Genomic DNA, 113239 nt, shown 5'->3' with positions numbered 1-113239 from the left:
CCGTCCGGCGGATCGCGCTGGCCGCCGTCGGGCTGGCCGCCTGGGACCTCTTCCTCGACCCGCAGATGGTGGCCGAGGGCTACTGGGTCTGGCGGGACGCCACCCCCGCGCTGCCCGGGCTGCCCGGCATCCCGGTGAGCAACTACCTGGGCTGGCTGCTCTTCGCCGTGCTGATGATGAGCGCGCTGCGCCCGCTGGCCGGGCCCGCCGTGGCCACCACCGACGGGCGGGACGCCCCGATGTTCGCGCTCTGGCTGTGGACGTACTTCTCCAGCGTGCTGGCCCACGCGGTCTTCCTCGACCTGCCCGCCTCGGCGCTCTGGGGCGCGGCCGGCATGTCGGTGGCCGCCGTGCCGCTGGCGGTCACGCTGCTCCGGGCCCGCCGCGACGACCGGCACCGGTCCGGGCAGCCGCAGCGCCCCGGCGTCGACGCGTCGGTATGACCGCCGTCCTCGCGCTGCTGCTCGGCGTGGCCGCGCTGACCGCGCACACCCTGGTCAACGCCGGCCGCTGGCTGCGCCGCCCGGCCGAGCGTCCGGCGCCGGTCACCGAAGCCGTGGCGGTGCTGCTGCCGCTGCGCGACGAGGCCGCGCGGGTCACCCCGTGCCTGCGCGCGCTGCTCGCCCAGCGGGGCGTGCCAGGGCTGCGCGTCGTCGTGCTCGACGACGGGTCGACCGACGGCACCGCGGACGTGGTCCGCGCGGTGGCCGGCGACGACCCCCGGGTCACCCTGCTCGACGGGACCGCCCCGCCGCCGGGGTGGCTGGGCAAGCCGCACGCCTGCTGGCAGCTGGCCACCCGGGCCGACCCGGCGGCGAGCGCCCTGGTCTTCGTCGACGCCGACGTGGTGCTCGCCCCGGACGCGGTCGCGGCGGCCGTCACCGAGCTGCGCGCCGCGCGGGTGACGCTGCTGTCGCCGTACCCCCGGATCCTGGTGGCGACGGCGGCCGACCGGCTGGTCCAGCCGCTGTTGCAGTGGCTGTGGCTGACCTTCCTGCCGCTGCGGGCGATGGAACGCTCGCCGCGGCCGTCGCTGGCCGCCGCTGGCGGGCAGTTCCTGGTCGTGGACCGGGCCGGCTACGACGCGGCCGGCGGCCACGCCGCGGTCGCGGACCGGATCCTGGAGGACATCGAGCTGGCCCGCGCGGTCAAGCGGGCCGGCGGCCGGATCGCCCTCGCCGACGGCTCGCGGCTGGCCGCCTGCCGGATGTACGAGGACTGGCCGCAGCTGCGCGACGGCTACTCGAAGTCGCTCTGGGCGACCTTCGGCAACCCGGGGGCGGCAGCCGCCGTGGTGGCCCTGCTGCTCCTGCTCTACACCGCTCCCCCGCTGCTGGCGGTCGTCGCCCTGGCAGTCGGCGCGCCGGCGGTGGCCGCCGTGGCTCTCGCCGCCTACCTGCTCGGGGTGGCCGGGCGGGCGGTCAGCGCCCGGGCGACCGGCGGCCGGTGGTGGCCCGACGCGCTGGCACACCCCGTGTCGGTCGTGGTCCTCGGTTGGCTGACCCTGCGGTCGTACCATCTGCGGAAGCGGCGTCGCCTGTCCTGGCGCGGCCGCCCCGTCACCTAGGGAGGCGCGCCATGGCGCGGATCGTGGTCGTCGGCGCCGGGGTGGGCGGGCTGGCCACCGCCGCCCGGCTGGCCGCCAACGGACACCAGGTCACCGTGCTCGAACGTGCGGACACCGTCGGCGGCAAGCTCGGCCGGTACGTCCACGACACCCCGGCGGGCCCGTTCCACTTCGACACCGGGCCGAGCCTGCTCACCCTGCCCGACGTCTTCCACGACCTGTTCGAGGCGACCGGCGCGAAGCTCGACGAGTACCTGGACCTGGCGCCGGTGGACCCGATCGTGCGGCACGTCTTCCCCGGCGGCGGCCCGCCCCTCGACTCGTGCGCCGACCCGGCCGAGTTCGCCGCCCGCATCGGCGCGGCCTTCGGCGACCGGGCCGCCGCGGACTGGCAGCGGCTGTGGCGCCGGGCCGCCCGGGTGTGGCAGGCCTCGCACCGCGACATCCTGCGCCGCCCGATCGACTCCCCGCTGGACCTGGCCGCGCTGGCCTGGCGGCTGGGCGACCTCGCCGCCATCGGCCCGGGCCGGACGCTGCGCGGGCTGGGCCGGCGGCACCTGTCCGACCCCCGGCTGCGGATGCTGCTGGACCGCTACGCCACCTACACCGGCGCCGACCCGCGCCGGGCGCCGGCCGCGCTGGTCGCCGTGCCCTACGCCGAGCTGGCCTTCGGCGGCTGGTACCTGCGCGGCGGGCTCGGCACGCTCGCCGACGCGCTGCTGACCCGCTGCCTGGACCTCGGCGTGGTCGTGCGGACCGGCGCCACGGTCACCCGGATCGACGCGGCGGGCGGCCGGGTGCACGGCGTACGCCTGCGCGGCGTCGCCGCGCCGGTCCCCGCCGACGTGGTGGTGGCCAACGTCGACGCGCTCACCCTCTACCGGGACCTGCTGCCCAGCCCGCGCCGGCTGGCCGGGCTGACCGACCGCAGCCTGGCCGGGTTCGTGCTGCTGCTCGGCGTCGCCGGGGACTCGGGGCTGGCCCACCACAACGTGTTCTTCCCCCGCGACTACGACGCCGAGTTCGACGCGGTCTTCGGTGCACCGGGGCGCGGAGTGCGGGCCCGGCCGGCGGCCGACCCCACCGTCTTCGTCACCGTGGCCGACGACCCGATGGTCCGGCCGTCCGGCCACGAGGCGTGGTTCGTGCTGGTCAACGCGCCCCGGCACGGCACCGCCGGTGGGGCCGTCGACTGGCGCCGGCCCGGCCTCGCCGAGGCGTACGCCGACCGGGTCCTCGACGTGCTGGCCGAGCGCGGCGTCGACGTGCGGGACCGGCTGGTGTTCCGGGAGGTCCGCACCCCGGCCGACCTGGACGACGCGACCGGCGCACCCGGCGGGTCGATCTACGGCACTGCGGGCGGCCTGCTGCGCCCGGCCAACCGGGGCCCGGCGCACGGGCTGTGGCTGGTCGGCGGTTCCAGCCATCCGGGCGGCGGCCTGCCGATGGTGACCCTCTCCGCCCAGATCGTCGCCGACGAGATCGGCCCCGCCTGGTAGCACCGGCCGCTGGGTACGTGCCACCGCAGTACGGGTCCCTCTTTGAACGTTGATCGGGTAATCCGTCGTTCTGAGGATCCATCAGGCCGGCTGTCTCCCAGGGTGGGCGTGGACAGGCGCGCCGTTTCGCTCACGATCCTTCCCGTGGCGTCATGACGGTGTCGCCACGGTGGCCTCGGTGTCGGCGAGGCGGGTCAGGAAGCCGGCGATCGTGACGAGTTGGGCGTCGTCGTAGCCAGACAGGAGTGCGCTCAGGCGCTGGGCGCGCGCGGCGTCCTGGTCACGGAATCGTTCGTCGTTGAGCGAGACGATCACCTTGCGGCGGTCCTTGGTGCAGCGCTCCCGGGTTACGTACCCGGCCGCCTCCAGCCGGTCGACCACCCCGGTCGTGGTGCCCGAAGACGTGAGCTTGGTGAGTTCTGCGAGATGGCCGGGGGTGAGCGGGCCGCGCAGGCGCAGGAGGTTGATGAAGTTGGCCTCACAGGTGCTCAGCGTCAGGCCCACGTCGTCGGCGGCAATCTGGTCGATTCGCGCTGATGCCGCCGCGTACCGCTGCGCAGCGGCCCCGATCTGGTCGATGGTCTCGGATTGTGCGGCAGGCACGGTTGCCATGGCGCGGCCCCCTCCCATAATCTGTCGTCTAGGCGAGATGCTTGGATGTACGACAGAAACGTCCTGACGAGCATCTCGTCCTGACGATGCTACTCGGCGCGACAGGAGAACCACGATGACGGCCTCGGCTCCTTCTCTGAGCGATCCTGTCGACGCCCGACATCCGCGGCGGTGGACGGCGATGGTCGTGCTCGTGCTGGGGTTCATGCTCGACCTGCTCAACGTCACGATCGTCAACGTCGCCCTGCCCGCGATCCAGGACGACCTCGGCGGCACGCCCTCACAGATCGGCTGGATCGCGACCGCCTATCTGCTCGCGTTCGCGATCGTCCTGATCACCGCCGCACGGCTGGGCGACCTGTGGGGACGCAAGCGCCTGTTCCTCATCGGCCTGGGCGCCTTCGCGCTGTCCGGCGCATGGTCCGCGCTCGCACACGGCCCGGGCGAACTCATCGCCGCCCGCGCCGCCCAGGGCCTGGCCGCGGGCCTTCTGGCGCCACAGGTGATGAGCAGCCTCTACACACTGTTCCGGGGCCGCGAACGGGCCACCGTGCTCGGCCTCTTCGGGGTCATCGCCGGAATCGCTCAGGCCGGCGGTCTCCTGCTCGGCGGAGTGCTCATCGCCGCCGACGTCGCCAGCCTGGGATGGCGGACCGTGTTCTGGATCAGCGTTCCCATCGCCCTGATTCTGATCGGCCTGGGAACGTGGCTGATCCCGGAGAACCGCGCACCCGACGCCAGACGGCCGCGATGGCTACCCGTCATCGGGCTGACCCTGGGACTCGTCGCCATCGTGTTCGCTCTCCTGGAAGGACGCACCTACGACTGGGCACCCTGGACCTGGTTCCTCCTGGCCGCCGGGGTCGCAGCGGTCGCAGCCGTGGCCCTCGGTGAGCACCACAACCCCGCACGCCGCGACGGAGCCCTCCTGCCCGTGGCCATCCTGCGCGAGCGCACCGGCGCCGTCGCCCTCCTCGTGCAGATGATCGCCTTCGCCGCATTCAGCGGCTTCCTGCTCGTGTTCATCCTCTGGCTTCAGGACGCCCAGGACTACACCGCTCTGGCCGCAGGCACCGTGACCATCGCCTTCTGCGCCGGGGGCCTGGCCACCGCGGGGCTGGTCGGCCACCTCACCGTCCGCTTCGGTCGCTACACCGTCGTGGCCGGCACGCTCCTGGGCGCCCTCGGCACCGCTGCCGTCCTCGGTGCCGCCACGACCGCCACCAACGACGTCAACCCCTGGCTGCTGGCACCGGGACTGTTCGTCCTCGGCATGGGCATCAACCTCGTCATGCCACCCCTGACCACCCTGTTCCTATCCACCGTGCCCCCTCGCTACGCCGGATCGGCCTCCGGCATATGGACCACGAGCCAACAGTTCGGCGCCGCGATCGGCGTCGCCTCCCTCAGCTCCATGTTCCTCGGCATCGCCGCAACCAGCGGCTACGCCCCAGCCCTGACCATCAGCGCCGTAAGCATCAGCACGGCATTCGTCATCAGCGCCGCCCTCTGCCTCGCCCTCCCGGCCCGCTCGAAGGTCGCCAGCGCGTGAGCCGGCATAGCCCGTCACCCGATCCGCACCGGTCCTGCCAAGATCGCTCCCTGACTGACGACGACTCCGCCCGCCGCTCGCCGACCCAGCGGGGCGTCGGCTGACACCGGTGAAAGGTGACCAGTGTCGTTCCCGGGCCCCTGTCCGGCAGGGCCGCGAAGCTCACGGAGACCCGCTCATACTTCGTTCGGCCGGGCACGCGGTCAGCCGGCGTCGACCAGGGCGCGGCGGACGGCGGAGAGCAGTTGGCCGAGGCCGAACCCGGCCAGCAGCACCCAGACGGCCGTCGCCATGGTGATCGTGCCGGCCGCCAGGTCCGGCTCGATCAGCCCGGTCAGCCCCGCCAGCAGCAGCCCCACCAGGGCCACCGACACCCGGGTGGGGCGCTCCCCCACGGTCACCGCGCCGAGCTCCCGCATCCCGGCGGAGACCGCCCTGGAGCGGACGTACTCGTGCAGCCAGGAGAGCGCGCCAGCGGTCACGACGAGCGCCCCCGGCGCACCGACCAGCCAGAACGCGACCAGCCAGGCCACCTCGCCGAGCCGGTCGGCCAGCGAGTCGTAGACGTAGCCGAGCCGGGTGGTCCGGTTCGTGGCCACCGCCACCGCGCCGTCGACGCTGTCCGCCACGGCGGCCAGCAGCACGAACAGTGCCGCGAGGAAGGGGCCGTTCTGCGGGCGTACGGCGAACAGCGGCACGCAGGCGCAGAGCAGCACACCGACCACGGTGACCGGGGTCGGGCCGACCCGCAGCCGGCCCAGTACGAACCCGACGTGGTAGGCGAAGCGCAGCCAGGCGCGGACGACCGGGGCCGCCGCCCGGGGGTCGAAGCCCCCGTGCAGCCGTGCCCAGGCCGTGGCGTACTCGTCCCAGTTCAGCTGTTTGCCCACCACCGAACAACCGTCGCACCGCCGCTCAGGTGTCGCGGCAGCGGGGTCACACCCGCGCGCCGACCTGGAGGTTCTGCCAGACCTCGCGGGTGGCGGTGGAGCGGTTGAGGGTGATGAAGTGGATTCCCGGCACACCCTCGTCGAGCAGCCGTCGGCACATCTCGCTGGCCTGCTCGACGCCGAGCCGGCGCACCGCCTCCGGATCGTCGGCGACCCTCTCGAACCGCTCGGCCAGCGCCGGCGGGAAGGGCGCCCCCGAGAGCTGCACCGAGCGCTCGATGGTGCCGATCTGGGTCACCGGCATCACGCCTGCCAGGATCGGGGTGCCGCAGCCGGCGGCGGCAACCCGGTCGCGCAGCCGCAGGTAGTCGTCGGCGTCGAAGAACATCTGGGTGATCGCGAAGTCGGCGCCGGCCCGGCACTTGCGGACGAAGTGCTCCGTGTCGCTGGTCACGTCGGATGAACGCGGGTGCTTGTAGGGAAACGCCGCCACCCCGACGCTGAAGTCGCCGGCGTCGCGCACCAGGCGGACCAAGTCCTCGGCGTACAGCACGCCCTCCGGGTGGCGCACCCAGTCGCCGCCCGGGTCGCCCGGCGGGTCGCCCCGCACGGCGAGCACGTTGCGCACCCCCACCCCGGCGAGCCGGCCGATGACGTGGCGCAGCTCGGCCACGGAGTGGTTGACCGCGGTCAGGTGGGCCATCGGCAGCAGGGTGGTCTCGGTGGCGATGCGCTCGGTGACCGCGACGGTGGTGTCGCGGGTCGACCCGCCCGCGCCGTAGGTGATCGAGACGAACGACGGGCGCAGCGACTCCAACTCGCGGATCGCCTGCCACAGCAGCCGCTCGCCCTGCTCGGTCTTGGGCGGGAAGAACTCGAAGGAGAAGGTCGGCTGGCGGTCACGGATCAGCTCCCCGATCGCCGGCTGCGGATTGGGGAGGACCGATGGGAGACCGAGCGCCACGCCACGACTCTAGCGGGCCGGGCCCCGCGTACCGAGCCCTTCCCACACTGGTGGACACCGCAGCTCCCCGGCGGCGGCGACCGGGCCCGGCCGGAGGGACGTCCGGTGGCGCGGGACCGGGTCGCCGGAGGGCGGCGCCGGTCGCGAGGCCGGGCGCCGGGAAGCCGGGGCCGGATCGCCGGGAAGCCGGAAAGCGTCGTACCCACCGGGTAGTCATGTGACTGCGCGGGGTGGGGGCGGCCGGAGGCCGACCCGCCGGGGGACCGCGCGGGGGTCAGCATCCACCGGTGGCGCACCGGTCCCGTCGCGGGGCAGCGCCGCCGCCGCGCCGACACCCGCCCGGAGGACCGATGACCCCGCCCCCGCCGCCCGGCCCGCAGCCGTCCGACCCGCAGTTGCTCGGGCCGCTGCTGCTCGGGCCGCTGCTCGCCCAGCTGCGGCTGGCCCGGGGCTGGAGCCAGCTACGGGTCGCCGCCGAGCTCTGCGCCGCCTCCGGGGTGCCGACCCTCAGCCGCCACGAGATCTCCCGGTGGGAGCGGCAGGCACGCGTTCCCGGCGAGTTCTGGCTCGGCTGGCTCGCCGTCGTCCTGGCGGTCCCGGTCGACCTGCTGACCACCGCCGCGGCCCGCACCCGCAGCCTCGGTCCCCCGCCGGCCGTCGGCGGCTCCCGGCCCCGGGCGGCGCTGCTCGCCCTGGCCCAACGCTGGCTGGCCGACCCGCGCGCCGCGCTGCTGACCGGCGCGTCCGCCCGGCCCGCCGGCCCGGACCGCGATGGAGGGCCTCCGGCCGGGTCCGGGCCGTCCGGCTGCGGGCCGGCGTCGACATCGGCCCCGGGCGGACCGGCGGAACCGGTACGGCTGGCGGAGCCCGTGCGGCTGGCGGAGCCGGTACGGCTGGCGGAGCCGGTACGGCTGGCGGAGCTGCGCCGGCTCGACGACCTCGCCGGCGGGGCCGACCTGGCCGGATTCGGGGCGTACCGGCTGAGGCGAGCGGTGCGGGCGCTGTCCGGGTGCGCCCGCACCGCCCGGCCCCGGCTGCTGCTCGAGCTGGCCGAGTCCGCCCAGCTCGCCGGCTGGCTCGCCGCGGACGCCGGAGACGTGGCCGCGGCACTGCACGCCTACCGGCTCGCGCTGCGCGCCGCCGCCACGGCCGGCGACCCGTCGCTCGCCGGGCACGTGCTCGGCTCGGCCAGTCACCTGCTCACCGGCGTCGGCGACCCGGAGGGCGGGCTGGTGCTGGCCCGCACCGCGTACGCCGGGGCACGGCCGGCGGCCAGCCCCGGCCTGCGGGTCCTGCTGCTGCACCGGGTGGCCCTGGCCGCGGCGCTGGGCGGCCGGGCGGGGGCGGCCCGACAGGCGCTCGACGCGGCCCGCCGGGTGACCGACGCGCCGGATCCGGGGCGCGAGCCGTCGTGGCTCTACTGGCTCGACGGGCCGGAGCTGGCCGCGATGACCGGGCGCACGCTGGTCGCACTGGGCCGACCGCTCCCGGCCGAGGCACCGCTGCACACCGTCCGACGGCGCGGGCCCCGCACCTCCGCGATCTACGGCGGCTGGTTGGCCCGGGGCTACCTGCAACTCGGCGAGGTGGAGCGGGCCTGCGCGGTGGCCGGCGAGGCACTGCTCGACGCGGTCCGCGCCGGGTCGCCCCGCGCGCTGGGTCAGCTGGCCGAGGTGCGCCGCCGGCTGGCCGGGCACGGCGACGAGCCGGCCGTACGGCGGTACCGGGCGCTCGCCGCGGCGGCGGCGCCGTACCTGCCCCGGTCGGGGCCGCCACCTGGGCCGGCCGGCCGGCGGGCCCGCATGTGGCGTGCGGCGCGTCGGGCCCCCGGTGACGCGACGGGGTCCAGCTCGACCGGCTAGCGTCGGGGCGTGACCCACGCTGCTCCTGTTTCCCCCGTCGACCGCGCCGGGCTGCGTCAACGGATCGACAAGGCCCTGACCGAGTTCCTCGCCGGCCAGCGCGCCTGGATGGCCGGGGTCGACGACGCCCTGGCACCGCTCGGCGAGGCGATCGAGGCGTTCGTCCTGCGTGGCGGCAAGCGGCTACGGCCGGCGTTCGCCTACTGGGGGTTCCGGGGAGCCGGCGGGGTGGACACCGACCAGGTGGTCACCGCCCTGGCCGCGCTGGAGTTCGTGCAGGCCAGCGCGCTGATCCACGACGACCTCATGGACCGCTCCGACACCCGGCGCGGTGAGCCGGCCGTGCACCGGCGGTTCGCGGCCCGGCACCGGGCGGCCGGCTGGGGCGGCGACGCGGACGGCTTCGGCGACTCGGCGGCGATCCTGCTGGGCGACCTGTCCCTGGTCTGGTCCGACGAGCTGCTGCACTCCGCCGGGCTGGACCCGCGCACGGTGGCCCGGGCCCGGCCGGTCTTCGACGCCATGCGCACCGAGGTCACCGTCGGCCAGTACCTCGACGTGCTGACCCAGGTCACCGGGGACACCTCGGTGGAGCGGGCCGGCAAGGTCGCCCGCTACAAGTCGGCCAAGTACACCGTCGAACGGCCGCTGCTGCTCGGTGCCGCGCTGGCCGACGCGCCGGCGGAGGTCAGCGCGGCGTACTCCGCGTACGGGCTGCCGCTGGGCGAGGCGTTCCAGCTGCGCGACGACGTGCTGGGGGTCTTCGGCGATCCCGTCCAGACCGGCAAGCCGGCCGGCGACGACCTCCGCGAGGGCAAGCGGACCTACCTGGTGGCGGCGGCCCTGGAGACCACCGACGGGGCGGGCCGGGAACTGCTGCTCGGCGGGCTCGGCGATCCCGGGCTGGACGAGGCCGGGGTCGCCCGGCTGCGGGCGGTGATCGACGGCAGCGGGGCGCTGGCGCGCACGGAGCAGCGCATCGGCGCACTGACCGACACCGCGCTGGCCGCGCTGGCCGCCGTCGACCTGGACACCGAGGCCCGCCAGGCGCTGGTCGACCTGGCCATCGCCGCCACCCGCCGCGCCGACTGACCCGCCCGCACCCGGCCCACGCCCCGCACACGCCTCCGGTCCGGCCCCGCACACGCCACAACCCTGCGCCCCGCCCGGGGGACGCGATCCTGTGCGCGGGCGGGGCTCGGCGCGGACGGGCCGGGGACGGGGGCGGGTGAGGCGCGGACGGGACGGGGCGCGGAGGGGGACGGGGCACGGAGGGGGGACGGGGCACGGAGGGGGGACGGGGCCGGGTGGAGCGCGGACGGGCCGGGGGCGGGGCGCGGACGGGGTCGGGCTGGGAAGTCGGGTCAGAAGCCCAGGGCCTGGGCCCGGCGCTTCACCTCGCGGGCCTGGTCTCCGGCGAGCGCCTTCGCGGGGGTGGCGCCGGGCAGGGTGTCGTCCGGCTCGTAGAGCCAGCGCAGCGCGGCCTCGTCGTCGTAGCCGGCGTCGGCCAGCAGGTTCAGCACGCCGGGCAGGTGCTTGAGCACAGTCTTGTTGGCCACCAGGTCAACCGGTATCCGGCGCACGCCCTCGCGGCGTACGGCGATCAGCTCCCGGTCCCGGATCATCTGGTGGACCTTGCTGATCGACACGTCGAGGCGCTCGGCCACGTCCGGCAGGGTCAGCCAGTCGGCGGCAGCCGCGGGGCCGGCGGATTCGGGACCGGGCACGGCCCGGTCGGCGGGTACTGAATCGGTCACCGGACCACCCTGTCACGTCCCCTCGCATGGGAGCCAACGGCACCCCGACGAGCCTGCTGACCAGGGCGTACGGAGGAAGTGAGCGCCGCGGGACAGTCACAGTCTTACCCCATCTGTAGCATCCTGTTCAACCTTCACCCCCTGGACACATAGACTCCCTGCCGATGGACACACAGGTCGCCGACACGTTGCTGGGCTCGCTGATCGACGGGCGCTACCGCATTCGCGGTCGCGTGGCCCGTGGCGGAATGGCGACCGTGTACACCGCCACGGACGAGCGCCTCGAGCGCACCGTGGCGGTCAAGATCATTCACCCGTCCCAAGCTCCGGATGCGCGGACCAGGGCAGCGGGCTTCGTGGAGCGGTTCACCGACGAGGCCAAGACCATCGCCCGGTTGACCCACCCCAACGTCGTCGCCGTCTACGACCAGGGCACCCACTCCGGCCTGCCCTACCTCGTGATGGAGTACGTCCGGGGTCGCACCCTGCGCGACGTGCTCGCCGAGCGGCGCCGGCTCAACCCCGACGAGGCGCTGGCCATCGCCGAGCAGATGCTCGCCGCGATCGCCGCCGCGCACCGGGCGGGGCTGGTGCACCGCGACGTGAAGCCGGAGAACGTGCTGGTCGCCGAGGCCCCCACCGGCGGCGCGGCCAACCTGGTCGACAGCGTGGTCAAGGTCGCGGACTTCGGGCTGGCCCGGGCCGTCGAGGCGAGCGCCGACGACGAGAACGGCAACCAGTTGATGGCCACCGTCGCGTACGTGGCCCCGGAACTGGTCACCGACGGTCACGCCGACCCCCGCACCGACGTCTACTCCGCCGGCATCGTGCTGTTCGAGATGCTCACCGGTCGGGTGCCCTACGACGGGGACCGCCCGGTCGAGGTCGCCTGGCAGCACGTCGACAAGGACGTTCCGGCGCCGTCGACGCTGGTGCCCGGCCTGCCCAGGTCGCTCGACGAACTGGTCGCCCGGGCCACCCGGCGCGATCCGGGCGCCCGGCCCACCGACGCCGGCGCGCTGCTGGCCGAGGTGCAGGCGGTCCGCGACGACCTGGGCGAGGCGAACACGCGTACCGCCGTGTTGCGCCGGGTGTCCGACGAGCCGATGGCCGGGCCGACCATGATGGTCGCGGCGGTCCGGCCGGCCGAGCGGCCCGCCTGGGCCCGGCTGCCCGAGGGCGGCAGCCCCCGGGCTGGCCGCCGCCGGGCCGAGCCGGACGAGGGCGAGAGCCTGTGGGCGCGGCTGTCCGCGCTGCGTGCCCGGGTCATGGGCGACCCGCGCGGCCGCATCGCGGTCATCGCCGCCGCGGTGGTGCTGGTCCTGGTGGCCGCCGTCGGCGGCTGGTGGTTCGCGGCCGGTCGCTACACGGAGGCGCCGCAACTGGTGGCGATGAGCAAGGCCGAGGCGGAGGCGCAGGCCGCCCGCGCCGGGATCGTCCTCGACTACGCCGCTCCGCGCTTCGACGAGAAGGTCCCGAAGGACGCCGTCCTGGCGCAGGACCCGGTCTCGGCCACCCGGATCGTCAAGGGCGGCACCGTCACGCTGACCCTCTCGCTGGGTCCGGAGCGGTTCCCGGTGCCCGACGTGGTGGGCAAGGAGTTCGAGCTCGCCGAGGCGGACCTGCTCGGCGCGAAGCTGATAGTGGCGAAGGGCGCCGCCCGCTACGACGACAACCTGCCGGCGGGCGTGGTGATCGACACCAACCCGAAGGTCGGCACCGAGGTCAAGCCGGGCGACAAGGTCACGGTCGTGCTGAGCAAGGGCAAGGCGCCGATCTCGGTGCCCAACCTGGTCGGCAAGAGCCTGGGTGAGGCCCGCACGATCCTCGCCCAACTGGGCCTGGTGCTGGTGGAGCCGCCCACCTACAAGGAATCCGACAAGCCCCGCGACGAGATCCTCGGGCAGAGCCCGGCGAACGGCTCCGGGGTGGAGCGGGGAGCGAAGGTCACGCTGGAACTCAGCAAGGGCCCGCCGCTGGTCGCCGTGCCCCGGGTCATCGACCTGCCCTGTCAGCAGGCCAAGCAACTGCTGGAGGGCCAGGGCTTCCCGGTGGCGATCCAGTTCAACCCGAACGGCATCACCCGGTTCCAGAACCCGCCGGAGAACACGCAGGTGGCGCCGGGCACCCCGGTCACCCTCGGATGCATGTAGCGATGCCGGCACACCACCGGCTGGTCGGCTCGCACACGCCCACCTCGGGGGGCCTGGCGAAGGCCGCCCTGCCGTACGTCGACGCGACCGGCTCGCAGGTCGTGCAGGTCTATGTGTCCAACTCGCGGGGCTGGGCGCTGCCGGCCGGCGATCCGGCCCAGGACGTGGCGTTCCGCGACGGCTGCGGCGAGCGGGGCGTGCCGGTCTTCATCCACGCGTCGCTGCTGGTCAACCTCGGCTCCCCCACCGCGAACACGGTCGAGCGGTCGGCCGAGACGCTCGCCCACGCGCTGCGCCGGGGCCGGGCGATCGGCGCCGAGGGCGTGGTCTTCCACGCCGGCAGCGCGGTCGACGAGGGGTACGCCGAGACGGCGATGCGCCAGGTACGCGAGACGCTGCTGCCGCTGCTCGACGAGGCGGCGGCAGCGGACGGCCCGCGGCTGCTGGTCGAGCCGAGCGCGGGCGGCGGTCGCTCGCTCGCCTCCCGCGTGGAACAGCTCGGGCCCTACCTCGACGCGGTCGAGCGCCACCCCTGGCTCGGCGTCTGCTTCGACACGTGCCACGCCTGGGCGGCGGGGCACGACCTGGCCGTCGAGGGCGGCATGACCGCGACGCTGGACACGCTCGTGGCGACGGTCGGGGCCGACCGCCTACGGCTGGTGCACGCGAACGACTCGAAGGACCTCTGCGGCTCGACCCGGGACCGGCACGAGAACATCGGCAAGGGCACCATCGGCGAGCCGGCGTTCGCCGAGCTGATGGCGCATCCGGCCACCGCCGGCGTACCGGTCGTGGTGGAGACCCCCACGGAGAAGCATGTCGGCCACGCCGCCGACATCGCCACCCTGCGGCGGCTGCACCCCTGACGTCCGGGTACGCCGCCGCCCCGGTCAGCCCCGCAGGATGCGGGTGAGGACCTCGATGGCCCGGTCGATGCCGGCGTCGTCGACGTCCAGGTGGGTGACCATGCGGGCCGCGCGGGGGCCGAGCACCGAGACCAGGATGCCCTCGGCACGGGCGGCAGCCGCCAGGGCGTGCGCGTCCAGCGCCGCCTTGGTCAGGTCCAGCGGCACCAGGTTGGTCCGGACGGTCGTGGCGAGCACCCCGAACGGGGCGATCGCCTCGGCCAGCAGGGCGGCCTTCGCGTGGTCGTCGGCGAGCCGTTCGACGTGGTGCGCGAGGGCGTACCGGCCGGCGGCGGCCAGGATGCCGGCCTGCCGCATCCCACCGCCCATCCGCTTGCGGAGGAACCGGGCGCGCTCGATCTTGTCGGCGCTGCCGACGACCAGCGAGCCGACCGGTGCACCGAGCCCCTTGGAGAGGCAGACCGACAGGGTGTCGAAGAGGGCGCCGTAGTCGGCCAGCGGCACCCCGTCGGCGACGTGCGCGTGCCAGATCCGCGCGCCGTCGCAGTGCAGCGCGACCTGCGCGTCGTCGGCGATGCGGCGCAGCTCGCGCAGCGTCGCCAGCGGGATCACCCCGCCGCCGCCCCGGTTGTGGGTCTGCTCGACGGCGATCGCCCGGGTGGGCACCGCCCAGTAGCCGTCGGGACGGATCATGGCGGCGACCACGTCGGGGTCGATGTCCGCGCCGACCGCCGGCCAGGTCCGCGAGGAGATGCCGCCGTACGCCGCGGCGGCCCCGATCTCGTACGTCACGACGTGCGCGTCGGCGTCGCAGAGCAGCTCGTTGCCCGGCGGCACCACCAGTTGCAGGGCGATCTGGTTGGCCATCGAGCCGCTCGGGGCAAACAGCGCCGCCTCGTGCCCGAACAGCGCGGCGACCTCGGCCTCCAGCGCGTTGACGGCGGGATCCTCGCCGTATACGTCGTCGCCGACCTCGGCGGTGGCCATCGCCTCCCGCATCGGAGAGGTCGGCCGGGTCACGGTGTCCGAACGCAGATCGACGAACCCGTCAGCCACGGTCATCCCTTCGGCTACCGACTGCGGGGCTCGCAAGCTCACTCCTCGCGTCAGCCACAGTCATCCCTCCGGCCACCGACTGCGGGGCTCGCAAGCTCACTCCTCGCGTCAGCCACGGAGCATCTCCGCCACGAGGAACGCCAGCTCCAGCGACTGCTGGGTGTTCAGGCGCGGGTCGCAGGCGGTCTCGTACCGGTCGGGCAGGTCGAGGTCCTCGATGCCCTGGGCTCCGCCGAGGCACTCGGTGACGTCCTCACCGGTCAGCTCGACGTGCAACCCACCGGGGTGGGTCTCCAGGCCCCGGTGCACCTCGAAGTAGCCGAGCACCTCGTCGACGATGCGGTCGAAGTGCCGGGTCTTGTAGCCGTTGGACGACTCGTGCGTGTTGCCGTGCATCGGGTCGCACTGCCAGACCACCTTGGCGCCGGCGGCGGTCACCTTCGCCACGATCGGCGGCAGGGCGTCGCGGACCCGGTGGTTGCCCATCCGGCTGATCAGGGTGAGCCGGCCCGGGATGTTCTCCGGGTTGAGCTTCTCGCAGAGTTCGATCGCCTCGTCGGGGGTCGTCGTCGGGCCCAGCTTGACGCCGATGGGGTTCGCGATGCGGGAGATGAAGTCGATGTGCGCCCCGTCGATCTGCCGGGTGCGCTCGCCGATCCACAGGAAGTGCCCGGACAGCCCGTACGCCCGGCGGTCGGAGACCCGGGTCAGCGCCCGGTCGTACTCCAGGGCCAGGGCCTCGTGCGAGCAGTAGAGGGTGACCGTACGCAGCGCCTCGTCGTCGGTCATCCCGCAGGCCCGGATGAAGGCCAGCGCCCGGTCGATCTCCCGGGCGATCGCCTCGTAGCGCTCGCCGGCCGGGGAGTTCTTGACGAAGCCCTTGTTCCAGTCGTGCACGGCGTGCAGGTCGGCCAGCCCGCCGGCGAGGTACGCGCGGAGCATGTTCATCGCGGCGGCCGAGTTCGCGTACGCCCGGATCATGCGCTGCGGGTCCGCGGCCCGCGCCTCCGGCGTCGCCTCCAGCGAGTTGATCATGTCGCCGCGGTAGGCGGGCAGGCCGCGCGCGTCGGTCGGCAGCGACCGGGGCTTGGTGTACTGCCCGGCGACCCGGGCGACCTTGACCACCGGCAGCGAGGCACCGTAGGTGAGCACGATCGCCATCTGGAGTAGGGTGCGGGCGTTGGCCAGCAGGTGGCTCTCGGTGTTGTCGGCGAAGGTCTCCGCGCAGTCCCCGCCCTGGAGCAGGAACGCCTTGCCCTCGCAGACCAGCGCCAGCCGCTGGCGCAACTGGTCGACCTCGTAGGGCGCCACCACCGAGGGCACCGTGTCGAGCACCTTGCAGACCTCGGCGACCTCCGCCGGATCCGGCCACGGCGGAATCTGTGTGCGCGGCAGCTCCCGCCAGCGGTCGAGGCCGAGGGCCGCGTCCTCGGCGGAGTCGACGGTCGGACGGCTGGTCTGCAGCCCAGGGCTGCCCACCGCGGGATGGCTCAGCTGATGCCACTCATGGCGCATGACAGAAAGCGTACGGCGACCGGCCCCGCGGCCTGCCGGCGAGGGGGATGGTTCCGGCAGGTGAGAGCAGACTCACCCGGGCGCAGGTCAGGGGGTTGCGGCGGGGGCCGGGGTGTTGCCGCCCGGCGCCTCGGCGGCGATGCACCAGTCGGCGCCGTCCCGGGTGACCGTGAACAGCAGCGGCCGGGTGATCGTGCGGGAGCCGGCGGCGACCGAGATCGACGTGCTCACCTCCTGGCCCCGGGGACCGGAGCGGATGTCGGTGATCTCGGCCTGCGGCACGGTGAAGTGGTCGGCGAAGTCGCCGTTGGGGCCGGTCGCGGCGGCGTCGAAGCTCTCCTGGAGGGCGGCGCAGAGCTGGCTGCGTCCGGCGGCGACGTCCTTGGCGGTCATCGCGTCGAGGTACGCCTGCACCCGCTCCCGCGACTTCGCGGCGGCCTCCTCGGCCGGGGCCCGCCCGGGCTTGGTCGCCTGGTCCTCCTCCTCGCCGATGCCGCAGCCGAGCAGGGCGAAGGGCAGGGTCCCGAGCAGTACGGCGCCCGCCGCCAGCCTCCCGCGCGTCGCGCGCATCGCCACCTCCGTCGCCGTGGACATCGAGCCCGTTGAGCGGCGAGTCTGTCACATCGACCGACGTGCCCCGACGCCGCCGCGCCCGAACCGGACGATCCGGGCGTCGGCGGGACACAGCCGGCGGGGAGGGACCGGTGCGCGGTCCCTCCCCGCCGTGTGGGTGGTGCGTCGGCACTCGGCTCAGCCGAGACCGCCCTTGATGGCGCCGATCAGCTCGCCGTTACCGGTGTCACCGGAGAGCTCCCAGAAGAAGGCGCCACCGAGGCCCTGGTTCTTCGCGTACGTCATCTTGCCGTTGATCGTGGAGGGGGTGTCGTAGCTCCACCAGTTGCTGCCGCACTTGGCGTACGCCGTGCCGGCGATGGTGCCGGTGCTCGGGCAGCTGTTCTTGAGGACCTTGTAGTCCTCGATGCCCTGCTCGTAGGTGCCCGGGGCCGGACCGGTGGCGGTGCCACCCGGGGCGGCCTGGGTCACCCCGGTCCAGCCCCGGCCGTAGAAGCCGATGCCGAGCAGCAGCTTGTCCGACGGGATGCCCTTGCTCTTGAGCTTCTGGATCGCCGCGTCGGACCAGAAGCCCTGCTGCGGGATGCCCGTGTACGAGGTGAGCGGCGAGTGCGGGGCGGTGGGGCCCTGGGCGGCCCACGCGCCGAAGTAGTCGTACGTCATCGGCATGATCCAGTTGAGGTACGTCGCGGCGCCGGCGTAGTCGGTCGCGTCGATCTTGCCGCCGTTGCTGCCGTCCGCCGTGATCGCGGCGGTCACCAGCGCGGAGGAGCCGAACTTCGTACGCAGCGCGCTGACCACGTTCTTGAAGGCGTTCGGGCCGCTGCTGTCACAGGTGAGCCCGCAGGCGTTCGGGTACTCCCAGTCGACGTCGATGCCGTCGAAGACGTCCGCCCAGCGCGGGTCCTCGACCAGGTTGTAGCAGCTCTCGGCGAAGGCGGTCGGGTTCTGCGCGGCCTGGGTGAAGCCGCCGGACCAGGTCCAACCGCCGAAGGACCAGATCACCTTCAGGTTCGGGTACATCTTCTTGAGCTTGCGCAGCTGGTTGAAGCTGCCGCGCAGCGGCTGGTCCCACGTGTCGGCGACGCCGTCGACGCTGTCCGCCGCGGTGTACGCCTTCTCGTAGTCGGCGAAGCTGTCACCGATGGTGCAGCGACCGTTGGTGGTGTTGCCGAAGGCGTACATGATGTGGGTCAGCTTGGCGGCCGAGCCGCTGGTGTGGATGTTCTTCACGTGGTAGTTGCGGGCGTAGACGCCCCACTGCGCGAAGTAGCCGACGACCTTCTTGCCACCCGGCGGGGTGGTGGGCGGCGGCGTGGTCGGCGGCGGGGTGGTGGGCGGTGCCGTGGTCGGCGGGGTCGTGGTGGGTGGGGTCGTGGTGGGTGGGGTCGTGGTGGGCGGTGCGGTGGTGGGCGGTGCGCCGCCGCCGCACGCGGCCCCGTTGATCGTGCAGTTCAGCGGCGCCTTGTACGCGCCGGTGCCGTTGTAGCCCCAGCTGAACGTGCCGCCCGCCGGGATCGAACCGGCCCAGCTCTTCTTCACCGCGACGTAATGGTCGCCGGTGCGCGTGACGTCGGCGTCCCAGGAGCTGCTGATGCTGGTGCCCGACGGCAGGTCGAACTCGATGCGCCAGGTGCTCACCGCGGCGCTCGACCCGTTGGTGATGGTCACCCGCGTCTCGTGACCGGTCCCCCAGTCCTGCACCTTGGCGAATCCGGCAGTCACGCTGCCGGCGCCGAACGCACTGGCCATCGGGACCGTGGCGACGGTCACCGCCATCACGGCGCCGACCCAGAGGGCCCGGCGGAGCGATCTCTTCATGCGGCGTCTCCCCAAACAGTTAGGAAACTTTCCAAATTGGTTGGGGAGACGCTACTCACGTCGTCATCCCTTCGTCAAGATGTGCATGTATCGATTTCGTCTGGGAGCGCGACCAGCTCCGGCCGTCCGCCGGGCGAATGCCGGACGGCGACGGCGACGACCCCGGTGGTGGCCGCCGCCGGCCCGGGGGCTGCGGGTAGCTTCGGTCCATGACCGTCTTCGACACCCCGATCGACGCCCTGACCGGTGGCCCGGCCGACCTCGCGCGGTACCGCGGACGCGCGCTGCTGGTCGTCAACGTCGCCTCGCGCTGCGGCCTCACCCCGCAGTACGCCGGCCTCCAGGCGCTGCACGACGAGTACGCCGGCCGCGGCCTGGTGGTGCTCGGCGTGCCCTGCAACCAGTTCGGCGGCCAGGAGCCGGGCAGCGCCGCCGAGATCAGCGACTTCTGCGACGTCAACTACGGGGTGACCTTCCCGCTGACCGGGAAAGTGGAGGTGAACGGCCCCGGCCGCCACCCGCTCTACGCGGCCCTGGTCGGCACCGCCGACGCCGAGGGCCACAGCGGCGACGTGCGGTGGAACTTCGAGAAGTTCCTCGTCGCGCCGGACGGCACGGTGGCGGCCCGGTTCGCGCCGGCAGTCGAGCCCGGCGCGGCCGACCTGCGCGCCGCGATCGAGAAGGTGCTGCCCCCGGCGGCCTGACACCCGGGCGGCGCGGACGTCCGACGTGGACTCGCCGCGCCACTGCGTGTCAGCCGGACTACGATCGGCGACACCGGGGTGGTCCTGGCGGAAGGGGGCGGGATGTTCTTCGCGGTGCAGGAAGAGCGCGCACCGGGCCAGGTCCCGCCCGGCCACCACGTCAGCATCCAGGCTCCGCTCGACGCCGGTCGGGTGGTGCTGGACGCCGCCGTGCCCGACGACGTGCTGCGCGACCAGGGCCGGCTGCGGCACCTCCCGCCGGCCCCCGGGCACCTCGACGCCGCCGGGCGGCACCGCTTCGCGCTGGCGCACCTGCTCGCACGGGTCGAGGGGGCGGTGTCCTACATCCGGATGCCGCCGGAGGATTTGCCGCCGTTCGTCTGGGAACTCTTCGCGACGGCGGGACCGGTGGTGTTCGCCTGGCGCGACCCGACGACCGGCGACCGCGTCGAGCGGGTGGTGACGGCAATCCGGCGCGACGGCGACCCGGACGACCGGACCGGGTGCACCCCGACGCGGCCCCGCCGGCCGTGACCGCACGGTTCTCCGCGCGACGACGGCGAGTCAGGCACCAGGCGGAATTGTCGACCGTAAAGATAGGGAATTCCGACACCGCGAGCGGAGTTGGGACGGACATGACAACTGTGGGACTGATCGGCAGTGGACACATCGGCGGCACGGTGGCGCGGCTGGCGGTGGCCGCCGGCTACGACGTGGTGCTGAGCAACTCGCGCGGCCCGGAGACCCTCAAGGACCTCGTCGAGGAGTTGGGCCCGCGCGCCCGGGCGGCCACGGCCCGGGAGGCCGCGCAGGCCGGCGACCTGGTCGTCGTCACCATCCCGCTGAAGGCGTACCGGGACGTGCCGGTCGAGCCGCTCGCCGGCAAGCTCGTGCTCGACACCAACAACTACTACCCGGAACGGGACGGCCGGTTCCCCGAGCTCGACTCAGGCGCCACCACCAGCAGCGAGTTGCTCCAGCGGCACCTGCCGCAGTCGCGGGTGGTCAAGGTGTTCAACAACATCTTCTTCAAGCACCTGCACGTACTGGCCCGGCCGAGCGGCGCCGACGACCGCAGCGCCCTGCCCGTCGCCGGCGACGACGCGGGCGCGAAGGCCGAGGCCACGGCCTTCCTCGACCGGATCGGCTACGACGCCGTGGACGCCGGGACCCTCGCCGAGAGCTGGCGCTACCAGCCCGACACCCCCGCGTACGGGACCATCTACTCCGCCGATCCGGCGGACTGGGAGCGTGAGGCGCCCGCCGACGCCGCCAAGGTACGCGCCGCCCTGACCGAAGCCACCCGCTGAACCGACCGCCTCGGCCAATCCGGTGCCGGCCCGCGTCGCGATGAGCCCTCGGCCCGGCGGGTCGCACCACGGACGGTGCGACCCGCCGGGCCCGGCTAGTCTTCGGCCGTGCAGCTCACCACCGTGGACGACATCATCGCGGCCGAGCGGCGCGTCGCGGGGCGGGTCGTCCGCACCCCGCTGCTGCCCTGCCCCCGCCTCGGCGACCCGCTGCGGCTCGACCTCGCGGTCAAGGCGGAGAACCTCCAGCACACCGGCAGCTTCAAGGTGCGGGGCGCGCTCAACGCGCTGCTCGCCCGCGTCGAACGGGAGGGGGCACCCGCCGGGCTGACCGCCTTCTCCGCGGGCAACCACGCGGCGGCCGTGGCCTTCGCCGGGCACGCCTTCGGCCTGCCGACAGTCGTCTGCATGCCGCCGCAGGCGGTGCCGGCCAAGGTCGAGACGGTCCGCCGCTACGGCGGTGAGGTCGTCCTCACCGACGATCTGTCGGGGACCTGCCAGGCGCTCGCGGCGGAGCGCGGCTACCACCTCCTGCACCCGTTCGACGACGTGGACGTCATCGCCGGTCAGGCCACCGTCGGCAGGGAGATCCTCGCCGACGGTCCACCGCCGGAGCTGGTCCTCGTGCCGGTGGGTGGTGGCGGGCTGATCAGCGGGGTGGCGTCGGCCGTCCGGGCGGCCGTTCCGAGCGCCCGTGTCGTCGGGGTCGAGCCGGTCACCGCCAACGCCCTCGGCCACGCGCTGCGCACCGGGGGCGACGCCCTCGCGGTGCGGCCCGTCTCGATCGCCGACGGGCTGGCGGCCCCGTTCGCCGGGCGGCACACACTGGCGCACGTCCGCGCCCTGGTGGACGAGGTGGTCGAGGTGTCCGAGGAGGACATCCGGGCCGCCTGGTGGGAGCTGCTGGACGCGACGAAACTGCTGGTCGAGCCCTCCGCCGCCGTCACCCTCGCCGCGTTGCGGGCGGGCCTGGTGGACGCCGTCCCGGGCACGCGTACCGTGCTGGTCCTCAGCGGCGGCAACGTCTCCCCGGCCACGCTCGCGTCCCTGGCGTGAGCACCAGCGGGCCAGACATGACCGGCTCCCCCGGCGCCGGTCCTGGCGGCGGGTGCGCGCGCCCAGCCGCGTCCTTCCCGCTCGGCTCAGGCCGGGACGAGCCCACGGTTTGTAGCTAACCTTCCTTGACGAGGCATCAACCTGTAGCTAAGTTTCGACCAAACCGACGGGAGGGGCGACATGGAGCGTAGAAAGTTCCTGGCCGGAGCGGGTGCGGTGACCGCGGGCGCGGTCGCGGCGACGGCCCCCGGCGCGGCCGGTCACGCCGCGCCCGGCATCCGCCACGTGGAGACCGGGCTCGACGTGCTCGTCCGGTCCGACTTCGCGGACCTCGCCGGCCAGCGGGTGGGCGTGATCTCGAACCCCACCGGCGTGGACTCGGCCTACCGGCACCTGGTCGACCTGATGCACGCTTCCGGCACCGTACGGCTGGCCGCCGCGTTCGGGCCCGAGCACGGCTTCCGCGGCTCGGCGCAGGCCGGGGGCAGCGAGGGCACCGGCATCGACGCCCGCACCGGGATCACGGTCTACGACGCGTACGGCGCCACGCTGGCCAAGTGGGAATCCATGTTCACCGAGGCCGGCGTCGACACCGTCGTCTTCGACATCCAGGACGTCGGCGCCCGCTTCTACACCTACATCTGGACCATGTACACCTCGATGCTGGCCGCCGCCCGCGTCGGCAAGCGGTACGTGGTGCTGGACCGGCCGAACCCGGTCGGCGGCCGGGCCTACGGGCCGATGATGACCGCCGGCTACACCTCGGGGGTGGGCCTGAAGGAGATCGTCCAGCAGCACGGGATGACCGTCGGCGAGCTGGCCCAATTCTTCAACGCCGAGTTCCTGCCCGCCGAGGCCGGCCGCCAGGTCGACCTGCACGTCGTGAAGTGCCGGCACTGGAAGCGCGACAAGCTGGCCGCCGACACCGACCTGCCCTGGGTGCTGCCCAGCCCGAACATGCCCACCACGGACACCGCGCTGGTCTACCCCGGCACCGGCCTGTTCGAGGGCGTCGCCTCGCTCACCGAGGGCCGGGGCACCTGCAAGCCGTTCGAGCTGATCGGCGGGCTGGCCGAGGACTTCGACTACCACTGGTCCGACCGGCTCAACGCCCGCGAGCTGCCCGGCGTCGAGTTCCGCGAGGCGTACTTCACGCCGACGTCCGCCGGGCAGAAGCCCGCGCTGCTCAACAAGCTCTGCGCCGGGGTCGAGGTCAAGGTCGTCGACCGGGCGAAGTACGACCCGATCCGTACGGCGGTCGCGATGCTGGTGGAGGCGCACAAGTACGACGCGTTCGCGTGGCGGCGCGACTCGTGGGACACCGTGCGCCCGTACTGGATCGACAAGCTCACCGGGTCGCCACGGCTGCGCACGATGATCGACGCGGGCGCCGACGTGGACGACGTGGTCGGCGCCTGGGCCGACGAGCTGGCGGACTTCGACCGCCGCCGCAGGCCCCACCTGCTCTACTGACCGCCCGATCAGGCGCGGGCGCGAGTCGACGATCCAGTTCGTTCGGCTCGCGCCCGCGCCTGACTCGTCACTTCCGGCTACGGGGCCCTGCCGCCTGACCGGCTGGCCGGTGCGCGTCGAGGAAGACGCGTACGCCGGTGGTGGCGTAGTGCTCGAGTTCGGCGCCGGCGGGCATCTGGTCCGTGCCGCAGAACAGGACCCGGTTCCAGGGGATCGACAACACGAGCCAGCAGAACTGGTACGCGGCGAGCCTCGGTTCGTCGACCCGCAGCAGCCCGCGTTCGTGCAGGTGGGCGAAGCAGTCGGCGAGTGAGGCGGTCACCCGCTGCGGGCCCTGCTCATAGAAGGTACGACCCAGCTCGGGAAACCGGTCTGCCTCGGCGATCACCAGGCGGCGCAGCCGCATCACGTCAGGCTGGATGACGAACGTGACGAACCGCCGGGCCAGCGCGGTGAGGTCGGCGTCCAGGTCCTCGGTGTCGTGCAGCGCGTCGACCGCCGAGCGGAACATCTCGTCGACCTGCCCGACCGAACTCTCGATCAGCTCGGTGAACAGCCGCTCCTTGCTGGCGAAGTGCTTGTAGACCGTCTGTTTCGACACGGCGGCGGTGGCGGCGACCTCGTCCATGCTGGCCCCCATGTAGCCGTTGCGCAGGAACACCTCGGCGGCAGCCGCCAGGATGGCGGCGCGCTTGCGGGCCGATCTGTTGCCCGCCGGCTCCGGCGTACCCGTTGCTGGTGTGGTCATGGTTGGCGCTCCTCAGGTCCGGCCCTCTCAGCCCCAAGAGAGTACTGGACAGTCCAGTTCTCCTTCAGTACCGTACCGTCTAGTTCCGTTGCGCCCCCGTACGGCAACCGCGACGAATCCCCCACGCCTTGTGAGAGAGCAGCCGATGACCGCGCACAGCGCCCTGCCGCCCGTCGCCACGCCCACCGTGAGCGACCTCAGCCCCACCCGCACCCTGATCGCCGCCGGCCTACTCCCCGGGCCACTGTTCACCCTGGTCGCGGCGACCCAGATCCTCACCCGCGACGGATTCGACCTACGGCACCATCCGCTCAGCGCGCTCAGCCTCGGCGACGCCGGCTGGGTCCAGATCGCCAACTTCGTGATCGCCGGCGCGCTGTCGGCCGCCTTCGCGGTCGGCGTCCGGCGTGGCCTGCGTGGCGGCCCGGCCGGCACCTGGGGACCCGTCCTCCTCGGCGGCTACGGCATCGGGCTGATCGCCGCCGGATTGTTCGTCACGGACGGCGCCTACGGCTTCCCCGCGGGCGCCCCAGCCGGGCTGCCGGCCACCTTCAGCTGGCACGCCATGGTCCACGGCGCGGCCGCCACCCTGGCGTTCCTGTCACTGACCGCCGCCTGCGGCGTCTTCGCGCGCCGGTTCGTCACCCAGCGACGGCCGGTGTGGGCCGCCGCGAGCCTCGCCACCGGCGTCGCGGTGCCGGTCCTCGCCGCCTGGCCGGGTACGGGCGCCGCCAGCATCCGCCTGGCCGTCGCCACGCTGCTGGCCTGGGCCTGGCTCACCGCACTCGCCGCGCAGCTACGGGCGGACCACCGCACCGCAGGCTGACCCGCCGGGTCCACCGACCGACCACATCGGCCGCAGGGCCGACGAAGCGCACCCCTCGTGACCGACGATCGGAGACTCCCATGTCCTTCCAGGCGTACCTCGACAACGTCGAGGCCAAGACGGGCAAGACCCCGCAGCAGTTCATCGACATGGCGCGGACGAAGGAACTGACCCGGCACGGCGACATCCTCGACTGGCTCAAGACCGACTACCAGCTGGGCACCGGTCACGCCCGCGCCATCGCGCACGTCATCCTGCACGGACCCGAGTTCGAGGTACGGCACACCACCGGCCCGCACCGCGACGCGTCGGGAGTGCTCGAACTCGACGGCAAGCGCCGACCCGAATGACGGGCGACCCGCCCCATGGCCCGGTCCCGGTGACCATCAGCGCTGCGGGCGCGGTGGCGCTCACGGTCAGCTCGTGCGGGTCAGCTCCAGTACGGGGATGGTGCGAATCCCCGCGGTCTTGCGCGCGTAGTCGGCGAAGCCGGGGTACCGGCTGGCCTGCTCGTCGAAGATCCGGTCACGCTCCTCGCCGGTCAGTTCACGCACCGCCACGGTATAGGTCTCCGTGCCTCGCTCGATGGTTCCCTCACCGGCTGATGTCAGGTTGTAGTACCAGCCCGGGTTCTCCGGGGCGCCGCCCTTGGACGCGAAGACGTAGATGACGTTCCCGTCGGTCTCATTCGGCAGATACATCATCGGGCTGACCATCTCGCGGCCGCTCTTGCGGCCCCGATGGTGCACCAGCACCATCGGGGCGCCGGCGAACGGGCCGCCGACGCGGCCCGAGTTCGCCCGGAACTCTTCGATGACCTTCGTGTTCCAGTCGCTCATCGTCACTCCTTGTCTGCGGCAAGCTCGCTCGGTCCATTGTTGTCGGACCGCCGCGCGCGGCCTGGGGTACATGCGGCGTGGGAAGTCGCCCCGCACCACCGCCATGGAGCGATCCGACGCTCAGTCGGCTCTGCTCAGCCCCAGCGACGGCAGGTACAGGGGTGTGTTGCCGGTTGCCGCGACCCAGCCCCGGTAGGACAGGTCGGCCGGGTCGGAGATCCGGAATCCGTCGCGGAGTCCCGTGACTGTCATGGCCGCGACGCGGCGGTGGTCGTCCAGGGTGACCGGCCAGTCGAACTCCACGTCGAGTCGGCGGACCGCTGCCCAAGCTCGTAGGCGAGTCGGTGCAGCAGGGCGTCGACGTCTCGGGCCGGTAGCCGCGCCGGCCGGGCCAGGCACGCGGCAGCGCCAGTTCGCGGATGCTGCCCGAGGTCAGCGACCCGGTCCGTGGGACGGCAGCCTCGTGTTCACCTATTCAGTCGGCCTGGGCGGCCAGTTCGCGGGCGCGGTCGCGGGCCGCCTCCAGCGCGGCGAGCAGCGCCGCCCGTACGCCGTGCTTCTCCAGCTCGCGTACGGCGGAGATGGTGGTGCCGGCCGGCGAGGTGACCGCCTCGCGCAGCTTCACCGGGTGCTCGCCGGAGTCGCGCAGCATCACGGCCGAGCCGATGGCGGTCTGCACGATCAGCTCGTGCGCGACCTGCCGGGGCAGGCCGAGCAGGATGCCGGCGTCGATCATCGCCTCGACGAGCAGGTAGAAGTACGCCGGCCCGGAGCCGGAGAGTGCGGTCACCGCGTCCTGCTGGGACTCGGGCACCCGGACGGTCGAACCCAGCGGCTTGAACATCTCCTCGGCCAACGCGAGGTGCGTGCCGGTCGCGTGCGCGCCGGCGGAGATCGCCGTCATCGCCTGGTCGACCAGGGCCGGGGTGTTGGTCATCACCCGCACCACGGGCGTGCCGTCGGGCAGCCGGCGGTTGAAGAAGCTGGTGGGCAGGCCGGCGCAGAGGGAGATCACGAGCTTGTCGGCGGGCACCTTCGGCCCGATCTCGTCGAGCAGCGTCGCCGCGTCCTGCGGCTTGACGGAGACGGCGAGCACCTCCGCCTCGGCCACCGCCGTGAGGTTGTCGACCACCCGGATCCCGTAGCGGGCGGTCAGCTCCTCAGCGCGGGCGGGCCGACGCGCGGTGGCGAGCAGCCGGTCCACCGGCCAGCCCGACCGCAGCAGCCCGGAGAGCATCAGCTCGCCGATCTTGCCGGCCCCGATGACCGCGACCGTGTGCACCGAACCCGCCATCGCGGTCGTACCCCCTCGCCGTGAGCCGGCGGGGGGGGGGGGGGGGGGCCGCGCCCCCCCCCCCCCCGCGGCCCCCCCCCCCCCCCCCCCCCCCCCCCCCCCCCCCCCCCCCCGGCGGGGGGGGGGGGGGCGCCAACAGCGCCCCCCCACGCCGTGGAAAACGATCAGCTGCCGAAGAAGACCTCGGCCTCGGCGTACCGCTCCAGCGGCACGGTCTTCAGCTCGCGGGTGGCCTCGGCCAGCGGAACGCGGACGATGTCCGTGCTCTGCATGGCGACCATCTTGCCCCAGTCGCCCTCGTGGACCGCGTCGATCGCCTGAAGGCCGAGCCGGGTGGCGAGCACCCGGTCGAAGGCGCTCGGGGTGCCGCCGCGCTGGATGTGCCCGAGCACGACGGTGCGGGCCTCCTTGCCGGTCTTGGCCTCCAGCTGCTCGGCGAGCCACTGACCGATGCCGCCGAGGCGGACGTGGCCGAACGCGTCGAGTTCCTGGTTGTGCAGGACCATCTGGCCGTCCAGCGGCTGGGCGCCCTCGGCGACCACGACGATCGGGGCGTACTGGTGCTGGAAGCGCTTCTCGACGTAGCCGGCGACCTGCTCGACGTCGAACTGCCGCTCGGGCAGCAGGATCACGTTGGCGCCACCGGCCAGGCCGGCGTGCAGGGCGATCCAGCCGGCGTGCCGGCCCATCACCTCGACGACCAGGGTGCGGTGGTGGCTCTCGGCGGTGGTGTGCAGCCGGTCGATCGCCTCCATGGCGATGTTGACGGCGGTGTCGAAGCCGAAGGTGTAGTCGGTGGCCCCGAGGTCGTTGTCGATCGTCTTCGGTACGCCGATCACGTGGACCCCGAGCTCGTGCAGCTTGGTGGCCACGCCGAGGGTGTCCTCGCCGCCGATCGCGATGAGCGCGTCGACGCCCTGGGCGGCGAGGTTCTCCTTGATCCGCTCGACGCCGTTCTCGATCTTGAAGGGGTTGGTCCGGGACGAACCGAGGATGGTGCCGCCGCGCGGCAGGATGCCGCGGACCTCCGCGATGCCCAGCGGGCGGGACAGGCCCTCCAGCGGGCCCTTCCAGCCGTCCCGGAAACCCACGAACTCGTGACCGTAGCTGGCGACGCCCTTGCGGACCACCGCCCGGATGACCGCGTTGAGACCTGGGCAGTCGCCGCCGCCGGTGAGCACGCCGATACGCATGATCGCTCATCCTCCTGGAGCATCAGGTGAAGCCCGATTTGCCCCAGGATATGTGTCGGATCAGACCATCGGCGCCGTTGCCGGCCCGGGGCGGGCCGTCAGTGCGCACTGTAGTCGTCGCAGGCGTACCTCGACACCGCGCCCCGGGGCGATCCCACCGACAGCGGGACCTACCGGTCAGTAGCTGACCTCGTGGTTCTCCCCCGCCTTCGGCGGCTGGCCGGTCACCGCCGCCTTGGCGAAGCCGAACAGGTTGACCACCGTGCTCGACGGAGAGTCCCAGTACTCCGCGGAACTCGCGTGCACCTTGAGCAGGGTGACGCCGGGGGTCTCCAGCCCGTCCGGGAACCAGGTCTTGAGCACCGGGTTCCAGAGCTGTTCGGCCTTCGCCCGGTCGTACTCCTCCCGCGCGGTGCCCGCGACCGACACCCAGGCGTTGCGCCGGGAGTCGGAGAAGGAGACGTTGACCTCGGGGTTCACGCGGATCTGCCGGACCTTGGCGGAGTCGGCGTACGCGAAGAACCACAGGTCGCCGTCGAACTCCGCCTCCTGCAGTCCCATCGGACGGCTCACCATCCGGCCGTCCACGGCGGTCGTGGTCAGCATGCAGATGCGGGCCTCGCGGACCAGTTCGGTCACCCGGCGCCGGGCCTCGGCGGCGTTGGTCGGTTCCTTGCTCATGGGCCCTCCCTCACATCGGCTCGACGTCGCACCGGTGCCCGGGACAGAACCGACCAAACCTACGAACCGGTCATCGCCCGCCACCGGGCCAGGTTGTGCCGGGCGTCGACCAGCGCGTCGTGCCGCGCCGCGTCGGCGTCCGGCAGCGGCGGCCGGCCCCGGTCGTCCCAGAGCTGGCGCAGGTCCTTGGTGAACCGGGGAATCTCCCGGGGCAACGCCGGCATGGCGCCCCACAGCTGCGCCAGGGCCACGTGGTCGTACGCGGCGTACCAGGCCCAGAGCTCCAACTGCTCGCCCGGGCGGTCCCGGACCGGCTCGACGAGGAAGTCGTACAGCTCGTCGCGGATGCGCTCCCGGGAACGCCAGGCGCGGTTCGCCGGGGAGGGCAGCTTGTCGAGCACGTTGCGGCGCACCCAGGGCACGGCCCGCGAGTCGTCGAACTCGGTGGAGACGGCGTAGAACTCACGGCCGTACTCGTCGACGACGCCGATCGACACCAGGTCGACGAGCCGGCCGTCCTCGATGAACTCGCAGTCGTAGAAGTAGCGGTAGACCATCGCCCGCCATCCTCGCCCACGCCCGTCGCGCCCGGGTCACCGGGGCGGCCGGGTCCGGGCGGCGCCGACGCCGACGACCGCCACCAGGACGGTCGCCGCAGCTCGGGAGTGTCACGGAAGTGTTTTGAGGGGTGTACAGCAAGCGACCGGAGCGTCATGATCTGATGTGTACCGCTACCGGACGCCGAACCGGTGTCATTCACCTCGTCGAGGGCCTTCAGGTTCACCCGGTGAGCGAGTTGTGGTCCTTGACCGGGGGAGGGGTTGGGCCGTGGAGATGCGCCTACCGGAGCCGGGTGACGCGCTCACGGGTGTGGAGATGTTCGCCGGGCTGGAGCCGGAGGTCCGGCAGCGGGTGATCGCCGCGGCGGTCCCCCGCACGTACCGCAAGGGTCAGTTGCTCTTCGTCGAGAACGACCCCGGCGAGTCCCTCATCGTGCTGCGTCGGGGCGCGGTCGCGGTCTTCCGCACCGCGCCGACCGGCGAGCGGGCGGTGCTGTCGGTGATCCGTCCGCCGGACGTGCTGGGCGAGGTGTCCCTGCTCGACGCCTCCACCCGCTCCGCCTCGGCCGAGGCGATCGAGGACTGCGCGGCGCTCGCGCTGTCCCGGGGCGCCTTCATGGAGCTGGTGCACTCCAACCCGCGCATCCTCGACGCGGTGATGCGCTCGCTGGGCGGGCTGATCCGCCGGCTGACCGAGCAGAACGCCGACCACGTCTTCCTGGACCTGCCCGGCCGGGTCGCCAAGACCCTGGTGCGGCTGGCCGGCGAGAGCCAGGCCCCGATGATCACGATCGAGCTCAACCAGAGCCAGCTCGCCGAGATGGCCGGCGGCTCGCGGCAGAGCGTCAACCAGGCCATCGGCTCGTTCGCCAACCGGGGCTGGCTGCGCACGGAGGGCCGGCGCATCGTGGTCACGGACGTGGCGGCGCTGCGGCGCCGCGCGGGCATGAGCGAGCGCTGAGGCGTACGCGAAAAGGGGCCGCGGCGGTCGCCGCGGCCCCTTCGTTCGTGGGGTGTCGTCAGGGGGTGTTGCTGCCCGGCCCGACCCAGTTGGTGCTGCCCGGCCCGACCCACTCCGTGCCGTCCTTGCCGCCACCGGACTGCTCGCTGACGATGCCCTGTGCCTGGAGCGCGGCCAGCGTGGCGGCGTCCACGTCGACGGAGTCGCCCGCGAGGTGGTTCACCCCGTTGCCGTCGGTCCAGTCACTCTGCAACATCACGTACACCATCGGGAATCCCCCTGTGGTCAAAGGTCGACAATCAGCCGCCTGACTGTAGCGGCAGGACCGGCCGGTGGACTGTCCACAAACCAACAGCCCGGTACCCGACAGCAGGGCGGACGACGATACTGACACCACAACGGCGCCGATCCCGGCGCCGGCGGGGACCGCCAGTGGAGGGTGTCATCGCCACGCAGTGTGACCGCTGTGGACGCACGGCAGCCGCGGACGACCGCTTCTGCGGCGGCTGCGGCAACGAGCTGGGCGCGGTCTGTCCGCACTGTCTCCGCCCGCTCGCCCGGGACGTGGCGTTCTGCACCTCCTGCGGCGCTGCCCGGCCGGGCAGCGAGCGGCAGCCGGCCCCGCAGGAGGACCGCCGCCGGGTCAGCGTGCTCTTCGTCGACCTGATCGACTTCACCCCGTACGTCGAGCGGGCCGACCCGGAGCTGGTGCGCGGCATGCAGACCGGCTTCTTCTCGGCCGCCCGCCGCGTCGTGGGGCAGTACGGCGGCGTGGTGGAGAAGTACATCGGCGACGCGGTGATGGCCCTGTTCGGTGCGCCGGTGGCGACCGAGACCGACGCCCTGCGCTGCGTGCGGGCCGGCCTGGAGCTGCAACGGGTGCTGACCCGGTTCGCCCCCGCCGGGGCGGACGCGCTGCGCTTCCGGGTCGGGGTGGCCACGGGCGAGGCGCTGGTCGACGTGGCCGCCGCCCGCGACGGCGGCCAGGCGATCGTGGCCGGCGACGTGGTCAACACGGCCTCCCGGATGCAGTCGGTCGCGCCGCCGGGCGGGGTGCTGGTCTGCGGCATGACGCACGCGCTCACCCGCGACGCGATCCGCTACTCCGAGCAGCCGCCGGTGACCCTGCGCGGGCGGTCGACGACGACCGAGGTGTGGCTGGCCCTGTCCCCCGTACGCCGGCAGCCGACCGACCGGCAGCCGGACGTCACGCCGCTGATCGACCGCGAGCACGAGCTGGGGATGCTGGTCAACGCCCTGCACCGGTCGTTGCGTGACCGGCGCCCGCAGGTGGTGACCGTCTTCGGCCGGGCGGGGCTGGGCAAGAGCCGGCTGGTACGGGAGCTGTACCGGCACGTGGACCAACTCGTCGACGAGCCGTTGACCTGGCGGATCGGGCGGTGCCCGCCGTTCGGCGAGAACGTGACGTTCGCGGCGCTGGCCGACATCGTCAAGTCCGAGGCCGGCATCCTCGACACCGACCCGGCGTCCAGCGCCGCCCAGCGGCTCGCCTCCGCCGTCGGCGAGCTGGTCGGCCCGGGCGAGCGCCAGCGCGTCGTCGACGCCCTGCGGCCGCTGGTGGGCCTGCCGGGGACCGCGCTGCCGGCCGAGGAGACCGAGTCGGCGTGGCGGCGTTTCCTGCTCGCGCTGGCCGCGCGCCGGCCGACCGTGCTGGTCTTCGAGGACCTGCACTGGGCCGACGACGCGATGCTGCGCTTCGTGGAGCTGCTCGGCACCGCCGCCCGGGACGTGCCGCTGTTGCTGCTCTGCACCGCCCGCCCGGAACTCGTCGACCGGGATCCGACCTGGGCGGGGACGATCACCGGCTCGGTGACCATCACCCTGCCCCCGCTGCGGGACACGGGCATCGCCGCGCTCTATGCCCACATGTTCGGCCGGGCCGCCTTCTCCGCCGACATGCTCACCCCGCTGATCGAGGTGGCCGGCGGCAACCCGCTCTACGCCCACGAGTACGTCCGGATGCTCATCGAGCAGGGCGCGTTGCGCCAGTCCGGGCGGGGCTGGTCGCTGGAGAAGCACCTCGACCTGCCGATGCCGGAGAGCGTGCACGCCGTCATCGCCAACCGCATCGACCTGCTCGACGCCAAGGAACGCACGGTGCTGCTGGCCGCCGCCGTGGTCGGCGTGCAGTTCTGGCCGGGCGCGGTGGCCGCCGCGCTGGGGCAGCCCGTCGAGTCGGTGGAGCGCGCGCTGCGCCGGCTGGAGCAACGCGACTTCGTGCACGAGCAGGCCGCCTCCACCATGGCCGGGCAGCCCGAGTACCGGTTCCGGCACGTGCTGGTGCGCGACGTCTGCTACCAGCGGCTGCCCCGTACCGAGCGGGTGGCGCGGCACGAGCGGACGGCACAGTGGCTCGACATGCTCTCGCAGAGCCGCGACACCGACCTGGCGGAGGTGCTGGCCCACCACCGGTGGGCGGCCCACGAGATCGCGCGGTCGCTGGGCATGGAGATCGGCGGGTTCGCCGGCGCCGCGCGGGCCGCGCTGCACCGGGCGGCCCGCCGGGCGTACGCGCTGCACAGCCTCGACGTGGCGGCGAACCACGCCGGTCGGGCGCTCGGGCTGGCCGACGACTCCGACCCGGTGGGCCGGCTCCAGTTGGAGCTGCTCAGCACCGAGATCTCGTTCTACCGCGACGGCAACGGTTTCCTCTCCGGCGGCGGCCCGGAGCAGATGCAGGCGCTCGCCGACCGGCTGCTCGCCCACGGCGACGACGCGTGCGCGGCCCGCGCCTGGACGCTGCTCGGTCAGGCCGCGTGGCTACGCGCCGACCGGGCCGCCGCCCTGGCCTGCCTGGACCGGGCCGTGCAGCTCTTCGCCCCGCTGCCGGACAGCTCCCAGAAGGCGGACGCCTACGCCGAGCTGGGCCGGCTGCACATGCTCAACTACGAGCGGGACCCGGCGGTCGTCGCCGCGGAACGGGCGGCGGAGATCGGCGAGCGGCTGGGGCTGGCCGAGACCCGCACCAACGCCCGGATCACCTCGGCGATCGCCCGCTACCAGGCCGGCGACCGGTCCGGCCTCGACGACCTGCACGCGATCGTCGAGGTCAGCCGCGCCGGTCAGTTGATCGCCCTGCCCCGGGCCATGCAGAACCTCGCCTACGCCGTCTGCGAGGAGGGCGACTGGCTGCGCTCCGACGCCCTGCTCTCGTCGTTGCCGACGCGCAAGGCCAGCGGGCAGACACTGACCACGAGCTACTCGGCGGAGGCGATGCGCGCCTGGTTCGAGGGCGACTTCGACCGGCTGCTGGCCGCCGCCGAGGCCTTCGTGGACACCCCGACGGGCAGCTGGGACATGCAGGTACGCGGCCTGCGCTCCTGCCTGCTGGTGCTGCGCGGCGAGCGGGTGCCGCCGGCCCGCGCCGAGGGCGACGCCGCGTTCCAGGACGACGTGGCCGCCGCGCTCGACGCCGCGCGGCGCAGCGGATTCCACCGGCTGCACTGGACGATGCTGGGGATGGGCGCGCTCTGCCGGGCGTTGCAGGGGCGCCGGGAGGAGGCGGCGACGCTGATCGACGAGCTGGCCGACTCCTGGTCGGCCGTGCCGGCGCTGGCCAGCGGCGAGTGGATCGCGGCGGCCGGTTACGCGGCGAGCCTCGCCGGGCGGGCCTCGGCGGCGCGGGTGCGCGCGATGCTGGACCGGGTGGGTCACCGTACGCCCTGGTCGGAGGCGGCGCTGCGGACGGTGACCGGCGCGCTGGCCGCCGCGGACGGCGACCACCGGCGGGCCGCGGAGCTGCACCTGGCCGGGGCGGGGATCTACGCCGGCATCCCGGACGTGACCGACCGGATGCTCGCGCTGACCTTCGCCACGGTGGAGCTGGAGCGGGCCGGCGAGTCGACGGCGGGCCGCCCGGAGCTTGCCGAGCTGCGGGCCTTCGCGCTGCGCAACGACGCCCCCGTCCTGCTGGACCTGGCCCGCCCCTCGACGGCCCCCGCCGTCGCCTGCTGACCCGCCCGCCGGGGGGGGGCGACGTGTCGCGGTCCCGCCCCGGTGTCGTCCCCGCCGGTCCCGCGTCAGGCGGCGACGGGCTCGCGGGCGGTGGTGAGCTGCGCCTTGGCCTTCTGCGCGTACGTGTCGACGTACTCGCGGCCGGAAAGCTCCATCAGCTCGTACATGATCTCGTCGGTCACCGCGCGCTCGACGTACCGGTCACCGGCCATCCCGGCGTAGCGCGAGAAGTCCAGCGGCGGGCCGAACCGGATCCGCACCCGGGCGATCTTCGGGATCAGCTTGCCGGGCGGCTGGATCTCGTCGGCGTTGAGCATCGCCGTCGGGATCACCACGGCGCCGCTCTCCAGAGCCAGGCGGGCCACGCCGGTCTTGCCCCGGTAGAGCCGCCCGTCGGGCGAGCGGGTGCCCTCGGGATAGATGCCGGCGATGCCGCCCGCGCGCAGCACCCGCAGTTGGGTGTCCAGGGCCGCCCTGGCCGCCTGGCCGCCCGAGCGGTCCACCGGGATGGTGCCGGCGCCCACGAAGAACATCTTCGTCAGCCAGCCCTTGATGCCCTTGCCGGTAAAGTACTCGGCCTTGGCGATGAACGTCACCCGCCGCTTCACGACCAGCGGTGTGAAGATCGAGTCGGAGAACGACAGGTGGTTGCTGGCGAGGATCACCGGCCCGGTGTCGGGCACGTGGTGCAGCCCCTCGACCTGCGGGCGGAAGACCAGCCTCAGCAGCGGGCCGAGGAGGACGTACTTCATCAGCCAGTACAGCACCGGCGTCCTTTCCCAGAGGTGGTCGCGACGCCGCCGCGATCGCCGCGGAAGGTGTCGTGGGCAAGCCTACGAACCCGATGCCGGCCGCCACAACGTGATCCGGCCGGCGAGCCGGCCGCGTCCAGCTCGGACCGTGGCGGCGGGCCACAGGAGACGGACGGTCGACGGCGGAGGGTGTCGCCTGTCGACGTACCGCCGCCGGTCGGGGATACCGCGCCGGGCGACGGCGGGTCGGGACCGGCGTCGGCCCCGCCGGGCGGCCGCCGGCGCCTACGCTCGTGGGGTGCGGGAGGCCGGGGCGCAGCGGAGAGCGGGCGGGCTGCCCCGGGCCACGGCGCTGGACCTGCTCATGGGCGGCGCCGTGTCGACCGTCGTGGCGGCGGCGATCACCGCGGACCTGGGCGGTGACCGGGGGCGGGACGTGCCCGCCTACCTGTTCGCGGTCGGGCTCGGCGCGCTCGTGCTCCTGCGCCGCCGCGCGCCGGCGACCGTGCTGGTGGTCAGCGCCGCCGGCCTGGTGGCCTACTACGTGGCCGGCTACCCGCCGGTCGGGTTGGCCCTCCCCCTCGCCGCGGCGCTCTACTCGGCCGCCGAGGCCGGGCAGCTGCGCTGGGCGGTGCTCGTGGGGGTCGGCCTGCTCGTCGTCTCCACCACGTTCCGCGCGGTGCAGGGCGCGAGCGTCGCGTACCTCGTCGGCTTCGAGCTGGCCTCCAGCGTGGCCATCATGGCCGCCGCGGTCGCGCTCGGCGACGGGGTCCGCTCCCGGCGGCTGCGGCGCCGGGAGCAGCGGTGGCGGGTGCGGCAGCTGGAACGCGACCACGCCCGGGAGGCGGCGCGCCGGGTCGAGGAGGAGCGGCTGCGCATCGCCCGGGACCTGCACGACGTGATCGCCCACCACATCTCCGTCATCTCGCTGCACGCCGGCGTGGCCGACGAGGCCCTCGACGACGACCCGGTCGCCGCCCGGGCCGCCCTGGGGCACGTCCGCTCGGCCACCACCCAGGTCGCCCGGGAGCTGCGCACCACCCTCGGCCTGCTGCGCGACCCGGCCGGGGCCGAGCCCCGCCAGCCGGTGGCGGGACTGGCCCGGCTGGAGGACCTGGCCGCCGGCGCGCGGGCCGCCGGGCTGCGCGTCGCCGTGCACCGGCGGGGCGAGCTGACCGGCCTGCCCGCCGCCGTCGACTCGACCGCCTACCGGGTGGTCCAGGAGGCACTGACCAACGCCCTGCGCCACGCCGACGCGAGCGTCGTCGAGATCGACGTCGTCCGCGGCCCCCGCACCGTCGACGTCGCCGTCCGCGACGACGGACGCGGGCAGCGCGGGGACGCCCCGCGCGGGTACGGGCTCGGCGGCATGCGGGAGCGCACCGCCCTGCTCGGCGGCACCGTCACCGCCGGCAACCGGTCCGGCGGCGGTTTCGAGGTACGCGCCGAACTGCCCCTGGGAGGGACCACGTGATCCGGGTGGGACTCGTCGACGACCAGCACCTGGTCCGCGCGGGGCTGCGCGCCCTGCTGAACCGGGCCCCGGACATCGAGGTCGTCGGCGAGGCCGGCGACGGCGACGCGGCGTACCGGCTGGCGGTCAGCGAGCGGCCCGACGTGCTGCTGATGGACGTGCGGATGCCCGGCACGGACGGCATCGAGGCCACCCGCCGGATCGTCGCCGACGAGCGGCTCGCCGGCGTACGGGTCGTCGTGCTCACCACGTTCGACACCGACGAGTACGTCTTCGAGGCGATCCGGGCCGGCGCGTCCGGTTTCCTGCTCAAGGACACCGGCCCCGACGACCTGCGGGGGGCGGTACGCATCGTCCGGGCCGGGGAGGCCCTGCTCTCTCCCGCGGTGACGCGGCGGGTCATGACGGCGGTACGCGCCCGGGGGCGGGAGCCGGATCCGGCCCGGCTGGCGACGCTGACCGCCCGGGAGCGCGAGGTGCTGGCCGAGGTGGCCGCCGGCCGGTCGAACGACGAGATCGGCGCGGTCCTGCACATCAGCCCGGCGACCGCCCGCACCTACGTGAGCCGCCTGCTGGGCAAGCTGCACGCCCGGGACCGCTCGCAGCTCGTCGTGGCCGCGTACGAGAGCGGCCTGGTACGGCCCGGCGCGGCGCGCGACCCGGACTGACCGGCGGGCGGCCGGGTCGCCGGAGGCGGGAACCGTCCGCCTCCGGCGAGGGCGCTGCCGCTGCCACCGACGGGACTGCCCGCCGCCGCTGAGGGGCTCAGTTGAAAAGGATTCAGCAAGAACGGACATATAACCCTGTCGCGACCTGCGGCAGGGGCCCTGACTTCGTACGCCGCGCCACAAGGCACTCCCGGAACGGGGCCCGGACGTGTCACGATTCAAGGCACGGCGTGCGGGTCGGCGCCGAGGGGGCTCAGGCGGCCGCGCCGCGGGCGCGTGATGAGGAGGATGTCCGGTGTCAGCGGGTGGAGCCCGCCGGGGACGGCGGGACAACGGGCTCGACGCGAGCGAGTACGCCGTCGCCGGCGACGTGGATCCGCGCGTCGGTGAGCACCTGCTCGACGTCCTCGCCGCCGGCGGAATCGCCGCCTACCTCCAGCCCTCGGCCGACCTGAACCCCGTCACCCGCACCACCACCGTCCCGTCCCGGCCGGTCGACCGGCTCTACGTCGACCGGTCGCACCTGGGGACCGCGCGGGACTACCTGGACCAGCTCGCGGACGAGACGACCCCCGCGAAGCCCCGCGAGGACGAGCCGGACATCGAGGCCGAGTGGGCCCGCATCGTCGCCGGCTTCCACACCACCGCCCCCCGCGGCGACGCCAACCCGTGGCCCGCCGCCGAGGACGTGGACGACACGCCCGGGCCGACAGGCGGCCCGGTGACCATCGGCACGCCGGACGAGCCGGCCGGGCCGACCGCCACCGACGTGCGTCGACTGCCGTACGCGGCCGACATCTCGGGGGTCTCGCTCTCCCGGGGCCCGCAGGACGAGCCCTCGCTGCTCGACGGGCTGGACACCTTCGGCGCCGACCTGCCCGACGACGAGGGCGAGGACGAGCGCTACAACCCGCCGCCGCCTCCGCCCCTGCCGCGCCTGTCGAAGTACGCCGTGGTCGGCGTACTGGCCATGGTGCTCGGCTTCGTGCTCTTCCTGTTCCCCTCGGTCTTTCCCGTGGCCGACCCGTCGGTGGTCAACCTGTTCGGCTTCACCGGCATCCTGGCCGGCTTCGTCGCGTTGATCTGGCGGCTGCGGCCCGGCGGGGACGACGACGAGCGCGACCCCGACGACGGCGCGGTGGTCTGACGCGCCCGTCCGCCGGCCGTCAACCGACCCGAGGCTCCCCGCACCCGCACCGCACCGCTGCCCGCATCCCGGGACGACGGCCGCCCCGCGCCGGGGGCGAAACACTGGTGTAACTTACTGTCAGTAGGAATACCGCTGTCCGTCACATCCCCCGCTGACTGCCCGGTTGTTCCTCCGCTGCGGCGGTCACTCCCTGCTGATCGGAATGCCCGAGATGCGACAGAGTTCCCTCGTGGTGGTCGCCAACCGCCTGCCCATCGACGACAGTGTGGCGCCCGACGGTGCCTGCGAGTGGCGCCGCAGTCCCGGCGGTCTCGTCAGCGCCCTGCACCCCCTCCTGCGGCACACGCCCGCAACCTGGGTCGGGTGGGCCGGCGGCACCGGCCCGGCGCCCGCCCTGCCCGACGTCGACGGTGTCCGCATGCACACCGTCGCGCTGAGCACGGAAGACCTGCGTGACCACTACGAGGGCTTCGCCAACGCCACCCTCTGGCCGCTCTACCACGACTCGGTGGAGCAACCGGAGTACCACCGGCGCTGGTGGGAGGCGTACCAGCGGGTCAACCAGCGGTTCGCGCAGGCCACGGCCGACGTGGCCGAACCCGGCGCGGTGGTCTGGGTGCAGGACTACCACCTGCAACTGGTGCCCGGCCTGCTCCGTCAGCTACGGCCGGACCTGCGGATCGGCTTCTTCCTGCACGTGCCCTTCCCGCCGCCCGAGCTGTTCATGCAGCTCCCACGCCGGGCCGAGCTGCTGCGCGGGATGCTCGGCGCCGACCTGATCGGCTTCCAGCGTTCCCAGGCCGCGCACAACTTCGCCCAACTGGCGGTGAAGGTGCTCGGCCTGCCCGCCACCGACCGGCGGATCGCCGTCGACGAGCGGGTGGTGCGCATCGGCGCCTTCCCCGTCTCCATCGACACCGCCGAGATGGCCGCGCTGGCCGCCCGGCCCGACGTCGCCGAGCGGGCCGACCGGCTGCGCCGCGACCTCGGCAGCCCCGGGCAGGTGATCCTCAGCGTCGACCGGATGGACTACACCAAGGGCATCGAGCAGCGGCTCAAGGCGTACAGCGAGCTGATCGCCGGCGGGCAGGTGAAGGTCCGCGACACGGTACTCGTGCAGGTGGCGGTGCCCAGCCGGGAGCGGGTCGGGCAGTACCAGATCCTCCGCGAGCGGGTGGAACGCGAGGTCGGGCGGATCAACGGCGAGTTCGGCCGGGTCGGCGAGCCCGCGATCCACTACCTGACCCAGCCGTTCGACCGCGCCGAGCTGGCCGCGCTCTACCGGGTCGCCGACGTGATGGCGGTGACCCCGCTGCGCGACGGGATGAACCTCGTCGCCAAGGAGTACGTCGCCGCCCGGGTCGACGACACGGGCGCGCTGCTGCTCAGCGAGTTCGCCGGCGCCGCCGCCGAACTTCCGCAGGCACACCTGGTCAACCCGCACGACCTGGAAGGGCTCAAGCAGGGGCTGCTCGAGGCGTTGCGGGCGAGCCCCGACGACCTCGGCACGCGGATGCGGGCCATGCGGGCGCACCTGCACCGGCACGACATCCGGGCGTGGGCCCGCTCCTACCTCACCGCCCTCGACGAGAGCGGGTCGCTGCTGACCCGGCTGGGCGCGGCCAGCTGACGCCGACAACGCCGTCGCGGCGCGTGCATGCCCGTACCGGTCAGGGGCGACCGGCCGGTGCCGGTTCCTTCTCCAGCCAGTCGAGGATCGCGTCGATCGGCTCCCGCCACCGGGCGTCGAGCATCATGTCGTGCCCCATGCCGGGAAAGAGCAGGGGCGCCGAGCCGTACCGCCGCGCCGCCCGGGTCAACGCCGCCGCCGGGACGATCCGGTCGTCGGGGCTGCCCAGCACCAGCATCGGCGGGTCGCCCACCGCCGGCTCCGCGGCCCGCCCCGTCAGCAGCTGCCACTGGGCGCGCCGGGCGGCCCGCCCCAGCCGGCCCACGTACCGGCGGGCCTCGGGCTCGGGCAGCTCCCGGCTGAACAGCTGACGGCGGTGCAGCCGCAGCGGCCCGCCGAAGACCGCCGGCAACGTGCCGACCGGGTTGCGCCGCAGCGCCGCGCCGAACGTCGCCCAGCCGCCGAGCACCGGCGCGACCAGCACCGCGGCCCGGGCCGGGTAGCGGGCCAGCGCGTGGGCGACCACGAGCGCCCCGGCGCCGTGCCCCACCAGCACCGCCTGGCGCGGCAGGCCCGCCGCCACCTGGGTCACGTCGTGGGCGTACGCCCGCAGCGTCGCCTCCGGCGCCGGTCCGCTGTCGCCGTGCCCGCGCAGGCTCAGCGCGTACGCCGGGAAGCCCCGGGACGCGGCGTGGCCGAGCCAGTGCTCGGCGAACGTCCAGGCGCCGTGGCCGAAGCCCGGTACGAAGAGCAGCGGCGGGCGCCCCTGCTCCACCTCGGGAGCCGCGCCGAGCACCTCACGCCGGACCGGACGGACCGGCCGGGCCCACTCCCGCCCCCGCATGACCCGTAGTTTCACTTGTCCTCCAGGTCGTGCAGCGCGCGTTGGACGGCGCGCAGGTAGTCGGCGTGGCCCACCTCGAACCAGTGCCGGCTGCTGTCCTTGACCGGTCCGGTGTACCGCTCCCCCGCCTTCGCGGCTACCCGGGCGGCGAAGGCGTTCGCCCGGTCGGGACGGGTCACCCGCAGCCGCAGCAGCCGGGCGAAGAGCACCGCCTGCCAGTGCGACAGGGGGAAGACGCCCGAGTCCGGCTGCACCAGCCCGGTCACGGCCAGCGTGGGGCGGCCGGGGACGAAGGCGTTCAGCCACAGCTTCGGGCGCCCCTGCCCCGCGTCGTCGCCCAGCAGGGCGGGGTCCAGGAACTCGAAGCGCGGCAGGTAGCCGGTGGCGAAGACGACCAGCTCCGGGTCGATCTGCCGGCCGTCGGAGAGCTCGACGGCGTACGGGTGGAAGCGCGCGACGTCCGGCACCGGCGCGATCCCGCCGTGCCCCACGTAGTAGACGAGCTGGCTGTTGGCGATCGGGTGCGTCTCGTAGACCCGGTGGTCGGGCTTCGGCAGGCCGAACCGGGTCAGGTCGCCGACGGTCAGCCGCAGCGTCCAGTGGTAGAGCCACTGCCGTACCCGCCGCGGCACGCGCAGCGCCAGCAGCGCGTCGTTGACCTGGTCGGCGGGGCGGCCGAGGACGTACTTCGGGGCGTACCAGTAGCCCCGGCGGGTCGAGTGCCAGCAGCGCGACGCCTGCTGGGCGGCCTCGACGGCGATGTCGCAACCGGTGTTGCCGGCGCCCACCACCAGCACCCGCTTGCCGCGCAGCTGCGCGGGGTCCTTGTAGGACGAGGCGTGCATGACCTCGCCCCGGAACTCCTCCAGCCCTTCGTAGCGCGGCAGCTTCGGCGACCAGTTGTGACCGTTGGCGACCACCACGGCCGCGTAGCGGGAGGTGCGCTCCGGGCCGTACCCGCCGGTGCTGCGGGTGGTGACGTCCCAGCGGTCCCCGGCCACGGGCTCCACCCGGACGACCTCGGTGCCGAACCAGACGTGCCCGCGCAGGTCGAAGTGGTCGGCGTACCGCTCGAAGTAGGACAGCAGCTGACTGTGGTGCGGGTAGTCCGGCCAGTCGTCGGGCATCGGGAAGTCGGGGAACTGCGTGAACGGCCGCGAGGAGATCAGGTGCGTGCTCGCGTACACCGGGCTGCGGTCGTGTCGCCAGTTCCAGGCGCCGCCGACGCCGGTCTCCCGCTCGTAGCAGTCGACGCCGAAGCCGTGCTCCTTCAGGTTCTTGATGGCCGTGAGACCGCTGGCCCCGGCGCCGATGACGCAGACGGTGTCGCCCCGGTCGGAGACCGGCCGGCCGTCGCGGGTCAGGGCGAGCGTGCTCGCCTCCGGGTCGGGCCGGCCGTGGTCGGTGGAGGTGGACACCGGAAATCTCCTTTTGTGCGGCACGAGTGCCGGTCGCGCAGCATCCTCCCCACAACGGAGCGGGTTGTCCAGCCCCCGGCGCGGCGGACGGTCAGTCGGCGGCGGGCAGCAGCAGGTCGACCAGGACCGGGAAGTGGTCGCTGGCGCGGCGGGTCTGCGGGGTGTCCACCACGTCGTAGTCGACCACGGTGACGCGCGGGTCGACGAAGAGCGCGTCGATCCGCCGGCGTGGATCCGCGCAGGAGTAGGTGAGCCGGTCGGCCCGGTCCATCGCCACGGCGGCGTCGGTCAGCCCACGCGCGACGGTGGCCCAGGCCGGCCCGTCCGGGCCCTCGTTCAGGTCGGCCGCGACGATCAGCGGCCCGGCGACGGCGTCCAGCTCGCGCTTGAACAACGCGGCCTGCGCGGGCCGCTCGGCCGGATCGGTGGACAGATGCGACCCGGCCAGGGTGAACCGGGCCGCCCCGGCGACCACGCACTCGGCGTACGCGGCGCCGCGCAGGTGCCGGCCGGGGGTGAGCGGGAACCGCTGGCACCGCTCGGCGACCACCCGCACCCGCAGGTTGGTCAGCAGCAGGTTGCCCAGCGAGGGCAGCCCGCCGGCCGCCACCACCAGGCCGAACGACTCCGCCAGGGCCGCCGACTTCTGCCGCCACCGGAACCGGCGCGGCCCCTCCTGCACGAGCACCACGTCCGGCCTGGCGTCACGGACCACCGCCGCCAGCGCGGCCGTGTCGTCGCGCTGGCTGTGGATGTTGTACGACACGACACGCAGCGGCACACCCTGGCTCTGCGTCACGGTCACCGCCTCAGATCCGGCGGGCCAGGTCGGCGGCGCCGATGACACCGGCGGTGTTGCCCAGCTCGGCCGGGCGGATCTCGGCGACCGGGAGCCGGCTGCGCTGGGCGAGGGCGTCGGTGAACGACCGGCGGGTCGGGCCGAGCAGCAGGTCCCCGGCCTCGATCACCCCGCCGCCGACGACGAGCACCTGCGGGTCGAGGATCTGCGCCATGTCGGCGAGGCTGGTGCCGAGCCAGCGCCCGACCTGCGCGAACGCCTCGACGGAGACCGGGTCGCCGGCCTGCGCGGCGGCGGTGACCATGGGCCCGGAGACCGACTCCGCCTCGCCGCCGGCCAGGTCCAGCAGGGCGGCGGCGCGGTGCGGCTCCTGCCGGGCGGCGGCGCGGGCGAAGCGCACCAGGGCGCTGCCGCTGGCGTACTGCTCGATGCAGCCGAGCCGGCCGCAGCCGCACTGGTGGCCGTCGGGCACCGTCAGCATGTGGCCCAGCTCGGCGGCGATGCCGTTGGCGCCGCGCAGCAGTCCCCCGCCGAACACGATGCCGCCGCCGACGCCGGTGCCGATGGTGAACATGACCATCGAGTCGTCGGCGTCGCGGGCGGCGCCGTAACGGAACTCCGCCCAGGCCGCCACGTTGCCGTCGTTCTCCACGATCACCGGCAGGCCGGTCGCGGCGCTGACGTAGTCGCGCAGGGGCTCGTCGCGCCACGCCAGGTTCGGGGCGAACAGCACCGTGGAGCGGCTGGCGTCGATCCAGCCCGCCGCGCCGATGCCGACCGCCTCGATCTCGCGCCCGGTGGCCAGCTCGCGGACCAGTTCGATGATGACGTCCCGGGTCTTGGCGACGTCGTCGGCGGGGGTGTCCCGTCGGGCCTGCACGAGGACCGTGCCGGCGGCGTCCACGACACCACCGGCCACCTTCGTGCCACCGACGTCGACTCCGATGGTCAGCGTCACCGCTGCCACTCCCCTCTGCTGTGCTGCCCGCACCGCGCCGGCGGACGACCGGCGCGTGGTCGGGACGTGCGTTGGTCAGGCCCCGTCGCCCGGGGACTGCTCGCCCTCGTCGCCGGGTGCCCGGGACGTGGGCACCACGGGCCCGCCGGTGGACGTCCGGACGGTCACCGCGGCGGCCGGCCCGGCGACGTCGACGGGCGGTACGGCACCCGGTGCGGCTCCGTCCTCCGCCCGCGTGGCGGCGGACCAGACGTCCCGTTCCGGTGCCGGCTGAGAATCATGCCCGCTACGGGTGGCCTCGCGCCACACGTGGTCGTCCTCGCCACCCGTGCCCGGGGCCGTATCCGCTCCGGCGGACGCGTCGGCGGGCGGCTCGGGCGGGGCGAAGGCGCGCAGCAGGCTGGCCACACCCGCCGCCAGGTCGCCCGCGCCGGTGGCGAGACGCTCGGCGAATTCGGGACTCGGGTCGCGCAGGGCGGCGATACCCCGGCAGACCGGGCAGACACAGCATTCGGCCGCACCGGTGGCGAAACCGCCCCCGGACGGCCCGGCCGACGCACCCGGGTCGCCACTGTGACCGAGGACACTCGACACGATCCCACCGAGCGGACCCCACTGGCCGTCCTTCGAGCCGGCCGCCGCCAGCCGGGCGGCGGCCAGCGCCGTGGCGACCAGACGTTCGGCCTCTTCCCGGGCCGAACCCGGATCCGTTGCACCCATGGTCGGCTCCCCTACCCTGCCGCGGGACGCGTCACTGCGCCGCACCGGGTGCTTCTACCCGGCGCTTGAGCTGCTTCAACGCCGCGTCCATGATCATTTTTTCGGCCTTGCGACGGAACATGCCGAGCATCCCGACGGAGAGCTCGACCTCCAGGGTGTAGGTCACCGTCGTGCTGCCGTCCGGGTTGGCCTCCAGGTCGTACGAGCCGCGCTGGAACTTCTGCATCTTCGAGGGCGCCACCAGGTGCCACTCGATCCGGGACAGGTCCTCGGCGTACTCGTAGGCCAGCACGTACTCGTCGGCCAGCACGCCGGCGTCGATGGTGAACCGGACCTGGCTGGCGTAGCCGTCCTCGTACTCCTCGATCACCTCCACCCGCCGCATCGCCTCGGTCCACTCCGGGTAGCTCGGGAAGTCGCAGATGACCGCCGCCACCCGGTCCGGTGACGCGCCGACGACGATCGACTGGGTCGAGGTGTCCGCCATGCAGGGAGGCTACCCGCCGGCGGCGACGCCCACGCCGCGCCGCCCCGGGCACGCCGGGCGGGGCGCTCCCGACGCCACGCGGGGCGCTCCGGCGGCGGCCTGCGGACAGGCTGGACGACCTGCCTTTTCGTCCCGGCCGCCGGGGCGGGTAGGTTTCGACAGAGCCGACCCGTGGTGGCGGCAGGCCAGGCCAGTGTGAGTACGAGGGAGTGCAGGTGCGCGAGTTCTCCGTCCCGCCAATCGTCACCGTCGGCGACGCGGCCAACCTCACCGACCCGGTCTGGGACAACGCCGAGGTCGCCCCGGACGCGGTCCAGTTCGTCCGCCCCGGCGGCGCGGACGGCACCTGGGCCGACGTCACCTGCGGGCAGTTCCGCGACGAGGTCGTGGCGGTGGCCCGGGGCCTGGTCGCCGCCGGCGTGCAGCCCGGCGACCGGGTCGGCCTGATGAGCCGCACCCGCTACGAGTGGACCCTGCTGGACTACGCCATCTGGGCGGCCGGCGCGGTCACCGTGCCGATCTACGAGACCTCCAGCGCCGAGCAGGCCGCCTGGATCCTGTCCGACTCCGGCGCCGTGGCCTGCGTGGTGGAGAGCAACGCGCACGCCACCCTTCTCGCCGGTGTCCGGGACCGGCTGCCCGAGCTGCGCCACGTCTGGCAGATCGACCTCGACGCGGTGGACGAACTCGTCCGCACCGGCGACACGGTCGACCCGGCCGAGATCGACCGGCGGCGGGCCACGGTGCGCGCCGACGACCTCGCCACCATCATCTACACCAGCGGCACCACCGGCCGCCCCAAGGGCTGCGTGCTGACCCACCGCAACATGTACGCCGACATCGCCAACGCGGTGCCGGTGCTGCCCAACCTGTTCGGGCCGGGCGCCTCGACCCTGCTCTTCCTGCCGCTGGCCCACGCCTTCGCCCGGCTCATCCAGATCGGCGTGGTGCAGGCGCGGGCCACCATGCGGCACTGCGCGGACACCAGGAACCTGGTCGCCGAGCTGCAGGACTTCCGCCCCACCTTCGTGCTCTCGGTCCCCCGCGTGTTCGAGAAGGTCTACAACGGTGCCAAGCAGAAGGCCGAGGCCGAGGGGAAGGGCAAGATCTTCGCCCGGGCGGAGCAGGTCGCCATCGCGTACAGCGAGGCGCTGGAGACCTCCGGCGGGCCCGGCCTGGCGCTGCGCGCGCAGCACGCGCTCTTCGACAAGCTGGTCTACCGCAAGCTGCGGGCGGCGCTGGGCGGCCGGTGCCGCGACGCCATCTCCGGCGGCGCCCCGCTCGGCGCCCGGCTCGGCCACTTCTTCCGCGGTATCGGCGTGAACGTGTGCGAGGGCTACGGCCTGACGGAGACCTCCCCGGCCGCCGCCGCGAACCTGCCCGACGCGACCCGGATCGGCTCGGTCGGCCGCCCGCTGCCGGGGGTCACCATCCGGATCGACGACGACGGCGAGATCCTGATCGCCGGCGACCTGATCTTCCAGGGCTACTGGCGCAACGAGGCGGCGACCGCCGAGGCGCTCAGCGCGGACGGCTGGTTCCGCACCGGCGACCTGGGCCAGCTCGACAACGACGGCTTCCTGAGCATCACCGGCCGGAAGAAGGAGATCATCGTGACGGCCGGCGGCAAGAACGTCGCCCCGGCGGTGCTGGAGGACCAGGTACGCGCCCACCCGCTGGTCAGCCAGTGCGTGGTGGTCGGCGACCGGGCGCCGTTCATCGCCGCGCTGGTCACCGTCGACGAGGAGGCGCTGCCGCGCTGGCTCGCCTCGGCCGGTCTGCCCGAGGACACCCCCGTCGAGAAGCTGCGCGACCACGAGGGGCTGCGCGCCGAGATCCAGGGTGCGGTCGACACCGCCAACCAGGCGGTCTCCAAGGCCGAGGCGATCAAGGTGTTCCGGATCCTGCCCCGCGACTTCACCGAGGCGACCGGCGAGCTGACCCCCTCCCTGAAGGTCAAGCGGCAGGTCGTGCACAAGTCGTACGCGGCAGAGATCGCGGACATCTACCGCGGCTGACTACGATCCGTCACGTGTCCGCCTCGACGCCCCCTCAGCCGCATCCTCTCGCCGCCGCCGCGCGCGTGATCATGCTGGCGCTCGTCGCCGTCCTGACCCTCTTCGCCACGCACGATCCCGGTCAGCTCTGGTGGATCGCGCTGCTGGCGATCGCCGGCCTGCCCGCCCTGCTGGCGCCGGAGCACCGGCTGGTCGGCCCGCTCAGCCGGGTCGCCGAGGTGCTGGTGCTGGGGCTGGCCGCGAGTCAGGTCGCCGCCGTGGCCACCGTCGGCGGGGAGAGCGTCCTCGGGCTGGGCGCCTCGGCGGTGCTGCCCTACCTGGCGGTCCCGGTGACCGTCACCACGCTGCGCCGCCGGTTCCGCGAGTGCGGCGCCCTGCTGCTGGTCGCGGCGGCGACCCTGCTGGTGGCCGGCGCGCTCACCGAGGTCGACGGGGGCCGGCAGCTCGCCCAGGCCGGCTACCTGGTGGTCTGCCTCCAGTGGCTGATCCTCGCCGGGCTCGGCCTCGCCGCCGCCACCGGACTGCACCGGGTGATCCAGGTCCGCAACGAGGGCAAGCCCCAGCCGTACGCCGAGGCGACCCGCCTGCTCACCCAGCTGCGCACCGTGGCCCGCCAGCTGCCCGGGGCCACGCTGGACCCGGGCGGCATCTCCGAGCACCTGCTGGAGGAACTGCGCGCGGTGGCCCGGGCGGACCGGGCGGCCGTGCTGTCGGCCAGCGGCGGCGGCCGGCTGGTGGTGCTCGCCCAGGTGGGCGTGGACCGGGTCGACTGGGAGACGACGCTGGACGCGGACTCGGCCATCGCCGACGCGTGGGCCAGCCAGCAGCCGCACACCGCCGCCCGGTCACAGGCCCGCTCGCACCGCGGGGGCGACGTCTCCGCGCTGATCGTGCCGCTGGTGGCGGGGGTACGCACCGTCGGGCTGGTGGTGCTGGAGGCGGACGCGGCGCAGGCGTACCCGCCGGGCGTGGTGTCCCGGGTGACCGGGCTGACCCGCCCGGCCGCGCTGCGGCTGGAGGCGGCGCTGCTCTTCGACGAGGTCCGTTCGCTGGCCACCAACGAGGAACGGCAGCGGCTGGCCCGGGAGATCCACGACGGGGTGGCGCAGGAACTCGTGATGGTCGGCTACGGCATCGACAACGCCCTGGCGTACGTCGACGAGGACCCGCAGGAGACCGCCGAGGCGCTGCGCACGCTGCGCGGCGAGGTGACCCGGGTGATCACCGAGCTGCGGCTGAGCCTCTTCGAGCTGCGCAGCGAGGTGGACCGGCACGGCGGGCTGGCCGCCGCGATCGCCGAGTACGCCCGCACGGTCGGCGCCTCGGGCGGGCTGCGGGTGCACCTTTCCCTGGACGAGTCCACCGCCCGGCTGCCCGCCGCCACCGAGGCCGAGTTGCTGCGCATCGCCCAGGAGGCGGTCACCAACGCGCGCAAGCACGCGGGCGCGTCGAATCTCTGGGTCACCTGTGAGGTCGACCCGCCGTACGCGCAAATTGAAGTGTCGGATGACGGTCAGGGAATCGCTGACCAGCGCTCCGACGGGCACTACGGTCTTGCGATCATGGCCGAGAGGGCGGAACGTATCCGAGGCCGGTTGGAGATCAGGCCGCGGCAACCGAGCGGCACGACCGTTGCGGTGGTGCTCGGCTCGTCGCCCCGGCGCGATAACGTGCGCGGTAGCGCAGCCGTTGCAGAAGGGGAGTAACCCGAGGATGACCACAAGTCCGACACCGGCCACCCGTACCAAGGTCCTCCTTGTCGACGATCACGACTTGATCCGCAAGGGCCTGCGGCACGCGTTCGAGCGCGACCGGCAGTTCGAGGTCGTCGGAGAGGCCGCCACGGCCGCGGAGGGGGTACGCCAGGCCGGTGCGCTGCAGCCGGACGTGGTGATCATGGACCTGCGGCTGCCCGACGGCAGCGGCCTGGAGGCCACCCGGGCGCTGCGTAAGTCCAGCGCCTCGATGGGCATCGTCGTGCTCACCATGTACGCTGGCGACGACCAGCTCTTCGGTGCCCTCGAGGCCGGGGCCAGCGCCTTCGTGCCGAAGACCGCGCCGGCCGACGAGGTCGTCGCCGCCGCCCGGCACGCCGCCTCCTCCCCCAGCGCCTTCACCGCCGCCGACCTGGCCGAGGCGATGAAGCGCCGGCTGGCCCCGTCCGGGCCGCAGCTCTCCCCCCGCGAGGGCCAGGTGCTGCGGCTGCTCGCCGACGGGATGAGCGTGGCGGGCATCGCCAAGCAGCTCTTCGTCAGCGAGTCCACCGCCAAGACCCACATCTCGAAGCTCTACGAGAAGCTGGGGGCGGCCAACCGGGCCCAGGCGCTGATGACCGCGCTGCGGCTGGGCCTGCTCGAGGCTCCGGACGCGCCGAAGTTCTGACCCGCTCCCGCCGGGAGCCCGACGTACCACCGACGGGTCCGCGACCGCCGACAGGCGGCGCGGACCTGTCGTCGTCGCGGCGAACGACGGCGGCGAAGGGTTCGCGGCCGCCGCTCGACGGCGGCGAAGGGTTCGCAGCCCGCTATGGCCTCCCCGGCGGCCAGCCGGCAGAATACCGGCGCGGGCAACGGTGTTCCGCGCACCGAAAGAGGGGTGGACGCATGCAGCGGCCGGACTGGGCACCCGACGAGATCGACATCGAGCGCCCCAGCGTGGCCCGCATGTACGACTACTACCTCGGCGGCTCGCACAACTTCGCGGTCGACCGGGCGGCGGCCCAGGCGATGGTGGCGGCGGTGCCGGAGGCCCCGTTGATGGCGCAGGCGAACCGGGCCTTCCTCCGCCGCGCGGTGCAGTTCCTCCTCGACTCCGGTGTCCGGCAGTTCCTGGACGTCGGGTCGGGCATCCCGACCGTCGGCAACGTGCACGAAATCGCCCAGCGCGACGCCCCCGACGCCCGGGTGGTCTACGTCGACGTGGACCCGGTCGCGGTGGCCCACAGCCGGGAGATCCTGGAGGGCAACGACCGCGCCGTGGTGGTGCAGGAGGACCTGCGCCACCCCGAGCGGATCATCAGCCACCCGGACGTCCGCCGGCTGCTCGACTTCGACCAGCCGATCGCCGTGATGATCGTGGCGGTGCTGCACTTCGTGCCGGACGACGACCGGCCGGCCGAGCTGCTGCGGACGCTGCGCGAGGCCCTGGCCCCGGGCAGCTACCTGGTGCTCTCGCAGGCCACCGGCGACGGCCGTGGCGACGACGAGCGGGCCGACGCCGAGCGGGTCTACCGGCGGACCGACAACCCGCTGTGGATCCGCAGCCGCGGCGAGCTGACCGCCCTCTTCGACGGCTTCGAGCTGGTCGATCCCGGCGTGGTCTGGGTGCCGCAGTGGCGCCCGGAGTCCCCCGACAGCGCCGAGGACGCCGAGCGGGCGGCCTTCATCGGCGGCGTCGGGCGGCTCGGTGGGTGAGCCGCCCGGGGTGGCCACGGCCGCCCCGACGGGCACCACCCTCGGGCACCCGTCCTGCCCGGGCACCTTCGCCCGGGCGTGGGCCAAGGCCGTCTCCGGCACCAGTTACCTGCCGATGCCCCAGGCCGACCTCGAGGCGCTGCTGCAACGCCTCACCGAGCAGCTCGCGACGGCCCTGCTGGCCGAGCCGATCGACCTGCGGGTGGGGCACCGGGTGGGCACGGAGCTGGTGGCCGCCCACATCGCCTCGGCCGAGGCGCTCGGTCGGACGGTCGAGGTGATCCAGCTCCGGCTGGCCCGCGACCTCGGGCTGGTCGAGGAGGAGGTCGAGGACCGGCTGGCCCGACTGCTGGCCGCCGTGACCACCGGGTACGCGCGCGCGTTGCGGGACCGGACGCTGGACGAGCAGGAGACGATCCGCCGGGCCGCGATGACCGCGCGGGCGGAGGCGGAACGGGCGCTGCGCAGCAGCGAGGCGCGCTTCCGCCACCAGGCCACCCACGATCCGCTGACCGACCTGCCCAACCGCACGCTGTTGACGGAGCGCCTGCGCGCGGCCATCGACTCGCCCGCCCGCGACGGGGGACGCCTCGGCGTCTGCTTCCTCGACCTCGACCGCTTCAAGGTGGTCAACGACTCGCACGGGCACCAGGTCGGCGACGGGCTGCTGGTGGCCATGGCGCAGCGCCTCCGCCGGGCCCTCGACGGGCACCTGGTCGCCCGGCTCGGCGGCGACGAGTTCGTCATCCTGGTCGAGGACACCACCGGCACCGGAGACGCGGTCGCCGTGGCCGAGGCCGCCCTCGAGGCGGTACGCGAGCCGGTGCTGGTGGACGGACACGAGCTGTGCGTCTCGGCGAGCATCGGCATCGTCGAACGGGAGGTCGCCGGCGCCTCCCCCGGTGACCTGATGCGAGCGGCCGACAGCACGCTGCACTGGGCGAAGGCCGCCGGTGGCGCCCGCTGGGTGCTCTACGACGTCGACCGGGACCGCCAGAACCTGGCCCGGTACGCGCTCTCCGCGGCCATCCCGGCGGCGCTGGAGCGGGGCGAGTTCTACCTCGACTTCCAGCCGCTGACCTCGCTGCGCGACGGCCGGCTGCTGGGCATGGAGGCCCTGGTGCGCTGGCGGCACCCCGAGCTGGGCGTCCTGCGCCCCGACAGCTTCATCGGGCTGGCCGAGGAGACCGGGCTGATCGTCCCGCTCGGCGGATGGGTGCTGGCCGAGGCGTGCCGGCAGGCCGAGGGCTGGGCCACCGGTGACGGGCCGGCCCCGTTCGTCAGCGTCAACCTGGCCGTACGGCAGGTGCGCTGCGCCGGCCTCGTCCAGGAGGTGTGCGCGCTGCTGCGCCAGACCGGGCTGTCGCCCGAGCGGCTCCAGCTGGAGATCACCGAGAGCACCATGATGAGCACCGCCGAGGAGCCCGTCCGGGCGCTGCGGATGCTCGCCGACCTCGGCGTGCGGATCGCCATCGACGACTTCGGCACCGGCTACTGCAACCTGGCGTACCTGCGGGACCTTCCGGTGACCGAGCTGAAGGTGGCCGGTGAGTTCGTCGCCGGGCTGCGGGCGCCGGAGGCCCACGCCGACGAGCGGATCCTCGCCTCGCTCGTCTCCCTGGCGCACGCCCTGGACCTGACCGTCACCGCCGAGGGCGTGGAGACCGCCGGGCAGGCGGAGCGGCTACGGGCGATCGACTGCGACGCCGGCCAGGGGTGGCACTTCGGCCGCCCGGACTCCGCCGAGCGCGTCCTGGCCCGCCTGCGCTGACCGGGCGCCGCCGGCGCAGCCACGCCCGGGCGCACCCCGAGCGCGCCGCCCCTACTACCTCCGCCGTGCGCGCAGGATGGCCGCGCGGGTTCGAGGGCGACGCGCCCGCGGCCCGGCGCCGTCAGCCGGCGAGCAGGGCGGCCATCCGCTGCGCCTGCGCCTCCCAGCGCCACTCCCGCTCCACCCAGGCACGGCCGGCCGCGCCGAACTGGCGGGCCAGGTCCCGGTCGGCGAGCAGCGTGGCCACCCGGTCGGCGAGCTGGGCGACGTCGCGGCCACGGACCACGAAGCCCGTCTCGCCCTCCCGGACGGCGTCCGGGGCGCCCCCGGAGTCACCGGCGACCACCGGCAGGCCGGTCGCGGAGGCCTCCAGGTAGACGATCCCGAGCCCTTCGACGTCCAGGCCACGGTTGCGGGTGCGGCAGGGCATGGCGTAGACGTCGCCGGCGGCGTAGTGGGCGGGCAGCTCCGCCGACGGCACCGAGCCGGTGAAGACCACGTCCCGCTCGACGCCCGCCTGGCGGGCCAGCTTCTCCAACGTCGCCCGGTAGGGCCCGCCGCCGACCACCAGGAGCGCGGCGTCGGGCACCCGGCGACGGATCTCGGGCATCGTCCGGATCAGCATGTCCTGCCCCTTGCGCGGCACCAGCCGGGACACGCAGACCACCACCGGGCGGTCCGCCAGCCCCAGCCGGCGCCGGACCGGCTCGCCGTCGACCGACGGGTGGTAGGCGTCCACGTCCACCCCGGGGGCGAGCCGGTGCAGCTCGGTCACCCCGTGCAGCGCCCGTTCCAGCCGCACCCGGGTGTACTCCCCCAGGTAGGTCGTCACGTCGACGCCGCGCCCGATGCGCCGCAACGCGGCCCGGGCGGCCGGCAGCGCGGCCCAGCCGACCTCGTGCCCGTGGGTCTGCGCCACCGCCCGGCGGATGCCCGTGCGGCGGCGCAGGCCCGCGGCGAGCAGCCCGAGGGGGGCCGCCGCGCCGAACCACACCGTGTCGCAGTCGTACGCGCGCGCCAGCCGGGCGGCCCGGCGGGCGACCCGTGGGGTGGGCAGCAGCACCCGGGTACGGTCGCGGACCACCTCGAACGGCTGGTCGGCGTCGAACTTCTCCGCGTCCCGCCACGTCGAGGCGTAGACGACCACCGACCCGGCGGGCTGGCGCACCGCGAGGTTGTGCACGAAGGACTGGATCCCGCCGGGGCGGGGCGGGAAGTCGTTGGTGATCAGCAGCGTACGGCTCATCGGCCGGTCTCCCTGGCGTGGGCGCGGGCGGCGGCCATCCGCTCGACCGTGGACGGGTGGGTGGCGGAGTAGAGGTACTCCCAGCGGGGCGGATCAGGGTCGGCGAGGTTGATGCCGGCGAGCCGCCGCTGCATCGCCTCGAAGGCGGCCGGGTCGCCGGTCAACGCGAGCGCGTGCGCGTCGGCGCGCGCCTCCACCCGCCGCGACATGAGCGCCTGCGCCGGCGCGGAGACCAGCCCCGCCACCGTCACGAGCGCGAGCAGCAGGGGGAACGCGCGCGGCTGGGCGACCGAGTCGACGCCGGCCAGCCGCAGCAGCGGGCCGGCGGAGCCGAGCAGGTAGAGCGCGACCACCGCGGCGGCGGCGCCCAGCGCCCCGGTCAGCGTGCCGACCGCGACGTCCCGGTCCTTGGCGTGCCCCAGCTCGTGCGCCACCACGGCGGTCACCTCGGCCGGCGTCGCCTCGCGCAGCAGCGTGTCGTAGACCACCACCCGCCGCGTCGGCCCGAGCCCCGAGACGTACGCGTTGACCGCCCGGGTGCGCCGCGACGCGTCGGCGACCAGCACGTCGCGTACGGGGACGCCGTCGCGGGCCGCCATCTCCACGAGCTGGGTGCGCAGCGGGCCCTGCTCCATCGGGGTGAACCTGTTGAACACCGGCTCCACGAGCACCGGCAGCACGAAGGAGAGCAGCACCACCAGGGTCGCCGCGCCGGCCGCGCCGAACGCCCACCACCAGCGCGGCGCGAGCCGGATGACGGTGTAGAAGCCGAGCAGCGCCACCGCGCCGATGACCGCGCTGACCGCGTACGACTTGAGCAGGTCGGCCGTCCAGCCGCCCCAGCCGTTGGTGCTCAGCCCGTAGCGGGTGAGTACGGCCTGCCGCCAGGCGGCGAACGGGAGGGTAACCAGGTCGGCGACGAGCACCACGGCGAGCCCGCCGAGGACCGCCTGGGCGGCCCAGTGGCCGCCGAACGGGCGACCGGCCAGCTCGACGAGCCGGCTGCCCAGCGGGGTCAGGCCGAGCAGCAGGGCCACCAGCAGGCCGATCGCGATCGCGGCCCAGCCGGCGGGGCGCAACGCGGAACGGAACTCCCGGCCGCGGGCCACCTGCTCGGCGGGGAGGTCGCCCAGCGCGGCGAGCTGGTCGGCCCGGGGTGCCGGCGGCCGGTGCCACGGGATCAGCACCGCGGCGGCCACCACCAGGGCCGCGGTCAGGCCGAGCAGGGTCAGCACCGCCCAGCCGCGCGGACTCACCGGGGCCCTCCCGGCACCGCGGCGCGGCTCGCGCCGTCGCGTCGTACCCGCGTCATGCCGCTCCCTCCGCCGTGACCGCCCATCCTATTGCCCGCCGCGCTCCGGCCCGCCCAGGCCGGCGCACGCCGTCCCGACGCCACCTGTCGCCAGGATGACGTCACGACGAAGCCGAATGCAGTTGTCATGGCGTCATGATGGTGCCATAGTGGCGTCATGGACCTGACGTCGTATGTCGAGAACCTCCGGCAGGAGTTGGCCGGCGTCGCCGAACTCGGCGGCGAGGAGTCCCGGGCGCTGGCCGAGCGGCTGGCCGGGCCGCTCGAGTCGGCGCTCCGGCTGGCGCTGCTGGACGCGCTGGCCACGGCGGCGGCGGAGATCACCCGCGAGCTGGCACCCGGCTCGGTCGAGCTGCGCCTGCGCGGACGCGAGCCGAGCTTCGTCGTGACGCCACCGCCGGCCGGCCCCGGCTTCCCGGGCGAGCCGGACGGCACCGCGCCGGCCGTCCCGCCCCCGGCCGACGCCGAGGAGGGCGCCACCTCCCGGATCAGTTTCCGCCTCTCCGAGCACCTCAAGGGCCGCATCGAGGACGCCGCCGCCCGCGACGGCCTCTCGGTCAACGCCTGGCTGGTCCGGGCGGCCAGCGCCGCCGTCGCGACCACCGGCACGGCCAACCAACCGCAGCGGCGCGCCCCCCGGGGCGGGGAGCGCTACACCGGCTGGGCCCGCTGACCGGCCCCCGCCGCACCGCCGCCGACCCGTCCCCGCCCGGGGACGCCCACTCGTCAGAAAGGACCACGTCGTGCCCACCTTCGACACCCCCGCCGCGATCTCGGCCACCGTCGACCTGGTCGTCGGTGACGTCCGCGTCACCGCGACCGACCGCACCGACACCGTCGTCGAGATCCGCCCCAGCAACGCCGCCAGCGAAGCCGACGTACGCGCCGCGGAGCAGACCCGCGTCGAGTACGCCGACGGCCGGCTGACGGTCAGAGCACCGCGCCAGCGCGGCTTCGGCCTGTTCGGCAAGCCCGGCTCGGTCGACGTGACGGTCGACCTGCCGACGGGCTCGCACCTGCACGGCGACGCCTCCGTGGCGACGTTCCACAGCGACGGCCGCCTCGGCAGCTGCCGCCTGCGGACCGCCGCCGGCGACATCGAGCTGGACGGCGCCGCCGAGGTGGACCTCGACACCTCCGCCGGCGCCGTCCGGGTGGAGCACGTCGCCGGCAAGGCCCGGATCAGCACCGGCACCGGCCGGATCCAGGTGCAGGAGGTCCGGGGCGACGCGGTGGTCAAGAACAGCAACGGCGACAGCTGGTTGGGCACCGTCACCGGCGAGGCCCGCGTGAAGGCGGCCAACGGCGACATCGCCGTCGACCACGCGCACGCCTCCGTCACCGCCACCACCGCCAACGGCGACGTCCGCATCGGCGAGGTCTCGGCGGGCACGGTGACGGTCCAGACCCAGAGCGGCCGGCTCGAGGTCGGTGTGCGCTCCGGCACCGCAGCCCTGCTCGACCTGCACACCCAGTTCGGCCGGGTGGAGAACCACCTCGAGGCGTACGACCCGCCCGGCGAGCCCGAGGGCGCCGTGCGCGTGAGCGCCCGCACCTCCTTCGGCGACATCGTCATCCGCCGCGGCTGACCCGACGCCACCGCGCCCCGCACCGACAGCGACGCCGGCGGGGGTCGACCTCACGGCACACAAGGAGTAGACATGCCACCCACCGAGGCCCCACCGGCCATCACGACCACCGCCCTGCGCAAGTCCTTCGGCAACCACGTCGTACTCGACGGGATCGACCTCACCGTGGCCGAGGGCACCGTCTTCGCGCTGCTCGGCCCGAACGGCGCCGGCAAGACCACCACGGTGCGGATCCTGTCCACGCTGATCGGCGCCGACTCCGGCGAGGTGCGGGTCGCCGGGCACGATCCCGCCAGGGAGCCCGACGCCGTACGCGCCGCGATCGGCGTGACCGGCCAGTTCTCCGCTGTCGACGGCCTGCTCACCGGCGAGGAGAACATGCTCCTCATGGCCGACCTGCACCACCTGCCCAGGCGGGAGGGGCGCGACCGGGCGCGACAGCTGCTCGGCACGTTCGACCTGCTGGACGCCGCCGGCAAGCCGGCCGCCAGCTACTCCGGCGGCATGCGTCGGCGGCTGGACCTGGCGATGTGCCTCGTCGGGCGGCCCCGCGTGGTGTTCCTCGACGAGCCCACCACCGGGCTGGACCCGCGCAGCCGGCACGCCATGTGGCAGATCGTGCGGGACCTGGTGGCGGACGGCGTGACCATCTTCCTGACCACCCAGTACCTCGAGGAGGCGGACCAGCTCGCCGACCGGATCGCCGTCCTCGACCACGGTCGGCTGGTCGCGCACGGCACCGCGGCCCAACTCAAGCGGCTCGTTCCCGGCGGCCACGTCAGCCTGCACTTCGCCGACTCCGCCGCCTACGACCTGGCGCTGCGCACCGTGGCCGGGTCCACCCGCGAGCCCGACGAATTCACCCTGCACGTGCCGAGCGACGGCAGCGTCGCCTCGCTACGCGCCCTGCTCGACCAGCTCGACCAGCAGTCGATCACCGTCGAATCGCTGTCGGTGCACTCCCCCGACCTCGACGACGTCTTCCTGGCCCTCACCGGTCAGCCCAAGGAAGCGAGGACCTTCCCGCGATGAGCACGCTCTCCTACGCCGTACGCGACTCGAGCACCATGCTGCGGCGCAACCTGCGGCGCATGGTGCGCTACCCGTCCATGACGGTGCTGCTCGCCGGCATGCCCGTGCTGTTCCTGCTGCTGTTCGTCTACGTCTTCGGTGGCACGCTCGGCGCCGGCCTCAGCGGCGGTGCCGGGGGTCGCGGCGAGTACCTCGACTACGTCACCCCGGGGATCCTGCTGATGGCCGCCGGTCTGGCCGCCACCGGCACGGCGGTGTCGGTGACCATGGACATGACCGAGGGCGTGATCGACCGGTTCCGCACCATGGCGATCGCCCGGGTGTCGGTGCTCACCGGCCACGTGCTCGGAAGCATGATCCAGACCATGCTCAGCCTCGCGGTGGTCATGGGGATCGCGCTGCTCATCGGTTTCCGGCCCACGGCGGACCTGACGGGCTGGCTCGGGGCGGTGGGCGTGCTGGCGATGACCGCCTTCGCGCTCACCTGGCTCTCGGTCGCGCTGGGGCTGGTCACCCGGAGCGTGGAGACGGCGAGCAACCTGCCCACGCCGCTGACCTTCCTGCCCTTCGTCGGCAGCGGTTTCGTGCCGACGGACTCGATGCCGGCCGGGCTGCGGCAGTTCGCCGAGCACCAGCCCTTCACCCCGATCATCGAGACCCTGCGCGCCCTGCTCACCGGAGGCCCGGTCGGCACCAACGCGGCGGTCGCGACAGCCTGGTGCGCGGGTGTCGCGCTGGTCGGCTACCTGTGGGCGAAGAGGCTCTACAACCGCGACAGGTCCCGCTGACCCCGCCGTCGGGCGGGCCCGGTGACGCCGCGCGGTCGTCAGGCGGCCCGGTGACGCCGCGCGGGGCGCCGGGCCGGCCCGGGCTCGGGCAGCACCTCCACCTCGAAGCCCGCCCGGGCGAACACCTCGATCGCCCGGACCTCGGCGCCGTCGAGCCCGGCCACCGGCGACCCCGTGTCGAACAGGGCCGTCACCAGGCAGTCGGCACAGCCGTCGCCCCGGAAACCGCACCCGTCGCAGTCGATCAGCATTTCGCCTCCTGATGGGCTGCGGCAGCGGGCGGGACACCTGCGTCGCCGCCCGACCACCGTCGGTCACCACGACGCTAGGCGCGGGGTACGACAAAAAAGGACAACGGGCAGCGGACGGCTCGAAAGCGATCAAGCGCCCCGATCAGGACCGGGCGAGCCGGCGCAGCAGCGAGTCGGCGCCGAGCGGGTACGCGCCGTGCCGGCGTACACCGTCGGCGACCTCCCGGTCGGAGGAGACCACCACCACCGGGCGGCCCGACGGCTCGGCGCGGACCAGGCGGCGGATCAGCTCGTCGGCGGTCTCGCCCTTGCGGGAGAAGAGCACCCGCACCCCGCGCGGCGTGGGCGGCAGGCCGTGCATCCGTTCCGCGCCGTCGAAGACCACCGTGACCTCGTCGCCGGTCTGCGCCGCGATCCCGCCCAGGCCGGTGATGAGCCGCTTGCGCTGCTGCTCCAGGGACATCTCCCCGAAGCCGCGCTTGGTCACGTTGTAGCCGTCGACGACCAGGTGCGCCCGGGGCAGGGCGAGCAGTTGGTCGAGGCGGGCCGGGTCGTCGGTGTCCCGGGCCCGGGCGGCGGTGCCGGCCGCGGTGGTGCCGGACTGGTCGGCGAAGGCGTCGGCGACGAAGTCGGCGGGCAGCCTGTCGACCGGGTCGAGCGCCAGCTCGCGGCGCAGCCCCACGGCGGCCTGCCCGATGGTCTCCAGCAGCAGCCAGAGCCGGGCGTCGTCGACCGAGCGGGCCTCCTTGGCGCTGGCCCGCGCGACCCCCGCTGCCGCCTCCGCCTCGGCCAGCCGGGCCCGTACGCGGCGCAGCTCGGCGTCGGCGTCCGCCGCCGCCCGGGACGCCCGGCCCCGCTCGGTGGCGAGCAGCTCGGTGGCCTTGCGCTCGCGGGCCTGGGTCTCGCGCAGCGACCGGTTCAGCTGCCGGCTCTCCTCGCGCAACTGGCCGAGCTCCTCGCGGACCCGGGCCAGCTCGTCGCGGAGCTTGTCCGCCTCGACCCGGGCCACCGCCCGGTCGTGCTCGGCGCGGGTGGCGCGCTGCTCGGCCTCCCGGACCAGTTCGGCGACGACCGCGCTGTCGGCCTCGGCGCGGACCGCCGCGCCGCTGGCCTCGATCAGCTCCCGCCAACCCCGGGGCCGGGCCAGATAGGCCAGCGCGGCCACCTCGACCGGGTCGGCGGCGGCCGGCGCGGTGCCCTCCAGCACCGCGGCGCCGAGGTCGCCGGTGTCGGCGAGGACCCGGGCGGTGACCCGCTGCCGGAACAACGGATCCGCCGTGAGCTGGGCGGCGATCGCCGGAGCGCCGAGCCGGGCCCGGCGGTTGGGGGCGAACTTGGCGACCCGGCGCAGCGCCACCGGCACCTCGTCGGCGGGCAGCCCGGGCAGCACCGCCGCGGTGAGCGCCACGATGCGCTGCCGGACGGGCTCGGGCAGGACGGGCTCCGGCTCGGGCGGGACAGTCTCGTCGGGGGCGCCCGCACCGGGGTCACGCACAGCGTCGACCGGATCCTCCTGCCGGAGGTGGTCGTCGTGCGGCTCGGTGAGGGGCATGTGGCAAGTCTCCCACCGCGACCGGGCCCACCGCCCGGTGAGTGAGCCGATCTCTCATCCTAGACCGGTGGTGACGCCTGATGCGGATGGGACGCGAGTGTCGGACCGGACCGCTACGGTGCCGCCGATGGCACAGACCGAGTACGTCCAGGAGCCGCTGGCCGGTTTCGACCCGGGCGCGGGCGGGATCGACCCGGCGTTGCCGCTGTACGCGACGACGTTCGTGGTGGTCGACCTGGAGACCACCGGCGGCGCGCCGGACGGCGGCGGGATCACCGAGATCGGCGCCGTCAAGGTGCGCGGCGGCGAGGAGCTGGGCGTGCTGGCCACCCTGGTCAACCCCGGCGTGCCCATTCCGCCGTTCATCACGGTGCTCACCGGCATCACCCAGGCCATGCTGCTGCCGGCCCCACCGATCGAGCAGGTGCTGCCGAGCTTCCTGGAGTTCGTCGCCGACGCCGTGCTGGTCGCCCACAACGCCCCCTACGACGTGGGCTTCCTCAAGGCCGCCTGCGCGAAGCACGGCTACCGCTGGCCCAACCCGCGGGTGCTCGACACTGCCGCGCTGGCCCGCCGGGTGCTCACCCGCGACGAGGTGCCCAACCGCAAGCTGGGCACCCTCGCGGCCTACTTCCGCACCGCCACCCGGCCGACCCACCGGGCGCTCGACGACGCCAAGGCCACCGTCGACGTGCTGCACGGGCTGATCGCCCGCCTGGCCGGGCACCGGGTCGACACCGTCGGCGACGCCATCGAGTTCGCCCGGGCGGTCACCCCGACCCAGCGCCGCAAGCGGCACCTGGCCGAGGGGCTGCCCAAGGCGCCGGGGGTCTACATCTTCCGGGCCGCCGACGACCGACCGCTCTACGTCGGCACCTCCGGCGACATCGCCACCCGCGTGCGCAGCTACTTCACGGCGGCGGAGAAGCGGGCCCGGATCTCCGAGATGCTCGCCGCGGCGGAGCGGGTGGAGGCGGTCCAGTGCGCCCACTCCCTGGAGGCGGAGGTGCGCGAGCTGCGGCTGATCGCGGCGCACGCCCCGCCGTACAACCGGCGCTCGAAGTTCCCGGAGCGGATGCTCTGGCTGAAGCTGACCGACGGGCCGTACCCCCGGCTGTCGGTGGTGCGGGGCATCTCCCCCGGCGACGCCGCCTACCTCGGGCCGTTCAGCTCCCGCCGGTCGGCGGAGCTGGCCGCCGCCGGCTTCCACGACGCCGTGCCGCTGCGCCAGTGCACCCACCGGCTCTCGCTGCGCACGGTCACGCCGGCCTGCGCGCTGGCCGAGCTGGGTCGCTGCCCGGCGCCCTGCGAGCACCGGATCTCCCCCGAGGAGTACGACGCCCGCGCGGTCGCGCCGTTCCGTACCGCCACCGCCAGCGACCCCCGAGCGGTGGTCGACGCCCTGCTCGCCCGGATCGACGCGCTCTCGAAGGCCCAGCGCTACGAGGAGGCGGCGGTGGCCCGGTCCCGGCTGGCGGCGGTGCTGCGGGCGACCGTACGGATGCAGCGGCTGACGGCGCTGACCGGCATCGCCGAGCTGGCGGCGGCCCGCCCGGCGGCCCGCGGCGGCTGGGAGCTGGCGCTCGTGCGGCACGGCCGGCTGGCCGGGGCCGGGGCCTCGCCCCCCGGTGTCCACCCCCGACCGACGATCGCCGCGATCCGGGCGACCGCCGAGACCGTCCTACCCGGTCACGGCCCGGTCCCGCGCGCCTCGGCCGAGGAGACCGAACGCATCCTGTCCTGGTTGGAACGTCCGGAGACCCGGTTGGTGGAGATGTCCTCCGGCTGGGCGTCCCCGGTTGCCGGCGCGGCCCGCTTCCGTGACCTGCTGGCCAAGGCCGAGAAAGCCGCTTCCCACCAAAGCTCGACCGAACGCCCATGACCAAGTGACCGATCGGACTACCTCGACTCCCTTAGTCTGTTAGAGAAGTGCAGTCCTGCCCGTTTCGTGGGCCTGCTCCCCGCTTGCCGGGTGTCGGCGGCGGGGGGCCGGGGTGAGGAGGTGTCCCACGTGGACGTCGACGCCGGACGCGGCGCCGCCCTGGGGGGCGCCCTCCCGACCCAACCGGGCGAGCTGCCGCTGGCCCGCCGGCTGCGCTCGCTGCTGAGCTGGCCCACCGCCGACACCGATCCGGTCGGGCAGCTCGTCCGGACCCACCGGACGATCCACCCCGGCACCGAGCCCTCCGTGCTGCGCCGGGCCTACACCATCGCGGAGAACATGCACCGCGGGCAGTTCCGCAAGAGCGGCGAGCCCTACATCACCCATCCGCTGGCGGTGGCCCAGATCTGCGCCGAGATCGGCATGGACGCCACCACCCTGGTCGCCGCGCTGCTGCACGACACCGTGGAGGACACCCGCTACACCCTCCAGGCGCTCGCCGAGGACTTCGGGCGGGAGGTGGCGCACCTGGTCGACGGGGTGACCAAGTTCGACAAGGCGTTCTACGGCAAGGCCGCCGAGGCCGAGACGATCCGCAAGATGATCATCGCGGCCGGCAAGGACGTCCGGGTTCTGATCATCAAGTTGGCCGACCGGCTGCACAACATGCGTACCCTGGGCGTCCGGTCCGCCGCGTCGCGGGAGCGGATCGCCCGCAAGACGCAGGAGGTCCTGGTCCCGCTCTGCGACCGGCTCGGCATCCAGATGCTCAAGCGCGAGCTCGACGACGTGGTGCTGCTGCACCTGGAGCCCGACGAGCACGCCCGGATCGCCCGGCACGTGCACGACCGGCCGGGCTGGGACGCGTACCTCGACGAGGTGGTCACCCGGGCCAGGTCGGCCCTGCGCCGCAGCCGGGTCGACGCGGTGGTGACCCCCCGCTCCCGGCACCTCTACTCGATCTGGAAGGACACGGTGGCCGGTGGCCACAGCGTCCCCTTCGACCTGCCCCGCATCGCGATCGTGGTGGACGGCCCGCCCACCGACTGCTACGCGGCGCTCGGCGCGATCCACGGCACGTGGCGGCCGGTTCCCGGCCGGTTCAAGGACTTCATCGCCTCCCCCAAGAACAACCTCTACCGCTCGCTGCACACCAGCGTCTGCGGGCCCAAGGACCGCACCGTGGAGGTGCTGATCCGCACCGAGGAGATGCACCGCTCGGCGGAGTACGGCGTCGCCGCCGACTTCCGCTTCCCGCGTTCCGGCGCCGGCACGGCAGCGGCCCGCGCCGAGCAGCTCGACTGGCTGCGCCGGGTGCTCGACTGGGAGCAGGAGACGGCCGATCCGGCCCAGTTCCTCGAATCGCTGCGGTGCGACCTCGCCGAGGCGCAGATCCAGGTCTTCGCCGACGGGCGGCAGGTCGTGCTGCCCGCCGGGGCGACCCCGGTCGACCTCGCGTACGAACTGGGCACCGAGCGGGGCGACCACTGTCTCGCGGTGCGGATCAACGGCCGGCTGGCCCCGCTCTCCTCCGAACTGGACGAGGGCGACGTGGTGGAGATCTTCACCGAGACCGACGCGGCGAACGGCTTCGACGCCGCCGTCGCCCCGCGCGGCCCCCGGCGGGAGTGGCTCGGCTTCGTCAAGTCACCGCAGGCGCAGATGCAGATCAGCCGGTGGTTCGCCGACCACACCGAGCCCGGCATCTCCATCACCGACAAGGTCCGGCTCGGCCGCGCCACCATCGGGCTGGCCCTGCGCAAGCACAACCGGGGCCTCGCCAGCGACCTGCCGCTGCTGCGGCTGTCGGAGGAGTTGGGCTATCCCGACCTGGAGACCCTGCTGGTCGCGGTGTTCGACCGGGTGATCGAACCGGACGCCGTCGTACGCCAGCTCATCGACCTGGTGGACCACCGGCAGTGACGGCTACGGCCCAGGTGCTCCGAACGTTCCTCGCGGCCACTAGCCTGGACGGATGATCTCCCGCTCCCGCGCCACCGGTCGGGCCGTCGCCTACCAGGTCTTCTACCGGCTGCCGTTGCCGGTACGCCGCCGCCTGGTCCGGCTGGCCGTGCCGAAGTACATCGTCGGCGCGGTCACCCTCGTCCGGGACAGCGAGGCCGAGGGGGCGGGTCGGCTGCTGCTGCTGCGCCAGCCACCCGGCAGGGGCTGGGGGCTGCCCGCCGGCCTGTTGCAGAAGGGCGAGGCACCGGTGGTGGGCGCCGCCCGCGAGCTGTACGAGGAGTCGGGCGTCCGGCTCTCGCCCCGGCAGCTGAGCCCCGCCGTGCCGAACGCCGTGGTGCACGCCAAGGGCTGGGTCGACGTCGTGTTCACCGCCGAGGTGCCGGCGTCGAGCACCGAGCTGAAGGTCGACGGCGCGGAGGTCTTCGAGGCCGCCTGGCACCCGCTGGACGACCTGCCCAAGCTGACCTGGCCGACGGCCCGGCTGCTCGCCTACTACGACATCGGGCCGCTGGCCGGGCAGTTCCCGCCACCGGTGCCCGACACGAAGCCGTGACCGCCGGCCCGGCCGATCGGGACCTGCCCGTCGCGGCCCGGGCGGTCTGCGCGGTCGTGCTCGCCGCCGGGGAGGGCACCCGGCTGCGGCCGTTGACCGAGCGGCTGCCCAAGGCGCTCTGCCCGGTGGGCAACGCGCCGCTGCTCGACCGGGCGCTCGACCGGCTGGCCGGGCTCGGCCTGGTCGGGCCCGCCCGGGTCGCCGTCAACGCCTGTTACCTCGGCCAGCAGGTCGTCGACCACGTCGGGGGCCGCGCCCGCCTCTCCGTGGAGCCGGGCGACCCTCTCGGCACCGCGGGCGGGGTGGCGAACCTACGGGAGTGGATCGCCGGGCGCGGGGTGCTGGTCGGCAACGCCGACGCCTACCTCGCCGACCCGGCGCGCCCCCCGGGCCCCGACATCGCCGCGCTGCTTGACGGCTGGGACGGCGACTCCGTACGCCTGCTCGGCCAGCCCGCCGCCGACCCGACGGCGCCGGGCACCTTCGACGGGCACGTGTTCACCGGCTTCTCCCTGCTGCCGTGGCGGCTGGTGCGGGAGTTGCCGGTCGAGTTCGGCGACCTCGTCCGGGCCGTCTGGCGGCCGGCGGAGGCGGCCGGCGCGCTGACCGTCGTGCCGTACGCCGGCACCTTCCTCGACACCGGCACCCCGGCCGACTACCTGGCGGCCAACCTGCACGCGGCCGGCGGTGGCAACCTGGTGGACCCGACGGCCACGGTGACGGGCCGCTGCCGCTCGGCGGTGATCGGCGCGGGCGCGGTCGTCCACGGCGACGTGGAGCGCGTGGTCGTCTGGCCCGGTGCCACCGTGGGCCCCGGCGAGCGCCTGCGCGACGCGGTCCGCGCCGGTACCGACCTCACCGTCCCCGGCACACCGCCGTCCCGGCGGCGGGGGAACATCTAGCATGGGCGACGACGCCGACGAACGGAGAAGTGCCCCGTGATCACCGCGATCGTGCTGATCGACTGCGCCACCGACTCGATCCCCGAGGTGGCCGAGAACCTGGCCAACCTGCCCGGCGTCAGCGAGGTCTACTCGGTGGCGGGCCACGTCGACCTGATCGCGATGGTCCGGGTCCGGGAGTTCGAGCAGATCGCCCAGGTGATCGCCGGCAGCATCTCGAAGGTGCCGGGGGTGCTGAACACCGAGTCGCACATCGCCTTCCGGGCGTACTCCCAGCACGATCTGGAGGAGGCGTTCGCGATCGGCCTCGCGAACGCCGACTGACGCGGGCCCCCGCCCGAGGCCGCCGGCCCGGATGTGCGACGGCCGGCCCACCGATGGGTGGACCGGCCGTCGTCGTACGCGACGTCAGCTCTGCTGGGGAACCGGCGTCTCGAAGGTGCCACCCGGAGCCGGCGACTCGGTGGTGCCGCCCGGAGCCGGGGTCTCGGTGCTGGTGCCGCCCGGAGCCGGCGTCGTGCCACCCGGGCTCGGGGTGCCGCTGGCGCTGGTCTGCGGCACCGGGATGCCCAACTGCTCGGCCAGCTGCACCAGCGCGTCGTAGTGCGCCTGGAGCGTCGGCAGGGCGGTCTGGGCCAGTTGGACCACCGACTGTTCGGAGCCCTGCGAGATCTCCGTCTGGGTGGCCTGGATGGCCTGGACGTGGCCGGCCAGCTCGCTGGTCACCCAGAGCCGGTCGAACTCCTCGCCGCTGGCGTTGTTGAGCTGGTCGATGACGGACTGCTGGTCCGCGGTGGGCTCACTCGGCAACTCCACACCGAGCTGGGACGCGGTCTGCTGCACCGTCTGGTCGAGCTCAGTGTGGTCCGTCTTGAGCCGGGCCCCCAGGTCCTTGACCCCCTGGTTCTGGCCCTTCTGCTCGGCCAGGCCACCGGCGGTGATCTCGAACAGGTTGACCTGGTGGATGGCCTGCAGGTACTGGGTGTCCTGCTGTGACGGCTGCACCGCGGCCTGCGCCGCAGCAGCCGGCGCGACCCCCACCAGCACCAGCGCGGCCAGTAGGCCGAGGCGTTTGATACCCAACATGCTTCCTCCCCCTTGAGACGTTGGACCGCACGCATACCCGGCTGACCGGGGTTATTCCTGCGATTCCCCGACGAGGGCGGCGACCGGCCGACACGCCCGTGTCGACGTGTCGGCGGGCGGAAACGGACGTGGCGCCCGCCGGAGGACTCCGGTGGGCGCCACGTCGGGGGTGTCGCGGGTCAGCGGCGGCTCTCGCCGCTGCCGATCTCCTCCCGCTCCGGTCGGGGCTCGACCGGCGGGTGCCCCGGCGAGACCGGCGCCTCGGCCGGCTTCTCGATCGGGTAGAAGAAGCCCCGGATGGCCGGGCCGAGGGCGCCGAGCCGGTTCATCTTCTTCGGCACGACCCAGCCGGCGTACTCCAGGCCGTGGCCGTGGCCGTCGCCCGGGGCGAGCGGCTGGTGCACCTCTTCGAAGCGGCCGTCCGGCAGGCGCCGGATGATGCCGGTCTCGACACCGTGGGCGAGCACCTCACGGTCGTGCTGCTGCAGGCCCAGGCAGATCCGGTAGGTGACGTAGTACGCCAACGGCGGCAGGATCAGCAGACCGATCCGGCCCGCCCAGGTCATCGCGTTCAGGCTGATCTGGAACTTGTCGGCGATGACGTCGTTGGCGCCGGAGAGGGTCAGCACGATGAAGAACGCCAGCGCCATGGCGCCCAGGCCGGTACGGGCCGGCACGTCCCGGGGCCGCTGGAGCAGGTTGTGGCTCCGGGTGTCCTTGAGGCGCCGGGCCTCGAGGAACGGATAGAGCGTCGACAGGCCGACCAGGATGCCCGGCAGCACGACCGTCGGCCAGAACAGCGGCGGGATCACGTACCCGTCGCCGATCGGGATGTTGATCTCCCAGGCGGGCATCAGACGGGTCGAGCCGTCGAGGAACATGACGTACCAGTCGGGCTGGCTGGCGGCCGAGACCACCCACGCCTCGTACGGGCCGAACAGCCAGATCGGGTTGATCTGGAACAGGCCGCCCAGCAGCGCGATCACGCCGAAGACGACCATGAAGAAGCCGCCCTGCTTGATGGCGTAGCGGGGGAACATCCGCTCGCCGACCACGTTGCCGTTGGTCCGGCCGGGGCCGGGCCACTGGGTGTGCTTCTGCTTGAAGACCAGGCCCAGGTGGGCGCCGATCAGCGCGAGCAGCAGGCCCGGGACGAGCAGCACGTGGGCGATGTAGAACCGGCTGATGATGATCGTGCCCGGGAACTCCCCGCCGAACACCGACGAGGTGACCCAGGAGCCGATCACCGGGATGGAGAGCATGATCGCCGAGGCGATCCGCAGACCGGTGCCGGAGAGGCCGTCGTCCGGCAGCGAGTAGCCGGTGAAGCCGGCGAGGAAGCCGACCCAGAACAGCAGCGAGCCGATGATCCAGTTGGTCTCACGCGGCTTGCGGAACGCGCCGGTGAAGAAGACCCGGAGCATGTGCACCACGATGGCCGCCATGAACAGCAGCGCCGACCAGTGGTGCATCTGCCGCATGATCAGGCCACCGCGGACGTCGAACGAGATGTCCAGGCTGGAGGCGTACGCGGCCGACATCGGCGTGCCCCGCAGCGGGGCGTAGCTGCCGTTGTAGACCACCTCGGTCATCGCCGGCTCGAAGAAGAAGGTCAGGAAGACCCCGGTCAGCAGCAGGACGATGAACGAGAACAGCGCGATCTCGCCGAGCAGGAAGGACCAGTGGTCCGGGAAGACCTTGTTCAGCAGCCGGCGCAGCGGGGTGGCCACCTGGAAGCGGTCGTCCACTCCCCGGGCGGCGTTGCCCGGCACAGCTGCCATGTCGAACTTGCGCCGCTTCACGGCCGCTCCCAGAAGTCGGGCCCGACGGTCTCGGTGTAGTCGGACTTGGCCACGAAGTAGCCCTCGGCGTCCACCTCGATCGGCAACTGCGGCAGCCGTCGGCTGGCCGGGCCGAAGATGGGCCGGGCGTTGTCGGTGATCAGGAACTGCGACTGGTGGCACGGGCAGAGCAGGCGGTTGGTCTGCTGCTCGTACAGGCTCGCCGGGCAACCGGCGTGCGTGCAGATCTTGGAGAACGCGGCGTAGTTGCCCCACATGTAGCCGCCGTGCTGCTCCCGCTCGTTGGCCTGACGCGACTTCTCCGCGTCGAAGTCGCGCAGGTGGATCAGCAGGGTCGGCGAGTCCGCGTGCAGGTTGCTCACGCCGTGCGGGATGCCGGGGAAGACCGTGATCTGGCCGCCCGCGCTGACGTCCGCCGGACGCACCGGACGGCCGTCCTCGCGGACCAGGCGGACCTTCTGGCCGTTCTCGGCCGGGGCGAACCCGGTCGTGAACATCTGGTTGTTCTTGTGCGGCTGGGAGATCAGGCCGCCGACCAGGGGCGCCGCGGCGACCGCGCCGACCGGCGCGAGACCGGCCAGCAGCGAGATGCCGAGCAGCGGCCGGCGCTTCACGCCCAGCTCGTCGGCCATGTAGAGCATGGTCTGGCCGGTGATGATCCGGTCGTCGGAGGCCACGGCACCCTCGTGCCGGTCCTGGATCGAGACCTCCTTCGGCAGCAGCTTCTTGCCCCAGGTCAGGATGCCGAAACCGATGCCGAGCAGGGCCACGCCCAGGGTGACGCCGAGCAGCGGGGTGTACCACTTGTCGCCGCCGCTGCCCGGGGTGTACTTCCACGGCCACCAGATGTAGATGACCAGGAAGGCGGTCGCCGCCAGGCCGGTCAGCAGGAAGAACGAGGCGACCGTACGGGTCAGCCGGCGCTCGGCCTTGCTGCCCGGCGCGACCTGCGGCTCGTAGTGGACGATCTCGATGTCGTCCCGGCGCGCGCCCTCCCGGACGATGTCGAACTGGCTGAGCCCGGGGGTGTTCACGTCGAGCGGCTCCCGGCCCTGCTGAGCCTGGTGCTCGGTGTGCGTGGTCATGCCGTCACCTCGCTACGCGCGATGCCGGCCTGCGGCACCACGGCACTGAATCGGATGAGCCGCCCGGTCACGACTTGCCCGCAATCCACAGGCTCGCGAAGACGAGCGCGACGATGCCCACCAGGAAGATGACCACGCCCTCGGTGGACGGCCCGTACCGACCGAGGTTGAAGCCGCCCGGGTCACGGTCGTGCTTCAGGGTCTCCTGGATGTAGGCGATGAGGTCCGCCTTCTGGTCCGGAGTGATCTGGTTGTCACCGAAGACCGGCATGTTCTGCGGGCCGCTCAGCATGGCGGCGTAGATCTGCCGGTCGGTGGCCGGGCGCAGGCTCGGCGCGTACTTGCCGGAGGACAGGGCGCCACCGCCACCGCCGAAGGCGTGGCACTGCGCGCAGTTGATCCGGAACAGCTCGCCACCGGCCGCGACGTTGCCGTCGGCGTGCAGGTTGTCGCCGTCGGGCACGACCGGTCCGCCACCGAGCTCCTGGATGTACTGGGCGAGCTGGCGGACCTCCTCGTCGGTGAAGAGCTCCGGCTTGCGCTGGGCCTGGGCTTCCTGCCGGGCCATGGGCATGCGGCCGGAGCTGACCTGGAACTCCACCGAGGCACCGCCGACGCCGATCAGGCTCGGCCCGCGCCCCTCGACGCCCTGGGCGTTGCGACCGTGACAGGTCACACAGCTCACGTCGAACAGCGCCTTGCCCTCGGCGGCGGCACCGGTGAGCGGGGTGTCCTGCGCCTGCGCGCCGGGGGCGAAGACGGTGTAGGCGCCGCCGGCCAGCATCAGCGCGGCGAGCAGCCGGACCGCGGCGCCCAGCCGGCGGCGGCCCCTGCTGCGCGCCGCGGGCCGCTCGCGCAGCCGCGCGAGCAGACCGCGTCGGCGGTCGTTGTCAGAAGTCATGACCTGTGTCCTTAACCGGTTGGACCTTGTGTCAGGGGACGGAGCAGCGGCGCGGTTCGTGACGCGCCAAGATCACTGAAGCCAGTAGATCATCGCGTAGAGCCCGATCCACACGACGTCGACGAAGTGCCAGTAGTAGGACACGACGATCGCCGACGTCGCCTGGGCCGGCGTGAACCGGCCCATGGTGGTGCGGATCATGAAGATGACGAAGGCGACGAGACCGCCGGCGACGTGCAGGCCGTGGAAGCCGGTGGTCAGGTAGAACATCGACCCGTAACCGTCTTCGTTGATCTTGATGCCCGCGTGCACCAGCTCGCGGTACTCGTTGAGCTGGCCGAGCACGAAGATCAGGCCCATCACGAAGGTGATCGTGAACCAGCGCCGCAGCGCGTGCACGTCACCCCTCTCGGCGGCGAACACACCGATCTGACAGGTCACCGACGACGCCACCAGGATCAGCGTGAAGGTGGTCGCGTACGGGATGTTCAGGTGCTCGGTGTGCTTCGCCCACTGCTCCGGCGCCGCCGCGCGGATGGAGAAGTACATCGCGAACAGCGCCGCGAAGAACATGAGTTCGCTGGAGAGCCACACGATCGTCCCGACGCTGACCATGTTGGGTCGTGTCAGGGAGTGGATCCGGCTCTTGTCAATGGCTGGGGCCGCAGTCACGCGGTCATTATTGCCCTTGACCGGGGCAGGCGATCAGCGGGGGGCCAAACCCGTGGCATCCACAGCCCGATCGGGGCAGTCCGGTTCGCCTGACCTAGGCTGAAAAGCGTGCTGCACGCCGATCCGATCTCCGCCGCAGCCGCCCTCGCCGCGCCGGCGGCGACCGCGGCCACCCCACCGCCGTTCACCGTGACGTCGGTGTTCACCGAGACGAAGCTGGACAGCTGGCTCGCCGTCGGGCTGGTACTGGCCGCCGGCGTCTACCTCTACGGGGTGCACCGGCTGCGGGTCCGGGGCGACCGGTGGCCCGTCGCCAGGACGGTCTTCTTCCTCGGCCCCGGCCTCGGCGGCATCGCGGCGGTCACCGTCAGCGGCCTGCACGCGTACGACACGGCGCTGCTGTCGGTGCACATGGTCCAGCACATGGTGCTCTCCATGATCTCGCCGATCTTCCTCGCGCTGGGCGCGCCGGTGACGCTGGCCCTGCGCACCCTGCCGCCGCGACCGCGCAAGCGGCTGCTGGCGGTCGTGCACAGCCGCGTCGCGCGGATCTACAGCTTCCCGCTGGTGGCGTTCGCCATCTTCGTGGTGAACCCGTTCGCGCTCTACTTCACCGACCTGTACCGCTACACGCTGGAGCACGCGTGGGCGCACGAGGTCGTGCACGCGCACTTCATCATGACCGGCTGCGTGTTCTTCTGGCCGCTGCTCGGGCTCGACCCGCTGCCGGGCCGCTGGCCGTACCCGGCCCGGGCGCTGCTGATGCTGCTCTCCGTGCCGTTCCACACCGTGCTCGGCCTCACCATCATGCAGAGCAGCACGCTGTTCGGCGGCGACTGGTACCCGTCGCTCGGGCTGACCTGGTCGGACCCGTGGCAGGACCAGGTGGTCGCCGGCGGCATCCTCTGGGCCGGCGGCGAGTTCGTCAGCGTGACCATGCTGGCCGTGCTGGTCGTGCAGTGGATGCGCCACGCCGAGCGGGAGGCCCGCCGGGTCGACCGCGACCTGGACCGCCAGGAGGCCCGTCAGCGCGCCGCGGAGGCCAGCGCCTGAGCCGCCCCGGCGGGGTACGCCCCGACGCCGCACCGGCCGGACGTCGCCCATCTCACCCCGACCGGTACGATCAGCGGGCAGCCACGAGGTGGGAGCCACTCCACCGACGAGCGCACGCAGCGAACGAATCATCAGGCTCAGTGTGTTGGTGCCGCACGACGGCACGGAGCGAAGCGGAGTGTCGGCATGAGCGATCGTCTTTGCACCGTCCTGCTCTACAGCGACGACCCGGCGGTCCGTGACCGGATGCGCCTCGCCGTCGGGCCGCGCCCCGCGCCCGGTCTGCGGATCGAGTTCGTCGAGGCGTCGACCTACGCCGAGTGCGTCCGGCTCGTCGACGACTACGAGATCGACCTGCTGGTGCTCGACGGCGAGGCGAGCCCGGGCGGCGGCATCGGCATCGCCCGGCAGATCAAGGACGACCGGGACGACGCTCCCCCGACCTGCGTGGTGATCGCCCGCGCCGCCGACCGGTGGCTCGCGGCCTACGCCGAGGTCGACGCCACCCTGGTGCACCCGCTCGACCCCGTGACCACCGGCACGACGGTGGCCGAGCTGCTGCGGGCGCACGCACCCGCCTGACGTCCCCGCGCCGGCTGCCAGGGCGCCCGGCCGTACCGGTGCCGGTTCCATCCCACCCGCATCTCGCACGCTCGGGAGACCCACCATGGGCGAACGGTCCTGGCCGCACCTGCTCAACGCGCTGCTGCGCGGCGAGGAACTCGCCACGGCCGACACCGCCTGGGCGATGGGCGAGATCATGGCGGGCTCGGCGGCCCCGGCGCAGATGGCGGGCTTCGTCGTCGCGCTGCGCGCCAAGGGTGAGACCTCGGTCGAACTGGCCGGCCTGGTGGAGGCGATGCTCGGCCGGGCGGTCCCGGTCGAGCTGCCCGACGAGGTGCGCGCCACCGCCCTCGACGTGGTCGGCACCGGCGGTGACCTTGCGCACACGGTCAACATCTCGACGATGGCCTCCCTGGTGGTGGCGGGCGCGGGCGTGCGCGTGGTGAAGCACGGCAACCGGGCGGCCTCCTCCTCGTGCGGCACCGCCGACGTGCTGGAGTTCCTCGGCGTGCCGCTCGACCTGGGCCCCGAGGGGGTGGCCCGGTGCGTCGCCGAGGCGGGCATGGGCTTCTGCTTCGCGGCCCGGTTCCACCCCGGGATGCGGCACACCGGCCCGGTACGCCGCGAGCTGGGCGTGCCCACCGTGTTCAACTTCCTCGGCCCGCTGACCAACCCGGCGCGGCCCCGCGCCGGCGCGGTCGGCTGCTTCGACGCCCGGATGGCCCCGGTGATGGCCGGTGTCTTCGCCGCCCGTGGTGACTCCGTGCTGGTGATGCGCGGCGAGGACGGGCTCGACGAGTTCACGACCGCCGCGCCCACCCGCGTCTGGGCGGCCCAGGGCGGGGTCGTCAGGGAGTCGCTGCTGGACGCGGCCGACCTCGGGGTACCCCGGGCCACCCTGGCCGATCTGCGGGGCGGTGACGCGGCCTTCAACGCCGACGTGGTCCGCCGGTTGCTGGCCGGCGAGACCGGCCCGGTGCGCGACGCCGTCCTGGTCAACGCGGCGGCGGCGCTGGCCACGCAGGGCCCGCTCGACGGCGACCTCACCGGGGCGCTGCGGGCCGGGATGGACCGGGCCGCCGAGTCCGTCGACTCCGGGGCCGCCGCCCGCGTCCTCGACCGCTGGATCGAGGTCGCGCGCTCCGCCTGAGGCCGGGTGCCGCCGGAGGTTGTCGGACCCCCGTGGGAAACTACAGCTGAGTAGTTCCCACCACCGTCCTGCGTCGGGCGCGGCAGTTCCCGCCGGCGCGTACGACACCCACGCGGGACCGGAGCGAGAGGAGACGCCCGTGTCGGAGCGCGAGCTCTACTGCGACACCTGTGAGGGCGTCGAGCCGTTCGAGGCGCCACCGTGCGCCGACGGCCACGGCGCCGACTGCCCCGAACTGCTCTGCACCGGCTGCGGCACGGCCGTGCTGATCGGCACCGGCGTCCTCGAGTTGGCGCGCCTGACCGCCCGGCGCCGCCCACCGGTCCACCGCCGCGCCGCCTGACCGGCCCACCGCCGCGTCCCGCCGGCACCACCGCGGTCGCGGCGTCGGGCACCGGGGCTCCTGGGGCTCCTCCCGCCCGCACAGGCCGGAGCGGGTTGAGCGCGCTGCCGCTCCAGCCCCACGACGGCGTTCCCGCGACCCGCACACCGATCCGACGACCGAAGGCCCGCCTCCGTAAGGGAGGCGGGCCTTCGTGACGTACGTGGGTCGGGTACGACCGGCGGATCAGTGCTCGGCGGTGCGCCGGGTGCCGCTGTAGTACTCGAACAGCAGGCCGCAGACGGAGAACGTGACCGCCAGCAGGCCCAACCCGAGCAGCCAGAACTGCCAGAACGCGAGGCCGAACCCGGCGATCCCGACGGCGATCGCCAGACCCAGCGGCCAGTAGCTGCCGGGGCTGAAGAAGCCGATCTCGCCCGCGCCGTCGGCGATCTCACCGTCCGGCCGGTCCTCCGGCCGCAGGTCGATGCGGCGGGACACGAACCAGAAGAAGCCACCGCACATGGTGCAGAGCAGGAAGCTCAGCAGCAGGGCGACCGTGCCGATCCACTCGACGTGACCGCCGGAGTCGGCGGCCGTCCACCCGCCGTAGAGGACGGTGGCGAAGAGCAGGAACCCGGCGATGACCAGGAAGATGCGCCACTCGGTCTTCATGCCCGATCCCTCAGCTTCCCGCGCCGGCCGGCGCGTCGTCCGGGTTGAAGTTGGCCTCGGTGCGGCGGGTCTCGAACGGCCGCGTGGTCTTCGCGTACGGGTCCTCGCCGATGGCCGTCAGCGCCTCCTGCGTGGACCTGCCGTCGCGCTTGGCCGCCAGGAACTGCTCGTACTTCTCCGGGGAGACGACCCGCAGCTCGAAGTTCATGAAGGCGTGGTAGCTGCCGCAGAGTTCGGCGCAGCGACCGACGTAGGCGCCCTCGGACTCCAGCTTCGAGACCTCGAAGACGTTGCGGATCTTGCCCGGCATGACGTCACGCTTGAACAGCAGCTCCGGCACCCAGAAGGAGTGGATGACGTCGCGGCTGGTCTCCTCGAACCGGATGGACCGGTCGGTCGGCAGCACCAGGATCGGGATGACCTCGCTGGTGCCGAGCACGGAGGCGACGGTGTTGGCGTCCTGCCCCTGGCCGTCGCGGTAGTTGAACTGCCAGTTCCACTTGAACGCGACCACCTCGACCGTGACGTCGGGGTTCTTGGTCGTCCGCACCACGTCGGTCTGCACGACTGCCGTGTAGTAGAAGAGCACGGAGACGATCAGGATCGGCGCGATGGTGTAGAGGAACTCCATCGGCATGTTGTAACGGGTCTGCACCGGCAGCTCGTTGCCCCGCTTGCGGTAGCGCACGACGCACCAGAAGATCAGGCCCCACACGAAGACGCCGACCGCGAGCGCCGCGATGCACGAGGCGATCCACAGGTCGTACATCCGGTGCGACTCGGGCGTGATGCCGCCCTGCGGCCAGCCGAACCCGCCGAACGCCGCGCCGACGTCACAGCCCGTGAGCAGGACCAGCAGCGCCGCTCCACCGAGACCGAGCCCGGCGATCCGACCGGCACCACGTCCCCGGCGCCCACCGGCTCCTGGGGCAGCGCTGTGCCGTACGGCCGACGGCCGTACCTCCGAACTCCTTGCGACCACCTGGTCCTGCCTCCCTAGCGCGCCGCGGTGTCTTGTCCCTGCCCTCCGCCTGCGGAGCGACAGCACCAGCGGCAAAGGCGTCACCGACGGTCGCAGATTACTCGACCATGAGGAACTCGACCGTGTTGGGGTCGCTGTCGGCCCCCATCGGGGGGATCTTGGGCATACCGGCGCGATACGTTGGCTTGCGTGAGCGCATCCCCGGTCTACCTGGACGCGGCCACCGCCGCGCCGCCGCACCCGGTCGCCCGGCAGGCGCTGCTGGCCGCCCTCGAGGACGGCTGGGCGGACCCCGGCCGGCTCTACTCGCAGGCGCGCCGCGCCCGGCAACTCCTCGACGCCGCCCGCGAGGCCTGCGCGCAGACGCTCGGCGTCCGCGCCGACGAACTCTCCTTCACCCCCAGCGGTACGACGGCCGCGCACTCCGCCGTGCTGGGGGGCCTGGCCGGTCGCCGGCGGGTCGGCCCCGCCCTGGTGCACTCCGCGATCGAACACTCGGCGGTGCTGCACGCCGCCGAGCGGCACCTCGCGGCGGGCGGCACGGCCACGTCCGTGCCGGTGGACCGGCTGGGCCGGCTCGACCTGGAGCGTTGGGCGGCGGCGGTCCGGGCGCCGGGGGTGGCGCTGGCCGCGCTGATCGCCGCCAGCCACGAGGTCGGCACGCTCCAGCCGGTGGCCGAGGCCGCGCGGGACTGCGCCGAGGCGGGAGTGCCGCTGTACGTTGACGCCGCCCAGGTGGTGGGCCGGGCCCCGGTGCCGACGGGCTGGTCGGTGCTGACCGCCAGCGCGCACAAGTGGGGCGGGCCGCCCGGCGTGGGGCTGCTGGTCGTACGCAAGGGCACCCGCTGGGAGTCGCCCTGGCCGGCCGACGAGCGGGAGGCCGGGCGTACGCCGGGGGTGCTGAATCTGCCGGCGGTGGTGGCGGCGGCGGCGAGCCTGCGCGCGGCGGCGGCCGACGCGGCGGCCGAGGCGGCCCGGCTGACGCCCCTGGTGGACCGGATCCGGGCCCGGGTGGCGGCGGAGGTGCCCGACGTGGAGGTGGTGGGTGATCCCGACCACCGCCTCCCGCACCTGGTGACGTTCTCCTGCCTCTACGTCGACGGCGAGGCCCTGCTGCACGCGCTCGACCGGCGCGGGTTCGCCGTCTCCTCGGGCTCCTCGTGCACGTCGTCGACGCTGCGTCCCTCGCACGTGCTGGAGGCGATGGGGGTGCTCTCGCACGGCAACGTACGGGTCTCGCTGCACCGGGAGACGACGGAGGCCGACGTGGAGCGCTTCCTCACCGAACTTCCCGGCATCGTGGCGGGGCTGCGCGCCGAGGCCGGGGTGGTGGGGCTGTGACGGCGCCGGCGGAGATCCTCGACTGCCGGGGCCAGCGCTGCCCCCTGCCCGTGATCGCGGCGGCCCGGCGGCTGCCCGAGCTGCCCGTCGGCACGGTGGTACGGGTGCTCGCCGACGATCCGGCGGCGGCGGTGGACATCCCGGCCTGGTGCCGGATGCGCGGCCAGGAGTTCCTCGGCACGATCACCGGCCCCGACGGCCCCGCCTACGACGTCCGCCGCCGGCACTGACCCTGGCCTCGGACCTTTCCCCGCAGGGTCGGCAGACGCGGAGCGGCGGGCCGCCACCGGCGGTGCGGGGCGCCGCGCCGGCCCGGGCAACCGGGGTGTTCTCGCCCACGCCCGGCAGCCCGGCCGACGCGGCCCGCGCCGACGTCAGGGCAGCAGGTGCGGGCGGACGTCCTCGGCGGCGGCGTCGCCGTACGACTCGGCGAGACGCTTGACGAACAGGTCGCGGCGGACCTCGTACTCCTGCGTGCCGACGGTCTCCAGCACCAGGGTGGCGAGCAGCGAACCGACCTGGGCGGCCCGCTCCAGCCCGAGGCCCCAGGAGAGCGCCGTGAAGAAGCCGGCCCGGAAGCCGTCGCCGACGCCGGTCGGGTCGACCGCCCGGGTCTCCCGCGCGATCGGCACGTGGATCGGGTCGAAGTCGCGCCCGGCGATCTCCACGCCGTGCTTGCCCAGCGTGGTGACCCGCACCTTCACCCGGTCGAGCAGCTGCGCGTCGGTCAGCCCGGCCTTGCTCTGCAGCAGCGACTTCTCGTAGTCGTTGGTCATCAGGTACTCGGCGCCGTCGATCAGCCCGACGACGTCCTCGCCGTCCATGCGGGCGAGCTGCTGGGACGGGTCGGCGGCGAACCGGTAGCCCCGGTCCCGGCACTCCGCGGAGTGCCGCAGCATCGCCTCCGGGTCGTTGGCGCCCACCAGGACCAGGTCCAGCCCGTCGAGACGGCGGGCCACCGGCGCCAGCTCGATGTTGCGGGCCTCGCTCATCGCCCCGGCGTAGAACGAGGCGATCTGGCACATCTCGGTGTCCGTGGTGCAGACGAACCGGGCGGTGTGTGCCACCTCGCTGACGTGCACCGAGTCGCAGTCGACGCCGTGGCGCTCCAGCCAGGAGCGGTAGTCGGCGAAGTCCGCGCCGACCGCGCCGACCAGGACCGGGCGCAGGCCGAGCTGCCCCATGCCGAAGGAGATGTTGGCCGCCACCCCGCCGCGCCGGAGCACCAGGTCGTCCACCAGGAAGGAGAGCGAGACCTTGTGCAGCTGGTCGGCGATGAACTGGTCGGCGAAGCGACCGGGGAAGCTCATCAGATGGTCGGTGGCGATCGAGCCGGTCACGGCGATCTTCATGTCAACCTCGGGGTCGGGAGCAGGGCGCCGGTCAGCCTACCGGCCCGGCCCCCTCAGGATGACCTGTCGGTCGGCCCCGGGTCACCTTCCCGGCGGCCCCGTCCCGAAGCGGAAGACGACGGCGGGGCCGTCCCGTGGGACGGCCCCGCCGTGGTCAGCGAAGGTGCGGCTCAGCTGAACGAGTCGCCGCAGGCGCAGGAGTTGCCCGCGTTGGGGTTGTCGATGGTGAAGCCCTGGGCGTCGATCCGGTCGGCGAAGTCGATGGTGGCGCCAGCCAGGTAGGGGGCGCTCATCCGGTCGACGACGACCTCGACACCGTCGTAGTCGGTGACGACGTCACCGTCGAGCGAGCGCTCGTCGAAGAAGAGCTGGTAACGCAGGCCGGAGCAGCCACCCGGCTGCACGGCGACCCGGAGCCGCAGGTCGTCGCGGCCCTCCTGCTCGATCAGGGCCTTGACCTTCTGCGCCGCGACGTCGGTGAGGACGACGGACGTGGGGGCCTTGGCCTCGGTCGAGTCGGTCTGCGCTGGCGTGGTCACGTGAAATCTCCCTGCGCGGTTGGGTCCGGACGAACTGGCCAACATCTCCTGTCGCCCAGCCATTCCCGGTGTGGTCCAGATCCGATGGTACGCCGCCACGGCCGACCCCACCCGTCCGGCGTGACCTGCGCCGCCGTCCGGTGCGCGGGCGTACGGGCGGGTGCGGGTGGGAGGAATGGCGGCCCGTGGACGTGGGCGGTCAGCGGCTCCACTGCCGGGCCAGCCGGGCGCCGAGCGCCCGCAGCCCCTCGGCCGGGCGTTCCATCGCGGCGGCCAGCCCGCCGCGCTCCTCGCCCCCGAAGTGCTCCACCAGGCTGTACGCGTCGGTGACCCCGGCCGCCCCGGCCTCCCGCCGGCCGGTGCTCACCCGCCCGGCGACGACCACGCAGGGCACGCCCCGGTCCCGGGCGGCGCCGGCCACCCCGGCCACCACCTTGCCGCGCAGCGACTGGTGGTCGAACGAGCCCTCCCCGGTGATCACCAGGTCGACGGTGTCGAGCGTGGCGTCCAGCCCGATCGCCCGGGTGACCAGGCCGATGCCGGACTCGCAGTGCCCGCCCAGCGCCAGGACCGCCGCGCCCAGTCCGCCGGCCGCGCCGCCGCCGGGGAGCGCGCCCAGCCCTTCGGGGCAGCCGGGCAGGTCCCGTTCCAGCACGGTGGCGAAGCGCTCCAGCGCGGCGTCGAGCAGCAGCACGTCGGCCCGGTCGGCGCCCTTCTGCGGGCCGAACACGTTGCTGGCCCCGTGCAGCCCGAGCAGCGGGTTGTCCACGTCGGTGGCGGCCACCAGGCGGGCGTCACGCAGCCGGGGGACGCCGTCGAGGGCGTCCACGGCGCCGAGTGCGGCCCCGCCGTACGGCAGGGCCTGGCCGGTGGCGTCCAGCGGGGTCACGCCGAGCGCGGTGAGCATGCCCGCGCCGCCGTCGTTGGTGCCCGACCCGCCCAGCCCGATCACGATCGTGCGGGCGCCGGTCTCCACGGCGGCGGCGACCAGCACCCCCAGCCCGTACGAGGAGGTGGTCTTCGGGTCCCGCTCGTCCGCGTCGAGCAGGTGCAGCCCGCACGCCTGGGCGCACTCCAGCCAGGCCGTCGCGCCCCCGTCGGTGAGCAGGATCTCACCGGCCGCCGGGCGGCCGAGCGGGTCGACGGTCGGCACCGGGACCCGGCGCCCGCCCAGGGCGTCGGCGAGCACGTCGAGGAAGCCCGGACCCCCGTCCGACAGGGGCCGGACGAGCAGGTCGTCGCCGGGGGCGACCTCCCGCCAGCCGGTGGCCACGGCATCGGCGACCTGCGGGGCCGGCAGCGTACCGGCGAACTTGTCCGGACAGAGCAGCACGCGCATGCCGAGCAGTGTGGCAGCACACACCTCGGGAGGCTGCGGTACGGCCGCACTGTGGGACCATGGGGCACGTGACTTCGACCTGGGTGGAACCCTCCAACACCGCGACGGCACTGCTGCTGCTCGGCCGGGGCAGCGACCCCGCCACGGAGCGCGGCGTCGAGTGTCCGGGCGACCTGCCGGCGCCCAGCGACCCGGACCTGGTGGCCCGGGCGACGGCGGCGAAGGCGGCGCTGGGCAGCAAGGTCTTCGTGCTGGGGCACCACTACCAGCGCGACGAGGTCATCCAGTTCGCCGACGTGACGGGTGACTCGTTCAAGCTGGCCCGCGAGGCGGCGGCCCGGCCCGACGCGGAGTACATCGTCTTCTGCGGTGTGCACTTCATGGCCGAGAGCGCCGACATCCTCACCTCGGACGCGCAGAAGGTCATCCTGCCCGACCTGGCCGCCGGCTGCTCGATGGCGGACATGGCGGTGCTGTCGCAGGTCGAGACCGCCTGGGACGTGCTCACCGACCTGGGCGTCGCGGCTGACACCGTCCCGGTGACCTACATGAACTCGTCGGCGGACATCAAGGGCTTCGTCGGCCGTAACGGCGGCGTGGTCTGCACCTCCTCGAACGCGAAGCGCGCGCTGGAGTGGGCGTACCAGCAGGGCTCGAAGGTCTTCTTCTTCCCCGACCAGCACCTGGGCCGCAACACGGCGGTGCTGGAGATGGGCTTCTCGCTGGACGACTGCGTCCTCTACGACCCGCACAAGCCGAACGGTGGGCTCACCCCGCAGCAGCTGCGCGACGCGCGGATGATCCTGTGGCGCGGGCACTGCTCGGTGCACGGCCGCTTCACCCTCGACAGCGTCGACGACGTACGGCGGCGGGTGCCGGGGGTGAACGTGCTGGTCCACCCGGAGTGCCGGCACGAGGTGGTCACCGCCGCCGACTTCGTCGGTTCGACGGAATACATCATCAAGACCATCGAGGCGGCCCCGGCCGGCTCGGCCTGGGCGGTGGGCACCGAGCTGAACCTGGTGCGCCGGCTCGCGCTGGCCCACCCGGACAAGCAGATCATGTTCCTGGACAAGGCCGTCTGCTACTGCTCGACCATGAACCGGATCGACCTGCCGCACCTGGTCTGGACGCTGGAGGAGCTGGTGGCCGGGCGGCTGGTCAACCAGATCACCGTCGACGCGGACACCGCGCACCACGCCCGGGTGGCGCTGGAGAAGATGCTCGCCCTGCCCGGCGCCGACATTCCGCCCCCGACAGCGGGCTGATCACTGTCCGTAGCGTCATTGGCACGGAAAAGGGTCCGATCACCGATAAATGCCCTCAGGGGCGATCTGACCGGGTCCATGTTCGTCACCGAGGGCTATGCTGCCGGTGCGACGACTCACGCGGGCCGTTTCGACATGGCCGCGTTCCGGGTAGCGATGAACATCGCGAGCCCCACCATCAACACGGCAGCACCGACGCGCTGGAGGTTGCGTTGACCGACGACGTCCTGGTCGTACACGGAGGTACTCCGCTCGAAGGGCGGATCCGCGTGCGCGGCGCGAAGAACCTGGTCTCGAAGGCGATGGTCGCGGCGCTGCTGGGTGACAGCCCGAGCCGGCTGTTCGACGTGCCGAAGATCCGCGACGTTGAGGTGGTCCGGGGCCTGCTCGGCCTGCACGGCGTGAAGGTCACCGACGGCGGCGAGGACGGCGAGCTCGTCTTCGACCCGGCGAACGTGGAGAGCGCCAGCACGGACCAGATCAACGTGCACGCCGGCTCCAGCCGGATCCCGATCCTGTTCTGCGGGCCGCTGCTGCACCGCCTCGGCCACGCGTTCATCCCCGACCTGGGCGGCTGCCACATCGGGCCGCGCCCGATCGACTTCCACCTGCAGGCCCTGCGGGAGTTCGGCGCGACGGTCGAGAAGACCCCGGAGGGGCTGCACCTGTCGGCGCCGAACGGGCTGCACGGCACCAAGTTCGCCCTGCCGTACCCGAGCGTCGGCGCGACCGAGCAGGTGCTGCTGACGGCCGTGATGGCCGAGGGCGTCACCGAGCTGCGCAACGCGGCGGTGGAACCGGAGATCATCGACCTGATCTGCATCCTGCAGAAGATGGGCGCGATCATCAAGGTGCACACCGACCGGGTCATCGAGATCCAGGGCGTGCCGAGGCTGCACGGCTACACGCACCGGCCGATCCCCGACCGGATCGAGGCGGCGAGCTGGGCGGCGGCGGCGCTGGCCACCCGGGGCCACGTCGAGGTGCTCGGCGCGCAGCAGGCCGACATGATGACCTTCCTGAACATCTTCCGCTCCGTCGGCGGCGAGTACGAGGTCACCGACGCCCGACCGCCGAAGCTGGGCGACCCGGGCCAGGAGGGCGGCATCCGGTTCTGGCACCCGGGCGGCGAGCTGCGGTCGGTGGCCCTGGAGACCGACGTGCACCCGGGCTTCATGACCGACTGGCAGCAGCCGCTGGTGGTGGCGCTCACCCAGGCCCGGGGCCTGTCGATCGTCCACGAGACGGTCTACGAGCAGCGGCTGGGCTACACCGAGGCGCTCAACTCGATGGGCGCCAACATCCAGGTCTACCGGGACTGCCTGGGCGGCACCCCGTGCCGCTTCGGCCGGCGCAACTTCAAGCACTCGGCGGTGATAGCGGGGCCGAGCAAGCTGCACGCCGCCGACCTGGTCATCCCCGACCTGCGGGCCGGTTTCAGCCACCTGATCGCCGCGCTGGCCGCCGAGGGCACCTCCCGGGTGTACGGCGTCGACCTGATCAACCGGGGCTACGAGGACTTCGAGGCGAAGCTCGCCGACCTGGGCGCGCACGTCGAGCGCCCGTAACGTCCACCACTCCCGTACGCGCCCGGTGCACCGCGATGTGCACCGGGCGCCGTCGTTTGGCTACCCTTTCCGCGTGCCGTCGCTGTTTCGCCGCAAGTCCTCCGACCTCGTCGACGAGGCCGTCACCCCGGTGACCCCCGACGAGGAGTCCACGACCGCCCAGCCCCGGGGATACACCCCGAGCAAGAAGGAGCTGGGCAAGGTCACCCCGAAGCGGCCGACCGCGGGCCGCCGGCCGGCCGGCGCCACCAAGCCGTTGACCAAGGAGGAGCAGCGGGAGCGCAAGCGCCAGCTGCGCGCCGAGGCGGCGGCGGAGTTCCGCCGGGAGGGCGGCCCCCGCGACCGCGGCCCGGAACGGCTGCTGGCCCGCAACGTGGTCGACTCCCGGCGTACGGTGGGCACCTGGTTCTTCGGTGGCGCCCTGATCGTGCTGATCGGCTCGAACGCCGCGATGCCGCCGGTCGTCCGCCTGGTCTCCAACATCCTCTGGGGCGCCCTCGCCCTGGGCGTGGTGATCGACTCGGTGCTGATCTCGCGGAAGATCCGCAAGCTGGTCCGGGAGCGTTTCCCGAACACCGGGCAGCGGATGGGCTCGCTCTACCTCTACGCCATCATGCGGTCGATCACGTTCCGCCGGATGCGCGCCCCCGAGCCCCAGGTCAACATCGGCGACCCGGTCTGAGCCTGCCGCACCGGCGCGCTCTCCCCCATCCCGGCGAGGCCGCGCCGGCGGCACCTCGCCGACCACCGCTCCGGCGGCGTCAGCGGCTGCCGTAGAGCCGGGCCACCACGTCCTCGATGTCCGGCTCGACGATCGAGACGTCCCGCACCGCGCCGAGCCTGGCCAGCGCCGCCACCACCTCGGCCACCCCCGCCGACTCCAGCACGAAGACCAGCCGGTGCCCGTCGGCCTCCTGCCGCAGCAGCGGCGCGCCCGGCAACACCGGCGGCGCGGGCAGCGGGTCGTCCAGGTCGGCCACGAGCAGGCGACGCGACCCGTACCGCACGTGCAGCGCCGCGATCGACCCGTCGTGCACCACCCGCCCGTGGTCGACCACCACCAGACGCCGGCAGAGCCGCTCGATGTCGGCCAGGTCGTGCGTGGTGAGCACCAGCGTCGTGTCCCCGGCCCGGCCCAGCTCGCCGAGGAAGCCGCGGACCGCCTGCTTGCTGACCACGTCGAGCCCGATGGTGGGCTCGTCGAGGAAGAGCACCTCCGGGCCGTGCAGCAGCGCGGCGGTCAACTCGCCGCGCATCCGCTGCCCGAGGGAGAGCTGCCGGACCGGGGTGTCCAGGAAAGGGTCCAGGTCGAGCAGGCTCCGGCAGCGGCGCAGCCGGGCGGCGTGCGCGGCGGCCGGCACGCGGTAGACGTGTCGCAGCAGCGCGAACGAGTCGCCCAGCGGCAGGTCCCACCAGAGCTGCGAGCGCTGGCCGAACACCACGCCGACCCGCAGCGCGAGCCGGGTGCGCTGGGCCACCGGGCGCAGGCCGCAGACGCGTACCTCGCCCGCGGAGGGCGTCAGCACGCCGGTGAACATCTTGAGCGTCGTCGACTTGCCGGCGCCGTTGGGCCCGATGTAGCCGAGCATCTCGCCCCGGGCCACCCGCAGGTCGATGCCGTCGACGGCGGTGACCCGCCGCTTCTCCCGCCGCAGCCGGCCGGCCCGCACCCGGACGGTGAACTCCTTGCGCAGCCCGTCGGCCACGATCACGTCGTCGCTCATGACCCCGTACTCCGGTAGTGGCGGATCCCGGTGCGCCAGGCCGCCGCCGCCCCGCCGGCCGCGACCAGCGCGACGGCCGGCGCGGTCCAGCCGACCCACGCCGGCAGGCCGAGCGGGTCGGCGCGGCCGAGCAGCGCCAGCGCCGGGTGGTAGCTCACGAAGGCGAAGCCCAGGCCGTACGCGAACATGCCGCGGAACCAGCCCTCGAAGACGGTGACGGGGTACGAGGTGAAGTCCCGGCCGCCGTAGGTGACCGAGTTGGCCAGCTCGCCGGAGTCGACCCACCAGAACGAGACGGTGGCGGTCGCCACGAAGACCGAGCCGAAGAAGACCACACCGGCCAGCGGGGCGACGACCACCAGCAACGCCCGCGCCGGGGTCCACTCGACGCCGGCCGAGCCGACCGCGACGACCAGCACGGCGAGCCCGAAGACCGCCCGGGACACCTTGCGCAGCGGCAGGTCCATCAGCAGCAGCTGGGGCAGGGCCCCGAGCGGGCGGACCAGCACGGCGTCGAAGAGCCCGCTGCGCACGTACCGGGGCAGCCGCTCGATGTTGCCCACCAGCATGTCGGCGACGGCGAACGCGCAGGCCGAGAGGCCGACGATCACCAGCGTCTCGCGCAGCGTGAAGCCGCCCAGCTCCCGGGTGACCCCGAAGATCACCAACACGGTGAGCACGTCGAGCAGGGTGGCACCGACGTTGACGACCAGGTCGATCACGAACGAGGTCCGGTACGCCGTCTGGGCGCGTGCCTGCGCGCCGAGCAGCGCCCGGTACGCGGCCAGCGCCCCGCCCGACGCGTCAGCCACCCTGCACCACCAGGCGGCGCTCCGCGCGGCGCTGCACCAGCCGGCAGGCGGCCAGGACCAGCGCCGCCCAGGCGAGCTGGAGCCCGACCAGCCCCACCTGCACGCCGGTCGGATCGCGCTCGACCAGCACGTCCAGCGGGGTCTGCAACAGGCTCGGGAAGGGGGTGCCCAGCCACAGGGCGAGCTGGAGCCACTCCGGCAGGAAGCGCAGCGGGAAGTAGAGCCCGGCGAGCACGCCCGAGGCGAGGATCCAGAGGACCAGCGGCCCCCGGACGTCCTGGAGCCAGTACGCCGTCGCGTTGACCAGGAACCGGCAACCGAAGCAGAGGACCACGGCAGCCACGGCGGAGATCGCGAAGAGCGGCAGGGTGGACCAGCGGCGGGGCAGGTGGACCTCGAAGAAGAGCGGCCCGAGCAGCACCGGCGGGAGGAAGCGGACCAGCGCGGCATGGCCGGCACGACCCAGGTCGGCGGCGAGATGGCTGGTCACGGGGTGCACGGGCCGCAGCAGGTCGCTGACGACGTCGCCGGTGCGGATCCGGTCGGCCAGCTCCGTCCAGCTCCCGAGGAGGACGACCGCCAGCAGGCCCTGACCGACCCAGACGAAGGTGGCGAGCTGCCCCCGGTCGTATCCGGCCACCGTGCCGGCGGCACCGGCGACCGCGAGCAGGACGTAGCACCGCAGGAAGCCGAAGACCGTGTTGGTCACGACGCCCGCCACCGACGCCTGCCGGTACGTGGCGTAACGTCGGAAGCCTGATCCGGTTATAGCCTTAAATGTCCGGAACCATAGGATAACGTTTGAGGCGGTGGGCGGTGCCACAGTGGCGGTGAGCGAGCCCACGCCGCTACCCTCCTTCCGCAGCCACGCCGTACCGGAGGGGGCGACTCTACCGGCACGTGGAGCGCCCAGCGCGACAATTTCCAACGAGGTGACATCGCCGTGAGCGAGCGGACGCGAGCCGGCCACCGGGGCGCCGCCGTGAGCGGAGCGGCGCCGACCGGGCAGCCGGGCGTACCCGCTCACCGACGGCTGATCATCGGCGTGACGCCTACCCTCCGTGGTGACGGGGCGGCCGGATGAGCCGCTACTACGACCACTGGCACGACTCCAACGAGCCGGCCTGGATGATCGAGCCGACCACCGAGTGGCACCCGCAGTTCCCGGGCCAGCGCTACGCGGGCGACATCGGCGTCGAACACGCCCCGCCCACCCCCCGCAGCCGGTCGGCCGTCGGCCGGGCCGAGGTGCCCCCGCTCGCGCCGACCCGACCCGACGGCACCTACATCGGACGGTCGTGGGACGACCTTCCCGAGGGACGGCCCGGCCGGCAGGACGCGTGGAACGGCCGGCCCGACGGCCTCGACGCGCGCCGGCACGGCGACGAGTCGTACCGCCCCCCGCACGCCGGGCCGCGCGGGCCGGAGGACCGGCAGTGGCCGCCCCGGCAGGAGCAACCGCACCGCAACGACCGGGGCGGATTCGACGCCCCGGGCCGGCCCGTCGACTCGCCCCGGCCGCGCGAGCACGCCGGCCCCGACCGCTACGACACCCGCCCTCCACGGCACGAGCCGGCCGGGCGGGACCGCCCCGTCTCCCCCGCCGGCAGGGCCGAGCCGGGTTGGCTCCCGGAGCCCGACGAGGATTCGACGTCCCGCCGCCCACCCGCGTACGGACCCATGGAGACCGGCCACGACCGCCGACCCGAGCCGGGCCACGACCGCCGGGGCGGGCACGGTCCCGACCGGCCGGCGACGCCCGGATTCGACCGTCGGCCGGAGACCGCCGACGACCGCCAGGCAGGCGCCCGGCCCCGCTACCAGTGGGGCGCCCCGGGCAGCCCGGGGTCCCGCCCCTCCGACCGGGCCCCCGAGCCCCGCCCCTCCGACAGCCAGTGGGAGCGTTCCTCCGCCCGCTGGGAGCAGCGCCCGTCCGACCGGCAGTGGGAGCGCCCGGCGGACCCCCAACGGGAGCGCCCGGCGGACCCACGGTGGGAGCGCCCGTCCGACCCGCAACGGGAGCATGGAGCGGGCGGGCGGGACCGCGAGCCCGGCGTACCCGCCGACGGTCGGCCACGCCCCGACCGGGCCTCCCCCGGGCAGCACCCCCGTTCCGACGGGCAGCGTCCGCAGCAGGAGCCGGACCAACACCGGCGGGCGTACGAGGCGGCGCGTGCCGAGACGTACCCGGAGCGCGGTGCGCGGCCGACCAGCCGACCCGACGCCCGCCGGGAGGCCGAGGCGTACCGGGAGTCCCGGGGGCACCCGCAGCCGGACGGCGGCCTGCCCTGGCCCTCCCCCGGCCCCGTACGACCCGGTTTCGACCACCGGGACGCGGCGCGGCGGGGCGAGCCGCACCCCGAGCACCGGCGACCGGTAGACCGGCCCGGCCCCGAACACGCCGCGACTCCACAGCCTCCGCCCGGGTACGACCACCGCCGATCCGCCCCGACCTCCGGTGCCCCGACCTCCGGACCGACGGCTGCCGGACCGACGGCTGCCGGACCGACGGCTGCCGGACCGACGGCTGCCGGACCGACGGCTTTTCGGGCCCCGGCCGGGGACGGTCCGGTACCGCCCCGCCCCGTCTCCCCCGCGCCGGCCCGCGACCTGCCGCGCCCCGACGCGGCCGTACCGACGCATGTCCGGCCGGTCTCACCCGCCGGTCACCCCGCCTCGCCTGTCTCGCCCGCGGGCCCCCCGGACCGACTGGCCGGCCGCCCGGTGTCGCCGGCCGGCCCCGCGGACCGGGTGGACACCCGTCCGGTGTCGCCAGCCGGCCCCCCGGACTGGGCGGGCACCCGCCCTGCGTCGCCAGCCGGACCCGCGAACCCGATGAGCGCCCGTCCGGTGTCGCCAGCCAGCCCCCCGGACTGGGCGGGCACCCGCCCCGTGCCGCCAGCCGGACCCACGAACCTGGAGGGCGCCCGCCCGGTATCGCCGGCCGGACCCCCGGGCCCGGAGGGCATGCGCCCGGTGTCCCCAGCCGGGCCGGCGCCCAGCCGCCCGACAGTGCCGGGCTCCGCCGGCACCGGCCACACGTCCCGCCCGGCTCCGGCGGACGACGCCACGCCGATCTCGGGGCCGCCCGCCGACCGGCTGCGCCTGGAGTTCCTGCCGGCCCCGGAGGCGACCGCAAGCAGGGTGGCCCGTCCGGCAGGCGAGACGACCGGAGACCCCGCCGGTCCGAACCCCCAGGCGGCATCCGACACGGCGTCCGGCAGCAGGCAGGAAGCTCCGGCACCGCAGCTGCCCATCGCGCCCGACAGGCCCAAGCGGTACGTCCCGCCACCGCCCAGCGACCCGCCCGCACCAGCCGCTCCGCCGTCTCCGTCGCAGCCGCAGCCGCAGCCGACGAGCGGGCCGGACGCCTGGTTCCGGCCGTCCCGGTCCGCGACACCTTCGGCCGTGCCCGACGAGACACGGCCCACCAGCCCTGCTCCCCCGAGCCCCACGCCGGTCCCGAGCGACACGACGGCCGCAAGCCCCATGTCGGTTCCAGCCGACACGACGGCGGCCAGCGACACGTCGGCTCCGAGCACCACGACGGCGGCGAGCTTCACGACGGCTGCAAGCGGCACGACGACGACCGGCGACACGACGGTTACCAGCGACACGACGGTTACCGGCGGGACGACGGCCTCTGGAACGACGACCGACGGAACGACACCTTCTAGCGGAACGACGCCGGCAGGCGACAGGACAGCTCCGGACGGCGCGGCGGGCCTGAACGCCGTCCCGGTCCCGGGATTCGGCACGTCGACCACGAGTCCCGCCGGCGACGGTGTCACGTCGCCAGCGCCGGCTCACGACCACACCGGGCCGCTGACCCAGGCAGCCGCGGGCGCACCCGCCCCGGTCTCGGGGGCCACCCCGCCGGCATCCGCCCCACCACTGCCCGGCCGACCGGTATCCGGCCCGCCGGTATCCGGCCCGCCGGTATCCACCCCGCCGGTATCCAGCCCGCCGGTATCCAGCCCGCCGGTGTCCGGCGCACCGCCCGTGTCGGCATCACCGCCCACGTCCTCCCTCTCCGAGTTGGCGGCAGGTAAGCCCGCTGGACAGGCACCGCCCGCGCCTCTCCCGGTGTCCGGCCCGCCCGCCGAGCCAGCCGCCGCGCCTGCGCCGACGGGTTGGCTGTCCTCCGGCCCGATCGCTCCGGCCGTTCCGGATTCGCCTCCGGCGCGCCCGGCGCCGGTCACCACACCGCCGGATCAGCCGCTCTCCGCAGCGCCCGTCGCCGCACCGTCCGCGCCGCTCACCGCCGCCGCGCCCACCGCCGCACCGTCCGAGCAGGACGCCGCCCCACGCTCCGGGCCGCCCACCGCCGCTGCGGCCATGGCCGCACCGCCCGAGCAGGCCGTCACCGCGCCATCGGTGCCGCCCGTGCCGCCCACGGCTGCACCGTCCACGATGCCTGTCGCCGCATCGTCCATACAGGCCGGCGCCGCTATCGCGATGCCTGCGCAGACCGACTCCGAAGCGGTCGCGGCGCCCATCGTCGTACCTTGCGCAGGGACCGACTCCACAGTGTCCGCGCCCGCCAGCCAGCCTGGGCTGGTCCCGCCGACGCAGGCACCACTCGCTCGCCCGGCGTCAGGCCCGCCTGCGGAAGCAGTTCGAGCAGAGGCGGAACCATCCGCCCCTGCGGCGGCTGAAACCGTTGCGATGGCTGGGGAACGGCCCGAGTTCGCGCCACCGGCCCTGGGTACTCCGGCCCCGCCCGAGCCCGCGCACGACGCCCCCGGCCCGTACGTCGAGGGTCCCCGCACTCAGGCCCTTCCCGAGCCCCACACGGGCGCTCCGGCTCCGCGCGTCGACACGGAGGCCTCCGGTCCACACACGGCCCGTACGGGGGTCTCCGAGCCCTTTACGACCGACGCGGACACTCCGGTCACCCGCCCGGACGGGCACTCCACTACTCCCTTCCCCCGCGACCCGGCCGAACAGGTGCCGAACGTCCCGGCTGAGCCCACCGGTGGAACACCATGGTTGTCACCGAAGGTCTTTGACACCCATGGTGTTCCACCCGTCGCGGACACTCCGCCTCGGGCGGCGGCGCCGGCAAGCGCCAGGGACGCGGCGCTGCCCGCCAGTGCCCGGGATGCGGAGCCGCCCGCCAGTGCCGGGGATGCGGCACCGTCGTCTGCCCACGCACCCGCCACGGACACCATGGCGGTGCAGCCGGTGGGCGCGCCGGACGTGCTGTCGCCTCCGGTACAGGTCGCTGCCACGCCGGTCGTGGACGTGCCGGCCCCTCCGGTGTCCGCACCACCTGCCGCCGCACCACCCGCCGCACTGAGCGCCGCGCAGCCCCGCACCGCCGCACCGAACACCGCCGAGCACCGCGTGGCCGCACCGAGCACTGTCGAGCCGAGCAGCGCAGAACACCGCACCGCCGCACCGAGCACTGCCGCCGCACCACCCGCCGCACTGAGCGCCACGGAGCCCCGCACCGCCGCACCATCCGCCGCCGCGACGAACGCAGCCGAGCCCCGCACCGCCGCGACGAACGCAGCCGAGCCCCGCACCACCGTGCCGAGCGCAGCCGAGCCCCGCGCAGGCGAGGCCGGTGTCGTCGAGCGGGTTCCTGCCGGGGCGCGGGACGCCGGGCGCCAGGGCGCGGAGCAGGGTGACCCGGAGCAGGTGCTGGCGAGCTACCGCTGGCAGCTCGATCCAGCGACCCTGCGGGAGATCGTGCGGGAACCGGACGAGTTCCGGATCATCCGGCGGCGGCTGACCGAGAAGCTGGGCGCGGCCGTGGACAACAGGTCGCGCGCCCGGCTGCTCAGCCTGCGGGCGGTGGTGTCCCGGATTCTCGGTGAGCTGGACGACGCCCTCGCGGACGGTCGACTCGCGCTCACGTACGCCGAGGCCACCGGGGAGCTGCGGCGTACGGCGGTGGCGCAGGCGCGGCTGGCGCACGTGCTGCGCTGGCGCGGCGAGTTCGTCGAGGCCGACCGGCTCTTCGCCGAGGCCGACTCCACGGAGTTGCCCGAGCGGCTGCGCGCGGTGCTGCACGAGCACGCCGGGCGGTCCTGCTACGACCAGGGCCGGCTGATGGAGGCCTGTCACCACTTCGAGCGGGCGCTGGACCTGCGCGGCACCGAGGATCCCGAGTTGCAGGCCCGGATCCGGTTGAGCCTGGACGCGGTGGCGGAGCGGGTCGCGGAGACGGGCTTCGGGCCGTACCCCCGCAGCCGCGAGGAGGTGCTGGAGCGGGACCGGCCCCCGGTGCCGGCCCGCGACGGCGACCTGTGGGGTTTCTCCGACCCAAACGGCGACATGGTGATCGCCGCCGAGTACGCGGAGGCGCAGCCGTTCCGCGACGGGCTGGCCTGGGTGCGGCGCCCCGGGGCCGAGCGGTGGTCGCTGCTCGACCGTACCGGCGCCACGGTGCTCGAACCGGCGTACCCGGTGGTGCGCTCGTTCTCCGACGGGCTGGCCTGGGTCTCCGACGGCGGCGACGCCGGCTGGGTGGCGATCGACGCCACCGGCGAGGTGGTCGTGCCGCACGGCTTCGCGGACGTACGCCCGTTCCAGCGCGGCGTGGCCGTCGTCCGCCGGGACGGCTGGGGCGCGGTCGACCGCAACGGCCGGATCGTGGTGCCCACCCGCCACCACGGGTTCCCCACCGTCCTGGCCGACGGCCGGTACGTGGAGGGCTTCACCGAGGAGGGACTGGCCGTGGTGGACGTGGCCGGCCGGCGCGGCGTGGTGAACCGGGCCGGGAAGATGCTGGTCCCGCCCACCCATCCGGCACTGGTCATCCATCCCGTCGCGTTCCTGGTCGGTGACGGCACGGGCCGCTGGGGCGCGCTCGACCGCCGGGGCGAGCCGCTGATCGAGCCGGTGCACCGCGACCGCGACGAGGTCGTCGCCGAGATCGAGCGGCTGCTCGTCGACACCAGCCCCGTGCTCTGACCGACACCGCGTCCCGCCGCGAGGGGTGACCGTCATCCGAACGGGCTAGGGTCGACGCATGGAATTCCGTCACCTGGGCCGTTCCGGCCTGATGGTCAGTGAGATCTCGTACGGCAACTGGATCACCCACGGCTCGCAGGTCGAGGAGGACGCGGCGTTCGCCTGCGTCCGAGCCGCCCTGGACGCCGGCATCACCACCTTCGACACGGCCGACGTGTACGCGGGCACCCGCGCCGAGGACGTGCTGGGCCGCGCCCTGGAGGGCGAGCGGCGCGAGGGGCTGGAGATCTTCACGAAGGTGTTCTGGCCCACGGGTCCGGGCCGCAACGACCGGGGCCTGTCCCGCAAGCACATCATGGAGTCGATCGACGGCTCGCTGCGCCGGCTGCGCACCGACTATGTGGACCTCTACCAGGCCCACCGGTACGACTACAGCACGCCGCTCGAGGAGACGATGGAGGCGTTCGCCGACGTCGTGCACTCCGGCAAGGCGCACTACATCGGCGTCTCCGAGTGGAAGGCGTCGGAGATCCGCGAGGCCCACCAGCTCGCCCGTGAGCTGCGCATTCCGCTGGTCTCCAACCAGCCGCAGTACTCGATGCTCTGGCGGGTCATCGAGGCCGAGGTCGTCCCGACCAGCGAGGAGCTGGGCGTCGGCCAGATCGTCTGGTCGCCGATCGCGCAGGGCGTCCTGTCGGGCAAGTACCTGCCGGGCCAGCCGCCGCCCGCCGGTTCCCGGGCCACCGACGAGAAGTCGGGCGCGGGCTTCATCTCCCGGTTCATGACCGACGACGTCCTGACCCGCGTGCAGCGGCTCAAGCCGCTGGCCGAGCAGGCCGGGCTGAGCATGGCGCAGCTCGCTGTCGCCTGGGTGCTGCAGAATCCGAACGTCTCCTCGGCGATCATCGGCGCCTCCCGCCCCGAGCAGGTGCAGGACAACGTCAAGGCGGCCGGCGTGACGCTCGACGCCGAGCTGCTCAAGGCGATCGACGAGATCCTCGACCCGATCGTCGAGCGCGACCCGGCCCGCACGGAGTCTCCCGCCGAGCGTCCGTGACGCGTCCCGGCCCGGTCGCCCACGCGGGCGGCCGGGCCGGACAGTGCGGTCGCCACAGTGGGCGGCCGGGGCCGGACAGGGCGGTCGCCATCGCGAGTGACCGGGCCGGACAGGGCGGTCGCCATCGCGGTTGGCCGGACCGGAGACGCCACGGCGGCGGTCAGCCCTGCCAGAAGCGGATCAGCTCCAGGCCGCGCGCGTAGAGCCACGGCGGCAGGCCGAGGAGGTCGCAGACGGCGAAGACCCCGTCGAAGAACCAGCCGCCGATGCGCGGGTTCCACAGCAGCGCGAACAGCAGGATGAAGCCGAACGGGGCGAACAGGTCGTACATCCTGCGCCACTGCGGGTTCAGCCACGGCTGGATCATGTTGCCGCCGTCCAGTCCGGGCACCGGGAGCAGGTTGAGCACGCTCGCGGTGAGCTGGAGGAACGCCAGCAGCGCCACAGCCGCCCAGAACTCGACCGGCCCGCCGCCGGGCGCCCCGAGGCGTACGGCGAGCACCAGGACCAGCGTGAACAGCACGTTGGTGGCCGGTCCGGCGAGGCTGACCAGGGTGTGCCGCAGCCGCCCCGGGATGGCGTGCCGGTCCACCCAGACCGCCCCGCCGGGCAGGCCGATACCGCCGAGCAGCACGACCACCACCGGCAGCGCGATCGACAGCAGCGGGTGGCTGTACTTCAGCGGGTTGAGCGTCAGGTAGCCCCGGTGGGCGACGCTGCGGTCGCCGGCCCGGAACGCGACGACGGCGTGGGCGTACTCGTGCAGGCAGAGCGAGACCAGCCAGCCGGAGACGACGAAGAGGAACACGTCGAGCCGGACGTTGCCGAACCCGTGCCAGGTGAGCACCCCGCTCGTCACGAAGAGCGCGAGCAGGGCGAGGAAGACCGGGCTGGGCCGGAACGCCGCCCGGGGTACGCCGAGCACCAGCGGCTCGCCCCCCGGACGGTCGCCGGCCATCACTCCGCCGGAGGCAGCAGGCTCATGCGGTACTCCACCCGGTCGTCCTCCACGAGCGCGACCGAGGTGACGCCGGACGCCGCGAGCTCCCGCCAGGCCTGACCGATCCACGATTCGGCGTCCGCCTGGCTGCTGAACGACTCCGCCGGCCCCTCGACCGACTCACCGTTCGTGCCCTCGTACCGCCAGCTCCACGCCATGCCGCGTCTCCCCTCGCCGCTGATGTCCCGTGGGACGAACCCCCGCCAGCGTAGTCGGCCGCGCGCGGGGCGGCCCGACATCCGTACGGCGGGAGCGCAGCCGGCCAGGCCGCGCAGGGTTTTCCGGCCCCTGTCCGGGTATGGGCATCCTCGACGCGCGACGGGGCGGTCACGGACCGCCGACGGCCCGGAGGGGGCGACGATGGACGGACCGCTGCACGACAAGGACACCGAGACGCTGCGGAGGATGGCGGTACGCGGCGGCATCGAGGGGGCCGCGCACATGGAACGGGAGGACCTGCTGGACGCCCTCGTCGCCCGGCCCGGCGAGGGCGCCTGGCAGGAGGACCCGAAGCCGGCGGCGGTCAACCCCAACGACTTCCAGTACCAGGCGCCCCGGTAGCCCGTCGGGCGCTCCACCGCGTCCCACCGGGCCGGTAGGGTGTCGCGGTGCTTACGCGCGGAGTGGTGCTCAGCGACCGGTACCGCCTGGACGACCGGGTGGCCACCGGCGGCATGGGCGCGGTCTGGCGGTGCACCGACCTCATGCTCGAACGCACGGTGGCGGTGAAGGTGCTGCTGCCGGCGTTGAGCGCGGATCCCGAGTTCGCGGCCCGGTTCCGGGCGGAGGCGCGGATGCTGGCCGCACTGCGCCACCCGGGCGTGGTCGCCGTGCACGACGTCGGCTGGTCCGTCCTCGCCGACGACAGCCAGGTCGACTACCTGGTGATGGAGTACGTCGACGGCCAGCCGCTGAGTTCCTGGCTGCGCCGCGCGGGGCGGCTCGACCCGGCCTCGACCATGTCGGTCGTGACGCAGGCCGCCGAGGCGCTGCACACGGCCCACCTCGCCGGCATCGTGCACCGCGACGTGAAGCCGGGCAACCTGCTGGTGAGGGCCGACGGCCGGGCGGTGCTGGTCGACTTCGGCATCGCCCGCTCCGGCACGACGGCGGGCATCACCGCCGCCAACGTGATGCTCGGCACCGCCGCGTACATGTCGCCCGAGCAGGCCGCCAACCAGCCGGTCTCCCCGGCGACGGACATCTACGCGCTCGGCGCGGTGGCGTACTTCTGCCTGACCGGCCAGCCGCCGTTCGACGGGGACAGCCCGCTCCAGGTGGCGCTGCGGCACCTCCAGGAGGAACCGCCGCCGCTGCCGCCCGACGTACCGCCTGCGGTGGCCGCGCTGGTGCGGCAGGCGATGGCGAGGCAGCCCGACGACCGGTTTCCCGACGCGGCGGCGATGGCCGACGCCGCGGCGGGGGCACGCGACGCGACCCTGACGGTGGTGCCGACGTCCGCCCGACCTCCGTGGGCCCTCGCCGGCCCGACCGCCCCGGCGCAGGCCGTCGCGGCAACGGACCCGGACGCCGCCGCCACGGCCGGGACCGCCGGATCGGTCGTACCGCCGGATCCGTGGGCGCCGCTGCCGCCCGTGGCTCCCGCCCTGGCGCACGCGGGGCCGGGCACCCCGAGCGGCGCCTGGGGAGCGGTCCCGCCCACCCGGGAGGACCCGGTCGCGCCACCGCCGGCCGCCGCCCCACGTGCCCCGCAGGGCGACCCCGCGGCGGCGCGGCGGCGTCGGGCCGTGCTGCTCGGGGCGGCGGCCACCGCGTTCGTGGTGCTGGCCGGGCTGGTGGCGAGCGCCGTCCTCCCCGACGACGGTTCCACCGCCGCGAACGTGCCGGCGGCGCTGGGCGGCGAGCCCGCGGTGGTGGGCTCGCCGGGCGCGGCGTCCGACGGCGGCACGGGCCGTCTCCGCGTCGAGCCCACCCCCGGCGTCACCCGCGCGGCGGCCCCGTCGGGCTCCGTCACGCCCTCCGCGTCGCCGGTCGGCCCCTTCCCGGTCCCGACGCCCGGCGACGGCGGGCCGACCCTGACCGCTCCGGCCCGGCCCAGCTCGGAGCCGACGGCCGGCCGACCGGCGAAGCCGAACCCGTACACGCCCGTCGAGGCGTGCGGCAGCGGCTACACGGTGATCGACTCGGCCACGCTGAGCGCCTCGGGCAGCCGGACGGGCCGGGTCTACCTGCTCTACCACCCCGGCAGCGGCAACAACTGCGTGGTCACGATGAAGGAGACCGCGGTGGGCACGGCGACGGCCGCCTCGGCGTGGCTGGAGGTACGGGGCCGGGCGCGCAGCACCGACAGCGGGTCGTTCTCGTACTACGCCGGACCGGTGAAGGCCAAGGCCGCCGGGGTGTGCGTGAAGTGGGGCGGATCCACCGGCGGCGCCAGCTACGCCAGCGGATTCGAGCACTGCGGCTGAGCGTGGACCCGGGGTCCTCCTGCCCTCGGCGGCGGCCCGCCGGCCGCTCGCGGGGGTGCGGGCCGGACCGTGACCCCCGCACCTCCGGGCGGCCCCATCCGGGCGCTGGCTCTAAAGTACGGGCATGTCCGTTGACGGGTGGAACACGATCCTGGTGCTCGGCGGTATCCGGTCCGGAAAGTCCGAGTTCGCCGAGGCGCTGGTCGCCGACGCGCCGACGGTCCGCTACGTGGCCACCGCCGCCGACGCCCCGACCGACGACGCGGAGTGGGCGGCCCGCCTGGCGGCGCACCGCGCGCGTCGACCGGAGACCTGGACGACCGAGGAGACCGCGGACGACCCACGCCGCCTCGCGGACGTGATCGCCGCCGCCGGGCCCAACGAGACGCTGCTCGTCGACGACCTCGGCGGCTGGGCGACCGTGCTGCTCGACCCTGCGCACCAACCGGCCGACGACACCGCCACCATCGCCGAACTGGCGGCGGCGGTCCGCTCCTGCGCGGCCCGGCTGGTGCTGGTCAGCCCCGAGGTCGGGCTCTCCCTGGTGCCCACCACCCCGCTCGGGCGCGCCTTCACCGACGCCCTGGGCGCGGCGAACCGGGCGGTCGCCGACGCCTGCGACGCGGTGGTCCTCGTGGTCGCCGGCCAGGCCGCCTGGCTGAAGCCGGGCGGCCCGCAGCCGGTCGCCGTACCCGCACAGGCCGCTCCCGCGCAGGCCGAACCGGCGCAGGCGCGCGCCGCCGCCGTGGCTGCCGTCGCCACCGGTCAGCCGGTGGCCGCGCCGCAGCCCTCCCCGGAGGTGCTCACCCCCGGCACGTCGCCGGCACCGGTCACCCCCGCGGCGGCCGGCGGCACCGGCTGGGCCGCCCCGACCGTGGCGCTGCCGATGGTCGCCACGGGCCTGGTCATCCAGCCCGGCATGGAACTGCCCATGCCCGACGAGTACACCGGTCCGCAGGCCATCGAGCGGCTCGCCACCCTGGACGTGCCCGGGGCGGGGCTGGGCGTGCTGGAGCAGGTGGTCGGGTTCGCCGCCGCCACCCAGGGCACCGCCACGCCGGCCCCGTGGGACTCGGTGCGGGTGCTGCTGCTGCACGGCGACCACCTCGGCGGCGCCGCCGCCGGCAACGCCGAGGGCGAGTCGGCGCGCCGGGCCCGCCAGGCCCGTGCCGGCCAGGGGGCGCTGGCCCGGCTCGCCGCCGAGAGCCGCGCCGAGCTCCAGGTGGTGGAGGTCCCGACGTCCGCGCCCATGGAGGTCGAGCAGACGCTGGCGGGAGAGCAGGTCGAGGTCGCCCTGCGGTACGGCTGGCGGCTCGCCGAGGAGGCCGCCGACGCGGGCGTACGGCTGCTGGTGCTCGGGGCGTGTGGTGCCGGCACCGAGGCCGCCGCGGCGGCGGTGCTGGTGGCGACGGCGGGCGCCGAGGCGCCGGCGGTGCTCCGGCGGGTGGTCACCGACTCGGGTGAGATCGACGACGCGGCCTGGATGAGGCGGTGCGCGGCGGTGCGGGACGCCCTGCACCGGACCCGGCTCTCGCCGCGCAGCGCCAAGGACGTGCTGGCGGAGCTGGGCGGCGGGGACGTCGCCGTGGCCACCGGTGTGCTGCTCGGCGCCACCGCCCGCCGGCTGCCGGTCATGCTCGACGGGCCGGTCGGGGTGGCCGCCGCCCTGGTCAGCCGCGACCTCGCCGGGCAGGCCCGACACTGGTGCCTGCTGGCCGACCACGGCGGGCACCCCGCCGTGCGGCTCGCCGCCGATGTGCTCGGCCTGACGCCGCTGTTCGACCTGCGGCTCGACCTGGGCGAGGGCGCCAACGCGCTGGCGGCGCTGCCGCTGCTGCGCTCGGTGCTGGCGCTGGCCGCCGCGCTGCCGGCGCACCCGTCGCTGGGCGGCGGCGGGGACGCCGGGCCGGACACCGACGAGCCCGACTTCCACGAACCGGAACCGGCCGGCCCCGGACCGACCAGCACCGACGGGCCCGACTTCCGGGAGCCGGCCGGACCCGGCCCGGACGAGCCCGACTTCCGGGAGCCCGAGCCGGCCGGGCCGGGACCGGTCAGCACCGGGCCGGAGACGGAGGCGGTGGATCCGTCCGGCCGGCGTGCCGGCTGAGTCGCGGTTCGCCGACGGGGCGCGGCTGGCGCTGACCACCTTCACCACCCTGCCGGTACGCGCCGGTCGCATCGACCGCTCGGTGGCGGGTACGGCGATGGCGCTCGCCCCCGCCGTCGGCGCGCTGCTCGGCGTCGTCCTCGGCGGGGTCCTGCTGCTCCCGGGTGCGCTCGCGCCCCCGCTGGTCGCGGCGGCGGTGACCGTCGGGGCCGGGGCGCTGCTCACCCGGGGGCTGCACCTGGACGGGCTGGCCGACACCGTGGACGCGCTGGGGTCGTACCGGCGGGGAACGGCCGCGCTGGAGATCATGAAGAAGCCGGACGTGGGCCCGTTCGGGGTGGTCGCGCTGGTGGTCGTACTCCTGGTGCAGACGGCGGCCCTCGCGGAGCTGGCGGGGCGGTCGTGGCCGGCGGCGCTCGCGGCCGTGGTGACGGCGACCGCCGCCGGGCGGCTCGGCGTGGCGGTGGCCTGCCGGCGCGGGGTGCCGGCCGCCCGCCCGGAGGGGCTCGGCGCGCTGGTCGCGGGCACCGTCGGGCCGGTCGCCCTGGCCGCCGGGGCGGTGGCCGTCGCGCTGCCGGCGCTCGCGGCCGTGCCGGGCCGCCCGTGGCAGGGGCCGCTGGCCGTCGCCGTCGCCCTCGCCGTCGCCGTGGGGCTGCTGCGACACGTGGTACGCCGGCTCGGCGGCGTCACCGGCGACGTGCTCGGCGCGACCGTGGAGGTCGTCACCACGCTGGTCTACCTGGGAGTGGTGCTGTCCGGCTGAGCGGGGCACACCCCGGCGGGTAGCGTTCTCCCACGACAGCACCCGCCGACCGGGGGACGACATGCTCATCACGGACGACTTCCTGCCCGTACCGGTTCCGGAATCGCTGAGCGCGACCTACCTGGTGCCCATGACGGGGCTGCCGAAGGTGAGCACGAAGTCCGCCGTGGCGCAGCTGACCGGCCGCCTGGCCGAGCCCGTGCACGGGCTGGCGCGGCAGATGCTCGAGAGCCCGCTGATGAGCGTGGACACCCGGCCGATCGCCGAGTTCCCCGAGCTGCCGCCGGACCTGCTCACCGCCTTCGGCGCCACCGAGGCGCAACTGGCCCGGCTGGCCGCCGCGAGCCACCTGGTCGTGGTGCAGGCCGAGTACCGACCCGGTTGGCCGCCGGCCCACGAGTGGGCGGCCCGTGCCGTGGCCGCCGCCGTCGCCGAGACCGTCGAGGGCGACGTGGTGGACGTCTTCGGCCTCCAGTTCCTCGACCCGGCGACGGCGCTGCGCTCGCTGCCCGACGCCCAGGGGCGGATCCGGCTGGTCGACTGGGTGCTGGTGCCCTACTCGTCCGACGCCGAGGGACTCTGGTTCACCACGAAGGGGCTGCGCCGCTTCGGGCTGCTGGAGTTGCAGACCCAGGGCGTACCGGACCACCTGACCCGGGCCTGGGGCGCGGTGATGACCGGTGCCGCGCGGCGGCTGCTGCGGGACTGGACCGACGGGCTCTCCGGTGAGGAGGTGCCCGCGTTCGTGCAGCTGCCGGTGCTGGCCACCGTGACCGGACACGACATCGCGGTGGCGTACGGCAATCCGGAGCAGCACGGTGCGACGGCGCCGGTGCTGCTGCGGCTGGAGCTGGACCCGGCCACCGATCCCGACGCCGACTCGTTCCTCAGCCTGCGCCCGCCCGCCGGGTACGCCGGACCGGACGGCCGCTACTTCGCCACCGCCTGCGCCACCCTCTTCACCGGCATCCAGCCGGACGTGCGCTATGCCCGGCCGGGCGACGCGATGAGCCGGGCGGTCGCCACCGCCCGGGCCGGGCTGGGCGACATCCGGGCCCGGTTCCGCGCCGGCCAGCTCCCGCCGGAGACGCAGCTCGTGGTCAAGTACGGCCTGCCCGGCGACGACGGCCCGGAACTCGTCTGGGCGGGGGTGACCTCGTGGGACGACCCGGAGCGGATCGAGGCGGCCAGCGCCAGTGACGCCGACACCGACCCGACCGTGCGCATCGGCTCCCCGGTCGTGGTGGAGGCCGCCGACGTGGTCGACTGGGCCGTGCTGGACGGCACCGGCGTCATCGAGGGCGGCTGGACCCAGGCCGTCCTGGACGCCGGCGAACGCCCCCACCCCCCACTCTGACCCTCCCTCCCCACCTCCCACTCCCACCCACTCCCGCCCTCCCCGCCCGCACCGTCGCGTTGATCATGAAGTTGTTGCCGGGACACGCCGATCCGGGCGACAACAACTTCATGATCAACAGGGCGAGGCGGAGGGTGGGGCGGCGGTGCGGTGGGGTGGGTGGGTCAGCGGACCGAGGGGGTCACGAACGGGGGGCGGGTCACGCGCATCTGGGCGCGGCGGCCGCGGATGTCCACCTCGACCAGGTCGCCGTCGGCCAGCTTCGCCCCGGTGTCGAGCAGCGCGAGGGCGACGCCCTGCTTCTTCGTGGGCGAGAACGTGCCGCTGGTGATCGTGCCGACCTGCGCGTCGCCGACGTACACCGTCATGCCGGGGCGCGGGATCGCCCGGTCGACCGCCTCCAGGCCGCGCAGCGTACGCCTCGGGCCGGCGGCCTTCTCCGCGAGCAGCGCGTCGCGGCCCCAGAAGGCCGGCTTGTCCCAGCCCACCGCCCAGCCGGAGCGGGCCTGCACCGGGGTGATCTCCGGCGACAGGTCCTGGCCGTGCAACGGGTACCCCATCTCGGTGCGCAGGGTGTCCCGGGCGGCCAGCCCGCAGGCGCGCAGCTCGGGATCCGCCGCGAAGAGCGCGTCCCACACCGCGACCGCGTCGGCCGCCGGCACCACCAGCTCGTAGCCGAGCTCCCCGGTGTAGCCGGTGCGGCACACCGTCAGCTCGACCCCGTCGAGCGTCGCCGTGGAGAAGCTCATGTAGTCGTGGTCGGTCGGCAGGCCCAGCGCGTCGAGCAGCTCGGCCGAGCGCGGCCCCTGCACGGCGAGGACGGCGTACGCCTCGTGCTCGTCGGTGACCGTGACCGACGGCGGCGCGGCGGCGCGCAGCCGGCGCACCACCTCGGCGGTGTTCGCGGCGTTCGGGATGAGGAAGACGTGCTCGTCGTCGTGCAGGTACGCGATGATGTCGTCCACCACGCCGCCGGTGGCGTCGTCGCAGCAGAGGGTGTACTGCGCCCGGCCCGGCCCGATGCGGCCCAGGTCGTTGCTGAGGCAGGCGTTGACGAACTCCGCCGCGCCCGCCCCCGTGACCCGCGCCTTGCCCAGGTGCGAGACGTCGAAGACGCCCACCCCGGTCCGCACCGCGGTGTGCTCCTTCAGCACCCCGCCCCCGGCGTACTCCAGCGGCATCTCCCAGCCACCGAACGGGGCGAACTTGGCGCCGCGAGCGGTGTGCCGCTCGTGCAGCGGAGAACGGCGCAGCCGGGTCGCGGCGGCGTCGGAGGTCACGTCGGTCATGGGTGGGAACTTACCGGGAGCTGGACGGCTGGTTAGCATCGGCGGGACCCGTCGGAGCCGTCGGCGGGACAGCCCCGACCTCCGGCGGGTACGTTCCGCCGGAGACCTCCATCGCCGGTACGCGACGACGCGACCGGCCCGGCCCGCCCGGAGTAGCTTCAGTGACATCGCCCAGCACCACCCTGAGCCTGGTCGACACCGACCCCGCCGAGCTAGCCGTCGACGCGATCGTGATCGGCGTGCACAGCCAGACCGGAGAGCAGGCCGCCACCAGCGGCCTGGCCGGGACCCTGCTGCTGGCCAGCGGAGCGGAGAGCATCGCCGCCGCCTTCGACGGCAGGCTGACCGAGACGCTGGCACTGCTCGGCGCGACCGGTGGCCCCGGCGAGGTGATCAAGCTGGCCACGCTGGGCACCGTGACCGCCCCGGTGGTCGCCGCCGTCGGGCTCGGCCCGGAGCCGACGGGTGCCGCCCCGGCCCCGGAGACCCTGCGCCGGGCCGCCGGCGCGGCCGTACGGGCGCTCGCGGGCGCGCCGCGGGTGGCGCTCGCGCTGCCGCTGCCGGACGACGCCGACGCGCCGGCGGCGCTGCGCGCGGTCGCGGAGGGCGCCCTGCTCGGCGGCTACCGCTTCGCCGGCTACAAGACCCGGCCCCAGCCGGCCCGGCGCGAGCCGGTCGCCGAGGTGCTCATCGCCGTGCCGGACGCCGCCGACGCCGGCGCCCAGGCCGAGATCGCCCGCGCCCAGGTGGTCGGCGGCGCGGTGCGGCGCAGCCGCGACTGGGTCAACACCGCCCCGAACGAGCTGCGCCCGCCGTCGTTCGCCGACTCGGTGGCCGACGCCGCCCGGGAGGCCGGCCTGACCGTCGAGGTGCTCGACGAGGCGGCCCTGGCCGAGGGCGGGTACGGCGGCATCGTCGCCGTCGGACAGGGCTCCGAGGCCCCGCCGCGGCTGGTCAAGCTGAGCTACACCCCGGCCGGCGGCGGCAACGGCAAGCGGGTGGCGCTGGTCGGCAAGGGCATCACCTTCGACACCGGCGGCATCTCGATCAAGCCGGCGCAGGGCATGTGGGAGATGAAGTCCGACATGGGTGGCGCCGCCGCGGTGGCCGCGACCATGCTGGCGATCGCCGCGCTCAAGCCGTCGGTGGCCGTGACGGCGTACCTGCCGATGGCGGAGAACATGCCGTCCGGGCGGTCGTACCGGCCGGGTGACGTGATCAGCATGTACAACGGCAAGAAGGTGGAGGTGCTCAACACCGACGCCGAGGGCCGGATGATCCTGGCCGACGCCATGGCGCGGGCCTGCGAGGACGGCTGCGACTACCTCTTCGAGACCTCCACCCTGACGGGCGGGCAGGTCGTCGCGCTGGGCAAGCGGATCGCCGGCGTGATGGGCACCCCCGAGCTGTGCGAGCGGGTCCGGGACGCCGGCGACGCGGTCGGCGAGCCGGCCTGGCCGATGCCGCTGCCGGACGACGTACGCAAGGGCATGGATTCCGACGTGGCGGACATCTCCCAGGTCAACGCCGGCATGGACCGGGCCGGGCACATGCTCCAGGGCGGGGTGTTCCTGCGGGAGTTCGTCAGCTCCGACGTCGCCTGGGCGCACATCGACATCGCCGGACCGAGCTACCACTCGGGCGAGCCGACCGGCTACTGGACCAAGGGCGGCACGGGCGTGCCGGTGCGCACGCTGGTCCACCTCGTGGAGGACGTCGCCGCCAACGGCTGACGGGTGCGGAAAGGGCCCTTCACCGACGCGACGCGTCAGGTGAGGGGCCCTCCCCGCGTCTGCCGGAGGCGGGGGTCAGAACAGCTCGGGGCGGCGCTTGCGGCGCTCGTTGAAGTCGCGCATCCGCTGCGGGTAGCCCATCAGCCGCACGTCGTAGACCGGGATGCCCATCCGGTACGCGAAGCGGCGCGCGCCGTCGGGGCCGTCGATGCGCCGGCGGGTCCACTCCCCGTCGTCGGCGATCAGCATGACGGTGGTCTCGGTGACGGTGGTGCGTGGCTCGATGTACGCCTCGACCCCGCGCCGGCTGCGGACGAAGCCCTCCAGGTGCTCCAGGTCGGCGCGGTCGGCGGCCCGGTCCAGGCTGACCGCCCGCGTCTTCTTTCGTCGCCGGAACAGTCCCACCGAGCGTCTCCCCCTCCGGTCCGTCATGCGAGCCAGTGCCAAGGGTACGTGCCACGGACGTGTCGTTGGGCACCTCGGTACGCGGGCGGCGGGCGGTGGTGACAAGATGACCGAGGTGGGGTGTGCCCGTCTTACCCCGCCATGACCCCCCGAAGCAGTGACGCGACCTGGGAGTTGGACGTGAGCGAGCCGAACGACGCAACCTTCGACATCGTCATCCTCGGAGGTGGCAGCGGCGGCTACGCGACCGCCCTGCGCGCCGTCCAGCTGGGCCTGAAGGTCGCGCTGGTCGAGAAGGGCAAGCTCGGCGGCACCTGTCTGCACAACGGCTGCATCCCGACCAAGGCGCTGCTGCACGCGGCCGAGATCGCCGACCAGACCCGCGAGTCGGAGCAGTTCGGCGTGAAGACCGAGCTGGTCGGCATCGACATGGCGGGGGTCAACTCGTACAAGGACGGCGTGATCTCCCGGCTCTACAAGGGCCTCCAGGGCATGCTGAAGGGCAACAAGGCGATCACCATCGTCGAGGGGCACGGCAAGCTGGTGGGCAAGAACGTCGTCGAGGTCGACGGCAAGCGCTACACCGGCCGCAACGTCGTGCTGGCCTCCGGGTCGTACGCCAAGAGCCTGCCCGGCCTGGAGGTCGACGGCGAGCGGGTCATCACCAGCGACCACGCGCTCACCCTCGACCGGGTCCCGGCCTCGGCGATCGTGCTCGGCGGCGGCGTGATCGGCGTCGAGTTCGCCAGCGTGTGGAAGTCCTTCGGGGTGGACGTCACGATCATCGAGGCGCTCCCCCGGCTGGTCGCGGCCGAGGACGAGGAGTCCTCGAAGGCGCTGGAGCGGGCGTTCCGCAAGCGGAAGATCAACTTCAAGGTCGGCAAGCCGTTCGAGAAGGTCGAGAAGACCGACAAGGGCGTCAAGGTCACCATCGCCGGCGGTGACACCGTCGAGGCGGAGCTGCTGCTGGTCGCCGTCGGGCGCGGCCCGAACACCGCCGACCTCGGCTACGAGGAGCAGGGCGTCAAGATGGACCGCGGCTACGTGCTGACCGACGAGCGGCTGCGCACCAGCGTGCCGAACGTCTACGCCGTCGGCGACATCGTCCCCGGCCTCCAGCTCGCCCATCGTGGCTTCCAGCAGGGCATCTTCGTCGCCGAGGAGATCGCCGGCCAGAACCCGGCCGTCATCGACGAGGCCGGCATCCCGCGGGTCACCTACTGCGACCCGGAGCTGGCGTCGGTCGGCCTGACCGAGGCGAAGGCCAAGGAGCAGTACGGCGCCGACAAGGTCAAGACCTACAACTACAACCTGGGCGGCAACGGCAAGAGCCAGATCCTCAAGACGGCCGGCTTCGTCAAGCTCGTCCGGGTGGAGGACGGCCCCGTGGTCGGTGTGCACATGGTCGGCGCCCGGGTCGGCGAGATGGTCGGCGAGGCGCAGCTCATCTACAACTGGGAGGCGTACCCGGCCGAGGTGGCGCAGCTCGTGCACGCCCACCCGACGCAGAACGAGGCCCTGGGCGAGGCGCACCTGGCGCTCGCCGGCAAGCCGCTGCACGCACACGCCTGATCACGACAACCGCGGCGTCCGGCGACGGGCGATGATCCCACCAGGGGAATGAAGGAGTCTTAGAAGATGCCGGTATCGGTCACCATGCCCCGGCTCGGCGAGAGCGTCACCGAGGGCACCGTCACGCGCTGGCTCAAGCAGGAGGGCGACACCGTCGAGGTCGACGAGCCCCTGCTCGAGGTGTCGACCGACAAGGTCGACACCGAGATCCCGTCCCCGGCGGCGGGTGTGCTGAGCCGGATCGTGGTCGGCGAGGACGAGACCGCCGAGGTCGGCAGCGAGCTGGCCGTGATCGCGGGCGAGGGCGAGTCCACCGGCGGCGGCGAGTCCGCCGGGCAGCAGGAGGAGCCGGCCGAGGAGGCCGAGGAGGCAGCCGAGGAGCCGCAGGCCGAGGCGGAGCAGCCGGCCGTCGAGGAGCCGCCGGCGCAGGCCGCGCAGGCGCCGTCGGGCGAGGGCACTCCGGTCAAGATGCCGGCCCTGGGCGAGAGCGTCACCGAGGGTACGGTCACCCGCTGGCTCAAGCAGGTCGGCGAGACCGTCGAGGTGGACGAGCCGCTGCTGGAGGTCTCCACCGACAAGGTCGACACCGAGATCCCGTCGCCGGTGGCCGGCACGGTCCTGGAGATCAAGGTCGCCGAGGACGAGACGGCCGCCGTCGGCGCCGACCTGGCCGTGATCGGTGCCGCCGGAGCGCAGGCGAAGCCGGAGCCCAAGGCCGAGCCGAAGCCCGAGCCCAAGGCGGAAGCCAAGCCCGAGCCCAAGCCGGAGCCGAAGGCGGAGGCCAAGCCCGAGCCCAAGGCGGAGGAGCCGACCCCGGGCCTGTCGTACAACGAGCCGTCGGCGGAGGCCGAGACCTCGGCGCAGCCCGCGCAGGCCGAGCAGAAGGCCGTCCCGTCGGCCCCGGCCGCGCAGCGCCCGTCGGCGCCCGCGCAGGGTGGCGGCGAGGAGGCCGCCGGCTACGTGACCCCGCTGGTGCGCAAGCTGGCCAGCGAGCACGGCGTCGACCTCTCCTCGGTCAACGGCACCGGCGTCGGTGGCCGGATCCGCAAGCAGGACGTGCTGGAGGCGGCGGAGAAGGCCAAGGCCGCCAAGGCCGCGCCGGCCCCGGCGCAGCAGCCCGCCGCGGCGGCGGCCCCGGCCAAGCCGGCCGCCAAGCCGCAGCCGAGCGCCAAGCGCGGCACGACCGAGAAGCTCCCCCGGATCCGGGCGACGATCGCCAAGCGGATGCAGCAGTCGCTGCACGAGATGGCGCAGCTCACCACCGTGGTCGAGGTGGACGTCACCAAGGTCGCCAAGCTGCGGGCGCAGGCCAAGGAGTCGTTCCAGCAGCGGCACGGCGTGAAGCTGTCGTTCCTGCCGTTCTTCGCCCTCGCGGCGGTCGAGGCGCTCCAGGCGTACCCGATCGTCAACGGCAGCATGGACCTCGACGCCGGCACGATCACCTACCCGGACTCGGAGAACCTCGGCATCGCCGTGGACACCGAGCGGGGCCTGATGGTGCCGGTGATCCACGGCGCGGGCGACCTCAACCTGGGCGGCATCGCCAAGCGGATCGCCGACCTGGCCGAGCGCACCCGCACCAACAAGATCAGCCCGGACGAGATCGCCGGGGCGACCTTCACGCTGACCAACACCGGCAGCCGCGGCGCCCTCTTCGACACCCCGATCGTGCCGTCGCCGCAGTCGGCGATGCTCGGCACGGGTGCCGTGGTCAAGCGTCCGGTCGTGGTCAACGACCCGGAGCTGGGCGAGGTCATCGCCGTCCGGTCGATGGTCTACCTGGCCATGTCGTACGACCACCGGCTGATCGACGGCGCGGACGCCGCCCGCTTCCTGGTCGCGGTCAAGGAGCGCCTGGAGGCCGGCAACTTCGAGGCCGAGCTCGGCCTGTAGTTCCCGCACGACGGCGAAGGGCGCCCCGGTCACCGACCGGGGCGCCCTTCGCCGTTCCGCCGCCCGAGCCACGGCGGTTGCCGACCTGCCGCCCCCGCCGACCCGCCATCGCGCCGTCCCGCCGTCCCGCCATCGCGCCGTCGCGCCGTCGCGCCGTCGCGCCGAGCTTCCCGGAGCGTCGTCCGGCCGCCGGACTGGTGCGATTCGGTCCCGGTGAGGACAGGGCGCTGCCAGAGTGACGGGGTGGGTGGCATCCGGTGGAGCGAGCGGCTGGGACCGGCCGTCTCGATCGCCCCCGGCGCCCGGGTCGACCGGTTCGAGGTGTTCTTCGACCTGGTCTTCGTCTTCTCGTTCTTCATCATCACCAGGACCACCGCCGCCCACATCTCCGGTTGGCAGATCGCGCACGCCATGCTCGTGCTCGCCGTGCTCTGGTGGTGCTGGGTGGTGCACTGCGTGGTCGCCACCCGGGTACGACTCGGCGAGGGCTTCGTCCCGGTGCTGATGGTCCTCGGCATGGCCGCGCTGTTCAGCTTCGCGCTGTCCCTCCCCCAGGCGTTCAGCGACACGAAGGACGTGGCCGCCGGCCCGGTGGTGGTCGCGCTCAGCTACCTGGTGATCCGGGGCGTGCACCTGTCGCTGTACTGGCACATCGCGCGGGAGAAGCCCGGCGAACGCCGGCTGCTGCTCAAGTACTCCCCGGAGATGGCGGTCAGCACCCTGCTGCTCATGGCCGCCGCGCTGATCCCGCCGCAGATCGAGGACACGGAGCGGGCCGGGATGCTGCGCAACGGGCTCTGGGTCGGCGTCGTGCTGCTCCAGTACGGCGGAGGTCTGGTCGCCGGCGCCTGGGGCTGGACGGTGACCTCCGCCGAGCACTGGACCGAGCGGTACGACCTCATCCTGATCATCGCCCTGGGCGAGTCGGTCATCTCCGTCGGCGTCGGCAGCAACCTGCTCGGTCAGCCCCCGACGTGGCCGGCGGTCGCCGCGGCGGTGCTCGGCATCTTCTTCACGGCCGCGCTGTGGTGGGCGCACTACGACGTGATCGCACCGGCCGCCCGGATCGCCCTGCACGCGGCCCAGGGCCGGCCCCGGGTCGCGATGGCCCGGGACGCGTACGCCTACTTCCACCTGCCGATGATCGCCGGAGTCATCCTGTTCGCCCTGGGTGCGGAGGAGATCGTGCACCAGGTCGCGGAGCCGGAGACGCCGATCGGGGACCCGACGCGTGGCCCCGGCGTCCTGCTGCTGTTCGGCGGAGTGATCTGCTACCTGTGCGCCAACATGCTGTTCCAGGCCCGTACCCTGCGCACCGTCTCCTGGACGCGGGTCGGCACGGTGCTCGTGCTCGCCGCCGCCATCCCCGTCGGCCAGCGGTTGCCGGGCTTGGCCGCCCTCGCCCTGCTCACCGCGATCTGCGTCGGGCTGGTGGCCGTCGAGGCGGTGGTCATGGCGGACTCCCGGCGTGCCCTGCGCGAGCTGGTCTTCGAGGAGAAGACCAGCCACGAGGCGCACGAGGCCGCCTGGCGCGCCCGCTGGCGCGAGCCCACCCCGGACGAGCCCTCGACCTGACACTCGGGCCCGGAGCACACCCCCTCCCGCAGGGCCGTAGCACTCCGTAGCACCCTGGATTAGGATCGTGTCGTGGCAGAGCACGCTCATCGGGAGATAACGCAGCGGGAGCTGCGCAACGACTCGGGCGCGATCATGCGGCACGTCGAGTCCGGCGAGTCCTTCGTCATCACGCGCAACGGCACCCCCGTCGGAAAGCTCATCCCGCTGCGCCGGCGCACGTTCGTCCCCCGGGCGGAGGTGCTCGCCGCCTTCGCGACGGCCCCCGTACTCGACGACGAGAGGTTCCGCGCGGACATCGATTCGTCGGTCGAGCAGGACCCGTTCAGCCGTGAGTGGTGAGGCGCCGGTCCGTGGCCTGATCGACACGAACGTCGTGATCCACCTCGGCGCCCTCGGCCCGGAGGACCTGCCCGAGCAGATGGTGATCAGCGCCGTAACGCTCGCGGAGCTCTCCGCCGGCCCGCACCACACCGACGACCGCGCCGAGCGGGCCCGGCGGACCAGCGTCCTCCAGCATGCCGAGGCCGTGTTCGAGCCGCTGCCCTTCGACGCCGAGGCCGCGCGGGCCTTCGGCCTGGTCACCAGTGCGGTCCTGGCCACGGGCCGCACCACCCGCCGCCGGCTGGCAGACCTGATGATCGCCTCCATCGCGTACGCGAACGGGCTGTCGCTCTACACCACCAACCCGGCCGACTTCGTCGGGCTGGAGGAGCTGGTCTCCGTCCGGCCGGTCCGGCGGCCCTGACCGGGCACGTGTCGCCGCGCCTGCTGTCGTAGGGTGGGCGCAGCGTCGCGGTGCACCCGGCAAGCAGACCGCCGAGGGCATGGAGGCGCGGGACAGCATGGGACACACATGCCCCCCATCACGCCGCACGAGCGCCTGCGGGCCCTCGGCAACCACCTGGTCGAGATCCACCTCTGGCTCCGCGAGGAGTTGGCCCGCCTGCGCGAGGGGGTGGGTGACCCAGGCGTACGGCCGAGGGACCTGCGAGCCCACTGCCTGGCCTTCTGCGCGGCACTGACCCGGCACCACACCGGCGAGGACGCCGGGGCGTTCCGGGTGCTGGGCGAGCGGATGCCTGAGCTGGCCCCGGTGCTGCGCGAGCTGGAGGCCGACCACCACATCGTGGCCGAGGCCCTGCGCCGGGTCGAGGAACTGGTCGGTGGGGCCGCGCCGCCCGACGAGATGCGGGCCGAACTGGACACTCTCGCCGCCCTGCTCGAGACGCACTTCGTCTATGAGGAGAAGAAGCTCGTGCGCGCGCTCAACGGGCTGACCGAGGGCAGCCCCGAGGGCCTCCTCGGGGTTCCGCTCCCGCCGCTCGACCGTGACCCTGGACCGGTCCGCTGACCCGCACCCGGGCGAGAGCGCCGGCGGCACCACGGGGGTCGACTCGGCGTTCGACCCGGCCCGGGGTCTGCCGGTAGCAGAATCGCGGTCGTCGGGCTTGGCCGGTAGGCAGCGCCCGGGCAGGGTGGGCGCATGGCGATCTTCTCCCTCCAGGCGGTCCCGTCCGACGGCCCGGGCTGGCTGGACCTGGCCCGGCGGGCCGAGGCGGCCGGCTTCGACACCCTGTTCACCGCCGACCATCCGGGTTCGGCGGCGTCCCCCTTCGTCTCGCTGGCCGCCGCCGCGGCGGTGACCGAGCGGATCGGCCTGGGCTCGTACGTCTCCAACGCCGGGGTCCGCGAACCGATGCTGCTCGCCTCGGACGTGGCCTCCCTCGACCTGCTCTCCGGCGGGCGGGCCAGGTTCGGCCTCGGCGCCGGCCACACCCCGGCCGAGTGGCGCGCGATCGGGCGGGAGCGCCCCGACGTCGCCGGGCGGGTGCGTCGCTGCCTGGCCGTCGCCGAGGCCGTCCGCGCCCTGCTCGACGGCGAGGAGGTCACCGTCGACTCCCCCGACCTGGTCATGCGGGCCGCACGGCTGGAGACCCCCCGACCGGTGCAGCGGCGGATCCCGTTCACCCTCGGCACGGCTAACTCCACCATGCTGCGCTGGGCCGGCGCGCACGCCGACGTCGTCGGGCTGTCCGGGCTCGGCCGTACTCTGCCCGACGGCCACGCGCACACGGTGCGCTGGCGCGAGGCCGACATCGAGCAGCAGCTCGACTGCGTCGCGGCCGGGGCGGCCGGGCGGGCCGAGCCGCCGGTGCTGGAGGCGCTCGTGCAGCACGTCGCCGTCACCGACGACGCCGAGGCCGCCGCCGCGTCCACGGCGGCCGACGTCGGGCTGACCGTGCCGGAGCTGCTCGCGACACCGTTCGTGCTCGTCGGCACCGAGGACGAGATCGTCGCGGCGGTCGCCGCGCACCGGCGCCGCTGGGGCGTCACCCACTTCGTCGTACGCAAGGACGCGCTCGACCCGCTCACGCCGGTACTGGCCCGCCTCGCCGCCTGAGCAGCGCACGGAACGACGACCAGGACGGCCGCTCCGGCTCTCCTGGCGAACCCGCACGAGGCCCCCTCGACGCCGCACACGGCGATCGCTCTGCCTGCCTACCCACGATCGTTGGCAGCTCAGCAACGGCCACCCCGGCGGGTCGAGTCGTTCAGCTGCCAACGATCAGGAACTGCCCCTGATGCGGCGTCTCGATGTTCGGCATGGACAGCAGCAGTGAGCAGCAGGGCAGCGGAGCATGGAACTCCGGTTGCCAGCCAGTGACCCCTATGAATCAGTTCCGACCTTCCGGTCATCGAAACCTTCTGACATCATCCGACGAAAGATCGAAGGTTATGACCGTGGAGGTTAGGATGCTTTCCCGCCTGACGAGTTCCCTCAGCATCGCCGTGCTGGCGACCGCCGCGTTCCTGGTTCCGGCGTCGCCCGCCGCCGCCGCACCGTCGTTCCGGGTGCCGTTCCCGTGCAACCAGACGTGGTCCGGTCAGACCCGCAGCGACCACAGCCCGCAGTACGCGATCGACTTCAACCGGGCCAACGACCACGGCGACCCGGTCAAGGCCAGCGCCCCGGGCACGGTGGACCGGGTCACCAACCTCGGTGACACCAGCTACGGCCGGTACGTACGGATCAACCACGGCAACGGGTACACCACCTACTACGCCCACCTCAGCGGGTTCAACGTCTCGGTCGGCCAAACCGTCGGCTACGGCACGACCATCGGGTACGTGGGCACCAGCGGCGGCTCCACCGGCTCGCACCTGCACTACGAGCAGCGCCTCAACGGCGCCGACATCAAGGTGCGCTTCAGCGGCAACCTGGCCCTCTACTACGGGACGAAGAACTACGTGCGGCTCGCCGGCTGCTGATCCAGCTGTCGACCGCCCCGGGGTTCCGGGCGTGGGGGGGGGGGCGGGCCCGCCCGGCCCCCCCCCCCCGCCCGGGGGGGGGGGGGGGCGCGGGCCCCCCGCCCCCCCCCCCCCCCCCCCGGCGCCGGGGGGGCCCCCCCCGC

The 113239-nt window shown here is 74.0% G+C and carries 105 protein-coding genes and 1 pseudogene (1 of these 106 only partly in view); 61 read left to right on the top strand and 45 right to left on the bottom strand.

From position 1 onward, the window contains the following. The 3 genes in view from ACGFIG_RS12750 to ACGFIG_RS12740 are tightly spaced (at most 11 nt apart) and all read left to right on the top strand, a layout consistent with a single transcriptional unit that may run on beyond the window. Window positions 1-443 carry the end of a carotenoid biosynthesis protein gene (locus ACGFIG_RS12750; RefSeq protein ID WP_393002167.1) on the top strand. The gene continues 529 nt to the left of window position 1, outside the view, so only the last 443 of its 972 coding nucleotides appear in the window; the start codon falls outside the window, past its left edge; its stop codon occupies window positions 441-443. Then, complete coding sequence (locus tag ACGFIG_RS12745) at window positions 440-1567, top strand: glycosyltransferase (protein ID WP_393002165.1); 1128 nt, start codon at window positions 440-442, stop codon at window positions 1565-1567. The genes ACGFIG_RS12750 and ACGFIG_RS12745 overlap by 4 nt, the downstream gene beginning before the upstream one ends. Before the next feature lie 11 nt (window positions 1568-1578). Next, a complete protein-coding gene (locus ACGFIG_RS12740) occupies window positions 1579-3066 on the top strand; it encodes a phytoene desaturase family protein (protein ID WP_393002163.1) in 1488 nt (495 codons plus the stop codon). Window positions 3067-3216: 150 nt separating this feature from the next. Here the strand turns inward: ACGFIG_RS12740 and ACGFIG_RS12735 are convergent, their stop codons facing one another. Then, window positions 3217-3678: a MarR family winged helix-turn-helix transcriptional regulator gene (locus ACGFIG_RS12735; RefSeq protein WP_393002161.1), complete on the bottom strand. Its 462-nt coding sequence runs from the start codon at window positions 3676-3678 to the stop codon at window positions 3217-3219. 181 nt (window positions 3679-3859) lie between these two features. On the opposite strand from ACGFIG_RS12735, the gene ACGFIG_RS12730 reads away from it, so the two are divergent. After that, window positions 3860-5230: an MFS transporter gene (locus ACGFIG_RS12730; RefSeq protein ID WP_393002159.1), complete on the top strand. Its 1371-nt coding sequence runs from the start codon at window positions 3860-3862 to the stop codon at window positions 5228-5230. Window positions 5231-5433: 203 nt separating this feature from the next. Here ACGFIG_RS12730 and ACGFIG_RS12725 read toward each other — a convergent pair whose 3' ends face one another. Together ACGFIG_RS12725 and metF are read right to left on the bottom strand one after the other, a co-directional pair. Next, window positions 5434-6123 (bottom strand): CDP-alcohol phosphatidyltransferase family protein, encoded by a 690-nt coding sequence (locus tag ACGFIG_RS12725; RefSeq protein WP_393002157.1) that lies wholly within the window; start codon window positions 6121-6123, stop codon window positions 5434-5436. Window positions 6124-6166: 43 nt separating this feature from the next. After that, window positions 6167-7084, bottom strand: a complete 918-nt coding sequence (metF, locus tag ACGFIG_RS12720; RefSeq protein WP_393002155.1) for a methylenetetrahydrofolate reductase [NAD(P)H] — start codon at window positions 7082-7084, stop codon at window positions 6167-6169. Between the two features lie 350 nt (window positions 7085-7434). On the opposite strand from metF, the gene ACGFIG_RS12715 reads away from it, so the two are divergent. Then, window positions 7435-8946 (top strand): transcriptional regulator, encoded by a 1512-nt coding sequence (locus ACGFIG_RS12715; protein ID WP_393002153.1) that lies wholly within the window; start codon window positions 7435-7437, stop codon window positions 8944-8946. Between the two features lie 9 nt (window positions 8947-8955). Continuing rightward, window positions 8956-10038, top strand: a complete 1083-nt coding sequence (locus tag ACGFIG_RS12710) for a polyprenyl synthetase family protein (RefSeq protein ID WP_393002151.1) — start codon at window positions 8956-8958, stop codon at window positions 10036-10038. Window positions 10039-10310: 272 nt separating this feature from the next. Here ACGFIG_RS12710 and ACGFIG_RS12705 read toward each other — a convergent pair whose 3' ends face one another. Next, entirely contained in the window at window positions 10311-10703 is a 393-nt protein-coding gene (locus tag ACGFIG_RS12705; RefSeq protein ID WP_393002149.1) for an Rv2175c family DNA-binding protein, read from the bottom strand. A gap of 164 nt (window positions 10704-10867) precedes the next feature. On the opposite strand from ACGFIG_RS12705, the gene pknB reads away from it, so the two are divergent. Beyond that, entirely contained in the window at window positions 10868-12856 is a 1989-nt protein-coding gene (gene pknB / locus ACGFIG_RS12700; protein ID WP_393002147.1) for a Stk1 family PASTA domain-containing Ser/Thr kinase, read from the top strand. Window positions 12857-12858: 2 nt separating this feature from the next. After that, on the top strand, window positions 12859-13722 hold the full coding sequence (locus ACGFIG_RS12695) for a deoxyribonuclease IV (RefSeq protein ID WP_393002145.1): 864 nt from the start codon (window positions 12859-12861) through the stop codon (window positions 13720-13722). 24 nt (window positions 13723-13746) lie between these two features. On the opposite strand, the gene ACGFIG_RS12690 is transcribed toward ACGFIG_RS12695, so the two are convergent. The 4 genes from ACGFIG_RS12690 to ACGFIG_RS12675 form a co-directional block, all read right to left on the bottom strand. Then, window positions 13747-14784 carry a threonine aldolase family protein gene (locus ACGFIG_RS12690; protein WP_393002143.1) on the bottom strand — a complete coding sequence of 346 codons (1038 nt, stop codon included), beginning with the start codon at window positions 14782-14784 and terminating at the stop codon, window positions 13747-13749. 102 nt (window positions 14785-14886) lie between these two features. After that, entirely contained in the window at window positions 14887-16293 is a 1407-nt protein-coding gene (locus ACGFIG_RS12685; protein WP_393002141.1) for a class II 3-deoxy-7-phosphoheptulonate synthase, read from the bottom strand. A gap of 87 nt (window positions 16294-16380) precedes the next feature. Continuing rightward, window positions 16381-16863, bottom strand: coding sequence for a hypothetical protein (locus ACGFIG_RS12680; RefSeq protein WP_393002139.1), 483 nt, complete (start codon window positions 16861-16863; stop codon window positions 16381-16383). A gap of 180 nt (window positions 16864-17043) precedes the next feature. After that, window positions 17044-18687: a glycosyl hydrolase family 18 protein gene (locus ACGFIG_RS12675; RefSeq protein WP_393002137.1), complete on the bottom strand. Its 1644-nt coding sequence runs from the start codon at window positions 18685-18687 to the stop codon at window positions 17044-17046. 209 nt (window positions 18688-18896) lie between these two features. Here ACGFIG_RS12675 and ACGFIG_RS12670 point away from each other — a divergent pair, with 209 nt between their 5' ends. The 5 genes from ACGFIG_RS12670 to ACGFIG_RS12650 all read left to right on the top strand — a co-directional run bounded on the left by ACGFIG_RS12670 (window position 18897) and on the right by ACGFIG_RS12650 (window position 23230). Further along, complete coding sequence (locus tag ACGFIG_RS12670; RefSeq protein ID WP_393002135.1) at window positions 18897-19391, top strand: glutathione peroxidase; 495 nt, start codon at window positions 18897-18899, stop codon at window positions 19389-19391. A gap of 102 nt (window positions 19392-19493) precedes the next feature. Beyond that, the gene (locus ACGFIG_RS12665) at window positions 19494-19925 is read left to right on the top strand and encodes a hypothetical protein (RefSeq protein WP_393002133.1); all 432 of its coding nucleotides are present in this window, start codon (window positions 19494-19496) and stop codon (window positions 19923-19925) included. Then, a complete protein-coding gene (locus ACGFIG_RS12660; RefSeq protein ID WP_393002131.1) occupies window positions 19895-20701 on the top strand; it encodes an NADPH-dependent F420 reductase in 807 nt (268 codons plus the stop codon). Before ACGFIG_RS12665 ends, ACGFIG_RS12660 begins: the two co-directional genes overlap by 31 nt. Before the next feature lie 108 nt (window positions 20702-20809). After that, window positions 20810-21757: a threonine/serine dehydratase gene (locus ACGFIG_RS12655; RefSeq protein ID WP_393002129.1), complete on the top strand. Its 948-nt coding sequence runs from the start codon at window positions 20810-20812 to the stop codon at window positions 21755-21757. Window positions 21758-21937: 180 nt separating this feature from the next. Next, window positions 21938-23230, top strand: a complete 1293-nt coding sequence (locus ACGFIG_RS12650) for an exo-beta-N-acetylmuramidase NamZ domain-containing protein (protein ID WP_393002127.1) — start codon at window positions 21938-21940, stop codon at window positions 23228-23230. Between the two features lie 67 nt (window positions 23231-23297). On the opposite strand, the gene ACGFIG_RS12645 is transcribed toward ACGFIG_RS12650, so the two are convergent. Then, the gene (locus tag ACGFIG_RS12645; RefSeq protein ID WP_393002125.1) at window positions 23298-23978 is read right to left on the bottom strand and encodes a TetR/AcrR family transcriptional regulator; all 681 of its coding nucleotides are present in this window, start codon (window positions 23976-23978) and stop codon (window positions 23298-23300) included. 145 nt (window positions 23979-24123) lie between these two features. Here ACGFIG_RS12645 and ACGFIG_RS12640 point away from each other — a divergent pair, with 145 nt between their 5' ends. Together ACGFIG_RS12640 and ACGFIG_RS12635 are read left to right on the top strand one after the other, a co-directional pair. Continuing rightward, entirely contained in the window at window positions 24124-24804 is a 681-nt protein-coding gene (locus ACGFIG_RS12640; protein ID WP_393002123.1) for a DUF998 domain-containing protein, read from the top strand. A gap of 80 nt (window positions 24805-24884) precedes the next feature. Continuing rightward, complete coding sequence (locus ACGFIG_RS12635) at window positions 24885-25154, top strand: DUF4287 domain-containing protein (protein WP_393002121.1); 270 nt, start codon at window positions 24885-24887, stop codon at window positions 25152-25154. 66 nt (window positions 25155-25220) lie between these two features. Here the strand turns inward: ACGFIG_RS12635 and ACGFIG_RS12630 are convergent, their stop codons facing one another. The 6 genes and pseudogenes from ACGFIG_RS12630 to ACGFIG_RS12605 all read right to left on the bottom strand — a co-directional run bounded on the left by ACGFIG_RS12630 (window position 25221) and on the right by ACGFIG_RS12605 (window position 29368). Beyond that, a complete protein-coding gene (locus tag ACGFIG_RS12630) occupies window positions 25221-25643 on the bottom strand; it encodes a nitroreductase family deazaflavin-dependent oxidoreductase (RefSeq protein WP_393002119.1) in 423 nt (140 codons plus the stop codon). A gap of 120 nt (window positions 25644-25763) precedes the next feature. Then, a pseudogene (locus ACGFIG_RS12625) lies at window positions 25764-26048 on the bottom strand (hypothetical protein); the annotation flags it as partial. A 70-nt stretch (window positions 26049-26118) separates the two neighbouring features. Beyond that, window positions 26119-26937, bottom strand: a complete 819-nt coding sequence (gene proC / locus ACGFIG_RS12620; protein WP_393002117.1) for a pyrroline-5-carboxylate reductase — start codon at window positions 26935-26937, stop codon at window positions 26119-26121. A 164-nt stretch (window positions 26938-27101) separates the two neighbouring features. After that, complete coding sequence (locus ACGFIG_RS12615) at window positions 27102-28130, bottom strand: 6-phosphofructokinase (protein WP_132236203.1); 1029 nt, start codon at window positions 28128-28130, stop codon at window positions 27102-27104. Window positions 28131-28307: 177 nt separating this feature from the next. After that, a complete protein-coding gene (locus ACGFIG_RS12610; RefSeq protein ID WP_393002115.1) occupies window positions 28308-28811 on the bottom strand; it encodes a pyridoxamine 5'-phosphate oxidase family protein in 504 nt (167 codons plus the stop codon). Window positions 28812-28870: 59 nt separating this feature from the next. Continuing rightward, complete coding sequence (locus ACGFIG_RS12605) at window positions 28871-29368, bottom strand: polyadenylate-specific 3'-exoribonuclease AS (protein WP_089003323.1); 498 nt, start codon at window positions 29366-29368, stop codon at window positions 28871-28873. 271 nt (window positions 29369-29639) lie between these two features. Here ACGFIG_RS12605 and ACGFIG_RS12600 point away from each other — a divergent pair, with 271 nt between their 5' ends. Further along, entirely contained in the window at window positions 29640-30332 is a 693-nt protein-coding gene (locus ACGFIG_RS12600; protein ID WP_121400498.1) for a Crp/Fnr family transcriptional regulator, read from the top strand. A 58-nt stretch (window positions 30333-30390) separates the two neighbouring features. On the opposite strand, the gene ACGFIG_RS12595 is transcribed toward ACGFIG_RS12600, so the two are convergent. Then, complete coding sequence (locus tag ACGFIG_RS12595) at window positions 30391-30600, bottom strand: hypothetical protein (protein ID WP_393002113.1); 210 nt, start codon at window positions 30598-30600, stop codon at window positions 30391-30393. A gap of 164 nt (window positions 30601-30764) precedes the next feature. Between ACGFIG_RS12595 and ACGFIG_RS12590 the strand changes: the two genes are divergently transcribed. Then, on the top strand, window positions 30765-34307 hold the full coding sequence (locus tag ACGFIG_RS12590; RefSeq protein ID WP_393002111.1) for an ATP-binding protein: 3543 nt from the start codon (window positions 30765-30767) through the stop codon (window positions 34305-34307). Between the two features lie 65 nt (window positions 34308-34372). Here the strand turns inward: ACGFIG_RS12590 and ACGFIG_RS12585 are convergent, their stop codons facing one another. Beyond that, a complete protein-coding gene (locus ACGFIG_RS12585; protein ID WP_393002109.1) occupies window positions 34373-35074 on the bottom strand; it encodes a lysophospholipid acyltransferase family protein in 702 nt (233 codons plus the stop codon). Between the two features lie 283 nt (window positions 35075-35357). Here ACGFIG_RS12585 and ACGFIG_RS12580 point away from each other — a divergent pair, with 283 nt between their 5' ends. The 4 genes from ACGFIG_RS12580 (at window position 35358) to ACGFIG_RS12565 (ending at window position 39981) form a co-directional block, all read left to right on the top strand. Continuing rightward, window positions 35358-36533 (top strand): sensor histidine kinase, encoded by a 1176-nt coding sequence (locus ACGFIG_RS12580; protein WP_393002106.1) that lies wholly within the window; start codon window positions 35358-35360, stop codon window positions 36531-36533. After that, on the top strand, window positions 36530-37201 hold the full coding sequence (locus ACGFIG_RS12575; protein WP_393002104.1) for a response regulator: 672 nt from the start codon (window positions 36530-36532) through the stop codon (window positions 37199-37201). The genes ACGFIG_RS12580 and ACGFIG_RS12575 overlap by 4 nt, the downstream gene beginning before the upstream one ends. 295 nt (window positions 37202-37496) lie before the next feature. Next, entirely contained in the window at window positions 37497-38348 is an 852-nt protein-coding gene (locus tag ACGFIG_RS12570; RefSeq protein WP_393002102.1) for a DUF308 domain-containing protein, read from the top strand. A 214-nt stretch (window positions 38349-38562) separates the two neighbouring features. Continuing rightward, window positions 38563-39981, top strand: coding sequence for a trehalose-6-phosphate synthase (locus ACGFIG_RS12565; RefSeq protein WP_393002100.1), 1419 nt, complete (start codon window positions 38563-38565; stop codon window positions 39979-39981). 40 nt (window positions 39982-40021) lie between these two features. On the opposite strand, the gene ACGFIG_RS12560 is transcribed toward ACGFIG_RS12565, so the two are convergent. The 6 genes from ACGFIG_RS12560 to ACGFIG_RS12535 form a co-directional block, all read right to left on the bottom strand. Next, complete coding sequence (locus ACGFIG_RS12560; protein ID WP_393002903.1) at window positions 40022-40825, bottom strand: alpha/beta hydrolase; 804 nt, start codon at window positions 40823-40825, stop codon at window positions 40022-40024. 11 nt (window positions 40826-40836) lie between these two features. After that, complete coding sequence (locus tag ACGFIG_RS12555) at window positions 40837-42243, bottom strand: flavin-containing monooxygenase (protein ID WP_393002098.1); 1407 nt, start codon at window positions 42241-42243, stop codon at window positions 40837-40839. A 91-nt stretch (window positions 42244-42334) separates the two neighbouring features. After that, the gene (locus tag ACGFIG_RS12550; RefSeq protein WP_393002096.1) at window positions 42335-43042 is read right to left on the bottom strand and encodes an endonuclease/exonuclease/phosphatase family protein; all 708 of its coding nucleotides are present in this window, start codon (window positions 43040-43042) and stop codon (window positions 42335-42337) included. Between the two features lie 10 nt (window positions 43043-43052). After that, on the bottom strand, window positions 43053-44000 hold the full coding sequence (locus ACGFIG_RS12545) for an ROK family glucokinase (protein ID WP_393002094.1): 948 nt from the start codon (window positions 43998-44000) through the stop codon (window positions 43053-43055). Window positions 44001-44075: 75 nt separating this feature from the next. Continuing rightward, window positions 44076-44720, bottom strand: coding sequence for a hypothetical protein (locus tag ACGFIG_RS12540; protein ID WP_393002092.1), 645 nt, complete (start codon window positions 44718-44720; stop codon window positions 44076-44078). 31 nt (window positions 44721-44751) lie between these two features. Beyond that, window positions 44752-45207 carry an SRPBCC family protein gene (locus ACGFIG_RS12535; RefSeq protein WP_393002090.1) on the bottom strand — a complete coding sequence of 152 codons (456 nt, stop codon included), beginning with the start codon at window positions 45205-45207 and terminating at the stop codon, window positions 44752-44754. A 215-nt stretch (window positions 45208-45422) separates the two neighbouring features. Between ACGFIG_RS12535 and ACGFIG_RS12530 the strand changes: the two genes are divergently transcribed. The 5 genes from ACGFIG_RS12530 to ACGFIG_RS12510 all read left to right on the top strand — a co-directional run bounded on the left by ACGFIG_RS12530 (window position 45423) and on the right by ACGFIG_RS12510 (window position 52409). Beyond that, entirely contained in the window at window positions 45423-47225 is a 1803-nt protein-coding gene (locus tag ACGFIG_RS12530) for an AMP-dependent synthetase/ligase (protein WP_393002088.1), read from the top strand. Between the two features lie 14 nt (window positions 47226-47239). Beyond that, window positions 47240-48931, top strand: a complete 1692-nt coding sequence (locus ACGFIG_RS12525) for a GAF domain-containing sensor histidine kinase (RefSeq protein WP_393002086.1) — start codon at window positions 47240-47242, stop codon at window positions 48929-48931. Between the two features lie 7 nt (window positions 48932-48938). Then, entirely contained in the window at window positions 48939-49607 is a 669-nt protein-coding gene (locus ACGFIG_RS12520; protein WP_007072219.1) for a response regulator transcription factor, read from the top strand. 221 nt (window positions 49608-49828) lie between these two features. Further along, window positions 49829-50638, top strand: a complete 810-nt coding sequence (locus tag ACGFIG_RS12515) for an SAM-dependent methyltransferase (RefSeq protein WP_393002084.1) — start codon at window positions 49829-49831, stop codon at window positions 50636-50638. A 115-nt stretch (window positions 50639-50753) separates the two neighbouring features. Next, a complete protein-coding gene (locus tag ACGFIG_RS12510) occupies window positions 50754-52409 on the top strand; it encodes a putative bifunctional diguanylate cyclase/phosphodiesterase (protein WP_393002901.1) in 1656 nt (551 codons plus the stop codon). Between the two features lie 121 nt (window positions 52410-52530). Here the strand turns inward: ACGFIG_RS12510 and ACGFIG_RS12505 are convergent, their stop codons facing one another. Together ACGFIG_RS12505 and ACGFIG_RS12500 are read right to left on the bottom strand one after the other, a co-directional pair. Further along, the gene (locus ACGFIG_RS12505; RefSeq protein WP_393002082.1) at window positions 52531-53655 is read right to left on the bottom strand and encodes a glycosyltransferase family 4 protein; all 1125 of its coding nucleotides are present in this window, start codon (window positions 53653-53655) and stop codon (window positions 52531-52533) included. Next, window positions 53652-54911: a M48 family metallopeptidase gene (locus tag ACGFIG_RS12500; protein WP_393002080.1), complete on the bottom strand. Its 1260-nt coding sequence runs from the start codon at window positions 54909-54911 to the stop codon at window positions 53652-53654. The genes ACGFIG_RS12505 and ACGFIG_RS12500 overlap by 4 nt, the downstream gene beginning before the upstream one ends. Before the next feature lie 213 nt (window positions 54912-55124). On the opposite strand from ACGFIG_RS12500, the gene ACGFIG_RS12495 reads away from it, so the two are divergent. From ACGFIG_RS12495 to ACGFIG_RS12480, 4 genes are all read left to right on the top strand, one after another. Then, complete coding sequence (locus tag ACGFIG_RS12495) at window positions 55125-55640, top strand: hypothetical protein (RefSeq protein ID WP_393002078.1); 516 nt, start codon at window positions 55125-55127, stop codon at window positions 55638-55640. 70 nt (window positions 55641-55710) lie between these two features. Next, window positions 55711-56556 (top strand): DUF4097 domain-containing protein, encoded by an 846-nt coding sequence (locus ACGFIG_RS12490; protein ID WP_393002077.1) that lies wholly within the window; start codon window positions 55711-55713, stop codon window positions 56554-56556. 72 nt (window positions 56557-56628) lie between these two features. Next, complete coding sequence (locus tag ACGFIG_RS12485; RefSeq protein ID WP_393002075.1) at window positions 56629-57588, top strand: ATP-binding cassette domain-containing protein; 960 nt, start codon at window positions 56629-56631, stop codon at window positions 57586-57588. Further along, window positions 57585-58376: an ABC transporter permease gene (locus ACGFIG_RS12480; RefSeq protein WP_393002073.1), complete on the top strand. Its 792-nt coding sequence runs from the start codon at window positions 57585-57587 to the stop codon at window positions 58374-58376. Before ACGFIG_RS12485 ends, ACGFIG_RS12480 begins: the two co-directional genes overlap by 4 nt. A 38-nt stretch (window positions 58377-58414) precedes the next feature. Here the strand turns inward: ACGFIG_RS12480 and ACGFIG_RS12475 are convergent, their stop codons facing one another. Next, window positions 58415-58627 carry a hypothetical protein gene (locus ACGFIG_RS12475; protein ID WP_393002071.1) on the bottom strand — a complete coding sequence of 71 codons (213 nt, stop codon included), beginning with the start codon at window positions 58625-58627 and terminating at the stop codon, window positions 58415-58417. Between the two features lie 142 nt (window positions 58628-58769). Then, window positions 58770-60179 (bottom strand): NYN domain-containing protein, encoded by a 1410-nt coding sequence (locus ACGFIG_RS12470; protein WP_393002069.1) that lies wholly within the window; start codon window positions 60177-60179, stop codon window positions 58770-58772. Window positions 60180-60306: 127 nt separating this feature from the next. Here ACGFIG_RS12470 and ACGFIG_RS12465 point away from each other — a divergent pair, with 127 nt between their 5' ends. From ACGFIG_RS12465 to ACGFIG_RS12445, 5 genes are all read left to right on the top strand, one after another. Then, window positions 60307-62061: a DEDD exonuclease domain-containing protein gene (locus ACGFIG_RS12465; protein ID WP_393002067.1), complete on the top strand. Its 1755-nt coding sequence runs from the start codon at window positions 60307-60309 to the stop codon at window positions 62059-62061. A gap of 129 nt (window positions 62062-62190) precedes the next feature. Then, the gene (locus tag ACGFIG_RS12460; RefSeq protein ID WP_393002899.1) at window positions 62191-63984 is read left to right on the top strand and encodes a RelA/SpoT family protein; all 1794 of its coding nucleotides are present in this window, start codon (window positions 62191-62193) and stop codon (window positions 63982-63984) included. Between the two features lie 52 nt (window positions 63985-64036). Beyond that, a complete protein-coding gene (locus ACGFIG_RS12455) occupies window positions 64037-64579 on the top strand; it encodes an NUDIX domain-containing protein (protein ID WP_393002065.1) in 543 nt (180 codons plus the stop codon). After that, a complete protein-coding gene (locus ACGFIG_RS12450; RefSeq protein WP_393002063.1) occupies window positions 64576-65481 on the top strand; it encodes an NDP-sugar synthase in 906 nt (301 codons plus the stop codon). Before ACGFIG_RS12455 ends, ACGFIG_RS12450 begins: the two co-directional genes overlap by 4 nt. A 36-nt stretch (window positions 65482-65517) precedes the next feature. After that, the gene (locus ACGFIG_RS12445; RefSeq protein ID WP_088999172.1) at window positions 65518-65805 is read left to right on the top strand and encodes an Lrp/AsnC family transcriptional regulator; all 288 of its coding nucleotides are present in this window, start codon (window positions 65518-65520) and stop codon (window positions 65803-65805) included. Window positions 65806-65889: 84 nt separating this feature from the next. On the opposite strand, the gene ACGFIG_RS12440 is transcribed toward ACGFIG_RS12445, so the two are convergent. The 5 genes from ACGFIG_RS12440 to ACGFIG_RS12420 all read right to left on the bottom strand — a co-directional run bounded on the left by ACGFIG_RS12440 (window position 65890) and on the right by ACGFIG_RS12420 (window position 71027). Continuing rightward, window positions 65890-66567 (bottom strand): DUF4142 domain-containing protein, encoded by a 678-nt coding sequence (locus tag ACGFIG_RS12440; protein WP_393002061.1) that lies wholly within the window; start codon window positions 66565-66567, stop codon window positions 65890-65892. A gap of 179 nt (window positions 66568-66746) precedes the next feature. Further along, window positions 66747-68369: a cytochrome bc complex cytochrome b subunit gene (locus ACGFIG_RS12435; RefSeq protein WP_393002059.1), complete on the bottom strand. Its 1623-nt coding sequence runs from the start codon at window positions 68367-68369 to the stop codon at window positions 66747-66749. Continuing rightward, a complete protein-coding gene (locus ACGFIG_RS12430) occupies window positions 68366-69454 on the bottom strand; it encodes a ubiquinol-cytochrome c reductase iron-sulfur subunit (protein WP_393002057.1) in 1089 nt (362 codons plus the stop codon). The genes ACGFIG_RS12435 and ACGFIG_RS12430 overlap by 4 nt, the downstream gene beginning before the upstream one ends. A 67-nt stretch (window positions 69455-69521) precedes the next feature. Beyond that, complete coding sequence (locus ACGFIG_RS12425; RefSeq protein WP_393002055.1) at window positions 69522-70355, bottom strand: cytochrome c; 834 nt, start codon at window positions 70353-70355, stop codon at window positions 69522-69524. 72 nt (window positions 70356-70427) lie between these two features. Continuing rightward, window positions 70428-71027, bottom strand: coding sequence for a heme-copper oxidase subunit III (locus ACGFIG_RS12420; protein WP_393002053.1), 600 nt, complete (start codon window positions 71025-71027; stop codon window positions 70428-70430). A gap of 108 nt (window positions 71028-71135) precedes the next feature. Between ACGFIG_RS12420 and ACGFIG_RS12415 the strand changes: the two genes are divergently transcribed. From ACGFIG_RS12415 to ACGFIG_RS12400, 4 genes are all read left to right on the top strand, one after another. Beyond that, window positions 71136-72080 (top strand): cytochrome c oxidase assembly protein, encoded by a 945-nt coding sequence (locus tag ACGFIG_RS12415; RefSeq protein ID WP_393002051.1) that lies wholly within the window; start codon window positions 71136-71138, stop codon window positions 72078-72080. A gap of 186 nt (window positions 72081-72266) precedes the next feature. Beyond that, window positions 72267-72662: a hypothetical protein gene (locus ACGFIG_RS12410; RefSeq protein ID WP_393002049.1), complete on the top strand. Its 396-nt coding sequence runs from the start codon at window positions 72267-72269 to the stop codon at window positions 72660-72662. Window positions 72663-72747: 85 nt separating this feature from the next. Further along, window positions 72748-73794 (top strand): anthranilate phosphoribosyltransferase, encoded by a 1047-nt coding sequence (trpD, locus tag ACGFIG_RS12405; RefSeq protein ID WP_393002047.1) that lies wholly within the window; start codon window positions 72748-72750, stop codon window positions 73792-73794. 139 nt (window positions 73795-73933) lie between these two features. Continuing rightward, window positions 73934-74137, top strand: a complete 204-nt coding sequence (locus ACGFIG_RS12400; protein WP_393002045.1) for a hypothetical protein — start codon at window positions 73934-73936, stop codon at window positions 74135-74137. Window positions 74138-74362: 225 nt separating this feature from the next. Here the strand turns inward: ACGFIG_RS12400 and ACGFIG_RS12395 are convergent, their stop codons facing one another. Both ACGFIG_RS12395 and coxB read right to left on the bottom strand, forming a co-directional pair. Then, window positions 74363-74791: a cytochrome c oxidase subunit 4 gene (locus ACGFIG_RS12395; protein WP_393002043.1), complete on the bottom strand. Its 429-nt coding sequence runs from the start codon at window positions 74789-74791 to the stop codon at window positions 74363-74365. Window positions 74792-74801: 10 nt separating this feature from the next. Continuing rightward, a complete protein-coding gene (gene coxB, locus ACGFIG_RS12390; protein ID WP_393002041.1) occupies window positions 74802-75773 on the bottom strand; it encodes a cytochrome c oxidase subunit II in 972 nt (323 codons plus the stop codon). Between the two features lie 189 nt (window positions 75774-75962). Here coxB and ACGFIG_RS12385 point away from each other — a divergent pair, with 189 nt between their 5' ends. After that, complete coding sequence (locus ACGFIG_RS12385) at window positions 75963-77114, top strand: cysteine desulfurase family protein (RefSeq protein WP_393002039.1); 1152 nt, start codon at window positions 75963-75965, stop codon at window positions 77112-77114. Then, window positions 77111-77344: a sulfurtransferase TusA family protein gene (locus ACGFIG_RS12380; RefSeq protein ID WP_393002037.1), complete on the top strand. Its 234-nt coding sequence runs from the start codon at window positions 77111-77113 to the stop codon at window positions 77342-77344. The genes ACGFIG_RS12385 and ACGFIG_RS12380 overlap by 4 nt, the downstream gene beginning before the upstream one ends. Before the next feature lie 144 nt (window positions 77345-77488). On the opposite strand, the gene ACGFIG_RS12375 is transcribed toward ACGFIG_RS12380, so the two are convergent. The 3 genes from ACGFIG_RS12375 to ACGFIG_RS12365 form a co-directional block, all read right to left on the bottom strand. Continuing rightward, entirely contained in the window at window positions 77489-78466 is a 978-nt protein-coding gene (locus ACGFIG_RS12375; protein ID WP_393002035.1) for a carbohydrate kinase family protein, read from the bottom strand. A 170-nt stretch (window positions 78467-78636) separates the two neighbouring features. Further along, window positions 78637-79005 carry an iron-sulfur cluster insertion protein ErpA gene (gene erpA / locus ACGFIG_RS12370; protein WP_393002033.1) on the bottom strand — a complete coding sequence of 123 codons (369 nt, stop codon included), beginning with the start codon at window positions 79003-79005 and terminating at the stop codon, window positions 78637-78639. A 199-nt stretch (window positions 79006-79204) separates the two neighbouring features. After that, a complete protein-coding gene (locus ACGFIG_RS12365) occupies window positions 79205-80344 on the bottom strand; it encodes a glycerate kinase (protein ID WP_393002897.1) in 1140 nt (379 codons plus the stop codon). A gap of 68 nt (window positions 80345-80412) precedes the next feature. Between ACGFIG_RS12365 and nadA the strand changes: the two genes are divergently transcribed. The 4 genes from nadA (at window position 80413) to ACGFIG_RS12345 (ending at window position 83862) form a co-directional block, all read left to right on the top strand. Further along, window positions 80413-81612 carry a quinolinate synthase NadA gene (gene nadA, locus ACGFIG_RS12360; protein WP_393002031.1) on the top strand — a complete coding sequence of 400 codons (1200 nt, stop codon included), beginning with the start codon at window positions 80413-80415 and terminating at the stop codon, window positions 81610-81612. Window positions 81613-81690: 78 nt separating this feature from the next. Continuing rightward, complete coding sequence (locus ACGFIG_RS12355) at window positions 81691-81828, top strand: hypothetical protein (protein WP_393002029.1); 138 nt, start codon at window positions 81691-81693, stop codon at window positions 81826-81828. Beyond that, on the top strand, window positions 81825-83180 hold the full coding sequence (gene murA / locus ACGFIG_RS12350; RefSeq protein ID WP_393002027.1) for a UDP-N-acetylglucosamine 1-carboxyvinyltransferase: 1356 nt from the start codon (window positions 81825-81827) through the stop codon (window positions 83178-83180). Before ACGFIG_RS12355 ends, murA begins: the two co-directional genes overlap by 4 nt. A gap of 73 nt (window positions 83181-83253) precedes the next feature. Next, window positions 83254-83862: a DUF3043 domain-containing protein gene (locus tag ACGFIG_RS12345; protein WP_393002025.1), complete on the top strand. Its 609-nt coding sequence runs from the start codon at window positions 83254-83256 to the stop codon at window positions 83860-83862. Window positions 83863-83941: 79 nt separating this feature from the next. Here ACGFIG_RS12345 and ACGFIG_RS12340 read toward each other — a convergent pair whose 3' ends face one another. From ACGFIG_RS12340 to ACGFIG_RS12325, 4 genes are all read right to left on the bottom strand, one after another. Then, window positions 83942-84904 carry an ATP-binding cassette domain-containing protein gene (locus ACGFIG_RS12340; protein WP_393002023.1) on the bottom strand — a complete coding sequence of 321 codons (963 nt, stop codon included), beginning with the start codon at window positions 84902-84904 and terminating at the stop codon, window positions 83942-83944. Further along, window positions 84901-85716: an ABC transporter permease gene (locus tag ACGFIG_RS12335; RefSeq protein WP_393002021.1), complete on the bottom strand. Its 816-nt coding sequence runs from the start codon at window positions 85714-85716 to the stop codon at window positions 84901-84903. Before ACGFIG_RS12335 ends, ACGFIG_RS12340 begins: the two co-directional genes overlap by 4 nt. Beyond that, window positions 85709-86560, bottom strand: a complete 852-nt coding sequence (locus ACGFIG_RS12330; protein ID WP_393002019.1) for an ABC transporter permease — start codon at window positions 86558-86560, stop codon at window positions 85709-85711. The genes ACGFIG_RS12335 and ACGFIG_RS12330 overlap by 8 nt, the downstream gene beginning before the upstream one ends. Before the next feature lie 3370 nt (window positions 86561-89930). Beyond that, window positions 89931-90215 carry a hypothetical protein gene (locus ACGFIG_RS12325; protein WP_393002017.1) on the bottom strand — a complete coding sequence of 95 codons (285 nt, stop codon included), beginning with the start codon at window positions 90213-90215 and terminating at the stop codon, window positions 89931-89933. Window positions 90216-90888: 673 nt separating this feature from the next. On the opposite strand from ACGFIG_RS12325, the gene ACGFIG_RS12320 reads away from it, so the two are divergent. Further along, a complete protein-coding gene (locus ACGFIG_RS12320) occupies window positions 90889-92640 on the top strand; it encodes a WG repeat-containing protein (protein WP_393002015.1) in 1752 nt (583 codons plus the stop codon). A 58-nt stretch (window positions 92641-92698) separates the two neighbouring features. After that, window positions 92699-93697 carry an aldo/keto reductase family protein gene (locus tag ACGFIG_RS12315; protein ID WP_393002013.1) on the top strand — a complete coding sequence of 333 codons (999 nt, stop codon included), beginning with the start codon at window positions 92699-92701 and terminating at the stop codon, window positions 93695-93697. 160 nt (window positions 93698-93857) lie between these two features. Here ACGFIG_RS12315 and ACGFIG_RS12310 read toward each other — a convergent pair whose 3' ends face one another. Together ACGFIG_RS12310 and ACGFIG_RS12305 are read right to left on the bottom strand one after the other, a co-directional pair. Further along, window positions 93858-94655 carry a site-2 protease family protein gene (locus ACGFIG_RS12310; RefSeq protein WP_393002011.1) on the bottom strand — a complete coding sequence of 266 codons (798 nt, stop codon included), beginning with the start codon at window positions 94653-94655 and terminating at the stop codon, window positions 93858-93860. Beyond that, window positions 94655-94855: a hypothetical protein gene (locus ACGFIG_RS12305; protein WP_393002009.1), complete on the bottom strand. Its 201-nt coding sequence runs from the start codon at window positions 94853-94855 to the stop codon at window positions 94655-94657. Before ACGFIG_RS12305 ends, ACGFIG_RS12310 begins: the two co-directional genes overlap by 1 nt. Before the next feature lie 202 nt (window positions 94856-95057). On the opposite strand from ACGFIG_RS12305, the gene ACGFIG_RS12300 reads away from it, so the two are divergent. The 5 genes from ACGFIG_RS12300 to ACGFIG_RS12280 all read left to right on the top strand — a co-directional run bounded on the left by ACGFIG_RS12300 (window position 95058) and on the right by ACGFIG_RS12280 (window position 101356). Next, the gene (locus ACGFIG_RS12300; RefSeq protein ID WP_393002007.1) at window positions 95058-95258 is read left to right on the top strand and encodes a hypothetical protein; all 201 of its coding nucleotides are present in this window, start codon (window positions 95058-95060) and stop codon (window positions 95256-95258) included. Between the two features lie 47 nt (window positions 95259-95305). Continuing rightward, window positions 95306-97126: a protein kinase gene (locus tag ACGFIG_RS12295; protein ID WP_393002005.1), complete on the top strand. Its 1821-nt coding sequence runs from the start codon at window positions 95306-95308 to the stop codon at window positions 97124-97126. Between the two features lie 124 nt (window positions 97127-97250). After that, window positions 97251-99236: a bifunctional adenosylcobinamide kinase/adenosylcobinamide-phosphate guanylyltransferase gene (locus ACGFIG_RS12290; RefSeq protein ID WP_393002003.1), complete on the top strand. Its 1986-nt coding sequence runs from the start codon at window positions 97251-97253 to the stop codon at window positions 99234-99236. After that, entirely contained in the window at window positions 99226-99999 is a 774-nt protein-coding gene (gene cobS, locus ACGFIG_RS12285; protein ID WP_393002001.1) for an adenosylcobinamide-GDP ribazoletransferase, read from the top strand. Before ACGFIG_RS12290 ends, cobS begins: the two co-directional genes overlap by 11 nt. A 61-nt stretch (window positions 100000-100060) precedes the next feature. Then, window positions 100061-101356, top strand: a complete 1296-nt coding sequence (locus ACGFIG_RS12280) for a DUF2314 domain-containing protein (protein WP_393001999.1) — start codon at window positions 100061-100063, stop codon at window positions 101354-101356. Window positions 101357-101520: 164 nt separating this feature from the next. On the opposite strand, the gene gcvT is transcribed toward ACGFIG_RS12280, so the two are convergent. Next, the gene (gene gcvT / locus ACGFIG_RS12275; RefSeq protein WP_393001997.1) at window positions 101521-102645 is read right to left on the bottom strand and encodes a glycine cleavage system aminomethyltransferase GcvT; all 1125 of its coding nucleotides are present in this window, start codon (window positions 102643-102645) and stop codon (window positions 101521-101523) included. Between the two features lie 161 nt (window positions 102646-102806). Here gcvT and ACGFIG_RS12270 point away from each other — a divergent pair, with 161 nt between their 5' ends. Next, window positions 102807-104378, top strand: a complete 1572-nt coding sequence (locus ACGFIG_RS12270) for a leucyl aminopeptidase (RefSeq protein WP_393001995.1) — start codon at window positions 102807-102809, stop codon at window positions 104376-104378. 75 nt (window positions 104379-104453) lie between these two features. Here the strand turns inward: ACGFIG_RS12270 and ACGFIG_RS12265 are convergent, their stop codons facing one another. Next, entirely contained in the window at window positions 104454-104783 is a 330-nt protein-coding gene (locus tag ACGFIG_RS12265) for a hypothetical protein (protein ID WP_393001993.1), read from the bottom strand. 141 nt (window positions 104784-104924) lie between these two features. Between ACGFIG_RS12265 and lpdA the strand changes: the two genes are divergently transcribed. From lpdA to ACGFIG_RS12225, 8 genes are all read left to right on the top strand, one after another. Next, entirely contained in the window at window positions 104925-106355 is a 1431-nt protein-coding gene (gene lpdA / locus ACGFIG_RS12260) for a dihydrolipoyl dehydrogenase (protein ID WP_393001991.1), read from the top strand. Between the two features lie 66 nt (window positions 106356-106421). Further along, window positions 106422-108248, top strand: a complete 1827-nt coding sequence (sucB, locus tag ACGFIG_RS12255; RefSeq protein WP_393001989.1) for a 2-oxoglutarate dehydrogenase, E2 component, dihydrolipoamide succinyltransferase — start codon at window positions 106422-106424, stop codon at window positions 108246-108248. Between the two features lie 243 nt (window positions 108249-108491). Beyond that, window positions 108492-109823, top strand: a complete 1332-nt coding sequence (locus tag ACGFIG_RS12250) for a low temperature requirement protein A (RefSeq protein ID WP_393001987.1) — start codon at window positions 108492-108494, stop codon at window positions 109821-109823. A gap of 72 nt (window positions 109824-109895) precedes the next feature. Continuing rightward, entirely contained in the window at window positions 109896-110165 is a 270-nt protein-coding gene (locus ACGFIG_RS12245; protein ID WP_132236089.1) for a type II toxin-antitoxin system prevent-host-death family antitoxin, read from the top strand. Further along, window positions 110155-110571, top strand: a complete 417-nt coding sequence (locus tag ACGFIG_RS12240) for a type II toxin-antitoxin system VapC family toxin (RefSeq protein WP_393001985.1) — start codon at window positions 110155-110157, stop codon at window positions 110569-110571. The genes ACGFIG_RS12245 and ACGFIG_RS12240 overlap by 11 nt, the downstream gene beginning before the upstream one ends. Window positions 110572-110679: 108 nt before the next feature. Then, window positions 110680-111177, top strand: coding sequence for a hemerythrin domain-containing protein (locus tag ACGFIG_RS12235; RefSeq protein ID WP_393001983.1), 498 nt, complete (start codon window positions 110680-110682; stop codon window positions 111175-111177). A gap of 132 nt (window positions 111178-111309) precedes the next feature. After that, window positions 111310-112227: an LLM class flavin-dependent oxidoreductase gene (locus ACGFIG_RS12230; protein WP_393001981.1), complete on the top strand. Its 918-nt coding sequence runs from the start codon at window positions 111310-111312 to the stop codon at window positions 112225-112227. A 353-nt stretch (window positions 112228-112580) separates the two neighbouring features. Continuing rightward, on the top strand, window positions 112581-113096 hold the full coding sequence (locus ACGFIG_RS12225) for a M23 family metallopeptidase (RefSeq protein WP_393001979.1): 516 nt from the start codon (window positions 112581-112583) through the stop codon (window positions 113094-113096). Window positions 113097-113239 lie beyond the last annotated feature (143 nt).

Origin of the sequence: Micromonospora sp. NPDC049048, assembly GCF_043197615.1 — a bacterium.
In the GTDB taxonomy this organism is placed as follows: Bacteria; Actinomycetota; Actinomycetes; order Mycobacteriales; family Micromonosporaceae; genus Micromonospora.
This window is presented reverse-complemented; position numbering and strand designations above follow the sequence as displayed.

Coding starts and splice junctions, on each gene's coding strand:
- ACGFIG_RS12745 (WP_393002165.1), top strand. CDS start 440: ATGACCGCCGTCCTCGCGCTGCTGCTCGGCGTGGCCGCGCTGACCGCG.
- ACGFIG_RS12740 (WP_393002163.1), top strand. CDS start 1,579: ATGGCGCGGATCGTGGTCGTCGGCGCCGGGGTGGGCGGGCTGGCCACC.
- ACGFIG_RS12735 (WP_393002161.1), bottom strand. CDS start 3,678: ATGGCAACCGTGCCTGCCGCACAATCCGAGACCATCGACCAGATCGGG.
- ACGFIG_RS12730 (WP_393002159.1), top strand. CDS start 3,860: ATGGTCGTGCTCGTGCTGGGGTTCATGCTCGACCTGCTCAACGTCACG.
- ACGFIG_RS12715 (WP_393002153.1), top strand. CDS start 7,435: ATGACCCCGCCCCCGCCGCCCGGCCCGCAGCCGTCCGACCCGCAGTTG.
- pknB (WP_393002147.1), top strand. CDS start 10,868: ATGGACACACAGGTCGCCGACACGTTGCTGGGCTCGCTGATCGACGGG.
- ACGFIG_RS12695 (WP_393002145.1), top strand. CDS start 12,859: ATGCCGGCACACCACCGGCTGGTCGGCTCGCACACGCCCACCTCGGGG.
- ACGFIG_RS12690 (WP_393002143.1), bottom strand. CDS start 14,784: ATGACCGTGGCTGACGGGTTCGTCGATCTGCGTTCGGACACCGTGACC.
- ACGFIG_RS12685 (WP_393002141.1), bottom strand. CDS start 16,293: ATGCGCCATGAGTGGCATCAGCTGAGCCATCCCGCGGTGGGCAGCCCT.
- ACGFIG_RS12680 (WP_393002139.1), bottom strand. CDS start 16,863: ATGCGCGCGACGCGCGGGAGGCTGGCGGCGGGCGCCGTACTGCTCGGG.
- ACGFIG_RS12675 (WP_393002137.1), bottom strand. CDS start 18,687: ATGAAGAGATCGCTCCGCCGGGCCCTCTGGGTCGGCGCCGTGATGGCG.
- ACGFIG_RS12670 (WP_393002135.1), top strand. CDS start 18,897: ATGACCGTCTTCGACACCCCGATCGACGCCCTGACCGGTGGCCCGGCC.
- ACGFIG_RS12665 (WP_393002133.1), top strand. CDS start 19,494: ATGTTCTTCGCGGTGCAGGAAGAGCGCGCACCGGGCCAGGTCCCGCCC.
- ACGFIG_RS12650 (WP_393002127.1), top strand. CDS start 21,938: ATGGAGCGTAGAAAGTTCCTGGCCGGAGCGGGTGCGGTGACCGCGGGC.
- ACGFIG_RS12645 (WP_393002125.1), bottom strand. CDS start 23,978: ATGACCACACCAGCAACGGGTACGCCGGAGCCGGCGGGCAACAGATCG.
- ACGFIG_RS12640 (WP_393002123.1), top strand. CDS start 24,124: ATGACCGCGCACAGCGCCCTGCCGCCCGTCGCCACGCCCACCGTGAGC.
- ACGFIG_RS12635 (WP_393002121.1), top strand. CDS start 24,885: ATGTCCTTCCAGGCGTACCTCGACAACGTCGAGGCCAAGACGGGCAAG.
- ACGFIG_RS12630 (WP_393002119.1), bottom strand. CDS start 25,643: ATGAGCGACTGGAACACGAAGGTCATCGAAGAGTTCCGGGCGAACTCG.
- proC (WP_393002117.1), bottom strand. CDS start 26,937: ATGGCGGGTTCGGTGCACACGGTCGCGGTCATCGGGGCCGGCAAGATC.
- ACGFIG_RS12615 (WP_132236203.1), bottom strand. CDS start 28,130: ATGCGTATCGGCGTGCTCACCGGCGGCGGCGACTGCCCAGGTCTCAAC.
- ACGFIG_RS12610 (WP_393002115.1), bottom strand. CDS start 28,811: ATGAGCAAGGAACCGACCAACGCCGCCGAGGCCCGGCGCCGGGTGACC.
- ACGFIG_RS12605 (WP_089003323.1), bottom strand. CDS start 29,368: ATGGTCTACCGCTACTTCTACGACTGCGAGTTCATCGAGGACGGCCGG.
- ACGFIG_RS12595 (WP_393002113.1), bottom strand. CDS start 30,600: ATGGTGTACGTGATGTTGCAGAGTGACTGGACCGACGGCAACGGGGTG.
- ACGFIG_RS12565 (WP_393002100.1), top strand. CDS start 38,563: ATGCGACAGAGTTCCCTCGTGGTGGTCGCCAACCGCCTGCCCATCGAC.
- ACGFIG_RS12560 (WP_393002903.1), bottom strand. CDS start 40,825: ATGCGGGGGCGGGAGTGGGCCCGGCCGGTCCGTCCGGTCCGGCGTGAG.
- ACGFIG_RS12540 (WP_393002092.1), bottom strand. CDS start 44,720: ATGGGTGCAACGGATCCGGGTTCGGCCCGGGAAGAGGCCGAACGTCTG.
- ACGFIG_RS12535 (WP_393002090.1), bottom strand. CDS start 45,207: ATGGCGGACACCTCGACCCAGTCGATCGTCGTCGGCGCGTCACCGGAC.
- ACGFIG_RS12520 (WP_007072219.1), top strand. CDS start 48,939: ATGACCACAAGTCCGACACCGGCCACCCGTACCAAGGTCCTCCTTGTC.
- ACGFIG_RS12515 (WP_393002084.1), top strand. CDS start 49,829: ATGCAGCGGCCGGACTGGGCACCCGACGAGATCGACATCGAGCGCCCC.
- ACGFIG_RS12510 (WP_393002901.1), top strand. CDS start 50,754: ATGCCCCAGGCCGACCTCGAGGCGCTGCTGCAACGCCTCACCGAGCAG.
- ACGFIG_RS12505 (WP_393002082.1), bottom strand. CDS start 53,655: ATGAGCCGTACGCTGCTGATCACCAACGACTTCCCGCCCCGCCCCGGC.
- ACGFIG_RS12495 (WP_393002078.1), top strand. CDS start 55,125: ATGGACCTGACGTCGTATGTCGAGAACCTCCGGCAGGAGTTGGCCGGC.
- ACGFIG_RS12485 (WP_393002075.1), top strand. CDS start 56,629: ATGCCACCCACCGAGGCCCCACCGGCCATCACGACCACCGCCCTGCGC.
- ACGFIG_RS12480 (WP_393002073.1), top strand. CDS start 57,585: ATGAGCACGCTCTCCTACGCCGTACGCGACTCGAGCACCATGCTGCGG.
- ACGFIG_RS12475 (WP_393002071.1), bottom strand. CDS start 58,627: ATGCTGATCGACTGCGACGGGTGCGGTTTCCGGGGCGACGGCTGTGCC.
- ACGFIG_RS12470 (WP_393002069.1), bottom strand. CDS start 60,179: ATGCCCCTCACCGAGCCGCACGACGACCACCTCCGGCAGGAGGATCCG.
- ACGFIG_RS12465 (WP_393002067.1), top strand. CDS start 60,307: ATGGCACAGACCGAGTACGTCCAGGAGCCGCTGGCCGGTTTCGACCCG.
- ACGFIG_RS12455 (WP_393002065.1), top strand. CDS start 64,037: ATGATCTCCCGCTCCCGCGCCACCGGTCGGGCCGTCGCCTACCAGGTC.
- ACGFIG_RS12440 (WP_393002061.1), bottom strand. CDS start 66,567: ATGTTGGGTATCAAACGCCTCGGCCTACTGGCCGCGCTGGTGCTGGTG.
- ACGFIG_RS12430 (WP_393002057.1), bottom strand. CDS start 69,454: ATGACCACGCACACCGAGCACCAGGCTCAGCAGGGCCGGGAGCCGCTC.
- ACGFIG_RS12425 (WP_393002055.1), bottom strand. CDS start 70,355: ATGACTTCTGACAACGACCGCCGACGCGGTCTGCTCGCGCGGCTGCGC.
- ACGFIG_RS12410 (WP_393002049.1), top strand. CDS start 72,267: ATGAGCGATCGTCTTTGCACCGTCCTGCTCTACAGCGACGACCCGGCG.
- trpD (WP_393002047.1), top strand. CDS start 72,748: ATGGGCGAACGGTCCTGGCCGCACCTGCTCAACGCGCTGCTGCGCGGC.
- ACGFIG_RS12395 (WP_393002043.1), bottom strand. CDS start 74,791: ATGAAGACCGAGTGGCGCATCTTCCTGGTCATCGCCGGGTTCCTGCTC.
- ACGFIG_RS12375 (WP_393002035.1), bottom strand. CDS start 78,466: ATGAAGATCGCCGTGACCGGCTCGATCGCCACCGACCATCTGATGAGC.
- ACGFIG_RS12365 (WP_393002897.1), bottom strand. CDS start 80,344: ATGCGCGTGCTGCTCTGTCCGGACAAGTTCGCCGGTACGCTGCCGGCC.
- ACGFIG_RS12355 (WP_393002029.1), top strand. CDS start 81,691: ATGTTCGTCACCGAGGGCTATGCTGCCGGTGCGACGACTCACGCGGGC.
- ACGFIG_RS12340 (WP_393002023.1), bottom strand. CDS start 84,904: ATGAGCGACGACGTGATCGTGGCCGACGGGCTGCGCAAGGAGTTCACC.
- ACGFIG_RS12325 (WP_393002017.1), bottom strand. CDS start 90,215: ATGGGCGCCGCGACCGCTTCGGAGTCGGTCTGCGCAGGCATCGCGATA.
- ACGFIG_RS12320 (WP_393002015.1), top strand. CDS start 90,889: ATGGCGGTGCAGCCGGTGGGCGCGCCGGACGTGCTGTCGCCTCCGGTA.
- ACGFIG_RS12315 (WP_393002013.1), top strand. CDS start 92,699: ATGGAATTCCGTCACCTGGGCCGTTCCGGCCTGATGGTCAGTGAGATC.
- ACGFIG_RS12310 (WP_393002011.1), bottom strand. CDS start 94,655: ATGGCCGGCGACCGTCCGGGGGGCGAGCCGCTGGTGCTCGGCGTACCC.
- ACGFIG_RS12305 (WP_393002009.1), bottom strand. CDS start 94,855: ATGGCGTGGAGCTGGCGGTACGAGGGCACGAACGGTGAGTCGGTCGAG.
- ACGFIG_RS12300 (WP_393002007.1), top strand. CDS start 95,058: ATGGACGGACCGCTGCACGACAAGGACACCGAGACGCTGCGGAGGATG.
- ACGFIG_RS12290 (WP_393002003.1), top strand. CDS start 97,251: ATGTCCGTTGACGGGTGGAACACGATCCTGGTGCTCGGCGGTATCCGG.
- ACGFIG_RS12280 (WP_393001999.1), top strand. CDS start 100,061: ATGCTCATCACGGACGACTTCCTGCCCGTACCGGTTCCGGAATCGCTG.
- gcvT (WP_393001997.1), bottom strand. CDS start 102,645: ATGACCGACGTGACCTCCGACGCCGCCGCGACCCGGCTGCGCCGTTCT.
- lpdA (WP_393001991.1), top strand. CDS start 104,925: ATGACCCCCCGAAGCAGTGACGCGACCTGGGAGTTGGACGTGAGCGAG.
- sucB (WP_393001989.1), top strand. CDS start 106,422: ATGCCGGTATCGGTCACCATGCCCCGGCTCGGCGAGAGCGTCACCGAG.
- ACGFIG_RS12235 (WP_393001983.1), top strand. CDS start 110,680: ATGCCCCCCATCACGCCGCACGAGCGCCTGCGGGCCCTCGGCAACCAC.
- ACGFIG_RS12230 (WP_393001981.1), top strand. CDS start 111,310: ATGGCGATCTTCTCCCTCCAGGCGGTCCCGTCCGACGGCCCGGGCTGG.
- ACGFIG_RS12225 (WP_393001979.1), top strand. CDS start 112,581: ATGCTTTCCCGCCTGACGAGTTCCCTCAGCATCGCCGTGCTGGCGACC.